The following is a 94,030-nucleotide window of genomic DNA, read 5'->3' on the forward strand; positions in this document are numbered from 1 at the left end:
ATTCGCCGTCCCCCGCCGCTCCAGCGAGGAGCGCAGAAACCGTGTTTTTCGCGAGAAACCGGCGGCCCTCGTGAGGACGCGGCGCCGGTTTCGCGCGAAAACGACGACCCACCCCCGCGCGTTGGGTGACGCACAGCCTCGTTGACAAAGTGACGCCATCTGAGCAACTGTTCAGTTCGGTGGGGCCCGGGCACGCCGGGCCGGGTGGACGGGAGTTTGCGGCATGACCGATGGCGGCGCACCAGCGGCCGGGACCGGGTTCTTCTCGTCCGTGGACGACGTGTCCGCGAAGCTGGCCGAGGCCGGCTACCTCGCTTCGACCGCCGTCGCCACCACCGTGTTCCTGGCCGACCGGCTCGGCAAGCCGCTGCTGGTGGAAGGCCCGGCCGGGGTCGGCAAGACCGAGCTGGCGAAGGCCGTCGCGCAGGTCGGCGGCGCTCGCCTGGTCCGGCTGCAGTGCTACGAGGGGGTCGACGAGGCCCGCGCGCTCTACGAGTGGAACCACGCCAAGCAGCTGCTGCGGATCACCGCCGGGCGCGACGAGACCTGGGACGAGGCGCGCACCGACATCTTCAGCGAGGAGTTCCTGCTCGCCCGGCCGCTGCTGACCGCCATCCGCGGCGACGAGCCGACGGTGCTGCTGATCGACGAGACCGACAAGGCCGACGTCGAGGTGGAGGGCCTGCTGCTGGAGGTGCTCAGCGACTTCCAGGTGACGGTGCCCGAACTGGGCACGATCACCGCGGCACGCCGCCCGTTCGTGGTGCTCACCTCCAACGCGACCCGCGAGCTCTCCGAGGCGCTGCGCCGCCGCTGCCTGTTCCTGCACATCGACTTCCCCGACGCCGAGCTGGAGCAGCGGATCGTCCGGCTGAAGGTGCCCGGGCTCGACGACGCGCTGGCGGATTCGCTGGTCGAGGTGGTCGGCGCGCTACGCGGGATGGAGCTGCGGAAGGCGCCGTCGGTGGCCGAGACCATCGACTGGGCCCGCACGCTGCTCGCCCTCGGCGCCGACAGCCTGGACGAGGCGATCGTCCGCGACAGCCTCGGCGTGATCCTCAAGCACCAGGACGACGTCCACAAGGCCACCGAGAAGCTGACCGTGGGATGACCGAGCCGATCAACGGCCTCCCCGAGCGGCTGACCGGGTTCGCCCAGGCGCTGCGGTCCCACGGCATCCGCATCGGGCCGGGCGAAACCGTCGATGCCGCCGCCGCGCTGGACGTGCTCGGACTGGCCGACCGGGAGCGCATCCGCGAGGGCCTCGCCGCCGCGCTGCTGCGCACCGACCGGCAGCGCTCGGTGTTCGACGCGACCTTCGACCTCTACTTCCCGCTCGGCGTCGGCCGCCCCGAAGGCACCGGGGACGAGCAGGACCTGGAGCAGCGGCTGGTCGAGGCGCTCGCCGCCAACGACCGGTCGGCGATGACCCAGCTCGCCGGTGAAGCGGTGGACGCGCTCGGCCGGTTCGGCTCGGGCGACGGGCCGCAGGGCTGGTCCGCGCACCAGACGCTCGACCGGCTGCAGCCGCAGACGCTGCTGGCGCGAGTGCTCGCCGCGATGCGGGCCGGTGAGGCCGCCGACTTCACCGACCGGCTCGACCGGGACGAGATCCGGCGGCGCATCGAGGACTTCCGCAACCGGGTGCGCACCGACGCCCGGCGCCGCTCGGCCGAACTGCGCGGCACGGAGCAGATCGCGAAGCACGCCATCGCGCCCAGCGCCGACCAGATCGACTTCCTCAACGCCGGGCGCGAGCAGCTCGCCGACCTGCGCCGCGCGGTGCAGCCGTTGGCCCGCAAGCTCGCCACCCGGCTCGCGGCGCGGCGCCGGCAGGCCGCTCGCGGCCGGATCGACCTGCGCCGGACGCTGCGTCGTTCGCTGTCCACCGGAGGCGTGCCGCTGCGTCCGGCCTACCAGCGGCGCAGGCCCGGGCGACCGGAAATCGTGCTGCTGTGCGACGTTTCCGGGTCCGTGGCGGGTTTCGCGAACTTCACGATGCTGCTGGTCCAGGCGCTGCACGACCAGTTCAGCAAGGTCCGGGTGTTCGCCTTCGTCAACCGCACCGACGAGGTGACCGGCCTGATCACCGGTGGCTCGGCCGACCCGGTGGAGCTCGGCCGCCGCATCCTCACCGAGGCGGCGGTGACCGGCTGGCACGACAGCAGCGACTACGGCGCCGCCCTGGGCGAGTTCGCCGAACGCCACCTGGACGCGGTCGGCCCGCGCACCTCGGTGCTGGTACTCGGCGATGCCCGCACCAACGGCTGGGACCCGAACCTGGCCGCGCTGGGGCAGGTCGTCGACCGGGCGCGCCGCGTGTTCTGGCTCAACCCCGAGCCGACGCCCCGCTGGTCGACCGGCGATTCGGCGGCCCACGCCTACGCCGGGGTCGTCGAGATGCACCAGTGCCGCAACGCCCGCCGCCTCAGCGAACTGGTCGCCCGCCTCCTCCCGGTCTGAGAGACCGGAACTCGGAGACCGCAATTTCCAATGAGGTTTTCCAACCTCAGTTTGCGTGGCGGCGCGGGTGGCGGAACCTCAGAGGCTCCCTGGACTGTGGATGCCCCTCCTGATGTATGCCCAATACACGGCGGAGGGGCCGTCCTCGCCGGGAGAACCCCGGAGGGGTGAGCACAGTGAACCCGCGGCGGTGCCAGTGTCGTAGGTGGGCTATGCGCCTACGGCGCATGCGAAACCTCATCGACGTGCGGCGTTGCGACCCGCGGCTGCGGGCCGACCCGGAAGTCCGCAATTTCAATGGAAATCGAACCTTCGATTTCAATGGAAATTGCGGTCGGCCCGGAGCGGCTCGCTGGGTGGCGGGGCCGTCACCCGCGCCGCCGGCCAACAGGAGTCTCGAACGGCCTTTGCGAATCCGCCCCGGGTGAGCGGATCCAGGTGCAGGTAGAACCGCTGCCGGTCGGCGTCGAGCTCGATGCCGTACCGGCGGGCGAAGGTCTCGTCCGCGACGGACGCGCTGCTCTCGTCGGGCCACGTTTCGCGAGAATTGGCCAGCAGCAGCGCGATGTCGGCGTAGGGGTCCGCCGTGCCGAGCCTGCCGAGGTCGATGAAACCCGCCACCTCCAGCGCGTCCGGGTCGAGGATGATGTTGGGCAGGCACAGGTCTCCGTGGCAGACCACGGTCTCCGCGGCTTCCTGTTCGAGCCGCTGCGGCAGCTGCGGGGCCAGGTCCGCGAGCAGCGCGACGGGCTCCTCCTGCTGCTGTTCCACCGGCAGGAACTCGGGATTCACCGCGCCGCGGGCGACGACGTCCTGCGCGATCGCGAACATCTTCGACAGGTCGCGGCTGAACGGGCAGGAGTCGGCGGGCAGCTCGTGCAAGCGTCGCACGGCATCAGCGATGGATTCCCAGGCGCGGGCGAGGGTTTCGGCCGGAACCGCGTTCGCGGGCACGCCCGCCACCGCGCTCGTCACCAGGCACGCACCCTCGTCGCCGGCACTCCAGTCGAGGACGCGGGGCCCGGGAATCCCGTTGGCGCAAAGCCAATCGGCCTTGTCCCGTTCCTGTTCGAGCTCTCCGGCCTGGTCAGCCGCGACGCACTTGGCGTAGCGCGAGCCGTCCGCGGAGCGGAAGGTGCCGGCACCCGACTCCCCGTCCAGGACGGGATGCCACTCGTGGCCGGCGGGAAGCACGGTGCGCAACGATTCGGACATATGCCCGACCCTATCGGAGACCGGAAATGCGGTGTCGCGTGGTCGAATCCGGGCTGGACAGCGATCGAGAGGCGCTAGCTTGGTCCGAGGATGCTGTAGCAGGGAGCAAGGATGACCGAAGTTCCGGCGGAACTCACCGAAGCGATTGCCACGCTGCGCGAAGAGCTGCAGGGCGACCTCAGCGATGAGCAGCGCTACTACGCCAGCGTCCAGCTGGTGGAACTGCTGCTGCAGCGCGACGAACTGGACGGCGCGGAGCCGACCGAGGCGATCGAAATCGCCGACTGGCTGGCCGGGGCGTTCGACGAGGACTCCCCCGCGCGCATCCCGCCGCTCTACGACCTCTGCCTGGCGCACCTGCTGCGCGCGGCCCACCGCGGCGAGGACGATCTGCGCGCCGCCGCAGGATATTGGCGGCAGCTGCGGTCGCTGCTCACCGCGGAACACCCGGGGCGCGCCGAGATCTGCGCCCGCAGCGCGCTGATCATCGCCGATGCGGTGGTCCGGCTGGCGGACCCGGCCGATTTCGCCGCGGCGATCGCGGATCTGGACATCGCCATCGGCGAGCTCCCGGACGGCGACCTGCGGCGCGGTGCCGTGCTGACCCGTGCCCAGCTGTGGGCGGCGAGGTTCCGCTTGCTGGGCGGCGACGCCGCCGATCACCGGCGCGCGGTCGCGACGTTCACCGAATCCCTCGCGTGGCCGGAGGTCCACCTCCGCGATGTCTGCCACCGCGAGCTCGCCCTGCTCTTCCTGCTCAAGGACCTGCCGGCCGCCTCGCGCCGCGCGGAGCTCACCGACGAACAACTCCGGCAGCTCCTCAACGGCCGGCCGAAGTCCGAACTCCGCGCCGTGCGAGCGCATCTCGACGCGCTCTCCGCCGACCTGATCGCGATGCCGGACATCGCCGCCGCACGGGTCGGCGTCGTGCTCGCGCAGGGAGCCGAGACCACACCGCACGACTGGGACGTCCTGACGGCGGACCTGGGCACGCTGATCGAGCACGCCCCGGACGGCGATCCCGGCAGGTACCGGTCGGTCGTGCTCCGGGCCGCGTTTTCGTCGGACCCGCGACCGGCCACGTCGGTCCCCCGGCTCGCCGAGCTCGACGAAGCCATCGTCGCGCTGCGCCGGAAGGTGATCTCGGACATCCACGCGGAATCCGTCAGCGGCGACCTGCTCGGGATCTCCGCGCTGCTGCTGGAACGCGCCGCCCTGACCGACGGCGACCCCACCAGGACGATCGAGATCGCCACGAGCATGGCGGCGATCCACGAACACGAGCCGGGCGCGCAGCTCATCCCGCTCTACCAACTCGCGCTGGCGCACTCGTTGCGCGGCGACCTGCGCCTCGCTGTGGATCTCCTGCGCGAGCTGCGCCCGCAGCTGACCGCCGGTGCCCCGGGCAGCGCGGAGATCTTCGCCCGCAGCGGCATGATCATCGCCAATCTGGTGGCCGATTCAGACGAGCTGGGCCACATCGACGAGGCGATCGCCGACCTGGACGTCGCGCTGTCCGGTCTCGCCGACGGCGAACTCCGCCGCCGTGCGGCGATGGCCCGCGCGACGATGCAGCTCGCCCGGTTCACCATGCTGGGAGGCGGCGAGGACGACCGCCGGAGCGCCATCGCGACGTTCGAAGAAGCGTTGCAGCGCATCGATATCAGCACCCACCTGCGCGACACCTGCCACACGGGGATCGCGTTCCTCGCGCTGTCGAAGAACCTGCCCGCCGAACACCGCCAGCAGCGGCTCGGTGTGGACCAGCTCGACGAGATCGTCGACTACCTGGACGAAGCCGAACTCCCCACGGCCCGGCGGCACCTGGCCGCGGTGTCGGCGGACGCGTCGAGCCCCGAACTCGCGGCGCTGCGGCTGCTCGTCTGGGCGAGGAACACCGACGAGAAGCAGGATCTCGCCGCTGCGCTCGACGACCTGGCCACTGTCTCCGAGGACGCCGCGGACGGTGCGCTGACCACGGCGGAGCTGGAAGCCATCCGCGCCGTCAAGTCGGCACTGGCGGGCGACGATGCCGACCGGTTGATCAGTGCCGCCACGGCGGGCCTCCCGTTCGAATCCCCGGTCCGCCTGCTGGTCACCATGCAGCGGCTGTCCGCCGAGGGAGTGCCCGGGTTGAGCGCCGAGGAGATGGCCGAGCTGGTCGGCTGGCAGGAGCAGCAGGTCAACGCGATGCCGAACGACGATCCGGAGCGCGCCGAGGCGCTCGCCGGGCTGGCCGGGGCGCTGCTGACGCAGGCCCGGCGCGACGGCGAGGTTCCCGCCGACGCGCTGGCCCGGATCAGGGCGATCGCCGAGGAAGTGGTGCGCGAGTACCCGTCCGACAACATCGCCGCCGGGTTCAGCCACACCCTGCTCGCCTTCGACGAGAAGGCGGAGGTGGACCTGGAGTCCGTGGAGGAGACGCTCGGCCACATCCAGCGCGCCACCGAACTCCTGCCCGCCGAGCACGAGATGCGGATGGACTTCGGGCCCACCCTGGGCAGCATGCTCCTGGTGCGCTTCGCGCTGACGGGCAACCGCGAGGACGTCGAAGCCGCCGGCTACTACGCGCCGGACGGCAGCTCGCTCGCCAACCTGGTCAGCGACGTGTCCGCCCGGGTCGCGGAGAGCTCCATCGGCGAACCGGACGTCGTGCTCCGCGACCTGCGCCCGGCCCTGGAGGGGTTCGTCCCGGAGGACCGCATCCGGTGGATAGCCAGGATCACCGCGTCGGTGCGGCTGCTCGGCATGGTTCCCCTCTACAGCGAGCTCCTGCCGACAGCGGAACAGCTGGACTCCCTCGCCGACCGCGTCGGCGCGGTGACGGCCGGCCTCGAACCCGAGGATCAGGCGCGGGTGTCCGAGGGCATCGCCCTCGTCCGCGAGCTGAGGCGGCGATCCGCCGGTCGCTTCACCGGGAAGGTCGACCTCGACGGCGCCCGCGAGGCCCTGGACGCGGCCCGGCGGCTGCCGCGGACCCGGGCCGATTACGCCACCGAGAACATCGGCGCCGCCAGCCTCTGCATGAGCTTCGGCCTGGTCTCGGGAGATCTGGAGCTGGCGGACTACGGGTTGGAGGTGCTCGCGGAGGTCGTCGAGGCTCCGGTGCGCCCGGCGCACGACCGGCACCTGGCGATGCGGCTGCTGACGTTCGGGCGGCAGGCCCGCTTCGCGCGCGGCATGTCGCCGGACGCCCTCGACCCCGCCATCGAAGGGCTGGAGCGGCTGGTGGCCGACTTCCGCTCGGGATCCAGCGATTTCCTGGCCGGCGACCTGGATCTGCTCGCGATGAACTACCGGCACCGCGACGATCCGGAGCGCGGCGACCAGCAGCGGGCGATCGAGACGAGCCTGGAAGCGCTTCGGGTGCGCGCCCGCGGCGTTCTGCTGCAGTCCAGCCCCGGCCGCGCGATGCACGCCGCGGCGGATGCGGCCGGCAGGGCCGTTCGCACCGCGCGCAGGTGCCTCGACGCGGAACGACCGGAGTCCGCGATCCGGGCGCTGGAGCTGGGACGCGGCATGGTGCTGCACGCTGCCACCACCGCGGCGAGCATGCCGGAGTTGTTGCGCGCCAACGGAAGTCCCGATCTGGCGGACCGCTGGGAGGCCGAGGTCGACCGGCGACAGCCGTGGGACACCCATGCCGAGTGGACGGATCCGACCAAGAGCCCGCTGCCCAGCGACCTGCGCCACAAGGTGTTCCGCGCGCTCGAAGGCACCGATGCGGACGACGAACTGGTCTCGGCCACGGCGGTGGCCGACATCGGCGCGGAGCTGCGGGCACGGCGCACCCGGGCGCTGGTGTACCTGATCGAAGGGGAGGCGGTGCTGGTCACCGACCGCGGGACCATCCACCGGCTCCCCTGCCCGCAGCTGTCCGAGCACCACGAGGCGGCCCGGCACTTCGACCTGCTGCAGCGAGAACTCGCCAGCGTCGGCGCGGCGGCGCAGCAGCCGTGGCAGGCCGCGCTGGAGGCTGTGTGCGACTGGGCGTGGGAGGCCGCGCTCGGGCCCCTCCTGGAGTGGCTCGACGATCCCGGCACGCCCCGGATCGTGCTGGTGCCGACCGGGAAATTCACCGTCGTGCCGTGGCACGCGGCCCGCCGCCGGGCACCGGCCGGCGACATCCGCTACGCCTGCCAGGACGTCGTCATCGCCTATGCCGCCTCGGCGCGCCAGTTCGTGGAGGCCGCCCGCCGGCACCCGCGGCCCTGGCCGCACAAACCGGTCCTGGTGCGCACGCCCGAACTGCACTGGACGCGCCACGAGCTCGGGCACATCCACGACGCCCACTACCCGGACGGCAGCTACCTCGGCCGCCCGGGCCCGCGCCGCCGCTCGGTGCCGACGCCGGAGGACGTCCTGGCCGCGCTCCCGGACGCGTCGCTGCTGCACCTGAGCTGCCACGCCGATCAGGCCGAGATCCCGGTCGAATCCGCGTTGCGGCTCGGCGCCGGCCGGGCCCTGCCGGTGCGCGACATCCTGCGCCAGCACCACGAGAGCGGACCGCACGCGGCGCTGGTCGTGCTCGCGGCGTGCGCCAGCGACCTGACCATCCGCGCGCACGACGAGGTCCTGACCCTGGCCACGGCGTTCCTCGCCGCGGGCGCCAGCGGCGTGGTCGGCACCAAGTGGGAGATCGACGACCTGGCCACGGCGACGTTCATGATCGTGTTCCACCACCACCTGAACACGAACCGCCCAGACCCGGCGGAGGCCCTGCGCGCCGCCCAGCTGTGGATGCTCGACCCCGACCGCCGACCGGTCCCGGGAGCACCGGCGGAACTGACCGAGCACTTCGCGGAAATCGACCCGACGCCACCGATGCGCTGGGCGGCATTCACCTACCACGGCCGCTGAACGTCCACTATGGATCACCATCGGCGATGGCAGAATTCACGAGTGCCGTCGCCCACCACCTGGTCACAGCCGACCGGCTCGTGCGAAGCAGCGGATAGGATGGCGCGGTGTCTGCGCTGAAGTGGGACGACCTGCTGATCGGGGAGCCGGGCAGGCAGTGGCGAACCGTCTCGACGGACCGGCGAGTGCTGGTCGTCGTGCACAACGTCACCGCCGCCACGCGGCTGCTCGACGTGGTCCCGCTCTGGGCCGGCGACCCGCGCATCCAGACGGTGTTCACCTGCATCGGATCCAGCGCTTTCACCACCGGCACCGCGGAATTCCTCGCCGGTCGCGGGATCACGCCGGTCGACTGGGAGACGGCCACCTCGGACTCCTTCGACCTCGCCGTGTCGGCCAGCTACGGCGGACCGCAGCACGAAATCCACGCGCCATTGATCATTCTGCCCCACGGAATGGGATACAATAAATTCTTGGAATCCAAGAATCCAAGAATCCAAGAATCCAAGAATCCAAGAATCCAAGAATCCAAGAATCCGGTTTTCGGTCTTTCCGATGCGTGGCTGCTGCACGACGGTGAGCTCGTCCCGTCGGTAGCGGTGCTGTCGCACCACGAGCAGCGCGACCGGCTGGCGCGGTACTGCCCGGCCGCCCTCGAAGCGGCGCTGGTGGCGGGCGATCCCTGCTTCGACCGGATGCTGGCCGGCCGCCCGCTGCGCGACGCCTACCGGCACCGCTTCGGGATCCGGCCGGAACAGCGCTGCGTCGTCGTCTCGTCGACCTGGGGCCGCGCTTCCTTGTTCGGGCAGCACCCGGCGCTGGTGCTCCGCCTCGCCCGGGAGCTGCCGCTGGACGAGTACCGCGTCGTCGTCGCGCTGCACCCGAACATCTGGCACGGGCATTCGCCGTGGCAGGTCCGCATGTGGCTCGCCGAGTGCGCCCGCGCCGGAGTGGTGGTGCTGCCGCCGGAGGAAGGCTGGCGCGCGGCGCTGGTCGCCGCGGATGTCACCATCGGCGACCACGGTTCGGTGACGTTCTACTCCGCCGCGCTCGGCACACCGGTCCTGCTGGCGGCCTGGCCGGAAGATACGGTCGATGCGGCTTCCCCGATCGCCGCCCTGCTGCGCGCGGCACCGCGGTTCGACGAACACGCCGCGCTGCGGGAACAGCTGGAGGACACGATCGGCGACCATTCGGCCGCGCGATACGCGGACATCACCGAGCTGGTCACGTCAGCTCCGGGAGAGTCGGCCGCTTTGCTGCGCGCCGAGGTCTACACCCGCCTGGAACTGGAAGAACCCGCCGCTCCAGCCGATTCCGCGGCCGTCCCACTGCCCGCAGTGGACGTCCCGGCGGTCGGCAGCCAGCTGGTGCGGCTGCGGCTGGACGAGCACGGCGCGTCGGCTGTCCGCTTCCCCGCCGCCGCGTTGGACTCGATTCGCGACGGGATCCTGGTGACGGACTCGGCCGAGCCGGACCGCCGCTGGCTGGAGCTCGCCGAGGTGCTCGTCGACGACGACCGGCACGACGATCCCCTGTCGTGGATCCGCTCGTCGCTGGCCGGGCTCCCCGGCTGCCTGCTGGGCGCGGCCCGGGACCGCGCAGGTGCGTGGATCGTCACCGGTGCCGACCAGCCGGTGGTGCGCTGGCGCGGTGCCGATGACCTCGGGCCGGTCTGCGCCGCCCTCGTGCACGCCTGGCTGTGTGCCGGCAGATCGTTGCACGAACTACCCGAGCTGACCCGAATCCGGCTCGGCCGCCGCGTCGAGCCGGTCCGGCTCGAAGTCCGCGCTCAGGACTGATCCTCGTCGAGCCGGCCGTGCACCCGCTGGGCGAGTTCGGCGAAACCCCGCATCCGGCACAGCGCAACGGCATCCATGAAGTGCTGCCGCGCAGCCGCTGCATCGCCCGCCGCATGCGCGTTCTCGCCGAGGAAGAGCAGGATCTGCCCCCGGTCGAAGTGCTTGTGGTGGGCGGTCATGTACGCCAGGGCCGAGGTCAGGTCCGCTTCCGAGTCGGCGTACCGGCGGAGCTCGATGAGCCGCTTTCCGCGCCACATCCGGGTTTTCGCCGCGTTGTAACCCTCACCGAGTGCCTCGAACGTGCTGAGCGCCTGGTCGAGCAGCCGCACACCGGCCTCGGGCTCATCGACGGAGCCCAGGTGCATCCGCGCCAGCGCCGTGCGCCGCGGAACGTCCAGCACCTCAGCCATCTCCATGTTCCGCCGCAACGCGATCCGCGCTTCGCCGTGGTCGCCCTGGTCCCGCTGGCTGATGCCGAGCGACTCCACGGCGGTGGCGGCCAGGTCGACGCGCTCGCTCCGGCGGGCCAGCTCCTCTCCTTCGGCGAACAACGTCGCCGCCTTGTCGTATTCGCCTCGGGTCCGGAAGGCGAATCCGCGCTGGACAACGGCGAGTCCGGCGGCAAAGGTCAAGTCTCGCGCGACTGCCACCTCGGCGGCGTTCTTGTTGAGCACGTCCATGTCCTCGACGTACTTGGCCTGCTCCTGAAACGGCCACAACGCCACGGCCAGCTGGCAAAGCCGCTCGCTGCCGCTGCCGTGAAGCCCGCGGGCGACGGCGAGCACGTTGGCCCGCTCGGCGTCCAGCCAAGCCCATCCATCACCGCTGGAGTCGGCCAGTTCGCCGAGCAGTTCCGGCCACAACTTTTCCAGCCAACCGCGCTTGGGCTGTACCGCGTGGCCGGCGGCGATGGCCCTGCGCAGGTAGAACTCGTCGAAACGGGTCCGCATCGCGGCGTCGGGGAAGCGCGCGCGGGAATGCTCGCGGACCAGGCTGTAGGCGAAGTAGCGGTCGTCGCCGACTTCGCGGACGAGATGCGCCGCGCACAACCGGTCCAGCGCATCCTGAACGTCGTCCTCGTCGAAGGCGACGGCGGCCGACAACGCCGCCAGGCTCACATCACCCGTTCCGGGATGCTGCCCGAACGCCGCGTACACCTGCTGGGCATGCTCGTCGAGACGCCCCACAGCGGTGTTGAAAACTGCGAGCACCGACAGGTTCTCGTCGCGGGACAGCGCAGCCAGGCGCCTGCCTTCCCGCGAGAGTTCGCGCACCCACCGGGCCACCGGCCGGTCCGGGAACTCCACCAGCAGCGAAGCGGCAACGCACAGCGCGGTGGTCTGGCCTTCGCACAGGCCGATCAACTCGTCGACCCGCTCAGATTCCCGGGCCAGATCCCGGGTCTCGCCGACGATCCGGAACACGAGCAGCCGCGCGGAGTCCGCCGACAACGGGTCGAGCGGAACGAACTCGGCTCCAGCTCTCGCCCGCAACGCGCCCAGCGAACGCGCCTCGGTGACCAGCACGGCCGAATTGCCCATCCCCGGCAGCAACGCGCGGACCTGAGCAGCGCTGATCGCGTCGTCGATCACGACCGCCACGCACTTGTCGGTGCTCCACGACCGGTAGAGGGCGGCACGACCGTCCAACGTCGCCGGGATCTGGTCCCGCGCGTAGCCCACGCCGAGAAGCCAGTTGTGCAACGCCTCGCTCTCCAGGCCTGTTTCGCGCGTTCCGGCAGTCAAGGAGGCGTAGAACAAGCCGTCCTGGTAGTGCGTGCCGTGCTCGTGGATCCACTGGTAGGCCGTCGCGCTCTTACCGCCGCCGGGATCGCCCCGGAGCACGACGAGGCCCGGCCGCTCGTGGTCCCGGGCCTCGCCGGGCCGGAGGAACTTGGTGATCTCGGCCAGCTGCCGTTCGTTGTTCGTGTAGAACCGGCTCGGCGGCGGGACCTGCCGTGGCGGCGCCTGGGGGCTGCTCGGCGGGTAGAAGTAGATGTCGCCGTGGAAATCGCGCCCCTGCACGACGGCGTCCGCCGCACCGTCGAACCGATTGCCGCCGTCGGCCATCGTCCGCTCCCCTCCCACCGAGATCACCCGGGCCAGGGTAACGCTTCGTGATGGCCGACATCCGGCATGTCACGGACTTTCCTGCGGCGGCCGTCAGAAGTCGACGGCGGTGCGGTCGTCGACGCGCGCCACCGATTCCTGCGCGAACCGCTTCTTGTACTGCTCCCGGATGCCCTCGATCTTCGGGTCGTTCGCGTCGTGCTCGGCGACCGGGTAGAGCAGGACCAGCTCGAACGACTTCTCCCGCTCGATCACGCCGTGCGCGTCGCGGTACTGCCCGTACCCGTCCTGCACCGTCAGGCCCGCCGGGAACTGCGGCGTGACGACCTCGTCGACGAACGCGTGGAACTGCTCGTCCGACACCGGCTCGCCGCCGCCGGGCATGGCGGTGCCGAAGAACAGGCTGGTCTCCAGGTACGCCGCCCCGGCCCGCTCGGATGGCGCCCCGTCGCCGAGGGCGCCGTAGGCCACCGGGCCACCCACTCCGATGAGCCCAGCGGCCAGCACCGCGGCGGTCAGGCGAACAGGCGACTTGATCATCCGGGCTCTCCATCCACAGTGGATAAACGGGTCGGCTGGAGGATATCGGCCCGGATGCGCGGGCGCACCGCGACTATTCGGCCTTCGCCAGGAAGGTCTCGATGCTGGTGGCGAGGGCGACCGGGGTCTCGTCGATCGCGTAGTGGCCGGCGTTGCGCAGGACCTCCAGCTCGCACCCGGGGTACGACCGCTGGAACGTCTCGCGCATCGTCGACTCGCCGAGCGCCGGGTCGTGCTCGCCGACGATGACCTTGACCGGCAGCTCGCGGCCGTCGATCTCGGCCTGGAAGTCGGCCTTGGCCCACGCCGACAGGTAGTCGCCGAAGGCCCGCGGATCGGAGGAGTCCAGCGAGTGGCGCACCATCGCGTCCAGCCACACCCCGGTCAGCCGGTTGCCGGTGGTGAAGTCGATGATGGCCCGCCGGTTCCCGGCGTCGGCGGCGGCGCCCGAGAACAGCGCCCAGCCCTGTTCGTCGAACGGCACACCTCCGGCGGGCACCGGCGAAACGCCCACCATGGCGCGAACCCGATCGGGTGCGTCGGCCAGGACTCGCTGCATGACGGCGCCGCCCATCGAATGGCCGATCAGCGAGAACCGGTCGAAGCCGAGCTCGTCGACGAGCGCGAGCACGTCCCCGGCGGCCTCTTCCAGCGTGTGCGCACCGGGTTCACCGACCCGGGCGCCGTACCCGCGGTAGTCCGGGAAGACGTACCGGAAACGGGTGCCGTCCAGGTGCGGCTGCAGCGGCCGCCATGCCCGACCCGAACCGAACCAACCGTGCAACGCGATGACCGGGTGCTCCCCGACGCCGACTTCCTCACGCCCAGCAGGCATTCCCACCTCCAACGGAGAAGTTTCCGGCCACCAGCATGGCGCACCGGTCAACCTCGGGTGGCCCGGCGCGCCGTCGGCGGATTCAGCTGGCGGGGTGGGATTTCCGGCGTTGCCGCAGCACTCCGGCGGTCACCGCGACGGCCGCCACCGCCATGGTGAGCAGCAGCGATCGCCGGGTCGACGGGTCGAAGGCCAGCAGGGCGAACAGCGCCACCAGCGCCGCGATCACGCCCCACGACAGGTACGGGTAGCCCCACATGCGCACCGGGAGGCTGCGGCCCTCGCGCGCCGCCCTGGCGCGGCTGCGCAGCTGCGTCGCCGCGATGCACAGGTAGAGCAGGATGATCACCGAGCCGCTGGAGTCCACCAGGAAGTCGAAAACCGCCCCCGTGCTGACGAAGTAGTTCGCCCCGGCGGTGATCAGCCCGGCCAGCGCCACCAGCAGCACCGCCGGAACCGGCACGCCCGCGGAGTTCGAGCGCGCGAGCAGGCGCGGTGCGTCGCCGTTGCCGGCGAGCGCGAACATCATGCGCGACGCCGTGTAGATCCCGGAGTTCAGGCAGGACAGCACCGCCACGAGCACGACGATGTCCATGATCAGCCCGGCGTGCGGGATGCCCAGCCGGTCGAGGACCGCGGAGTACGGGCTGTCGGTGATGCCGGCTTCGGCGTGCGGCAGCAGCGTGACGATCACGGCGACCGAGCCGATGTAGAAGACGAGGATGCGGACCACCGTGGAGCGGATGGCCTTGCGCACGGCCTCCGCCGGGCGCTTCGCCTCGCCGGCGGCGATCGTGACGACCTCGGCCCCGTTGAAGGCGAAGGTCACCACGAGCAGCGCGGGCAGCACCGCGTACCAGCCGTTCGGCGCGAATCCGCCCCGCTCGAACAGGTTCTGGCCGCCGGGCGCCTCGACGCCGGGCAGCAGTCCGGCGATCGCCAGCACGCCGAGCACCAGGAACCCGACGATCGCGATGACCTTGACCAGGGCGAACCAGAACTCGACCTCGCCGTAGGCGCGCACCGCGACGAGGTTCGAGGCGGTCAGCACGACCATGAACGCCACGGCCGCGGCCCAGGCCGGGATCGCGGGCACCAGGTCGTGGAGCAGCCCGCCGCCGATCACCGCCTCGACGCCGACGGTGACGCACCACGCGTACGCGTAGAGCCAGCCGATGGCCAGGCCGCTCCAGCCGCCGAACTCGCGCGTGGCGTAGCTGGCGAACGAGCCGGTTCGCGGTGCCGCCACGGACAGTTCGGCGAGCATCCGCATGACCAGGATGACCAGCAGGCCCGAGAGCACGTAGGCGACCAGCGAGGCGGGCCCGGCCTTGTTGACGACGCTGCCGGTGCCGACGAACAGCCCGGCTCCGATCACGCCGCCGATCGCGATCATGCTCATCTGCCGGTCGCCGAGAGCGGCCCGCAGGCCCGGCGAGGATCCGGGATCCCCGCCGGCTAGCGGACGGGCCCGCCGGAGGGAAGTCGCTTCATCGGTCATCCCGCCTCCAAAGCTCGTTCGATCGATCGATCGAGAGGTGCGTCGCACCGTAGTTCTCCCCCGATGCGGGGTCAAGAGGAGCGCGACGCGGGCGAACCGGCCCGTCGGCGGTACCGTGCAGGTCGGGCTGATCGATCAATCGACCGAGGAATCCGGAGCACGACGAGATGAGCGCACAGGTCCGCGCGGGCGACGACACCCAGCGCCAGGTTTGGGAGGCCGCCGTCCGGCTGTTCGCCGCACAGGGCTTCCACGGCACCGGCATCCGGGAACTCGCCGAGGCCGCCAGGCTGTCCTCGGCGACCCTCTACCACTACATGGGCACCAAGGAAGACCTGCTCTTCTCGATCATGAAGGCGTCCCTGGACCGGCTGATCACCGCGGCCGAGCGGGTATCGGCCGAAGCCGCGCAACCGCAGGCCGTCATCGCCCGGCTCGTGCACGTCCACGTGCTCACGCACGCGCTGCACCGCGACGAGACCACCGTGGTGGACAACGAGATCGGCGTCCTCGGCCCCGAGCGCCGCGACACCATGGTGCAGATCCGCGACCGCTACGAGGACTTCTGGCGCGACGCGATCGCCGACGGCTGCCGGCGCGGCGTCTTCTCGGTCCCCGACGAGCGGTTCGCGCGGATGGCGGTGCTGGAGATGTGCTCGGGCGTGGCGAAGTGGTACTCGCCGTCCGGCGAGATGGACCTGGACTCGATCGGCGCGGCGCACGCGCAGCTGGCCCTGCAGCTGCTGGGTGTCTCGGCGAAGCGCGCCGCGGCTACACCACTGCCGGATGCCGCCGAGATCCACGGTCTCATCGAGGAGATCTGGCAGATCCGCCTGCCGTCGATGCGAGCCCGCGCGCCTCGGGACTGACCGGAGCGACACCACGCGTGGCCCGGGTGGCGGCATCGCCACCCGGGCCACGCCCGTTCCGGGCGGTCTTGCGGTCTCGCCGCGACGATCCTACGCTGTCGACCGATCGATCGATCGACAGAGCGCGAGGAGGCGGCGTGACAGGCAGCACCGGGACCCCACCCGCGATCGGCTACCGCTCGCGGGTGCACTTCGACGAGCTGGATCCCAACGGGCACCTGCACAACACCCGGTTCGCGCTGCACGTCGAGCGGGCGACCACGGCGGCGTTCGCGGCCGCGGGCTACGACACCGGGACGATCGCCGGCCGGCACCCCGACCTGCACTACGTGGTCCGCGCCTTCCAGATCGAGTTCCACGCGCCGGTGACCGGCGCGGGCGACCTGCTCGTCCGGCTGCGGCTCACCGAGCTGGGCCGGACCAGCGCGATCTGGACCTTCCACTGCGGACGGGAACCGAACGCCACCGGCACCCGGACCATCGTGAAGGTGGGCGCCGACGGACGGCCGCAGCCGTGGTCGCAGCGGCTGCGCTCCTGGCACGCGACCCAGCTGCACGGCCCGCGTTCACCCGAGAGTTGAGGAGGAAGCCGTTGTCCGAAGTCCAGTCCGGCGGTGCCGTGGTGGAGACCGAGATCGCCGGCGACGTCGGCGTCATCCGGCTCAACCGGCCGGAATGCCTCAACGCCGTCAACACCGCCCTGGTGGAACAACTCGTCACCGCGCTCGGCGCGATCACCGACGCGGGCGTCGGCGCGGTGCTGCTGACCGGGCGCGGCCGCGCGTTCTGCGCCGGCCACGACCTCAAGGCGCCGCCGGAGGATCCGGCGACCGTGCAGGCGCGGCTGGACCGGATCCAGGACGTCACGCGGCTGATCCGCGACTGCCCGGCGCCGGTCATCGCGGCGGTGCAGGGGCACGCCGTCGGCGCGGGTGCGGAATTCGCCCTCTGCTGCGACCTGGTGATCGCCGCGGAGGACGCCCGGTTCCGCTTCCCCGAGGTCGGGCTCGGGCTCAGCGTCACCGGCGGCATCTCCAAGCTGCTGCCGCTGCTCGTCGGCCCGCTCAAGGCCAAGGAGATCCTGCTGTTCGGCGACACCATCGACGCCGCCGAGGCGAACCGGCTCGGGCTGGTCAACACGGTGGTCCCGGGCGACGCGCTGCTGGAGACCGCGCACCGGTGGGCGGCACGGCTGGCCGAGCGGCCGCGCGCCACCTTGGCCATGGCCAAGGAAGCCTTGGACGCGGGCATCGACCACGCCCTCGAATCGGCGCTGCGACTGGAGATCCGGCACGCGATCCGCACCGAGGAGCTCGCGGCCGACCGGACGGGAGACGCCCGATGAACGCCGAAACCCTCGTCGACCTCGTCCGCGACGCGGCCCGGCGCTGGCCGGATCGCACCGCGTGGACCTTCGACCAAACCGGCCACGAACTCACCTTCGCCGAGATCGACCGCCGCAGCGACGCGCTGGCCGCGCTGCTGGCCGGATCGGGCGTGGCGGCGGGCGACCGCGTCGCGGTGATGATGGACAACCGCCCGGAATTCCCGCTCGGCTGGCTCGCCGCGGCCAAGCTGGGCGCGGCGATGGTCCCGGTCAACAACCGCTACCAGGAGTACGACGCCACCCACGTGCTCGCGCACTCGCAGGCCCGGGTCGTGCTGACCACCGCCGAGCACGCGGATCTGCTCGCCCGCGTCCTGAAGGCCACCTCGGTGCGGCAAGTCCTCGACGTCGACGCGATCGACCTCCCGGCCGCCGAAGCGCCCCGGTGCGCGCCGCCGACACCGGAGGCGCTGGCGAACATCCAGTACACCTCGGGCACCACCGGCGCGCCCAAGGGCTGCGCGCTCCCCCACCGCTACTGGACCACGCTCGCGTCCGGCCTGGTCGACGGCTTCCCCGGCATCGACGACCGCGACACGATCCTCACCGCCCAGCCGTTCCACTACATCGATCCGCAGTGGAACGTCGCGCTCGGCCTCGCCGCCGGGGCGCGGCTGGTGGTGCTGGACCGGTTCCACCCCACCACGTTCTGGGCGAAGGTCCGCGAGCACGGCGTCACGTGGTTCTACTGCCTGGGCCTGATGCCGAAGCTGCTGCTCGACCAGGACCCGTCGCCTGCCGACCGGGAACACCGGGTGCGCGCGATCAGCGCCTCGGCGATCCCGCCGAACCTGCACGCCGCGCTCGAACGGCGGTGGGACGTCCCGTGGTTCGAGGCGTTCGGCATGACCGAAACCGGCAGCGACATCCGGATGACCCCGCAGGACCACGACGCCGCGGTGGGCACGGGCTGCCTCGGCCGGGCGGCGCCAGGCCGCGAGGTCATGATCGTCGACGGCGAGGGCGCCCCGGTGCCGCGCGGCGAGGTCGGCGAGCTGGCCATCCGCGGCACCGGCCTGATGCACGGCTACTTCCGCGATCCGGAGGCCACCGAACGCGCCTTCCGGGCGGGCTGGTTCCACACCGGCGATCTGGCCCGGATGGACGACGAGGGCCGCGTCTACTACGCGGGCCGCACCAAGGACATGATCCGCCGCAGCGGCGAGAACATCGCCGCCGCCGAGGTCGAGCGCGTGCTGCAGCTGCACCCGGCGGTCGACGTGGCCGCGGTCCTGCCGGAGCCGGACGAGTTGCGCGGCGAGGAGGTGCACGCGGTGGTCGTCCTCCGCGGCGAGCCGTGCGATCCTCGCGAGCTGGCGGACTTCTGCGCCACCCAGCTCGCCTACTTCAAGGTCCCGCGCTACTGGACCTTCCGCGACCGGCTGCCGATGACGGCCTCGGAACGCGTCGCCAAGGCCGTCCTGCGCGCCGAGCTCCGCGACGAGGAGGCGGTCACCCACGACAGCCGAACCTGGTGATCTCCGCGGGTCAGCACTGCCCGCGGCCCCGTTGAGCGTTCTGTCCCCTCTGCCCACTGCGGCTCCGGGTCCACCATCCGGCGTACATTTGTTTGGTGCGCGCCGGCCTGCCCGCGCACGAACCGACAGAACGTTTCCGTCCTGGCCTGGCCGGGACCGCGGCACCGAGAAGGTTGATCGGGTGGTTGTCCCAACGGCTCGTCCGCAGCGCGCTGAGCGGCCGGGCCGCAGCAAGGCTGCAGGTCGATCGGTCGGCGCGGTCTGGCTGCGCATGCTCGCGGTCGGCGCCGCCGGCTTCGCGCTCTACGCGGGCTCTCCCCCGCGCGAGCTGTGGTGGCTGGCGCCGATCGCGTTCGCGGTGTTCGCGGCGGTGCTCCGCGGCCGCAAGGCCCGCGCCGGATTCGGCTACGGCCTGCTGTTCGGCTTCGCGTTCCTGCTGCCGCTGCTGGGCTGGCTGCAGGACTTCCTGGGCGCCGACTTCGGCCCGTGGCCGTGGCTGGGCGTGGCGGGTGTGCAGGCGCTGTTCGTCGCGCTCGGCGGCGCCGGGATGGCGCGTGTCAGCCGCCTGCCGGGAGCGCCGGTGTGGATGGCGGCGGTGTTCGTCGCCGCCGAGGCGCTGCGCTCGGCCGTGCCCTTCGGCGGCTTCCCGTGGGGCAAGCTGGCATTCACCCAGGACACCGGCCTGTTCCTGCCGCTGGCCGCGCTCGGCGGCAGCGCCGTGGTGTCCTTCGCCGTCGCGGTGGTCGGCGGTGGCCTGGCCGAGCTCGCCCGCCGCGCGCGCACCCCGCGCCGCTGGGCCGCACCGCTGGCCGCAGTGCTCGTGCCGGTCATGGCCGGCCTCGCCATGCTGCCCTTCATCGGCACCGACCCCAACGCCGGAACCGCCCGGGTCGCGATCGTGCAGGGCAACGCGCCCAATCTGGGGCTGGGCCTGCTGTACGAGGACGACGTCCTGCACGCCAACCACATCGCGGCCGCGCAGCAGCTCGCCGCCGACCAGGCGAAGGGCCCTCTCGACTTCGTCGTGCTGCCCGAGCAGGTCGGCAGCTGGGGGCCGAGCCAGACCGACCCGGACCTCTCCGGCGTCGCCGCGCAGCTCGGCGTCCCGCTCGTGGTCGGCGGCCTCGGCAAGGACCCCGACGGCGCCCTGCGCAACCAGGTCGTCCGGTGGGATCCGGCGACGGGCGCGGGCGACCGCTACGTCAAGCAGCACCTGGTGCCCTTCGCCGAGACGATCCCGATGCGGCCGGTGGCGCGGCTGGTGAGCCCGTTCGTGGACCGCTTCCGCTCGGACATGGTGCCCGACGACAAGCCGGGCGTGCTCGACGTCGGAGGCGTCCGGCTGGGCGTCGGGATCTGCTACGACGTCGCCTACGACGACGTGTTCACCGGCGCGGCCCAGGAAGGCGCGACGCTGCTCGCGGTGCCGACCAACAACGCCTGGTACGGCCACTCCGAGATGAGCTACCAGCAGCTGGCGATGTCCCGGCTGCGCGCGGTGGAGCACGGGCGGGCGGTCCTGGTGGCGGCGACCAGCGGCGTCAGCGCCGTGGTTCAGCCGGACGGCACCGTGACCCAGCAGACCGAGCTGTTCACCGCGCAGAATCTCATCGCCGAGGTACCGCTGCGCTCGACGCAGACGCTCGCCACCCGGCTGGGCAGCGCTCCGATGTGGACACTGGTCGTGCTGGGCGTCGGCGCGGTGGCGCTGTCCTGGTGGCGGCCCCGGCGGACCGCGGACGTCTGAACCCGACCAATACGAGTGCACGGCCGGCCGAGCGGGCCGGCTAGGAGGACATGGATGGCGAACCGGCAAGCCCCCGGAGCCGGTGACGACTCGGCCCTGGTGGTGATCCCCACCTACAACGAGCGGGACAACCTGGAGCCGATCGTGCGGCGGCTGTTCGCCGCGCTGCCCTCAGCGCATGTGCTGGTCGTCGACGACGGCAGCCCGGACGGCACCGGCGAGGTGGCCGACGGGCTCGCCGCCGACGACGAGCGGGTGCACGTGCTGCACCGGAGCGAGAAGGCCGGGCTCGGCGCGGCGTACGTGGCGGGCTTCGAGTGTGCGCTGGCGCGGGACTACGGCGCGATCATCGAGATGGACGCCGACGGCTCCCACTCGCCCGAGGACCTGCCCCGGCTGATCGGCATGCTCGGCCCGGACGGCACCGGCGCGGACGTGGTGCTGGGCTCGCGCTACGTGCCCGGCGGGCGGACGGTGAACTGGCCCTGGTACCGGGCGCTGCTGTCCCGCGGCGCCAACGTGTACTCCAAGCTGGCGCTCGGCGTGTCGATCAACGACATCACCTCCGGCTACCGCGTGTACCGGCGGGAGGTCCTGGAGACGCTGCAGCTGCACAACGTCGCCTCACAGGGCTACTGCTTCCAGGTGGACCTGGCGTGGCGCGCGGTGGAGGCCGGCTTCGTGGTCGTGGAGGTGCCGATCACGTTCGTGGAACGCGAGCTCGGCAGCTCGAAGATGGACGCCGAAGTGGTGCGCGAAGCCCTCATCAGGGTGACGAAGTGGGGCCTGCGCCGCCGCGGCAACCAGGCCGCGAGCGTCCTGCGCTCCATCCGCCGCTGACGACCGCGGGATCCGGGCACGTCGAAGCGCCCGGGACGGGATGCCCCAGGCGCTTCGTCGGGTCCTGGTCGCTCAGTGCCCGCGGCGTGCCCGCAGCAGGTCGAGGCGCTCGTTGAGCAGCTCCTCGAGTTCCGGGATGGTGCGCCGCTCCAGCAGCATGTCCCAGTGGGTGCGCGGCGGCTTGGCCTTCTTCTGCTCCGGCTCGCTGCCGTCGATGATCTTCGACTCGGTGCCGTGCAGGCGGCACTCCCAAGTCGGCGGCACCTCGGCATCGTCGGAGAACGGCACCTCGAACTCGTGGCTCTTGGGGCAGGCGTAGCGCACCGTCCGGCGCGGTGCGAGGTCGTGGTTACGGTCGGTCTCGTAGCTCACCGCTCCGAGCCGGCTGCCACGCAGAACGCGGTCGGCCATGACGGTTCCTTTCACTTCGGCCCGGGACCTGGCCCGAGCGGTTGTGCTCACCGTGTGCAACGACGGGGGACCCGCCGTATGTTCCCGGTGTAGTACTTCTGGTTGCCGTCGGTGACGTTGTTCACCCATCAACGACGGCTTTCTCCCTAGAGATGCAGTCGGTCTGCGTTCGTGACGCGTTATCCCACTCGCAATCTATAGGTGCGTTCGAACGGGTGATAGTGCCAGATGATGAGTCACTATGGCCAAGCTGGATCTCGGGAAAGTGACCATAGTGGGACGGAGATCACGACACGGACGGCGGACAAGACGCGAAAATTGGTAACTGAATGTAGCTATACTTGGTTCCCTGTTGTCACAACGCTGCGTACCGGCATATTCCGATCGTGCCGAAAATCCCGGCCACGCCTGTCACCAGCATGGAGCAACGCCGCCGCCTTGGCGAGGCGGGCGCGCATCGTCACCCGCCGCACACGCTGCGTATTCACCGAACGAGTCAGAGAACCTTCGGCGCCGGGTTGCCGACAGCCTCGATCGCCCGCCGCACCGGTACCAGCGCGACCAGCACCAACCCGACCGCGAAGAACACCACCAGCGACACGATGGCCAGCCGGAACGACCCGGTCGCCTGCCCGACCCCGGCGAACACCAGCGGGCCCAGCCACGACGTGGAGCGCTCCCCCACCTCGTACAGCGAGAAGTACTCGGCCTCCCGGCCGGGCGGCACCATCTGGCTGAACAGCGACCGGGACAGCGCGTTGGTGCCGCCGAGCACCAGCCCGATGCCCACCGCCAGGCCGTAGAACTGCATCTGCTGGCCTGCCTGCACGAAATACGCGGCGACCAGCACCACCAGCCAGGTGGCGAGGCTGATCAGGATCGTCTTCTTCGCGCCGATGCGCCGCGCCACCACCCCGTGCAGCACCCCGCCGACGAAGGCGATGAACTGCACGATCAGCAGCGTGATGATCAGCGAGTCCTGCGGGAGCTTGAGCTCCAGGTTGCCGTACTGCGCCGAGACCTGGGTGACCGTCGAGATGCCGTCGGTGTAGATCCAGTACGCCCCGAGGAACGCCAGCGTCAGCGGGAAGTGCTTCGCCTCCCGGAACGTGGTCATCAACTGCTTGAAGCCCGCGGTGACCGCGGACGGGCCGCGCACGGCCCCCTCCGGGGCGCGGTGTTCACGCAGCGCCGCCAGCGGCAGCAGCGTGAACACGGCCCACCAGACGCCCGAGGACAGGAAGATCAGCCGGACCGCGGTCTCCGTGCTCATGCCGACCGCGTCGTGGCCCAGGTAGATCACCAGGTGCATGGCCAGCGCCGCACCGCTGCCCAGGTAGCCGACCGCCCAGCCGCGCGTGGAGACGTCGTCCCGCTCGTCGACGGAGGCGATCTCCGGCAGGAACGAGTAGTAGACCACCACCGAGGCGCCGAAGCAGATGTTGGCGATGATGAACAGCACCACGCCGAGCTGCCAGTTCTGCCCGCCGACCAGCGCCAGCAGCGCCGTCATCGCCGCGCCGCCGAACGCGAAGATCCCCAGCATCAGCCGCTTGCTCTGCGTCCGGTCCGCGATCGCGCCGGTGATCGGCAGCACGACCACCTGCACGACGGTGGCCACCGACAGCAGGTAGCCCCACAGCGACCCGGCCGGGAACACCAGCCCGAACGCCGAGATGTCGCACTGCACCAGCGCGTTGTTCTGCGGGCAGGCGTTCAGGCCGTTGCGCGCGACGTCCGCCTTCGCGGCCTCGGTCGCCACCGAGGTCAGGTAGAGCGAGAGGAAGACCGTGGTCACCGAAGTCGGGAACACCGAGTTGGCCCAGTCGTACCAGCACCAACCCCGCTGTTCCCGGCGCCGCCGCCGCGCGGCGTCCGGTGCCAGGTCGCTGTCCATCACGCTCATCCGTTCGGTCCTCCGGCCAAGATCACTCGATTGGGGGTAACCGGACCTTACTGGCTCAACGAACGCGGTGGAGGTCCGTGCGGAGACAATGCGTAGTTCTGCTCATCCGCCGACCTCCGGCCGCGGCTCGCCGAACCGCTCCCGCAACACCTCCTGCAACACGTCCGGCCGGTCGGTGACCAGCCCGTCCACGCCGAGATCCAGCAGCTCCCGCATCTCCACGGCGTCGTCGACGGTCCACACGTGGACCTCCATGCCCCAGCGATGAGCCTGGCGCACGAAGCGGGAATCGATCAAACGCAGCCGGCCGAAGCCCGTCGGCACCTGCGTAGCGCCACCGACCACCGCCGACCGCAACGGCCAGCCGCCCCACCGCGAGCTCAACCACAGCAACCCGGCCGAACGACGCCCGGTCGAGGTCAGCAGCCGCGGCCCGATGGCCCGCCGCATCGCAGCCAGCCGGTGCTCGGCGAACGACGCCAGGCACACCCGGTCCCAGGCGTTGTGCCTGCGCAGCGTCCGCAGCACCGGCCCCACCGCCGAGTCCGCCTTGACGTCGATGTTGAAGAACATCTCCGGCAGCTCCTCCAGCGCGGCGTCCAGCCGGCACACCGGTTCCCGGCCGCCGATGAGCGCCGAGCCGACGGCCGACCAGGGCAGCCGCTCGATGAGGCCGCGGCCGTCCGTGGTGCGGTCCAGCGTCGCGTCGTGGTTCACCACCACGACGCCGTCGGCGGTCGCGTGGACGTCGGTCTCGATGTAGCGGTAACCCTTGTCGGCGGCGCGGCGGAACGCGGCCAGCGAGTTCTCCAGATCGTGCAGTTCCCCGAGGTGCCACCCGCGGTGGGCGAACGCGCGGGGCCGGGGACCGGACAGGAAAGGATGCGTCACGCCCGCAACTCTGCCCGATCGGCGTGCCTGCACCGCGCAGGCGGGGCCATTGGCTAACGTGATCGATCGTGGAAACCTCCGACCCGCCGTCCCGCCGCCAACGCCAAGCCAGGCACTGCGCGTGGTGCGGACGGCGCGTCCCGGAGTCGGGCAGGCAAGGACGTCCCCGCCTGTACTGCGCGCAGTCCTGCCGTCAACGCGCCTACGAACGCCGCACCGCGGTGCAACGCGGTGGCCTCCCGGAAGACGCGGTGGTGCTCTCCGCCGCCGAGCTCGCGGATCTGCAAGACCGGCTGTTCCAGCTGCGCTGCGCGGCCGAAGACGTGGTCACGGCCGTCGAGGACGCCGCCGACCACGCCGAACTGCGCAAGCTCGCGACCCAGGTGGTGGCCGTGGCCGGGGAGCTCGAACGGCTGCGGTGAGACGAACGGAGCATTGTGCGGACCGGCCGGGGTGGCCAGGATGAGTTGGTCCCCAGCGGTGGCGAGGAATCGACGGTGCCCGCACGTCCCGTAGTCCGCGGCTTACGCCGCACCGACCTGATCAGCCAGGACCCGATAGCTTCGGCGGTCTTCTACCGGGCCCTGCTCGACTGGACCCCGGCGCCGACCGGCGCCGGCTTCGACTGCTGGGTGGGCAACCGGCGCTGCGCCGCGATGCGCTCCCCGCGCGGCCGCGAACGACCCGGCTGGCGCCCCATGTTCGCCGGCACCACCCAGGACGGCTCGCTGACCGGCCCCGACGACGCGGTCGCGCTCATCGCCAAGGGACGGGCCCAGCACGGGCCGTGGGCGCCGAGCCCGCGGCCGGGCGAGCCCTGCTGGATCGAGCTGTGCACGGCGGTCCCGGACCGCGCCGACGCGTTCTGGGCGGACATCCTGAGCTGGACCGTGCACGCGGACCAGTACCTCGCCCACGGCCGGCCGCTGGCGTCCCGCACGATGCGGCGACCGGCCGGCTGGGGCTGGCTGTGCTACTTCGCGGTGGAGGACGTCGAGGCGATCAGCGCCCGGGTGGTGGAGCTGGGCGGCGAAACCGTCGGCCGCGCCGATCACCCGCTGCTGGGCGCGACGGCGGTGGTGTCCGACCCGGCCGGAGCGACGATCGGCCTGGCCGCGGCCGACAAGTGGGGCTGACTGTGGCTAGCCGTCGGAGAGCTCGCCGAGCACCTGCAACGTCCGGTTGGCGCGCACGGACAACCGCTGCTCGCGCGCGGTCACGTCGATGTAGGTCTGGCTGGAGTTGATCGACGAGTGCCCGAGCAGCTTGGCGATCTCGGCAGCGCTCGCCCCGTCCTCGGCGAGCCTCGTCGCGAAGGTGTGCCGCAGCGCGTGCACCATCGCGCCCGGCTGCACCCGGTCGGAGACGCCCGCCGCCCGCAGGGACTGCCGCACCAGGTACTGCAGACCGCCCCGGCGCAGCGCCTCGCCGTGATGATCGACGAACAGCGGCTCGCCGCCGGGCAGCCGGTCGCCGAACCGCACCCGCCGCGACTCCAGGTAGCTCTGGATCAGCGAGTCCAGGGTGTCCTCGATGGGGATGGACCGGTTCTTGCCGCCCTTGCCGTGCACGTGCAGCCGGCGATCCCCCGCCCGGCCGGCCAGCGAGCCGACGGTCAGCTCCAGCAGCTCGGCCGAACGCACCCCGGTGCACAGCAGCGTGGCGAGCACGGCGAGATCGCGCTCCGGCCACGGATTCCGCGCCCGCCGGGCCCCGGCGGCCACCGTGCGCAGCAGCCGCTCGGGGGTGTCCTCGCCCTGCAGCGGCTTCGGCGTGGAGGGAGCGTTGCGCGGCTTCGGCACCACCTGCATCGGATTGCCGGACACCGCGCCCTCGATCACCAGGAATCCGAAGAACCCGTTCCAGGTCGACCAGGCCCGGGTCACCGACGAGGCGGACCGCGCCGCGGCGAACCGCGCGAACGCCGACCGCAGCACCGAGGCGGTGACCAGGTCCACGGCCAGCCGGTCGGCGCCGGTGCCGGTGAGCTCGACCAGCTCACCGGCCACCGACTCCAGGTCGCGGCGGTAGGCGCGCAACGAATTGGCCGCGAGCTTCCTGGCCTGCAGGTGCTCCAGGTAGATCTCGATCAACCGCGCCACGTCCACGCCGCACCTCCCCGGTGATCAACTCGGGTAGATGAAACCAGACGGCACCGACAATCAGCTGTTGCGGATGAACCGGTCGAGCACGCGGGTGCCGAACTTCAGCGAGTCCACCGGGACCCGCTCGTCGACGCCGTGGAACAGGGCTGCGAAGTCGAGGTCCGCGGGCAGCTTCAACGGCGCGAAGCCGAAGCAGTTCATGCCCAGCCGGCTGAACGACTTCGCGTCGGTGCCGCCGGACATCATGTAGGGCAGCGCCTTCGCCCCCGGGTCCTCGGCGAGCAGCGACGCCGTCATCACGTCGACGATGCGGCCCTCGAACTTGGTCTCCACCGGCGGCAGCCCGACCCACTCCCGCTCCACGTCGGGACCGAGGAGCTCGGCCAGCTCGCGGTCGAAGGCCTCCTCGCGCCCGGGCAGGATCCGGCAGTCCACGGCGGCCTCGGCCACCGACGGGATCACGTTGTGCTTGTACCCGGCGGTGAGCATCGTCGGGTTCGCGGTGTCGCGCAGCGTGGCGCCGACGATCCGCGACAGGTTCCCGAGCTTGGCGACGGCGCCCTCGATGTCGTTCTCCGGGAAGTCCCAGCCGGTGATCTCGGTGACGCCGGCGAGGAACTCGCGAACCGAGTCGGTCAGCACGAGCGGGAACCGGTGGTTGCCGAGCTTCGCAACGGCCTCGGAGAGCTTGGTGACGGCGTTGTCGTCGTGCACCATCGAACCGTGCCCGGCGCGGGCCCGCACCCGCAGCTTCAGCCAGCGGATGCCCTTCTCGGCGGACTGCACGAGGTAGGCGCGAACTCCGTCCTTGAGCGTGACCGAGAAGCCGCCGACCTCGCTGATCGCCTCGGTGCAGCCCTCGAAGAGCTCGGGCCGGTGGTCGACCAGCCACTGAGCCCCGTGGAAGCTCCCGGCCTCCTCATCGGCCAGGAACGCGAAGACGACATCCCGCGGCGGGGTGATGCCGTCGCGCTTGAGCCGCCGCGCGACGGCGAGGCTCATGGCCAGCATGTCCTTCATGTCGACGGCGCCGCGCCCCCACACGTAGCCGTCCTGCACGGCCCCGGAGAACGGGTGGACGGACCACTCGGCGGGATCGGCGGGAACGACGTCCAGGTGCCCGTGCACCAGCAACCCGCCCCGCGTGGAGTCGGCGCCGGGCAAGCGGGCGATGACGTTGCCGCGCCCCGGGTGGTCCCCGGACTCGACGTAGGTGACGTCGTACCCGACCTCGCTGAGCTTGGCCGCCACGAACTCGGCGGCGGCACGCTCGCCGACGAGAGTCTCGGGGTCGCCCGTGTTGGTGGTGTCGATGCGGATCAGGTCGCTCGCCAGGCCGACGACCTCGTCCTCGGCCCGCAGCAACCCAGCGTCGTGATCAGTGCCGGAGATACCCTCGTTGTGTGCGCTCACCAGGCATTTCTATCACCCGGCCGCAGAAGAGGGGGGTGCCGTTGGAGCGTGTTTGACCATGGGCTAATCTATGTACACAACACAGCGGGGAGGCCCGAAAGAAAGAGGGCCGAGCCGAAGATGTCCGAGTGGCGGAATGGCAGACGCGCTAGCTTGAGGTGCTAGTGCCCTACTAATGGGCGTGGGGGTTCAAGTCCCCCCTCGGACACATAATTACCCCATGGTAAGTGGTCTTTTCGCTGGTCAGGCTCGGTCGGATGTCACGACCGAGCCTGACTTGTTGTAGACGATGATCAGGTTGTGCTCTCGCAGGAGCCGGGCAGTCTCTTCGGGTTGACCATCGCAGGCGAGGACCGAGTTGGTGAGCTCGGATGCGAGCTCCGCGAGCAAGTGGTCTTCGCGGACATAGACACTCTTGGGTTGATCCGGTGTGCGCTGCTGGCTGCTGGTGTGTCCATGGCGGCACCGGTAGCCGGGACGATGGTTCGCCCAGTGCGCATCCATACGGCGATGGCAGATCCCGCACCGCAGGAGACCGGCGAACCGGTACGTATGGGTCGTACCGTCCCCGGCCGGCCGCGCGGACCGGATGGCCTGCACCGCCACGAAGTCAGCTTCGCTGACCAACGCCGGATGCGTGGCCCGTGTCGAGATCACCCACTCCTGCGGCGTGCTCCATAAATGCAGCTGCGAGTCCTCATCGTTCGCGGCGCGGCGGGCCTGCTGGCGATTCCACACCTGGCGACCGGTATAGCGCGGGTTCGCCAGGATCGACGCCACCGTCGGCACCGTCCACGCCTGGCCGGCACGGTGCGGATTTCGGTCCCGGTCAACTCCCGACGGACAAGGCACATGTTGATCGTTGAGAGCCCGAGCAATGCCCGAGATGCTCTTGCCCTCCCGACGTTGCGCGAACATCCAACGCACATACGGTGCCGTAGCGGGATCAGGTTCCAATCGCTGCATCCGCCGCCCCCACCGTGCGTGTGCCTGGTTCGGGTGCGGGCCAGCATCAACAAGCCGGTAACCATACGGCGGCCGACCACCAAGATAACGCCCCTGATCACGAACCTGAGCACACATCGCCGCCAGCACCCGATGCCGAGCCCGAAGAACCTCCCGCTGAGACTGCGCACCAAGCATCGTGATCAGCGCTTGGTGATCGGGATTGCCGGCCTGGAAGGGCCCGCCGGCCTCCGGGAACCACACCTGCACGCCGTGACGCTCAAAAAGCGGCAGCATACGGGCAAACTGATTGCCGCTGAAGGCACGCTCATGCTCACCGACCACGATCGCATCGAAACCCCGGTCCTGATCGCCGAGCGCCGCCAACAGAGCCGCAGCTCGCGGGCGCTGTGCCCACGGCAACCGACGGGAACATCCAGCGTCGAAGAACTCCGCCACAATGACACCGTGCCCGGCGATGGTGTGCTCTGCCGCCTCCCGTTGCCAGGACGCCGAGGTCACGCGGTGCTGGTGGCGGCGTGTGGAAGTACGACCGTAAAAGGCGAACCGAATACCGTCACTGTCACCACTGGGCCGGCGCCATGCCGTTCGGCGACGGGCGTGCTCGACCCAGGCGCCAAGCACATCCTCACCATCCTGGAGATGTGTAGTCGTCATGCTGATCACTTCCCGCCTGAGAGACCTTCTCCAGCGAGACGCGACAAGCAGTGGACAGTGACGGGCACACACGCTACTGCCACCCATTCAGCCCATCCGCGACCGTGCATCGGGCGAGGAGATCGCGCGCCCCACCCGTGCGCGCCTTTGGTTCCTCCCTTGCGCCCTTCAACCGCGTGGCAGTGCCCGCGTCAGATTCGTCTTGCCTTGGATAGCTCAGTCAACGTCGCGAGCAGCCTTCGACAAGACCCTCAAGCGCCTGAACTAGGCGTGAGTCAGTCGCGACACGGAGGACTCGGACAGAGTCACCTCCGTCCACCGACTCGAACGCTCAGCTGCCCCGACGCGCTCACGTTCGCTGATCCCCCGAAAAGAGTCTTTTTGTCACTCTGACAATAATATAGCGTCGGGTACGTGAACGATGAGAACTGGTCGGCCCCTGAGGTTCTGGTGGCGGTTGACCTGGTCATCCTGACGCTCCGCTCCTCTGCGCTCCAAGTGCTCCTCGTGGAACGCGGCATCGCGCCGTACCGCGGTCATCAGGCCCTTCCCGGCGGTTTTTTGAACAACGCCACCGAGGACATCGAGGAGGCAGCTCACCGCGAGCTGAACGAGGAAGCGAACCTCGACCGCACACAACTACACCTCGAGCAGTTGGGCGCCTACGGCAAGCCCGGTCGTGATCCACGCGGACGCGTGATCTCTGTGGCCTACCTCGCCATTGCCCCGAGCCTCCCGGAGCCGATCGCAGGCACCGACGCCGCGAGCGCTTCCTGGCAGCCGGTCGACGACGTGCTGAGCGGGCGCCTGAAGCTGGCCTTCGACCACCTGGAGATCGTCGCCGACGGCGTGGAGCGGGCCCGGGCGAAGCTGGAGCGGACAGCGCTGGCCACCGCGTTCTGCGCGGAGACCTTCACTATCTCGGACTTGCAAAAGGTCTACGAGACGGTCTGGGGAGTCTCGCTCGATCCGCGGAATTTCTACCGAAAGGTCCAGGGCGTTCCGGGCTTCCTCACGCCCGTGGAGTCGACCCGCCGAACGACCAAAGGCCGTCCCGCCCGCCTGTACACGGCCGGGACGCGAACCGCACTGCATCCGCCACTGATCCGCCCCGAACACCCGATGTCGGACGAGGAGGACCATTGACGAACGACCTGGTAGTGATACTCACAGCCTTCGATCTCGAGTATCACGCCGTCCGAGAGAGACTCGTCGCCCCTCAGCTGCACCACCACGACAAAGGCTCGCTCTTCGAGGTCGGCCGCCTGCGAGGCAGCGATTGCCGAATCGCGCTCGGGCAGTCCGGCAAGGGGAATCATCCGGCGGCAGTGTTCGCTGAAAGAGCGATACAGCAGTTCTCGCCGGCTGCGTTGTTGTTCGTCGGTGTGGCGGGCGCGTTGTGGGACAAGACGAAGCTGGGCGACGTCGTCGTAGCGACCCACGTCTACGGGTATCACGGCGCGACCAGTGAAGATGACGGAGCGAAGGCCCGGCCGCGAGCCTGGGAAACCGCGCACCTTCTCAACCAGCTCGCCCAGCACGTGGCCCGCTCCGATGACTGGTCCCGCGACCTGCCCGGCGATCACACGCCAAAGGTCCATTTCGGACCCGTTGCGGCGGGCGAGGTCTTGCACAATTCCCGCCACTCTTACGAGGCGCGCTGGGTCCGGGAACATTTCAACGACGCGTTAGCCATCGAGATGGAGGCGGCCGGTGTCGCGCAAGCAGGGCACTTCAACGCCGTGCCGGTCGGGATCGTGCGTGGCATCAGTGATCGCGCCGATGGGACGAAGAACAGTAGCGACGACGCCGACTGGCAGCCACGAGCCGCAGCCGGGGCCGCCACGTTCGCAACTCATCTCGCCAAGCAACTGGTCGCCGGGCAGGAGCGCATCGCGATGGAGAAAAAGCACGACGTCACGAGCCATACCACTGTGAACAGTCACGGCATAGCCGGCATCGTTGCCCGCGATGTCCAGAACAGCTTCGTCCACATGTCGGCCGGGCCGGAGTCCACCGCGACCGATCTGACAGCCGAGTTGCGTGGGCTGCGCGATCAGCTGGCGAGCGCACGGGCAAACGGTACCGTTGACGACGCCACCTACAAGGCGGCGAACGAAGAGCTCGAAAACGCCAGTCGGGCCCTCGAAACGAATGAACCCGAGGCCAAGAGCAGGGCCCTGCTGTCTCTGAAACGACTGCGCGGCCTGGTCGCCGAAGTCGCGGAGCTCGTGACCAAGATCGCCACCATTATCTCGGCGGTGAACGGCCTGTCATGAGTGAGGATTCGGAGACATCCACCACGAAGGTGAGCGTCGAGGCGGGATCAACGGCCGGCATCGTCGCAGGCGCCGTGCACAACTCGACCGTCTACGTGAGCACTCCGGCTGACCCGCCCATCCGGAAGTACGAGGTCGGCCGCAACCTTTTGGACGGCGGCGCGCCCGGCCAGGCCCGGGATCTCATCCGCGATGCCATCGCGCACGGCTTCGACTCCGCCGAGGTGCGTTTCCACTGGGTGTTGGCGCTGCTCAGCAAGCGATCCTACCGGGATCTCAACGCGCAGGAACGAGATCAGCTGGAACAGGCATCAAAGGACCTGCACTCCTTTCCGGAGAATGAGTGGAAGCTCGCCCTGTCTGCGGTGTGCAAGCTGCTGGACGCCACGGCAGGCCACAACTGCAACCCGGCAGCCGCGCTCGACGAACTACTCGCGACCCAACCGAAGCAGCGTGACAAGATAGTGCGCCATCTCGACCTGGTCCTAACGGGTGGGATGAAAGACCGCCTGTGGTCGGAGGCCCGGGTCGCGGCCAAGCAAGCTCAGGTGAGCAATGGCCGCTTCGACCGCGTGTGGGCGTACTTCCATCCCCTGCCGATCAAGCCGCGTCCACGGGCGGTGGCGCAAGTAGCCATTACCGATCGCGACCAGAGGCTGAGACTTCTCGGCGCTGCGGTGTTCGTCCTTGCCGTCGGCTACCTCGGATGGCTGGTGCTGCAGCGCGCCGCTTCATTACCTGTGATCTCCTATCCGCTTGCGCTCTTCGCCGGTTACGTCGCGGCACGCAACGCGCTGGAATGGCGCTACCGCAAGTTGCGCCTGAGAGCCAAGGAAAGGGTCTACTTCGGACTGGCGGAACGCAGGCGCGCTCCAGAAGGCGGGTTCGCCGACAAGGTCGACCACTCCTTCGATCGTTACTTCAACAAGTACGCGCCGCAAGAGGAGACCCGCCAGACATGGCTGGCTGCGACGGCTGGCATCCGCAACGAGCTGCGCGACGAGATCGCCGAGATCTATCGGGAGAGCAGGATCCCCATCGGCCGGGTCAACTGGCTGATCGCCTACCTCGTGCTCGATGTCCGCAAACGCTGGCGAGCGGGCACGTTATTCGACTTTCAACGGCAGTACCGAACCACACCGGTGACGAAGGCATGGTGCTTGCTGGCGCTGGTCGTGGCCATCCCGGCAGCAGTGATCGCTATGGCCGCGGCGTTCCAGACCGAGCCGCTACCCGCCGTCGTAGCCGCGCTCGCCGCGGTACTCAGCGGACGCATCGCAGCACAGCGTGGATTCCACATCATTGCTGAACGGCGACGGTACGCCGAGGAGTACCTGGAGCGAGAGCAGGCGTTCGAAGAACGTTTAGCCGCCTACCACCGGTGGGAGCAGAAGCTGAACTCCATCCGCCCGGACGAGGACGAGATGGAAACCTGGCTGAACTCCGACAAGACCTTGCTGCTCGACAAGACACTGCGCCACTACCGGCTGGCGTGGCGCGACATCATCGCCCACTCATTCCTGCAAACCCCCGCTGCCGGGACCAAACGTGCCCGGTTCCAAGGCTGTCCCTGGAGGTACTCCAAGTACGACATCCGGCTGTTCCTCATAACCCTGGACGGGGTTCGCGAGGTCAGCACTGAACTCAACTTCGAGACGGGCTCGTACAACGGCGAGGAACGAAGCAACTATCGCTTCGACGCCGTCTCCTCCGTCCACGTCGCCACCACCAGCACACTCAAGTACACCCTGGAGCTGACGCTGAGCAACGGCCCTACCAGGAACATCCGAGTCACAGAACCCGACGAACAGCAACCCACTCCCGAGGAGCACATCGACTCCTTCATCGCTCTCAACCTCGAAACCGCAGGGTTCACCCCCACCCTGCACATCCTGGAAGGCATCGCCGCAGAGGGTAAGAACTGGATCAACCACCATCCGCACCGCAAACCGCCCGCGGATCACTGAACCGCGTCAATCGCCCTCACGCGACGATATTGGAACGACGCCCCGGTCCCCTGGTGAAAGCTTGTTACCGGCTGGGCCGCTCCGGCTGACTACCCCGCCCGCCTGGGCCGATGCGGAAGGTCAGCTGGATTGGCCCACCCAGTCAGAGCAGCCTCGACCAGCACTTCGGACAGCAACGCGGTTCGGACTACTGATCGTCCGCGGCCCCAGTGCGGTTCGTGCGCTTGCCGTAGAGGTCTTCGCCGGCTTCAACGCTGTCGATCTCAATGCGGTCACCAGAGCTGTCGCCGCTGCTTTCCTTCCCGATGACCGTCCTACGCGCTTTCACGTTCGCGATCCTGATGTCATCACCACTGGGCATCGTCGCGTCCTGGTTACCGGAGCGTCTCGCCTGCATTACCAGTCCCCCGGCTACGGACAATGCGCCGACGACTGCTGAGACTCAGCTGGCGAACTCCCAGCTCTTCGCCGCGATCGCAAGCGTCACAGCCACTACGATCGCTGCGGCTCCGACCACCAACGCGACCCGCTTCAGCACTGCCATGACGATCAAGTCTGCCAGCGCGCCCATGGCCCGCATACAGCCAGCTGATCCCACTCGGATTCCGCGATGTCTCCAGCCAAAAGCTCACAGATCATTTGCCAGGCCCCGCCAGTAGACGAGGTCATGTCGGGTGGTCTGCGTGTCGGGGTGTTCCGGGCCGAGCACCTGCAGTTGGGAAGCTAATGTCGCTTCGAGCTCACGGACGGCCCCAGCCGCATCGCCGGCCTGACCCCGAAAGAAAGCGAGGCTGTGCTGGGTCGTCAACGTGACAGGGTTCTTCGGCCCCAGCATGACGTGTCGTTCCGCCAACAGCTTTTCCAGCTCAGCGACGGCTCCAGCCGCATCTCCTGCTAGGCCCCGAAAGTAGGCGAGGCTATGCCATGTGGCCATCGTGTCCGGGTCCTTTGGGCTGAGCACCCACCGTTGCGCAGCCAGCACCTCCTCTAACTCACCGACGGCCCCGGCCACGTCTCCGGCCTCACCCCGAGAAAAGGCGAGGCTATGCCGAGTCGTCAAGGTGATGGGATGGTACGGTCCGAACGCCCGTAGCTGGCTAGCCAACAATTCCTCCAGCTCGGCCACCGCCCCAGTCACATCCCCAGCCCGACCCCGGCAGCTCGCAAGTTCGTGCCGGACGGCCAAGGTGCCGGGGTGATACGGCCCAAACAGCTGCACCTGGTCAGCCAACAACTCCTGCCGCACGGCAACGGCTCCAACTGCATCACCGGCCCAGTCACGCCAACTCGCAAGATCGCGTCGGGTTGTCAACGTCGCAGGATCCGTTGGCCCCAGCACCTGCAGCTGGCCAGCCAACAACTCCTCCAGCTCAGTCACCGCCCCAGCCACATCGCCGGTCTGGGCTCGCCAGGTTGCAAGACTTCGCCGGGTCATCAACGTCGCAGGATCCGTTGGCCCCAGCACCTGTAGCTGACCAGCCAACAGCTCCTCCAACGCGACAATCGCCCCCGCTTCATCGCCTGCCTTGCCCCGAAAGAAAGCGAGATTATGCAGGACAGCCAGCGTGAGTGGGTCTTTGGGACCGAACCGCGTCATCGTGCTGGCCAGCACCACTTCGCACTCGTCAACGGCCGTGGCCACGTCTCCCGCCCTCCCCCGCCAACCAGCGAGACAGTGGCGAATGATCAACGTGTCGGTGTGGTCAGCACCCAGGACACGATCGGCTTGGTCATAGAGATGCTGGAAGTAGGTGACCGCACCGGAGACGTTTCCCGTTATTCCCAGGCTTCGGCCGACGCGAAAAAGCACCAGGTGTGCCCCATCCACGCTCCAAAGATGCTGTCCGCCGTGGTAACCAAGGTTCGCGGCGTTGTCGCGCAGAACCTGCTCGAAATCGGCGCCCGCACCGTCCCCCGGCCAGATATGGACGAGGGCGTCTGCAGCAAACTGTGTCAGTTCCGCCAGCGTATGATGGCCCGAAAGATCTTCACGGGTGGCGCGTTGCACAAGAGCGTGCACACGTAGGCCATGACGCCCGCTTCTGATGTCACGGGTCGCCAGGCTGAGACGGTGCAAGTTCCACAGCGCGTCCCAGACATGCTCGGCACGCACGGTGTCAGCCGACGTGATCGCAGAAAGATGCTGCAGGACAGAAGGCGCTGTGAAAACGCCCGGGGGTATGCCATTGGGGTCCAGTATCGAAGCCAACTCCAACAACGGACGCGCAAGTCCTGCCGGAGAGAGCTGATTGGCCGCATCGATCGACAGCGACCATGTCGCCGCAACAGTGGTGCGGTGCTCGTCCGGAAGACCATCGTGATCAGGAACTACATCGGCCAGCCGTCGCGTCTCATCGGCTAGTCGTCGCCGGTATTCCGCACACGTGATGTTGCGCATGGCAATGTAGGCAGCTGCCTGTGCCAGCGCCAACGGCAAAAACCCGAGATCCTGAGCGAGTTCGGCCGCCTCCGTGTCCCGGCCACGGGCGCCGAGTTTGACGCGGAGGTAGTTGAGCGCCTCCTGTGCGTCAAAGAGGCCGACATCGATGACATGCCGACCGTCGAAGGCAGATTCGCCGCGACGGCGGGTCGTCACGACGGTATGACCAGTGTCGGGTGGCCAGAGTCCGTTGAGGTCACGGGGGTTTTGCAGGTCATCCAGGATGATGAGCCATCGTTTGGAAGTGGTCGCCAACCACGCCTGAAACTTCTGGCAAGCCTGTTCGGCAGTGAGGTCTTTGAGTTTGCTCTGTTCGTCTGCGCCGACATCGATGGCTGCCCTGGCGTAGCCATTGACGACCGCTTCCCTGGAATCCGCTGTAATCCATACCAGCAGGTCCAGCTGATGGTTGTCCTTTGACTGGTGCCACTGGCGTAGAAACCGTTGAGCGAGTTGCGCGGCGAGCTGCGTCTTACCACCCCCTCCCAACCCTGTCAAAATATGGTGACGTGAGTGGCCCGACGTGTCACCAGGTGCAGGCTGGCTACCCACCGACGCTCCATCGCGTTCCACCGCCTGCGCGAGCTCCTCGCTCAACGTGCGCTGCTGGAAAGAGTTCGCCAGTGGGGGTACCACACCCACTAGTACCGGCCATGACACGCGTTGCGGGCCGCTCTGGTGCACAACCTGAGTACCGATGATGTCGCGACCGGCCCGGGTACGGGATTGCTTGACCTTGTCGCCTTTTCCGCCTTTGAACACGTGGGGCTCCGCAAACCTTCAGTGACTTGACCAGGACTCGATACGCTTGGCGACGACATCTCCCCTTCGTCGCCACAGTGCCCTGACATGCCGATGACGTCTTGGCCAGACGCCAGGGCAGTCTGCTCGATGTGAGCATCGAGCAGGACAGCGTCCGTACTACACCGCCGCTGCGAAATCGCTGGCCCGCACCACACGGCATCGTTTCTCGCGCTGGGTTACTGCTGTTGAGTCAGTTCAGGCTGGCGATGGTAGGAGAAGCCGCGCGGCGGCGGTGAAGGTCAGACCGGTCGACACGACACCCGCCAAGACTGCCCCGGCGCGTTCTTGTTGGTCAGCCAGGTCAGGAACCCCACAGCTTGCGCGCACATGACCGAGAACAGCCCGATGACGGCCCAGCGTTAGCCCACTCACGTTCGAAAACCCCTGTATCTGATACACGTGAAGTCTTAATTCTTCACCCCCTAGTGCGCTAGCGTAACCCAGAGGCGCCTGGGTGATCACGGTGGGTGACTGTGGCCGTATCGAGGGAGTCGGATCGCGACGCCTAGCTGTTGGAGGGGCTTTCAGGGTCTGCCGCGTGACGAAGAGTCCTTCATCGAGGCACGTGGAGCCTCAGATCTGCGGTGAGAGCTGATCCGACGCGCTTCGTCACGCAGCTCGTGGGGATCCTCACCGCCCCCGTGTGCGATCGAGGGGCAACTTCGCTGTTACTGGTCTACCAGCGCATTCAATGCACGAGTCCCCTTGTAGCGTCACGCCATTACGAATCGACCACTGTGGACTTTTGTCGACTTGACCGGCATTGAGGTGGACGTCCGCAGTTGTGGATCGACGGACGGCAGCTGAGCTTGCCAGGGAGTTCAGCTACGGTTCCGCGGCGAGGTACCCTGGTCAATTTTTCAGAAATCTCGAATGATTTTCAAATAATTGGAAGGTGGTTTGCACGTGTCGGGTTCGGCGACGTTGGAGAGGTTGTTGTCCGCGGTGTCGGCGGGTGGGCCGAGCTGTGCGGTGGTGTCGACGGAGTTGCGGCCGGCGGCTGGGCAGCAGGCGGCGATTTCTCCGGCGGTGTTTCCCGGCGATCGGCCTAACGACGGGCCGCAGTATGCGTTTGAACGGCGGTTTCTGGATGGGGTGCTGCGGTATGCGGTGCTGGTGGATGGGAAGGCCAGCCAGCTGAACCGGATGGAGGCCGCCCAGCAGCGGGCGCTGGAAGAGGGCGATCGGTGCTGGCGCGGGTGCCGCAGATCGTCGTGTCGTATCAGCGTGAGGACGAGGTGGAGGGAGGCGTGCCATCGGCCGCGATCGACTCGACCGGGTACCACCTAGTCGTCATCGTCTGCCTGTACGCGACCGCCGCTGCGCGTAGGGTGTCCAGGCGCAGTGTCAGCGGTTCGCGTCCGTCGAGCCGCATCGCGGCCGCGAGTCGCCGCATGATGTTCCAGGTTGCGAAGCGGAAGACCCAATTGGCTGCGACCGGCACCATCCCGTCGGAGCGGTAGTCGATGTAGTGCTCAACGGGCCGAGCCTTTTCCGGTTCTGGCAGCAGTGGGCTGAGGGTGTTGCGGTCGTCACCGCGTCGTACTTGCTGTTCCCAGGCTCGCGTTGCCACGCGAAATCGCTTGTCCAGAGGAGCATCGGTGACCACGAGCATGCGGCTGCCGGCATCGCGTTCAGCGTCGGTGAGATCGTTTTCGCCGAACAGGTGCACTGGTCTTCCGAACACAGCGCGCAGCGCGGTGGCCAGTGATGCGTGGGGCGGTCGGGTTCGTTTGCCGTTGCGCCAGTGCACGGGCAGGTCGTCCCACGCTTGCCGGAAATCATCCGTCAACGGGTAGGCGGTGACGGTGCCCAGCAGTCGTGTGAGCTGCTCGCGGGGCAATTTGTAAGACAAAGTGATCAGCATGAAGGGACTCCGCTGTCGTTCTTCTCGGAGCGAACAGCAGCGGGACGAAACCCGGTCCCGGGTACACCACCAGTGGCCGCGAACGGTCCCGCCGGAGACCTGGGACCAGGTGGCCGCAGCGGTCAAACGGCTCCGCGCGGCGATGCGGTGGCTCGACGAGCAGATCAGCGACACCGAGCTGCGGGAGCTGACCGCACCGTTCTTCCGGGTCGGCTGGGGACCGCATGGCTGAGTGAGGGGCGCCACGCCTGTCACGCCCTGTGGCGTAACCGCTGAAGATCGCTCGCGCCCGGGACCGAACTTCGCAAGTAGGCGTGGGCTTACGCGGTGTCAGGTCGTCATCGCGGATGCCGTGATCGTTTCGACTTTATCCTGGAAATGCCGGAATACTCGATTGGATTGTGTCACGAGCCTTCCCGCGCCTCACGCCAGACGCGTTCGAATTCCTCGACCTCGATCTCCCAAACCCTAAACTCTAGCTGGCCAGAAATCTCTCGCAGTGGCGGAAATGGGATCTCCGACAACCCGACGCTTGCAGTCTCATGAGCCTCATCAGCCCATTCGGATCTCCCATCCTCATAAAATTGCACCTTCCGGACCTCGTAACCGTCGTCACCAAGTTCACTCAGGTAGAGGATGGGCTCATCAGGGAATTCGTGATCCCATGCGACCTTAACGTAGCGCACCGCTAGTTCCTCCCAGATCCTCGGACGCGACCAGTGAGGTCCAGGGGCCCGCCGTTCGGAACGACGAAGACACCAGGCCTACCTTGAACCACTTCCAGCCCTCTGATGTCGATTTCGATGTAGTGCGTGAACTTACGTCCTGCCCATGGGACTCGCAAGAAGGCCGCGGAGAGCTGCCCGAGCGTCTTCGTGCCAGGCTTGATATCCGTCAAGTACTGACCGTCTCCGTAACGAGCGTCCTTCGGGTTGTTCGCCTTTAGCGAAGGGAACAACTTACCACTGCTAATGATGCCGTCGTGGCCTACTTCGTTTGTGTAGTGGTAGAGGGTGTCCGGGCTATTCCCAGACTCGACACACCCACCGTTTGTGTTGTGAACAAGGACTGGCGCGCTGCCTGCGAGAACTTGGTAGGTGTGAGTGCCGTCGATGGCGAGGTTGTGGACCCTCTGCAGTGCAGTCCACGTCTTGATGGACACGACCTGCAGCTGGGTGCCATCAGGGCCTTGCAGCTGGTCGCCCGCGACGAGCTCGCTGGCCTGGACCCAACGGTGCTTGTCCGGAGCCCAGAACGGATGTCCGTCGGTGGCTACCAGGACACCGGTCTCGTCGCCAATTGGGCCGTCGGTATCGATGGTGATCTCGACGAGATTCTTCTGCCCCTCGCCGGTGATCGTCGCGACCACCCGCTTGGCCGTGGTTTCACCGGTGACCGGGTTGGTGGCCAGGACCTCCTCCCCCTCGCGCACCTCCTCGATCGCCTTGTGCGAACCGTCAGCCATCAACACGCGCGTGCCGGGCACGAAGCTGTTCGGCTCGCACGACTCGACACCTTGTGGCCCAGCGCTTAGCGAGCCAGCCCCGAGAAGTGGCGTCGATCCAGCGCCGCCACCGCCCGGGCCGCAGCCGTTGTAGAGCAGGCTTCGGTTGTTGTTGTAGCCGTCGGTGCTGCGCCAGGTTTCGGTGATCTCGCAGCCGTCACCGCTGTAAATCGCCCGCGCCCGTGGCGGCAACGGAGCCGGACCTCCAGCAGCGGACAGCTCGTCCGGGACGAACGGTTCATCCGCGACGGAGCCAAGCACACCGAGTTCGATCGGTGTTGCGTTTCGTGCCGCGTCGATCTGCGTCTGGACGCTGGGGGCGATCGTCTGCGTCAGCGGCGGGCGGGCGTGCGGGGTCAATGCGTCCATGCGGACGCGTTGCGCGCGTGCGGCCTGGCGGGCCGCCTCTGCCGCCGCCAACGCTGCAGCACGAGCAGCGGCCGAGCCGCCCGACACCCAGCGCGACCCAGCACGAACGCCACCGCTGATCTTTCCGCGCCCTGGCTTACCCGAGGAACCGGTGTTGTACTTCAGGAACCGGCCAAGGTCGGGCGAGTGGTAGTTCGGCTGCCCCGGCAGGTACCGCGCCGCGGGAAAACTCCTGCCGCCAACGGTGTTACTCGTGGCAGCGGAACCAGCGAACCAAGACGCCACCGCTCCCACCACGCGGCCCACCTGGACCACACGACTGATGACCGGCGCCAGCCGCCAAACCCCGTAGGCAACCGCAACTGCCACTGGTATCCACTGCCCGGTGGGGTCGGTGTGGTTGAGCGGGGAGCTTCCGGCGTAGGTGTAGCGGTTGGCGTTGCCGATGTCGCGGGGGTCGAGCGCGGCCTGATCGCGGGATGCGAAGGTGCCGGTGCCGGGTTGGTACCAGCGGGAGCCCATGTTGACCCGGCCGGTGCCCGGATCGGTGTACTGACGCTGGAAACCCAACCCCGGCCGGACACCTTGTGCTTCGACCTGGGACCCGAGCGGAGTGAACGTCCTCCAGCCCGACAGGCCGCCAGTGGTGGGATCGACCACGCCGACCAGGTCGGTGTGCTGGTTCGTCACCGCCACACCCGACGTGCCGGCCGTGGTGACGCCGAGTGGTTCGCCGCCCGGCAGATAGCTGTACAGCGATGCGCCTTCTGCCGCCACGTCCAGCGACCGGCCCGCGTACGCCACCCGTCCGCCGTCTGCGGCCACAAGCCGGTTGAGGGCGTCGTAGGCGTAGACGTTGGTGCCGTCGGAGACCAGTTCGTCGAAGGCGTTGAACACGACATCCGTCGACACACCGCCCGCAGTGTGTGAGGCGAGGGTGCCACGCGGGGTGTAGGTGTAGTCGACACCGCCGCGCGAGAGCAGCTGGTTTCGTTCGTTGAACACCGCGGTCTGGCCACCGATGTCCACGAGGTTCCCAGCCGGATCCCAGCCGTAGCCGGTCTTGGTGGTGCCGTTGTCCCACCAAGACAGACGGCCGGCCTGGTCATAGCCGTAGCTGGAGGCGGCCAGTCCGGCCGATGCTTCGGCTTCGCTGCGCACCAGCCGGTCTTCCAAGTCGTAGACGTAGCGCTGCGCACCGGTCACCGCGCCATCTGGACCGCGGAAGGTGTCGGCGGAGAGGCGGCTGAGCGTGTCGTAGCCGAGCTCGCGGGACGCGCCGCCGGTTCCGTAGTCGACTCTGGCCGGGCGGCCGGAGGTGTCGTAGGAATACGCCGATGTGCCGCTGAGCGGATCCACTGCCGACGCCAGGCGGCCGACCGGGTCGTAGCCGTAGGTGACCTTGCCGGCGGCGGTGGTCGCGGTGGTGAGGCGGCCTTCGTCGTCGAAGGAGAACGAGGAGTCGCCGGACGGGCCCGATGCCGAGATCAGGTTGTTGCGGTCGTCGTAGCCGAAGGTGTTCACACCGCCGGGTGCCGACGCGGTGGTCATCCGGCCCAGCGCGTCGTAGTCGAACATTCGGTCCGGTGTGGACGCCGCGGTCCCGGTTCCGGCTTGCCGAACGAGGTTTCCCAGGGCGTCGTAGGAATGCGTGATCGTGACGCCGCCGGGTTTGGTGAGGGTCGCGATCCGGCCCATCGCGTCATAGGCCGCGATGTAGGTGCGGTCGGCTGGGGTGGAGGTTTGTGCGGTGGCTGGTTCGATCGTCGATTCCGCCAGGCCCCAGGGGTTCACCGTGAACGCGGTGGTGTTGCGGTTGCCGTCGGTCGCACGGGTGATGTTGCCTGCCGTGTCATAGCCGTAGCCGGTGGTGATGCGTTCGTTGGCGGAGACGGGGCGGGTGATCGACCTCAGCTGGTTCAACGCGTCGAAGGCCATGGTGGTCGTGGCCTGGTAGGCATCGGTGCTGGAGGTCTGGTTCCCCGCTTGGTCGTAGCCGAAGCTGCGGGTTCGAACCGCCTTCCCTGCTGCGTCCAGGTCCGAAGTCGCGACCAGACGTCCGGCAAGGTCGTAGCCGTAGGTCGTGGTCACGCCGGAGGCCTCGGTGATCGCCGTCAGTCGCCCTGCCCCGTCGTAGCCCGCCGCGGTGGTCAGTCCAGTGGCGTCCACCATGGACAGTGGGTTTCCGAGGTCGTCGTGGGTGAACCGCGTGGTGAGGCCGGTCGGTGTGGTGGAGGTGGCCAGGTTGCCCAACGCATCGTAGGTGGAGCGGGTGGTCAGGTTCCGCGTGGGCCCGGGCTCTCTTTCGACCACTGTGGCAGTGATCTGGCGTCCAAGCTTGTCGTAGGTGGCGTGCGTCTGCGCCCCGGTGGGTGCAGTAGCCGACAGCTGTTCGCCCAGCGCGTTGAATGTCGCCGTCCACACTCCACCGGTTGCCGCACCGGGCAGTGGTGGGTCGGTGCGTTGCACGAGGTTGTCGAGTTGGTCGTAGCCGAAGGTGGTGGTGTTCTCGAACGCGTCGGTGCGGCCGGTTACTCGCCCGGCGGCGTCGTAGGCCGTGCGCACCACGGCGGCGATCGGCGCGGGAGCGCCTGGCGGTGTGTAGTCAGGCAAAGCGACTGATGTCTGCCGGCCGGCTTTGTCGTAGCCGTAGCGCGTGGTGTTGTCATTAGGATCGCGCGCCGCGACGACGTCGCCGAAGGTGTTGTAGCCCGTGGTGGTCACCGGGCGCACGAGAGCGGCAGGTGCACCACCGGACTCCGCCTCGACCGGCGGAGCGGTCATCGTCGTGGCCCGGCCCAGTGCGTCGTAGCCGAAGTGCGTGGTGAACGCGGCGGAATCCCCGCCGGCGGTGCCGCGCGGGTCGACGACCGACAGCGGCAGGCCGCGTTCGTCGAGGTCTGCGGTGGTCACCAGTGCTTCGGTGCCGGTGTGGGTCGTGCTCGACTTCTGCCGGCCCATCGGGTCGTAGGCCGCCTCGACGTCGGATGCCACCGAACCATCGGCGTTGCGCTGGGTCGTCCGGATCGGGTTGTCCAGCGGGTCGAACGTCGTCTCCGACGAGCGCAGCACCTTCCCACTGTCGTGGTCGGTGGTCGTGATCGGCCGTCCACCGGGGTCGTAGGACGTGGTCGTGCGGTAGCGGCCGTCGCCGCTGGTGCGCGCGGACTCGGCGCCGTTGCCCAGGTATTCGTAGCTGTGCAGCAGCAGGTCCCGTGGCTCGGTGCTGTCCGGGTCGGTGTAGCCGAGGAGTCGTTCGGAGGCGAGCAGGTTGTCGTCGTAGTAGGTGAAGGCGCGGGTGCGTCCCATCGCGTCGGTGATGCCGGCGAGGCGGCCCGCTGGGTCGTAGGCCCTGGATTCCAGGACGACATCGCGCGGCTGGCCTCCGTCACCGGTGAACCCGGCGACGGTGATGGTGGCGAGTTGGTGGTGGGCTTCGGTGTAGGTGTAGGTGAACATCGAGCCGACCGGGTTGGTCAGCCGGGAGACCTCGCCGAAGGTGTCGTACTCGGTGCGCGTCACGCCGCGCTCGGGATCGGTGACGGTGTCGACCCGGCTGCGGTTGTCGTAGGTGTAGGCGGTCGTCCGCGCGCCATCAGTGCCGACGGAGTCGTCCACTGTGGTCTCTTTGACCGTGCCATCGGCGTTGTAGACGTGCGTGGTCCGCCGTTGGTGCTGCTGGCCGCTGACCGCATCGGCCACGACGGGCTCGACGACTTCGGTCAGGCGGGAAGCCTTGTCGTAGCCGTAAGTCGTTGTCACGCCGTCCGGGGTCGTCTTCGAAATGACCGTCTCGCTGGTCTTGCGCCCCAGCTCGTCGTAGCCGTAGCGCGTGGTCAGGCCGGCTGGGTCGACGAGTTCGGCCAGATCGCCCGCACTCGTGTAGGTGTAGGTGGTAACACCGCCTGCTGGGTCGGTGGCGGACGCGAGCAATCCGGGAGGCTGGGTTCCGCCATTGGCTGCGGGTTCGGTGCCTGCCGTGTAGGTGCGGTTCGTCGTCCGTTGCGCACCGGTGGTCGCGCCCGGTACTGACTCCGCCGACAGTTGTCCGCTTGGTGTGTAGTCGTAGGTGGTCAGGTACGTGTTGTCCGCAGCGGAGGCCGATCGTCCGTCGCGTGCCTGGATGACGCGGTCGTTGCGGGGGTCGAGCGGGTCGTCGGGGTTGCGGAAATAGCTCTGGTAGCTGGTGTAGCACGCCTCGGTGCCCGGGGTCGCGCACACGGTCTGGGACAGCTCGTTGCCTCGGGCGTCGTTGGAGAACGTGGTGACGTGCCCGTTCTCGTCCGTGATGCGGTTGACGAAACCACCGACGTCATAGCCGTACAGGCGCGTGCCTCCGGCCGGGTCGCTGACCGAAACGAGTCGCCCGCTACGGGTGGGGTCGTAGGTGTAGGTCGTGACACCGCCGGTCGGGTTCGTCATCCGCACCGCGGTGGCCGCCACCTTTGCCGAGTAGTGGTCGGAGATGCCGGCGGTGTCCAGGGCACGGTGGTAGACGGCGACGTCGCCGATCGCTCCGGCGAAGTAGCCCCAGGAATCGGCGGGCTTGGCCGGCCAGTCCGATGTCGACACCAGGCCGGCCCCGACGAGGTCGTACCGGTCGATGTTGATGACCTGCCCCGACAGCGAACCCACCAGGTTCCCGTCCAGGTGCAGGCGCTGCTCGTCACCATCGGCGGTGAGAACGGCGTGGTGCCATTCGCCATCATTGACGACTCCGGGAGTCACGATTCCGGCAGTGCTTCCGTTCCAGAAGTGCCCGTGGAGCTTGCCGTCGGTGCCGACGTAGAGCACCGGCATCGCCCCACCCGACGAGCTGCTGCCGGGGAGGTCGTTCCCGGTCGCGTACAGCACTCCCCCGTCGGTCGAGCTGGTGTTGAACCAGAGCTCGACCGAAAGGCGGCTGCGGCCGTGCGTTTGCCGGTCCGGTAGCCGCAGGTAACTGGACGTCCCGTTGAAGGCGGCCGCTCCCGATCCGCGCATCGGTGGCTCGGCGCCCAAGGTGACGTCGTGGTAGGAGCCGACGACCAGCGAGGGGTCCGATTCTGCGTGCGTGGCGTTGTTCGGTTCTTCCAGTCCCCACAACGTCTTGGGTCCGCTGCTGCGCACTGCGGCCGTGTACGAGTCGCGGTTGCCTCGCGCCGCGTAGTGCTGCTGCGCCTCGCTACTTGTGATCGCTCGCGGATACAGCGCGACCTGGCCGATGGCGCCTGTGAAGTAGCCCCAGTCGTGCTGCGGGCGCGCGGGCCAGGTCAGCGTCGCCACCAGGCCAAGCCCGACGAACGCGTGCGGGTCGAGATTCTCGATCTCGCCGCTCTGCGAGCCGACTGCGACGCCGTCCAGGTACATAGTCTGGTGGTTGTCGGCTCCGGCGAGCACCACGTGGTGCCAGGTTCCGTCGTTGACCGGGTTCGGCGATGTGATGCCGGCGGTGTTGCCGTTCCAGAAGTGCCCGTAGAGCTTGCCGTCGGTGCCGACGTAGAGCACCGGCATCGCCCCGCCCCACGGCGCGGGCTCCGACGGCAGGTCGTTGCCTGTCGACAGCAGTACTCCGCCGGTGTTGGAGCTGGTCTTGAACCACAGTTCCGCGGACAGCTGCCGGTTTCCGTTGACGGCATTGTCCGGGAGCCGGACGTAGCTCGCGGTGCCGTCGAACGAACGCGCTGAACCGCTTGCGAAGGGGCCCGGGGTTTGACCGCCGGTTCCGCGGTGGTACTCGGCCCGCCGCAGCCATGCCTGGCCGTCCGCGGTGGTGCCGGACTTCTCGGTCAGCCTCCAGTGCGCATCCGGTGCCGAGCCCGCGACCGCTGTGCCGTACCGGAAGCCGTCTCCCTCCGAGGCCGGGGCACCGACCGCATACGTGCCGCCGTCTCCGTCGGTGTGGCTGGTGACCCGTGCCGTGGCCGGGTCGTAGGCGAGGTCGGCTGCGATCTTGCCGCCGGCCCGCGTGATCTGGGTGAGCTGGTGGGTCGCGGCTCGGGCTGCGTAGTGCTCGGCGGCGACCGTCGCGCCGATGGTCTGGTGGTAGATGGCCACCTCGGCGATGGCGCCGTTGAAGTGGCCCCAGTTGTCGACGGGTCGAGCCGGCCATTCGCGGGTGTCGACCCGTCCGGCACCGACGTGGTTGTAGGGGTCGATGTTGTGCATCGCCCCGGCCTGGGTACCGACCGGAACCCCGTCCAGGTACAGCGTCTGCGAGTCCCGCGCTGCGGACAGCACGACGTGATGCCATGCGCCGTCGTTGACGGGGTTGGCCGACGTGATCCCGGCGACCGACTCGTTCCAGAAGTGGCCGTGCAGCTTGCCGTCGGTCCCGACGTAGAGCACCGGCATCGCCCCACCTGATGCGGGATCTGTGCCGGGGCGGTCGTAGCCGGTGGAGAACAGGACGCCACCCTCGGTCGAGGTGGTCCGGAACCACAGCTCGACTGCGATGTACTTGGAGTTGCGCACCAGGTCATCGGGCAACTGCACGTGGCTGGTGCTGCCGTCGAATCCTGCGGCGGTGGTCGAACTTCCTGCGATCGGCCCCGGGTGGCCCGGCTGGAGGTTGGCGGAGGTGGCTTCGTGGCTGCTCCAGTAGCCTGGGACTTCGCTGACCGCAGCGTTTCCCGAGGCATCGGCCAGCCGCCAGTACGCCTGGGGGTTCGCGTCCAGGACGACCGGGCGGTAGTGCGACGCCGCGGTGTACTCGTAGCCCAGGCAGGCGCCGGTCGGATCGCACACCAGGGTCAGCTGGTCGCCCACGTAGCGGTAGAACCACGTCAATGCGCCGGCGGATACCTCCGAGACGTGCCCGTCGAGCCAGGTGAACGTCAGCGCCCGCCCCGACGTCGCGTCGGTGACCTTCTCCAGCGTGCCGTCGACGCGGTAGCTGACCGCCTGCACGTGGCCGGAGGAATCGGTGATGGTCGTGAGCCGGCCCGTGGCGTCGAAGTCGTGGCGGTCACCGCCGCTGGTCCGCAGCGTCCACCCCGTGCCGGGGTCGCCGATCAGCGTCGCCGGATGTCCGGCAGGCGCCGCATACGTGCCGTCGGGGTTCTTGCCGAAACGTGCCGTCCGACCGTCGGGATAGGTGACCACGACGTTGCCGGTTCCGTCACCGTCGGGAACGATCCGGCTATCCCAGCGGGTCGACCAACCCGTTCCGAACGCCGACCCGCTGCGCGGATCGAGGCTGTTGTAGGAGCGTTCCACCGCCAGGGGCGGCCCGACAGCGGAAATCGACGCATCAACGACCTTCGTGGCGTAGTTGCCCACGCCCGGGTCCACAGCGCCATCGGTTCCCGACAGGTGGCTGGTGATCGCGGGTTGCGGCACCTGCGTGGACAGGTAGGCGCCCTGCGTCCAGGGGCTGGCGGTGTTGAAGTCGCCGATCTGCCCGTACCACACGTAGGTCTTGCCCCACCGGAGCTTGCCCTCGGGCACCGGCCACACCGGCGATTCGACGAACCCCGAGGTGAAGCAGTTGGATCCGGCTGCCTCGCAGACCTTGAAGTTGTAGTCGATCCCCCGCCCCGGCCAGTTGTCCGGGTCGCGGCCGCCCAACGCCAGCGTCGGTGTGAGCACGCCCGAGTTGTGGTTGCTCGGCGGCGACATCGATTCCACCACCGGCTTCTGGTTCGGGATGGTGAACCGAACCGGCGCCGACCACGGCACGTCCTGCCAGGAGAACCGCGTGGTGCCGAAATGGTCCATGTCCCAGTGCAAGGTGTAGTCACCCGGCGGCAGGCTCTTCACCGTCGCGTTGACCACCGCGGTCTGCCCCGGTGCCACGTCATGCGGCATCGACGTCCACGCCGTGCGGTCCGCCGGGAGTTCGACACCATTGGCGTCGAAGAGCCGGTAGCCGAGCTTGTAGTCGTTCGTCGGCGTCCAGGTGTCCCGCCCCAGGTTGGTGACGGTGACCTGCATGATCCCGTCCTTGGTGGTGGTCACCACCGGACTCATGCCACCGACCTGGTAGTTGGCCCAGTACGGGGAGTGCGTGATCTCCAGGTACGGCGGGTTCGCCGACGCCGCGCTGGCGAACTTCTTCCACCCCTTGGTGTCGGTCTCCGGCGCGCGCACCGTAAGCCCGTGGTTCGGTGCGCCGTGGGTCCACCCGTGGACGAGATCCCGACCGGCGTTGCCGAGATCGATGTCCACCCACCGCGAACCACAACCGCCACCGTCGAACCCGAACGCAAAGCTCCGCCGGGCGATCTCCGGACCGAACCCCGGGCCGGGGAAGGTCTTGTTGCCCCCGACCGCCCACGGCTGGGTCACCGGATTCACGTACACGTCACGCGGTTCGCACGAATAGGACCACGTCTCGTACATCCACAGCTTCGCACCGAGGATGTAGTGCCCGGCCAGCTCGGTACCGACCGAGTCGAACTTCAGATACGCGGCCGCCCTGTTACCGCCGCCGTTGTACGTGCCGACGCTGAGGTTCGGATCACCGGAGTAATCCGCGCTGTAGGGCGAAAGCACGTAGGTCGAGCCGTTGGTGCCCTTGCCCACCACGCTCGGATCCACCTTCACCGGGAAAACCCGCTCCGGCGAGGCCAGCCACGCCTCGTCGACGCTCACCCGCAGGACGGGACTGGTGGCATCACCGACCAGCTCGTAGCGCACCGCGGTCGAACGGGCCCCCTCTCCCGAACCCAGATCGACCTTCGAATCCTCCATGAATCCCGGCGGCAGCACGTACTTCACCACGCCGTCAGGGGCCTTCAACACCACCGAGCCGCCGTCGAGCTCGGCCCGCAGATTCCCCAGCGACAGCGGAAAGTCCCACGACGTGGGGGAATCCGGCGACTTGAGGACGATCGTTTCCTTCACCCCGGCCGGCACTGCTTGCAGTTGCAGGTCCGCACCCGGCCTGATCTCCGGATAGGTGATCTGGTCTCCCCCGACCACACCCCGCACACTCCCAGCACCAACGACGCCGTAGCCGAAGGAAGCCCCGTCGTCGAGCTTCATCGTCACGACCTGGCCGGCATCCGACACCGCGGCGAACCGCTTGTTCTCGGCATCGGAGCGGGTCCGCCAAACATCGCCCGCGGAGACCAGCGATGAGTCGATCGGCGCCCAACTACCGTCGGCCTGCCGCGTGAAACGCCGGCTCTGGTACACACGCACGGTCTCGGTTCCATCAGCGTTGTCGAACACCTGCCGATGGCTGCTCCGCCGCTCCACCAACTCACGACTGGTCACGGGGTCGAAACCCTCGGGCTCAGCCGGCGGCGCGACGCCGACCTCGACCTCGGTCCGCTCCACTTCCTGCTGCGGCAGGCCCGGCGCAGGATGCCTCGTGTCCGGCGCCAACCCCGTGGCCGGCGGCGCATTGTGCGGCACACCGCCGGAATCACCTCCAGGACTGGTGGCCTCCGCGGGGACCGAATGCGGCAGCCCAGCCGCACTCCCCTGCTGTTGCTCAGGGATCTCACCGCCAGCGGCGAACGCCAACTGCGGCGGCACGGTCAACAGGCCGGCGGTCACAGCCAGCACCAACAACACCGAAACAACGCGATAGGCGCACAGCACGGCGCGCCGCTGCAAGTAGCGCAACACGGAAAACCCCAACGATGAGCTTCAGACAGTGGTCCGGCAAAGAAGGGGAACCGAGCCGCGCACGCGAAAAGATCAACCCACGGCAGCGGAGCGGTTCAAGCGGCAACCCCGGCCCGGCGAACGCTCAGGACGACGTCGACGCACGGCAGCAAGCCGCGCGACTCAACCAGGACGGAGAACCCCAGGGAACACACCAAGAACATAGCCAGCGGACACCAGATCGCCAAGCAGAAAAATCCGACATACCAGGTGATCGTGATCTCCTTGACAAAGAAGACCTGGCCAGCAGGCCCATCGAGGTAGAAGCGGGCGCTAGGCCAGTCCGGTGAATGCCGGGGCATTGCCGCAATTGCTTGTAACGCCAGGTGCCTTCGTCGATATCCATGGATGAGGCCTGAGCACGCTGATGCCCAGCGCACAGGCTCAGGTGCGTCAGACGAAGGGACCAGGGTCGTTTTGTTCGGCAGGAATCAGGGAGCGGAGGTTTCTGCGCTTCAACACCAGCTGGCCGCGGCACATGCCACGATCGCCGAGCTGCGGGCTTGGGTGGGGCAGCTGCGAGGCACGGAAACGACAGCGCCGAGGGAGAGCTGCGCCAGCTGCGGTCCACCGTGGACCAATCCAGAAACGAGCATGCGGCCCTCAGCGTCCTCGACGACTTCGCTCTACCGGTCAACGAACTCGTCGAAGACCTGGAACAGAAAGGCTGCCGACACTGACCCGCGGAGATGCTTCAGTAGCAGCGGTGCTGTCGCTGTCCTGGCGGCGGATCCGCGACAGTAGCCCCGAGCCAGCCCGCCCGCTGCGACTGCTCGCCGTTGCACCCAGCCCGACCGTCTCCACCGTCGAGGTCCCGGACCAGGCAAGTTCGAACGGGCTGCTCTCCCCCGCAGCTCCGCTTTGATCAGGTGCGGTGCAATCCGGAACGTTGGGTCCTTGATCGACCTGCTCCGCTTCCTGCCCCTCGACCGGAGCGCGTGCTACATCCCCAACGCGCATGAAGGGCTGGGGTAGGCTCCGTGTCGCCTGCCCAGCCGTTGGGTTCATGAGAGTTCCGGTCAGACTGGCGAAGACCGCGTGGGCCGGCCACGGGCGGATGGCCGAGTCTCGTGAAAACTTCGTCTGTAACGTTGCGGGGCTGACGAACCATTCTCTCGATGAGATCCGCGTGCACTTCCCTCGCCGCGGCACATCGATCGGAGAACCACCGTGCCTCGCACACCACGTGATCTGTTCAGTCCGGTCGTGCCGGCGGAAAAGCTGAATCCACTGTTTGAAGTCATGGCGAAAGATCCTGGCCACGCCCCTGCCCGCGCAATGGCCAATGCAGTGTTTGCCAAGATGCGCGACGTTGACGGCAACTTCGTTCGGGAGTTTCAGACCGGCGGGTTTTCCGCCCGGCTCTTCGAGTTGGCGCTGTTCGCCTACTTCGAAGGACAGAGCCTGGAGCTCGACCGCACCCAGCCTGCACCCGACTTTGTCGTTCCTGGCGTGCGGCCGGTCGCGATCGAAGTGACTACCACCAATCCGGCCCAGGACACCCCGCTTGACCCGGGACCTCCCTACAGCCTGGTGCCCGACGACCTAGAAGCCGCGGATGCGGAGTTTGTCTTCCAAATCGGCAAAGCCTTGAGACGCAAGCTTCTGCACCGGGACGCCCACGGGCGCGCCTACTGGGACAAACCCCATGTAGATGGCATGCCGTTCGTGATCGCGGTCGGAGCGTTCCACGGCCCCCATGCTCAGATCCACCCAGTGGGCCTGCTCGCCGTTTACCTCTACGGCCTTCGCAACGTCGCCCACTATGACGAAACTGGACGACTCACCATCTCCACCGAGAACGTCTCCGGACATCACTCGGCTGGCAAGACCATTCCCAGTGGCCTGTTCCGGCAGCCCGAGGCAGCCAACCTCGCTGGCGTGCTGTTCAGCAACACCCACACCATCTCGAAATTCAACCGCATTGGCATAGAACAAGGACTCGGCGAGTCAGACACGGCACTCATGCGCTTCGGAACCTGTTACAACTGTGACCCTGCCTCCTCGGCCCCCGTGCACTTCGCCTACGTGGTGGGGGATCGCCCAGAGGACGAGAGGGAGACCTTCGATGAAGGACTTCACCTCTTCATCAATCCCTGGTCCACCGTGCCGCTACCGCCCGAAACTCTGCCACGGGTGACCACCTGCCAGCTACGAGACGACGGGATCTTAGAGCCGACCTTCACAGGAACCTTTCATCCCTTCACGTCCAAAACCATGGTGCTCCATCAAGAGCATGCGCAGTGGCTAGCCCGCTACATGCAGCTATACGTCCTTGACCAACTGCCGCCAGACGCGCCAGACATCCTCGGGTCGACCGATCAATCCGACGATCGTCCGGAGATTAGCTTCGACCGCTAATGCCTACCCACCGGCAATTCGCCCCTGGCGCGGGAGGCAAGTGGGGCCGGAGTACGTCGAGGCACCAACGGTGTCGCGCTCGTTGCGGGCGACAACCTGCCCGCGCGGCTCGCGGCCGTCGCCGCAGGCCGCAACCTGGGCGACCGCCGCCGGACTACAGACCTGCGGCAACGGCTGCGGCACGCTGCCACGCACATTGAGCAACAACCGCTGAATATCCGCGCATCCCTCTGTTTCGTCCCGCGCTTGCCTGATCGACTGCGCACGCTGACAGAAACCGCGGACATTATGGACACCAGTCCCCAGCCTTACCGTTCCGGATATCCGTGGGCGCTATCCCTGAGCTACATGCTGCCGTTGTGGCGAGCGGGAAGGGGATCCCCAAAGCAGGTGGAGCTCGCGAACGGCCTCGCGACGCGCCATCGGTTCGACACGGTCGACGATCTGGTCAAGGTCGAACCGCACGCTTTCCAGGCAATTGCGTAGGAGCTGGACCGACTCGGCCACCGGGCCACATTCCACCCGCTCCATACCCGCATCCCGACGACTAGTACTCCAGCCGTAGATCGTGATCTTCATGGTTGTGGGGCGGTCCGCCGCTGGTAGTGGCAGGCACGGGCCCGGGCCTGGTGGCGTCGTCGCCACGCGGACCAACGGAGCCTGTGCATGACTGCGTGGACGGTCTGGGCGACGAGTGTGGTGAACAGGTGCTGGATCTCGTTGCAGGTCAGCGGGATCAGGTCGTCCGGAGCCTGTTCCTGTGCACGTTCATCGGCGGTTGCGGCGGCGAGGAAGGCGTGGGCGAGCGTCGCGAGGGTGACCCAGCGGTGCCAGGATGTCCAGCGCCTGGCCTGGTGTTCGTCGAGTCCGGCCAGGCCCTTGCCGGACTGGAAGGTCTCCTCGACCGTCCACCTGCGTCCCGCCACTTTCACGAGAGTGGACAGCGGTACTCGGGCTGCCCAGTAGCAGCGGTAGAAGGCGAGTTCGCCGGTGCGCCGGTCGCGGCGGACGAGCAGGTGGCGATGGCCGGGCTGGTCGGCGGCGATGTCGGCCAGGGCCCAGTCGTAGAAGCGGTGCCCTTTGGCTCCGGCGCCGGCGGAGAGCTTCTGCCAGGCCCGCTTCGGCAGCTTCTTGACCAGGACGTCGGCGCGGAACTTGCCCGCGCGGGTGGTGATCTGATGGTCGCAGGCGACGGCGAGGACATAGCCGATCTGCCGTCCCTCCAGCGTGGTCCGTAGATGCGGGTTGCCTCCGTAGACCTCGTCACCGGCTACCCAGGACGCGGGGACGTCGGCGTCCAACGCACGGCCGATCATGCGGGCAGCAAGCGTGGGCTTCGTGGCAAAGCCGACGGTGTCAGGGATCCCGGCCGCACGGCAGCGGGCCGTGTCCTGGGTCCAGGAGCACGGAACGTACAGTTCCCGGTCGATCGCCGCGTGCCCCGCGGGGTTGAGTAGGCGAGATAAACGGCCACCTGACTGTTCTCGACGCGTCCGGCGGTGCCGGTGTACTGACGCTGCACGCCCACCGTGGCGGTGCCCTTCTTCAGGTCGCCGGTCTCATCGACGACCAACACCACGTCGCGGTCGTGCAGCTGCTCGACGACGAAGCTGCGGATGTCGTCGCGGACCGCGTCGGCGTCCCATCTGGCCCTGGACAGCAAGTGCTGCAGGCCGTCCGGGGTTGCGTCCCTGGCGTACTCGGCGAGCGTCCAGCAATTCTTGCGTGGCAGGTCCGACAGCAGACCGAGCACCATCGCCCTCGCCCGGCGCCGCGGTTCCACCCGGGCGAACCCCCCGCGATGCGGCCCATCAGGACCTCGAACCTGTCCTGCCACCTGGCAGGATCTATGCTGTGACCTGCGGCAACCGTTTGATCTTCTGTCTTCACACACCGATGATCAACGGTGGCCTCACCGGTTCCCGGACCAACCCCAGAGCCTCGACAAAGTCGCGTGATGTCTGATTCTGAGAGGACCCTGGCGTGTTCAACTTCGGGATCGAAAGCTACCGGCCTCAATGGCTCAACGGTTGCTCCGCGGTCGTGGCAGGCCACGGTCAGCAGCTGCGTGCGCTCATCGGCCGCCCGTTGACCCATGCCTGGCTGGTCTGGGACGTTCAGGACAGCGAGTGGTTCCCCGACTGCCCAGTCCTGCTCGACTTCGCCGGAGAACAGGTTGAGATCAACCACGCAAAGTTCGACGACCTCTCGATCACCTGGAACACGGTCGACCCCCACCAGCCGGTCCGATGGCCCGACTTCGATCTCCAGTGGTGCCACGACATGCGCCCCGAGCTGCATGCCCTGCAGGGCCAGGTCCTTCAGGACGTCGAGCTCCTCGAATGGACCGGGAGCGACATGGCCCAGGGAACAGTCGCCGTCAGCTTCTGCTTCCTCCACAGCCAACTGACCATCTTCAACGCCCTCGACGAGAACGGGCTGACCTTCGGGCCACCGGAGTCGCGCTACCAGCGTCACTCACTGCGCTAACGCAACCGCCCCGAAACCGGGCACCCTCACGCGTGCCGAGGCCCGGGACCGGCTCCGATCAGAAATCACGATCTACGGCTGGAGTACTAGGACGTGACACAGCCGAACATCCCGCCAGCACCAACGCCCCCGACTGATTCAGCACTGGCCAATACCTGCCCTCAGGTCAACCCACGGTCGTCAGATAGCACTCGCCAGCAACAACCGCGAACACAGACGAAGACAAGGACGGCCCGACGAACATCAACTTCCGCGACTAGCTCCGCGCGCCCCCAACTGGGTGCGGATCTGGGTGCAAACTGCTGCCTGCGTGCCGCGGTAGCGACGGCAACCCGAGGGCTAGCATCGCCGCTATGGAGACGAATCCCCGGTTCGGGGATTCCTCCCACTGGCAGGGGTTCAAGTCCCCCTCGGACACAAAAATGTGGCGTACCTGTTACATCTGACGTGCCAGTGTTTGAAGGCACTCCAACACGCTGAATCAGCGTTCCCATGGCTACCCCACTGCATTCGGTGGGGGTGGTCGATGTGACCGGCTCTGTGATCAAGCCGGTAGTTCCCTCTACAGCCCATGCGCGGCAGGACGGCTCGTCGGCCGTAGGACGCCCCGGGTCACTGGCACTCGTCGAACGCTTCCCCTTCCTTCCGTCCCGGCACCGCGCGAGCGTGGCCTGGTGTACGGATTGGCGGCTGTCGATGCCAGGGGCCGGGTCGCCGACGGAGCAGTCCTGAGCGCGCTCGGCTGGACACCCGGAACCCGGTTGGCCCTTCGCGAGACGCACAGCCTCCTGATCATCCGCACCGATCCCCATGGCGTGTTCAGCATCACCAAGCAGGGACACCTCCGGATTCCCGCGCCGGTCCGCCACTGCTGCGGTCTGCTGCCCGGAGACCGGGTCCTGCTGGCCGCCGACCCCGTACACGGCGTCCTCGTCGTGCATCCGCCCACTGTGCTGGACGACATGATCGCCGACTGCCACGCCAGGCGCCTGGACGGTGATTCCGCATGACAACTCACCGACCTCAGCCCGCGCACACGTCTCAAGCCGATCTGGACGCCGCACGCCTGCTCCTGGACCGCCTGGGACTCTCAGCCCAGGATCTTCTCGCCACACCCGCGGACCGGCCTCAGGTGCCCACGTTCGCCGACTACATCCCGATCGTCGCCGCAGCAGTCACCGACGGCACCCGCCGCGTCTACAACTCCTACTGGAACCGCATCGAAGAACACTGGGGCCACCGACGACTCGACGAACCCACCCCGTCAGAGATCAAGCAACTCATCGAACACATCAAGACCCACGTCGTCGCCAGACGCAACGCCCGCGGCGGATGCAGCGCCGGCGAACACCTCATCGCCGCACTCCGCTGCCTCTACCGACACGCCGAAGACGACAAACTCATCACCCCATCCGACAAACCCGCCAGCAAAGTCGCCAAACCCCGCCGACTCCCCTCCACCCGCCGAGCAGTCGACGACACCCACCTGGCCGAGATCAACCACATCGCGGCCACCACCGGAAACGACCCCGCACTCGACACCCTCATCCTGCGCCTGCACACCGAAACCGCCTGCCGCCGCGGCGGCGCACTCGGCCTACGCCCCCAAGACCTCGACCCCACCCAATGCCTGATCTTCCTCCGAGAAAAAGGCGAAACCGTCCGCTGGCAACCCGTCTCCCCCACCCTCATGACCCACCTCCAGCACCACGCCGAACAACGCGGCGCACCTCGCACTGGCCAGCTGCTGCGCTACACCAACGGCAAGCCGATCACCACCCGCCGCTACGACCACCTCTGGAACCGCATCGGCACACCTCCCCTGGGCCGCCACCCAACAGATCTCCACCCACTGGCTCCGGCACACCACACTCACCTGGGTCGAACGAAACTTCGGCTACGCCATCGCCCACGCCTACGCAGGCCACACCGACAACCCCAGCGGAGACACAGGCACAACAACCACCTACATCCGCGCCAGCACCCAAGAAATCGCCACCGCACTCACCGCACTCACCGGCGAACCCCACCCACTGGCCTAGCAACTAAGAATGAGCACACCAGAATAAATTCAATCAGAACTGAAGATATCGATTGAATCGACCCATTGAGTCGGACGCTCCAACAGACAGCGTCCAGCTCCATCTTGCAAACCTGAGGCGGAACTCTACTTCACGAGTTCGAGACAGGTCCGCATCACGACCACGACCCCTTGACCCCCAGTCAGGTCCAATGAGGACACTCACCTGCGAAAACCGAGAAACCCCAGGACAAACCGGTGCAGAACACCGTCGTTCAGTGCAGTAAAACGCAGTTCAACCAATCTCGGTCCTCCCATTTTGCTCCCACCGCCAGCGTCAAAACAACCCCCACCCGAACGTGCGCGTAGATCAACACACCTCATTGACCTGCGATGTTACAGATCGGCGTCACGCCGCCCGACCCGCTTAACCCAGATACGATCGACACCCTTTTCACTACCACCGCCAAGAAGCGCAAGGCCGACTTCGCACTCGCCTTCGCAGACGAACTTATGCGTCGCGACGAGGCCGGCGAACACACCACGGTGCCGGAGCACGTGGCAAGAATGTTCGACTTCCTCTACACCGCCGTCGAGGACGACGATGCCGATCCAATCGTCACTGACCTCTGACCAGCGTACAGCTGCAACGGCCACGGCGAACCGCGCGTTCATTGTGGCCGCACCAGGGTCAGGGAAAACCACGGTCGCCGCTGAACGATTCGGCGTAATCCGCTATGACACCCCAACCGATCTCCGGAGAATCCTGGCGCTCAGCTTCACCAGATCGGCACGTGGCGAACTCGCTGCTCGAATCCGTCGCCGATGGGGTGGCAGGGCGCTCGTCTGGCCCCATCAAGCCCTCACGCTGGACACACTGCACTGTGAAATCCTGCAGTTTCTCCTGCGCCGGAAGATCATTTCATGGATCGGCGACCACACTGAACTCACAGTGCTGGACACCTTGGAGAGGACAAAACGGCGCACGGTGGATGTCGCAGGACATGGGCTACCGTCGCATCGCTGTTCTGCGGGGAACTACCGTGCGATCGGCTGGCGTCAAGGTTACAAGATCCGAATACAACATCGGTGCGAAGAAGCCCTTCGAAGAGCACCTTGCGGCCGGACGGTGCACCCACACCGAAGTCCGGCAGATCATCGCCGCGGTCTTCCGGCAGGCTGAAACCCGCGTTGAGGTGGCGAACTACCTGGCAGCCACCACCAAAGCCATCATCGTCGACGAGGTCTTCGATGCCAACGAACTCGACCTGGACCTCGTCCGTTTGGCGGCAGCTGCAGGCATTAGCGTTACAGTGATCGGCGACCCCTGGCAGGCCCTGTACGACTTTCGCGGTGCACGTCCCGAGCTTGTACCCCAGCTTGTGGAACATAAGGGGTTCACGTCATTCCCCGTAACGACGTCTTTCCGCTTCAAGACTCCCGGCATGGTCAGCATCGCCGGGGCGGCGCGAGCCGAACGGCCGATCGAACTCGACGTGACCGTCGACACGACCGAATGCGACGTGGTCCTCGCGCACAGATGGAACAACCTCTGGACCGGCCCCGACTGCATCTTGCCCTTATCTTTCGGACGTTTGGACAACCAGACTGATGCTGCGATCACGCTTCTGCTGGACCGACTTGTTCAGGGCCATTTTGGACACTCGGCAATCTATGTCAACGAAGCGACAACAATGCTTGGGCTTGATCCTGACAAAGTCCGAGGTGACGGTGCACTCCTTGGAGCTGTTCTTGAAACACTCCGACCGGGAACTCAGCAGGCGGCTACAGAAGCGATCACAGAACTGAGAGCGGTGCTTCGACGGCTCGGAAGCCCTCGTCGGCTTCGTCGCATGCCAGAGGCAGGAGAGGCGATCCAGCTAGACCGCCTGCTCGCACTGGCTCGCCGTATGCGCCAGCCACATATGCTTGCCGGAATGACGGTTCACCAAGCAAAGGGGCGCGAATGGCCGGTCGTCGGCCTGCGACTCGCAGCCCCTGAGGTCGCCAGGCTTGCCGCGGGGCTGAAGCAGGACCACTTTGAAGATCGCGTGCTGTACGTTGCACTTACCCGCGCCGCCAGGAAAGTTGTCCGCTGCCAATAAGCGCTGGTTCGGCGCTCGATGCTGAGGCCCGACGGGTTCGTATCCACTCTTTCGCATCAAGTCGAACTTGATCCCAAGCCAACGAGTGCTCAGCGAAGAATGTGGTCTTCTCCGGTGGCTGCGGCAGCCAGACGTCGACCTTGAAGTCGCTGCCCTTGCCGATAACCTCATCCGCCCAGCTGAGCCGGGACGGGTATGGCAAACGGGTGGATCGACCGCAGTCGGTCAAGTGAGCCCTCTCGCTCCGTCGAACGCCACGGCATGATGATCGACTGTGCGGCTGCGACTGGCCTACCTGGGCGTGACCAACGCGTTCGCCATGCTGCGCCTGCTGCCGATGAGCGACCGGGACAAAGACGTCGAGATCCTCGCCTTGCGCCATCAGATCACGGTGCTGGAGCGCCAACTCGGTAAGAAAAGGGCGCGTTTCGAGCCAAACGATCGAGCGTTCCTCGCGGCGCTACTGCACCGGCTTCCACGGAATCTACTGCCCAGGTTGCGTTTGCTAGTTTGCCCGGACACGGTACTGCGCTGGCACCGCAACTTGATCGCACGCCGCCATGCGACCGTTTCCAAGCCGAAGCGGCCTGGCCGGCCACGCACTGTCCGCTCCGTGCGGGCTTTGGTGCTGCGCCTGGCAAAGGAAAACCCCAGCTGGGGATACCGGCGACTGCACGGCGAACTGCTCGTCCTGGGAGTGAAAGTGGCCGCGTCCACCGTCTGGGAGATCTTGCAGGCAGCCGGGATCGACCCGGCACCCGAACGAAACTCCAACACGTGGGGCGACTTCCTGCGTTCTCAGGCCGATGCCTTGCTGGCATGCGACTTCTTCGAGACGGCCACCCTGTCCGGGGCAAGGATGTACGTGCTCACGGTCATCGAGCACGGCAGTCGCCGAATCCGGATCCTGGGCGCCACCGCGCACCCGACCGCCGCGTGGGTCGCCCAAGCCGCAAAGAATCTCGCCATGGACCTCGAGGACACCGGCTGCCGGGCACGGTTCCTGATCCGCGACCGCGACGGCAAATTCCCCGCCCTGTTCGATACGGTCCTGTCGGAAAGCGGGATCGAGGTCGTGCTCAGCGGCGTCCAAATGCCGAGAATGAACTCAATCATGGAAAGATGGGTACAGACCTGCCGACGCGAATTGCTAGACCGCACCTTGATCTGGAACCAGCGGCATTTGCTCCAGGCCTTGCGCGAGTTCGAACAGTTCTACAACTCCCACCGGCCCCACCAAGGCATCGCGAACGCCCGCCCGTTACATCCCTTGCCAACGCCGATCACGGATCCAGAGCAGATCGAGCCCCTCAACATACGTCGACGCGATCGACTGGGTGGCATCCTCCACGAGTACCACTGCGCAGCGTGACCTGCACGGACGCGGTTTTCGGCAAGTGCAACCCTTCGGGACGATCACCCAAGATCCACATCGGGGTACGAAAAAGCTCGCTGACCTGCACTTATGTGCCATGTCAGCGGGCTCTCCCGCAGTCGGGCTGACAGGATTTGAACCTGCGACCCCTTGACCCCCAGAAATGTCCACAAGAGACAGTTATCAGAGAAAACCCAGAACCTGCAGGATAAACCGGTGCATCTCACTGCCGTTCGGCGCGGTACGACGCGGCCAAAGCCAACACAATCCTCCCACTTTCCTCCCACCGCCAGCGTCAAAACTGATCACCTGAACACCGCCCGATGGAGATCAACTCCTCGGCCGGACCGACCGACCCATACACCTGATAGTGCTGACGCCACACGGCTACTGGCGAGCCCGTGTTGACCATCAGAAACAGCGATCAAGAGAACTACCGTGTCAAGGTAGACAGCTACAGCACCCTGACCTGCGAAAATCGAGAATCAGCAGGTTGCGACCGCACCGTTCCCGCTACCTACATACGGTTAAGTGCAGTTCAACGCACATCCATCCTCCCAAAATCCTCCCAAAGCCTCACTCCCAGAGATCAACAACGCTCACCGTGCTCGACCACAGCAACGACCGCGGAGATCGGATAGACGAGGGCTGCCAAGGACAATCGGCCCCGTGCGCGGGCAGGCGAACCCACCCGCGCACCGTCCCGGGGATCGATCACAGGACGAAGCCCTAGACGTTTCCACCCCGGTTGAGCCAGCAGCGGACGGATCCGCCGTCGTAGACGACGACGTAGTCGGACTTGCCGTCGCCGCTGATGTCGCGGAAGGTCGATTCGTCGCCGGAATACCCGGTCTCGTTGGCGAAGTACCGGTGTTCGGTGAAGCCGCCCTCGCCCCGTCCGCCGTTGTTGATGTAGGCGTGCACGGCCCCCTTGGGGCCGACCATGAGGTAATCGGCCTTGCGGTCACCGTTGACGTCGGCCAGCCGCAGCTTCTCCCGGGATCCGTAGGGAACGCCGGGCGCCCAGTTCCGGTGTTCCTCCCAGCGCCGGCCGTCGTCGGTCAAGAGGTTGTAGTAGGCGTGCACGGACCCGTCCTCGCCGACCCGCAGGTAGTCATCGCGGCCATCGCCGTTGACGTCCGCGAACCGGATGGCCTCCGGCGGAACGTCGTCGAGTGCCAGGTCGACCCCACCGGGGCCGAACCACGTGATCTTCCCATCGTGCACACCCATGTTGAGAGCGATCGAAGCCTCCTCGCTGGACCCGCCGGGCGGGGTCTGGACGAAATCGTCGTCCCGATCCCCGTCCAGGTCAGCGAAGTGCACGTCCCAGCCCGGATGCCACGCCTGGTCGAAAGCGTCCGGGGGATCGGTCTCCACCTCCACCCAACGCGGGTTGCCGGGCGCGTCGCCCGGGCGGTTCAACGCGATGCGCAACGTCTGCGACGCCTCGTTGATCCGCACGTAGTCGTCCCGGCCATCACCGTCGAAGTCCGCGAGATCGGTACGCCCATCCGGATGATCCATACCCGGAGCCACCACGCCCAACGCACGCCAGCCCGGACCGATGCCGTCGTCACCGTCACCCGGGTCAGGCGATTCGCACTTGGTCGGCTCCCGGTTCGGGTTGGGCTTCTCGATCCATCCCCGGTCAGCGGCCTCCACAACACCGTCGTAGAAGTCCCCTCCGAGCTTGGCGTAACCGTGGTCGTTGGGGTGCGAGTCGGTCTGCAGGCCATCGTCGACCTCGACGTCATCGGTGTCCACCAGCAGGACATGTTTGCCCCGCTTCTGGAAGTCGGCCACGATCCCCGGTAGCTCCGCGTTGAAGGCGTCGATGCGCGGCTGCATGCCCGCCTTCGCGGTCGGGATGACCTTCGCGACCACCACCGCGGCCTTCGGAGAATCCTCCAACGCCTGCTCGATCAGGTCCTTCATGCGCTGCGGAGCCGAGGAAAGCTTGTACTCCTGGTCGAAATCGTTGGTCCCGGCATGCAGCGTGATCACGTTCGGCTGGTACTGGGGAACAGTGCAGTCGGCGATCGACGCGATCTCGTCAATGCGCCAGCCCGGATGGCCCTCGTTGTCCGGGTCCGGCATCGTCCCCGCCCGCGACGAGCCGACGAAGTCCACCTGATCCGGACCGAACCTGGTCTTCAGCTCGTCGTTGAGCTCATCGCGATAGCCGTTGTTGTCCGAACTCTCCCGGCCGGCGGTGATCGAATCGCCCAGCGGCATCGCCCGGATCTCCAGCTCGTTCTGACCGTCCCCGACCTTCTCGAACCGCCACGGATGCGCCCCGGGCTTCATCCGGACGGTGTCGAGAAACACCTCGTCGTCATGAGCGGGCCCGAGACTCACAGCCTCGTTGGAGTAGGGGTCGAGAATGTGTCCGTCGCTGAACGACCAGTCTGAACTCTTGTCGTCAACGTCGCAGGAACCGAAGCCCACCAACACGCGCCCCGCACGATAGAGGCAGCCCTTCTCCATCTTGAGCTTGAAGGTGCCCGAGTTCTTCCCGAGCACTACTTGGAACGACTCCTCGGGCCAATCACCTTGACTCGGGGCAAAATGGGGAACATCGGTGTTGTTGTCCGTCCTCACCAATTGCCGCTCCGACCCGTCTTTCCCGATCGAGAAGAGCCGGTAGCTGTAGCCGGGGGTCAGTCCTCCGCATCCTTCCGAGCTCGACGCAGCAGCCTCGCCCGATCGACCACACAAGAGCGACATTACTATCAGAATCGAGATATGATCAGAAATAGCCCTGCCGCGGCCGAAGAAGAAGTTCCAGAGGGTCGCATCGCTGTAGAAGGTGAAGTCCAGCTCACGGTCCACACTTCTTCCGATATGAGTGGGCTCTCCAGTCCTGACAATATATCGCTGAAGCGAGAGCGGAACATTGGTGGGCTCAATGTTAAAGTCGCCCAACACCCGCCAATGCGAAGTGGGCATGCGACTGGCAGCATAGGATCGCGCCCTGTCGACGATGCTCCCGACATCGGCACCGGCATCTTGAAACCCAGGATATGTGCCCGCGTAGCCATGAGCATTGAAGAACCAGGTTGTTCCAATAAGCACGCCCATGATCGGTCGCGAGTTGACGTCACTGTGGACCGCCAACTGGACCGCATCGTCCACTCTCACCCGGCTGACTATCGCCATGCTGTTGCGCTGCTGACCAACGTCCATCCAGTAGAGGTAGTAGGTCCTTCCAGCGATCTCATACTCGAATTCGGCAATCCCACGACCATCCTCACCGAACCGACGGTTGGTGTATCTCGCACCAGCGGGCTCTTCCGATCCCGCCTCCTGCAGTGCCAGCACGTCCACGTCATTGCCGAGAACGTTCGGGATGTCGTCAGCCCATCGGGACTGAGGCGAACCGCCGATCCCATCTCGCTGCCCCTGCATGTTCCACGTGCTGGTCACCAAACGTCGTCCGTCACCGTCATCCGCAGCCGCCGTCGGCGCAGCACCAGGGATAACGACGCTGCCAGACCCCACAACACACAGAGCGACGAATGCGGCTGTTGTTCGACGTAGCCACCACAGCGGCCACTTGTCGCGCTTGCGGCCTACCGACCGTCCCCCAGAGAAACGCAATGCACCCACCAGATTCCCTCAGCACTTGCGAAGGGGCGAACCGCCGATCGATCCCCCCGCACGCAACCGTCAGTCTCGCTGCACGCTACCGAATCGATTCAAGGAGCGATACGGTATTTCCACTAAAACCACACTCGCACGGCGATCTCACCCGAACAGATCAGAACTGTGCCCCAGCGGCCGAGTTGGAACCAGCACTGGAGTGACGAAAATCTTGCCCGCTCACACTGAAATCGCGCAACGCCATCACCCGCGACACCAACGCATCCTGGACGCTCGCCGGGAGAACCGACCTCGAACTGAGGTGATCTCGGTAAGAACTGTGTGGGGCTGTTTGCCGGTGTTTCGTGTGATCGGCGTGTGGACCGCCGGGGGGTGGCCTGGGTGAGTGTGGGGCGTGGAGTCCCTGGTAGAAGAACTTTCGACCAAGAAACGATCTTCGACCAGGGAAGGCCCCACGTGGTCACGTATTCTGCCAGACTTGATGTTCCCCGTGCACTGGTGCTGTTCCTCAGCGGGCTGCTGGCCGGTGAACGCCGCCGGAAACGGACCCGCAAGGGGCGCCGGGCGTTGACCACGTTCTGGCAGGCTGGGCTGGTCCTGCGGTGGTTCCGCGACCACACCGACATCACCACACTGGCCCGCGATCACGGTGTTGGCCGCGCGACCGGCTACCGGTATGTCGACGAGGGTGTACGACAACCTCCCCGACGATGTGAAGGACTACGTCGAGGGTCTTGAAGCGGAGCACGACTGGATCACCACCTGGGGTCGGCACATGACCGAGGAGCAGATCGCCGGGTTCTGCGAGCGCATGCCCACAGCCGTGCACCCGATCGTCAAAGTGCACCCGGAGTCCGGCCGCAAGCTGATCTACGTCAACGACGTGTTCACGATCCGCGTGCGTGGTCTCTCCGAAAAGGAGTCGCAGGAGCTGCTCACCTACCTTCGGTTCCAGGCCCGCTGGCCGGAGTACCAGGTCCGGTTCCGCTGGGCCACCGGATCGATCGCGATCTGGGACAACTGGGCGGTGCAGCACTACGCGGTGAACGACTACCACCCGCGCCGCCGGGTTATGGAACGGGTCGCGGTCTCCGGTGAGGGCTGGGCCTCGGCCTCCTGACCTTATCCAGGGACGAGGGCTTGGTCTCGGTGAACGAGGCCAAGCCCTCGTCCCCCAGCCCCAGCCCACGACCGAGGCCGGAGTCTTGAAGCCCCCAACGGCGTCGTGCGGCAGCGGGGGTGACCCAGGCTCCCCCCGATGAACAGCTGGCCGCGGGTCGAGACGTCGGATTTCCTTTGATGCCAGGAGATTCGGTGCCGCCGCTCCAGTCCCGGTCGTAGGAGACCGGGCTGCGCTCGCGAATCAGGTAGGAAGCACAGCTGGCAGCCCGTCCAATGGTCGCGCGGACCGATGCGATTGCCCCCTGGAGCGCGCTTCGCTCAGGCGCGTACAGCTCCACCAGTGCTGCGATTTGCCCTGCAGTGGCAGATTTCGTCTTTACCACGGGAAGATTGAGCGTGCAGCAGACACTGGGGGATAGCGTTTGCACGGCGGCCTCGACTGCGGCCGTGGTGGCTTCCGCGTCCAGTGCCGTCGCCGGCCAGCAGACCCAACCAGCCGAACACCGTCACGGACGCCAAGTACACGAGTCGAAACACCATGATCGGCGATCATTTCTTGATCACCAAGGCCAACGAAACCCCTAGTCACCGACCGAGGACAAGTTATGGCGTGGTACAGGTGCGGCCACCGGGAGTGGGCCGTAGCGGAAGCGGAACCCGTTGGCCCTTGCGTGCCGGTACTCGACGACGGCCAGGGCCAGCGTCGAGAGCACGCCGCAGATGTTCAGCGTGAGCCACAGCGGCACGGGCAGGCTCTTGGTGTCGGACTTGACGATCTCGACACCGATGATCAGCAGCACCAGGAATGACGAGGCGACCGGTGCGAGCAGCGGGTGGATTTCGCTGGTCCAGAAGCTGGTGCGTGCGGCCCAGTAGATCGTGCATACCCAGAACGACGCGTACCAGCAGACTATGAACAGCGCCACGAGGATGGCGACCAGCAACTTGCCGCCCGTGTCGATGTGGACCTCCGCACCGTCGAGCAAGGCGAACGGAGCGATGGGCAGCGCGATGGCACCCGCGCCGAGCGCGACCCCTCCCAACAGTCGTAGGCCGCCGCGCAATAGCTCGGCGCGGTAGCCCGAGCGGGTCGCGCCGAGCATTACGAGGAACGACAGCGGCAGCGCCAGCGCCGCGTACCACGCGGTCATGAAGGCCTTGCTGAAGGTTTCACCGGCCACGTCGAACGGTTCCCGCCACGCCATGCTCGTCGTCACCACCACCAGCAGCCCGGCCGCCGATCGCCAGAATGCGAGCCGGTCCAGCAGCCGGTCCTTCGGCAGCGTGCTGATCCTGGGCTTGAACACGAAACTCGCGGCCAGCCACGGCAGGATCAGCGTGACGATGCCACGCCCGAATGCGATGACGTGGTCGGGTTTGATCTCGAAGCCGGGTTTCGGCTGTTTCGCTGACATCTGGCCCCCAGTGCGGCGATTCCCGCGATTTTCGCACAACCCGACGGTCAGGCCACTCGCAGAACGCGAACGATCACACGAAACCTTCTGGTGGCCCAGGGCTTTCCGCGGCGTGAACGCCGCAGACGAAAACGGCCGGGAACGGACCTCGACGGCCCCACTGGGAAGACCGTCGTCAGAACGGGAGCTTGCGGAAGATGGCGCACGGGACGTGCCCCAGCACCGTCATGACCCAGCGCATCTGCCCCGGACCCAAACCTGCCGTCGGAAAACCGGTCTCGCCCTATGGCCGTTCATGACCTCCTTACGCGGCGGTGGGTCAAGGGAGAAGGCATACGGCATCGATGAACCCCAGCGCACCTTCCCATCCCCCGGCACACCACGGCCTGGTGAGCCCTCCCGGTGACCACATGCTGGTGCCGCACTACCGCAACGACACCTCTCGCCCGGTGGCGGTGTCGATGGGAACGCTGACCACTGTCGAACGTTACGCACTTGCCGGCTCCCAGCAAACCGCCCTGGATGCCAATGAGTGGCGACTAGAACACCGGCCAGCGCGATCGACGGGACCTTCGTTGTGTTGACCGACAGGCCAACAGCGCGTCGGGTCGCGCGGATCGTCCCGGGTGGTGGGGTTGTCCGAAAACGGACAGGTTTGCCCGGCGACATTGCCTCTCCGCGCCGGATCGAACCAGAATCGAGTGATCGTCGCTGACAGCGTTGTCAACGGGGTGGAGAACATTGAGTATTGAGCATTCTCGCCGACGGATTCTCCAGGCGTCCGGCGCAGGTGGACTCGCGCTCGTGGCCGCCGGATTGGTGACACCGATGGCCTGGGCACGGGCGGTGGCCGCGCAGCCGACCGTTTCGCAGCGCCAGGGCGCCTCGGACGACGTGGCGGCAACTTACCTGAGGGTGTTGCTGCGGCACACGCGCTGGGCCGAGCGACAGTTCGACCGGGCCGCGGGAATCTACCCTGCCAAGGACTTCACGTTCGCCGTGGTTCTCGGCAACGCCGTCCTGCTGACCAGGGAGGGCTACGACGCGACGGTCGCTGGGGTCGAGCGGGAGGTGCTGCATCGGCACACCGTCGACACGATCCGCCACTTCGCCGCATCGAACGTGATCACCGGCGGCACCGAGTGGGGGCGCCGGCTGTACTTCGACACGACGTTCCAGTCTTATTTCCAGCTCGCCGGCCGTCTACTGTGGAGCACTCTGGACGATGCCACACGGGCGAACCTAGACCAGATCGCGATCGGCCAAGCGGTCTACACGGCGGGGCTGGGCTCAGGTGACGACCCGCTGTCGGGCGGCTGGACGCCACTGGGATTGTCCGGTGGGCACGTCGGGGACACCAAGTTAGAGGAGATGGGCGTCTACGCCCAGGCACTGACCCCGGGAATCGCTTGGGCACCGGATGACCCGCAAGCCGTGGCGTGGCGCCAGTGGTTTGGTAGGTGGAGCCGCAACGAGACGAGCCTGCCCGTCGCAGACCTTGCCAACCCGCGTGTGGTGGACGGCGTGCCGATCTCAGCCAACACCGCCGAGAACCTGTACGACACGTTCCTGGTCGAGAACCACGGTTCGTTCGGCCCGCACTATCAGGAGGAGCTGTGGCGCACCTCCGGGCGCAACGCGATGCATTTCCTGCTCGCGGGGCAACCGCTGCCGGAGGTGCTCACCGCACAGCCGAACGGCGAGCGGCTGTGGCACACCATGCTGCTGATGGCCAGCGACGCGGGCGAACCGTTGATGCCGATGGTGGCGGACCGCGAACATCTTTACGGCCGCGACGTCCTCCCGCTCGCCTTCCGCGCCCAAGTCCTCGGCGACCGTTACGCCGCACGCGCCGAGGTGCAGCTTGCCGAGCGGCTCGAGCCCTACCAGGCGTACCCGCCGGCCGATCGCATCACGAAGTTCTCCGGTGAACCGAAGTACGAGCCAGAGGCCCGCGCGGAAATCGCGATCAGCTACCTGCTCCACGAGTGGCGCGCGAGTCACAGTGGCCCGGTGCAGGCGGTGAGCCAGGCCGAGTTCGACGCGTACGCGATAGGCGTGAGCGATTTCGGTGAGAAGCCTGGATTGATGGCGCACCGAACGTCTTCCGCGTGGACGGCGGCGGTGAGCAAGCCGGGCTTCGTCAAGTTCGCCTGGCAGCCCCACCACGACGACTGGCTGTTCGTCGTAAGCGGTGCGACGCCGATGCTCTTGCCGTCGACGGCGCTCAAGACGCTGAAGCGGAACGCCGCGACCTGGACGAAGGTGCGGGACGGTTTCGACGCGACCGCAGCGGTGCTGAAGTTCGACAACGGCTACGCCGGTTTCGCCACGCTGCCCTCGGGTGCCGCCGTGTACGCGACGACCGGCTTGGCCTCCGGAGAGGGCGTCGTGTCGGTCTACAACCTCGACATGCCTGGCATTCCGGGACTGAACGGTGAACGCACTTACCACACCGCGGAGGGGACCGTGACCGTCCCGGCCGCTCCCCCGCCCGGCGGCGGCCGGACCGACGAGGTCGCTTTCCCCGCGGTCACGGCACGCTACGTCCGGATGCTCGGCGTGCTACCGGATCCGACGTACGGCTATTCGGTGTTGTCCTTCGAAGTGCGCGATGGCACCGACGGGACCGACCTCGCCCGCGCGGGTACCGCGTTCGCCTCGTCAGCGTCGCCAGGCAAGGAAGCGAAGTACGCGACCGACGGCGATGCGACCACGCGCTGGGCGGTCGCCACGGTCGATCGCCCGCGGGCCGACAGCTGGCTCGCCGTCGATCTTGGCTCGGCACAGCGGTTCGACCGCGTCAAAATCGTGTGGGAGGCTGCGGCCGGACGGCGCTACCGCATCGAGACCTCGCAGGACGGGGATACCTGGACCGCTGCGGCAACCTACCCGCGACCGGCGGTCAGCACCAACGGAGACTGGCTCAACGTCGATGGGCGTGCCGGGTTCGTCGTGACCGGTTCTTCGAACCCGATCACCGTCACCGGTGACCAGATCCTGCTCTCCGACGGCAGCGCGGCACCTCTGCAAGTCGAATGCCACCCGGATCCGCGCACCCTGGCCACTGCGGCGACGGCACCGCGTCCGACGTCCAGTGCCGCCACGGTGCGCACTTCCGTGGTCGACGGATACCTCGTCATGCTCAATCTGTCCGGCTCGGCGGCGCGCGGAACCGTCGCACTGCCCGAGGCCGGGGGCGCCGTCTCGCTCTACCGTGGCGTTCAGGTGATCACGAAGGCCGGCAGTGAACTCGCGATGTCGTTGGCCGAAGCGGAAGGACGGGTCGAACCGGCTTGGTTTACCGTGCGCGCCGCCGCAGGGCCGCATCTGCCCGCCGGCCTACAGGCGACCGTCGCCGACGGCGCGACACTCCGGCTCACGGCACCCGCCGGACCGCCACTGCGCCTCCAGGTGCAGCCCGCCGGGGAGCCACCGCGCCACGTGGCGGTGCCGGGACGCCGCACGGTGACGATCAAGGCCCGCAACACACGACCTTACCCACTGGACGATCTCGCCCTGGGGGCCACAACGTTCCCGACCGAACCGCTGCCCCCGGGGATGTCCGCACCGAGCGCAGCGGTCGACGGCGACGAGCGGACCTCCTGGCACCCGGGCCCCGACGGCCGGATGGTCGTCGACCTCGGCGCGGTCTGGCAGCTCGGTGAGGTCGAACTGACGTGGACCGACGGGCTGCCGCCCGTCGTCACCGTCGAAACGAGCACCGACGGGCGTACGTACACGCCAGCGCCCCCACCGACCTCCCGCAGGAGCACGACAGTGCGCTTGGCCGGTGCCGCGCGCTATGTGGCGATCCGGGTACACGGCGGTCATGCCGGGGACGCCGGACTCACCAGGATGAGGGTGCGGCCAGCAGGGGTCGGTTGATCAGGTGGTCGACCTCGTCCGGGGATAGTCGAGCTCCTGGACAATTCGCGACATGGCGATAAGGACACCCCTGCAGCGATCGGCTTTCGTCGCCCGGCCTGGCCACTGCGGCTTCACCCCGGCAGAAGCCGTGACCGCAGTGGCGGCCATCACCACCCGTGCGGAAACCTCGCACTGGGCGGGACTGACCACACCGAAAGCGCTCAACGCCGCCGACGCCAGCCACCTCCGCGACAGCGACCTCGTGCACTACCGCCCCGGCGAGTTCCTCGGCGACGAACGGCGCTGACCTGCGGGCCGCGAGGGAGATAATGGGCTGAGTCCTGATCCTTCGACCGGCGCGGGGCGCGGATGCGTGGGAAATTGCGGCACGGCAACGTTCCGCTGCGGGGAATCGACGTCGCGGCCATCCTGCTCGTGATCCCGGGGCGGCCACCCTTTCGGCGACCCTGCTGTTTCGCGGTGAGCAACCCTCGCCGCCACAGCTGGCCGCCCCGCCCCCGATCCCCGCGCCGGGACCAGAGTCGGCCCGTGCGTTGCGCGACGGCCAGCCCGGCGAGGTGGGTCTGAACCCCGCGCCGATCGCGGCGGCACAAGGACAACTCGCTGCGGGGCCCCAGACGTCGCCGGGGCATCCGCACCCGTCGTATGCCGGTGAGGTCAGCTTGTTGGCGCGCGACGGGGTGGTCGTCAGCCGGCAGGCCACCGGATTCGCGCTGCGCTACGCCGACGCTGCCCTTGCCGAATTCTCATCCGTGCAGGTGAGAGCGGTTTCCAAGGCGTCGTCCATCGTCGCTTAAGTTGGCGCTCTCACGCGGCCGGCGGTGGGCATAGCATGATGATCGACCGTGCTGCTGCGACTGACTTATCTCGGCGTGACGAATGCGTTCGCCATGCTGCGCCTTCTGCCGATGAGCGACCGAGACAAGGACGTCGAGATCCTCGCCTTGCGCCATCAGATCACTGTGCTGGAGCGGCAACTCGGTAAGCAAAGGGTGCGGTTCGCCCCAGCTGATCGAGCGTTCTTAGCGGCGCTACTGCACCGGCTGCCACGGAACCTGCTACGCAGGCTGCGGTTGCTGGTGCGCCCGGACACCGTGCTGCGATGGCACCGCAACCTGGTCGCACGCCGCCACGCGGCCCTTTCCAAGCCGAAGCGCCCTGGTCGGCCACGCACCGTCTACTCCGTCCGCGCATTGGTGCTACGCCTGGCAAAGGAGAACCCCAGTTGGGGATACCGCCGACTTCACGGCGAATTGCTCGTCCTGGGAGTAAAAGTGGCCGCGTCCACCGTCTGGGAGATCTTGCAGGCGGCCGGGATCGACCCCGCACCCGAACGCAACTCCAGCACATGGGCCGACTTCCTGCGCTCCCAGGCCGATGCCTTGCCGGCGTGCGACTTCTTCGAGACGATCACCCTGTCCGGAGCGCGAATGTACGTGCTGGCGGTGATCGAGCACGCCAGTCGCCGGATCCGGATCCTGGGCGCCACCGCGCACCCGACAGCATCGTGGGTCACCCAAGCCGCAAAGAATCTCGTCATGGACCTCGAAGACACCGGGTGCCGGGCGCGATACCTGATCCGGGATCGGGACGGGAAGTTCCCCGCCCTGTTCGAGACCGTCCTGTCGGATACTGGGATCGAGGTCGTACTCAGCGGCGTCCAGATGCCGAGAATGAACTCAATCATGGAAAGGTGGATACAGACCTGCCGACGCGAACTGCTGGACCGCACCTTGATCTGGAACCAGCGCCACCTGCTCCACGCCTTGCGCGAGTTCGAACAGTTCTACAATTCCCACCGGCCTCACCAAGGCATCGCGAACGCCCGCTCGCTACGCCCCTTGCCCATACCGGTCACGGATCCAGAGCAGCTCGAGCCCCTCAACATACGCCGACACGATCGACTAGGTGGCATCCTCCACGAGTACCACCGCGCAGCATGACCTGCACGGATGCGGTTTTCGGCAAGGGCAGGGTTCCCGGCAGGACAAGGACAGCCCGAGTCTGACCGGCTCTCCCGCCTGGCTACCTCCGCGGCGACTACAGTGCCGACGGGACCGTCCTCGCCGGCAAGTGAACCTACCCAGGCGGTGGCGGCAATACATCCACCGTGACGCACCGCTGACCGGTCCGCATGCAACGGCGTCCCCCGCCCCCACGGAGTCCCCGGGCGAGGAGACTCGCCCGACCCTGTTCGGCTAGGCGCGCGCTGCATCCCCGGGCGCTATGGATGCCGGTCGTGGTGGTCGGGTGGGATCGAATGGGGGAAGGCAAAGAAGTCGTCCGGGCCCACCGCGGCCTTCACCCGTTGCAGCCGCGGGTGGTTGTCACCGTGGTATGCGACCAGTCAGTCGGCCAGTTCCGGGTCCATACCCTTGGTGTAGTCACCGGTATCTAGGTGCGGCTGCATCGCGGCGCGCAACGCTGGCACGCAGTCCTCACCGAAACCCCCATCCACCACATCCCAACTGCGTGGCTGCCCCCTTCGACGTCAGCACACACGATCACCACACGGGCAAATCCCAACCCCAATCGCCAAAATCCTGTGCTGATCACAAACCGCTACAGGCCCAGCAACCAATACGAAGCGCCACCCCATAGGGCGGCGCTTCACTCTGGCCTGGCGAAAGCTCCCGCGAACCGGCCCCAGGGCTGCCCATCTCGGCAGTGCTGCCGCGGAACAGCCCGGCCCGGTCGGCGGGTTATCACCCTCTTCGGCAGCTGCGGCGGGATCGTTGAACCACGCGTCGTCGGCTTCGCCGGAGCCGACGGACCGCGGCCGGTGGCTTCAGCGCGGTCGACAGCACTCCCTCGGATGATGCCGGGGCGCCGGGCAGGTCAGGCGAGCTCTCGTTTGAGAATTTTCCCGGTCGCTGTCATGGGGAGGGCATCGACGAATTCGACTATGCGTGGGTACTTGTAGCTTGCCATCTTGTCTTTCGCCCATGCGATGAGTCGATGCTCGTCGAGGTGGGCGCCCGGCTCGAGGATCACGAACGCTTTGATCTCTTCGCCGTGGCTTTCGTGGGCTATGCCGATCACGGCCGCGAGGGAGACGGCGTCGTGGCTCATCAGAACCTCTTCGACTTCCCGGGGGTAGACGTTGAACCCTCCGTGGATGATCAGGTCTTTGGCGCGGTCGACGATGTAGTAGAAGCCAGGAGGGCCATTCTCCGATGTGCTCGCCGGGCTGGACGGGATAGCGCCTATCGCTGGTCACCCACATCGGCCGCTGCGGTCCACTCTCGACGGTCGGCCATGGCTGTTCAGGCGGCGGTGACGCCGCCGTCGGTGGAGAGCACTGCACCGTTGATGTTGCGGGCCTCCGGTGAGGCGACGAAGCAGAACAGGGCCGCGATGTCGTCCGCGGTGGCCATCGGACGCGGTGTACGGGTGTTGACGGTCAGCGACAGGTCCACCCCCTCCGGCATGGTGAAGCCGGTGACCAGCGGGGTCTCCACCGCTCCCGGCGCGATGGCGTTGACCCGCAGGCTCTGCTTCACGAACTCGACGGCCAGGGAGCGGGTGAGCTGCACGAGAGCGCCCTTGCTCATGGTGTAGACAGCGGTGTACGCCTGCCCGATGAGCCCGCCGGTGGAAGCCAGGTTGACGATGTTCCCGTCGTTGCGCACCAGGTGCGGGATGGCGGCCTGGCACATGAAGAAAGGCCCGTCGAGGTTGACCGCCATCATCGTTCGATAGTCCGCCTCGCTCACCTGCGTGGCGTGCTCGTAGCGGGCAATGCCCGCGACGTTGCCGAGCACGTCCAGCCGCCCAGAGCCTGCCACTGCGTCCGCGACCGCGGTGAAGCAGTCGGTGCGGTCGGTGACATCTGTGACGCGGGTGCGCACGGTTCCGGGCAGACCGGCCGCGAGGTCCACGGTCTCCTGCAGGCCCGCGGCGTTGATGTCGAGGCCGTGCACGGTGGCGCCCTCGGCGGCCAGCCGTAGCGCCGTGGCCCGGCCGATGCCGGAGGCGGCCCCGGTGAGCACGGCGACCCGGCCGGCGAAGCGGCCCTCGACGGGAGCGAATGCGGTCATGAATGCCTCCTTGGCGAGTTCGGGATCAGGCCAGGACGCAGCGTGCGCCGGTGAAGTTCGTCGGCATGCACTTGTTGCAGTGGACGCATAGCGAGCGGGTCGAGGGTTTCTGCTGAATGCGGTTGATCAGGTCCGGCTCGCGCAGTAGCGCGCGGGCCATGGCGACGAACTGAAAACCCTCGGACATGGCCAGATCCATGCTCGGGCGGTCGGTGATGCCGCCCAGGAGCACCAGCGGTAGTTTGAGGGCGGCGCGGAACTGGCGAGCGTCCTCGATGAAGTAGGCGTCCCGATAGGGATAGTTCTTGAGCAGGGATCGGCCGACCATCCGCACGCCGAACCGCTGTGGCTGCGGCAAGGCCGCCGCGAACTCCCGGACCGGGACGTCCCCTTTGAACAGGTACATCGGGTTGAGCAGTGAACTGCCTGCGGTCAGCTCCAGTGCGTCGACCGTGCCGTCCGCCTCCAACCAGGTGGCGACTTGGAGCGCCTCGTCCAGCCAGAAACCTCCCGGGACTCCGTCGTCCATGTTGAGCTTGGCCAGGATCGCGATCCGGTCCCCGACCGCGTCGCGGACCGCCCGGACGGCGGCTCGCGCGACCTTCGCGCGGTTCGCCAGCGAGCCCCCGAAGCCGTCCTTGCGCCTGTTGACCTTCGGGCTGAGGAACGAACTGGCGAAGTAGTTGTGTCCAAGGTGGACTTCTACCGCGTCGAAACCGGACTCCACGGCGAGCTCGGCGGCCGTGCCGTGGGCTTCGACGATCCTGTCGATGTCCGGCCGGGTAGCCGCCCGGGTAATCCGCATGCTCAGCGGGTTGAGCCGCGGGCTCGGACCAAGCGCGGGCATCCCGTTCGACTTGCCGTTGGCGACCGGGCCGGCGTGCCCGATCTGTGCTGACACCGCGGCTCCCTCGGCGTGCACGGCGTCGGTGAGCCGTCGCAGCCCGGGGACGGCCTCGGGGCGCATCCAGATCTGGTCGAATTGGGTGCGCCCTTCCGGGGCGACCGCGCAGTAAGCGACGGTCGTCATGCCGACGCCGCCGGCAGCGTGCCGCCGGTGGAACTCGATGAGCGAGTCGGTGACGAACGCGCCGTCGCTGCGTCCCTCGAACGTCGCAGCCTTGATCGTGCGGTTTCGCAGCGTCAGTGGACCGATCTTGCCCGGGGAGAAAATGTCAGGAAAGACGCGGTCGTCGATCGGCGTCGCGGACATGAGACCTCCTTTGGGTCGGAAAGGAAGATCGCCGGAGTGGTCAGAGCGGAGCCGGTGCACCGCTCATCGCCGGTGACCGGCCGTGTTGCATTCGCAGGACGACTGCCAGGGAGAGCAGACCGACGACGGCAGCGACCAGGTAGGCCTGGGTGAACCCGGCGGATAGCACCGTGCCCAGCACCGTCACACCCAGCGCGTTGCCGAGGTTGTTGGCGATGCTCATGAACCCGGTGCCCAGCGAGGTGTGGGTCGCCGGTACCGCCTCGATGATCAGGGTGGACGCGGAGACGAAGTACAGCCCGAAGCCGCAGCCCATGGCGATCGAGGTGAGCACGAGGTGACCGGCGTGACCATGCAGCAGCGCGGTCAGCGAGGTGCCGACGGTGAACGCGCCGAGCGACAGCAGCATGGTCAGCCGCGGTCCACGACGGCGGGCCAGCGCGCCACCGAGCGGACCCGCGACCGCGCCGAGCACGCCCTGCGGCAGCAGCAGCATCGCGACCGCCATCGGGCCCAACGCCAGCCCGCCGGTGATGAGCGGTGCCTGCACCAGCAGTGGCATCAGGTAGCCGTGGCCACCGAGCACGAAACCGCCGCCAGCGGTGGCCAGCAGAGTCCAGCGCACTGCGGGGCCGGTCAGCAGCTTCGGCGCGATCAGCGGCTCAGCAGTGCGCTTTTCGTGCACGATGAACAACCACAGCAGCAGCGCAGCTGCCAGTACGCAGCCCAGCGTGCCGAGCGAGACCAAGCCCCAGGAGCTTGCCTGGCTGATCGCCAGTAGCAAGATGCCGACCCCGGCGCCGAACAGCAGCGAGCCGGTGATGTCCAGGCGCCGGCGTACTGGCCTCCGGCGCTCCGGCACCAGCCACAGCGCCAGGGGTGCGAGCACCGCTACGAAGATCAGGCAGAACCAGAACACCGCGCGGAAGTCGAAGCGCTGAACGAGGAAACCGCCGACGAAGGGGCCGATGATGGCGCTCATCCCGAAACCGGTGTTGACCGCTCCGACGGCGATGGGCACGTAGCGGCGCGGGAAGCCGTCCCGGATCAGTCCGTAGGCGGCAGGCACGATGGCCATTCCCGGCGCCTGCAACGCACGGCCGACGAGCAGAACCCCGAAGTTCGGGGCCAGCGCGGCGATCGTCGAGCCGACCGCGAAGACCGCAGCGGCCGCGGCGATGGTGCGTTTCCGGCCGAACATGTCGGCGACCTTGGCCAGCAGCGGCTGGGTGGCCAACGCGACCAGACTGACCACGGTGACGGTCCAGCCCACAGCTTGGGTGTCGAATTCCGACCGGATGTTGGCCAGTGCCGGGTAGACCAGCGACATCTCAAGCGGGACGATCTCGCTCAACAGCACTAGCGGGATCAGAACCCCGACCATGCGGCGCACCGACGCGTTCGCCAGCGGGCGCTCCTCGTCCGGAACACCAGATGGGTCCGGAGTGGTCGGCGCTGCGCTGCGCTGCCGGTGGTCCGCGTGTTGTCCGCCGGGTTCGCTCCGGCCACCCGTGGACACGCCGTCAGCCCTTCTCCGCGGTGGCCGCAGCGCGGACCGCGGCCACTGTGGACTCCGGCTCACCGAAGGCCACCTTGGCCATCAGCGAGGGTTCGACGTCCGCGCGGGCGGCGAATACCTCCCAGTAGGTCTCCTGCGCGGCCTCGTCCTGCGGATCGGCTAGGAAAGCCCACTCTGCGAAGTGACAGGCCAGCCGCAGGTCCTCGACGACCAACTCCCGTGCACGGGCAGCGAGCGCGGCGGCGCCTCCGGCCAGGCGGGCCACCTCCCGGGCCTGGTCGGGGGCGGGGGCGGGCAGCAGGTTCGCCGGGCGCCCGTCCCACCAGCCGCCGTAGCGGCGGAGCACGTTGCGGCAGATGAACTCGGGGCGGTCGTAGAGAGGTTGCAGCCGCGGATGCCGGGCCAGCTCGTCCGGTATCCGGAGCGTGCTGACGATCTCCTCGGGCAACCTTCCGGCGTTCAGCCCGTCGACCGCGTGCCGGACGATGTGCCGCAGGTAGGCGGCCATGGTCGTCAGCTCGTCACGGATCGCCTCGGCACCTCGAACCACTTCGCCGTGGCCGGGCAGCACGATCTCCGCGTTGCGGGCGGCCATCTCCTCGGCGGCGTCCGCCCATTCCTCGGCGAAGCGCTGCACCTTGCGCGGATTGCCGCAGTTCGGCAGGTAGCCGGTGACGAGGTCGCCGGCAGCGATCACGCCGCGCTCGGGGGCCCACAGCCACACCGCGTCATCGGTCTCGCCCTTCGCGTGCCGCAGCACGAACCGCTCGCCGCCGACGACGATGTCGAGCGTGTCCCGGAAGACGGTGTCCGGCCACAGGAAATCACCCCGGTCCTGCGGCCAGGCTTTGCCGTTCTCCCCGGGCACCTGGAAGTTGATCGCGGTGTTCAGTCCGTGGGTTTTGGCGTAGCGCTCGTAGTGCGCGGTGATGTTCTGGTGCGCGACGATCCGAGGCCGCTCCCCCGCTTCCAGCAGCGACCACAGTCCGAAGGCGTGGTCGACATGACCGTGCGTCAGCACCACGGTGTGCAGCGGCAGTTCGCTGCACTCGCGCACGGCTCGCAGCAGCTCCGGGCCGTCGCCCGCACAGCCGCAGTCCACCAGCACCAGTCCCTCGTCAGTGGCGAAAAGTCCAGCGTTGACGATGCCCAGGCGAAGGAACCACGTGCGCGGGGCGACCTCGATGGCCTCGGCACGCTGCGGAGCCGGAACCTCCCGGGCGAACAAGTGGGTGGCCTGAGCCATGCCGTACCCGCCGAACGCGGCGGTGCCGGCCTCCTGCACGGACTCCTTCAGGCCCAACTGCCGGGCGGCTTCGTTCTTCGTCATGGCGAGATTCCCTTCTCTGACACGCTGCCGCAGTTTTAACGCATGTGCGTTAAAACTGGCAAGCCCGTCCACGCCACGCACGTTCGTTTCTCAGCACTTCCTTAGACTTCTGCCGTGAACACCGCCGATACCCGCAACGACACCCGCAGTCGACTCATCGAGGTCGCCGAGCGACTGTTCGCGGAGCGGGGGGTGCATGCCGTTTCGCTCCGCGAGATCGCCACGGCGGCCAGGCAGCGCAACACCTCCGCGGTCGCGTACCACTTCGGCACCAAGCGAGCACTGGTCGAGGCCGTCTACGAGTACCGGATGCGTCCGGCGAGCAACCGACTGCTGGCCCACGTCGCCGACCTGGACGCCCGAGGTCGCGGGCACGACCTGCGCGCCCTCGTGGAGGTGATGATCTGCACCACGGCCGAGAACCTGGAGGGCGAGCGCCGGCCGGGATGGTTCCTGCGCTTCGTCGCCAACGCCATGTACGTCGAGGACATCGCCCCCTTCGACCTCACCGCGAACGAGTGGAGCAGCGGCCAGGCCGCCCTGCACGCCCGGATCGCGGAGCACCTGGCAGATCTGCCGCCCCGGCTGCGCCAAGACCGCTGGGACCACTTCGCCGGACTGCTGGTGCACACCCTGGCCAACCGCGAACGCCGACTCCAGAAGGACGCCAGCGCAGACGAGGGTGCCGAGCACCGGTTGCTCATCGCCCAGCTGGTCGACTCCTGCACTGCGCTGCTCTCCACCCCCGCTTCACCGGAGACCTTGGCCGCCGAATCCGCCGCATCCGGGGCGCGGTGACCCCATGCACGGGCCGCTCCAGGCCAGCTTCCGAACAGGACGACGGGACACCGGTGTCGAGCTACACCTCTGGGTCGGCCCTCTGACACCTGGCGCACTCGGGAGCCGCAACAGCTAGATGCGCCGCAGCGGAAGCCCGGGTCCGTCGCTCTAGTCGTGGGTCGCCACTTTGTGGACGGGGGCCGACAGCAGGCCGACGGCCATGTCAGTGATGTCGTCGATCTCGGTGCACGCCTCGGCGTTCGTCACTTCACCCAGCTCGAAGCGGCGCTCAAGATCAGCGAGCATTCCCGTGACGAGGATGTGCAGCCCCCGCAGGCGGCTAGCCCGAGCGGCCGGCGCCAAGCCGCCGAGATGCGGCTCGAGCATCTCCATGACCGCCCGCAGACCGGTGAGATTGTCGTCGGGAAGCGGCTTGCCCGGGGTGTCGCCGCTCACCACGTAGCGATGCACGAAACGCGCGTAGCAGTTCGTGCCGGCCGCCTCGCAAACGGCGTCCGCCAGCGGTTGCATGAAAGCGACGACCAGGGCGCGGAGATCAGTGCGGCCTTCCTCCCGCAACCGCTCGACCAAGCGAACCCGGCTCTCGTTCAGCGGAACGAGCCTGTCGACGTACAGCGCCCTGACCAGATCGTCTTTCGTGCCGAAGTGGTACTGGACCGCGGAATTGTTGCGCTGACCAGCAGCTGCCCCGATCTCTCGGAGCGAGACGCTGCGGACGTCCCGCTGCGCGAACAGGCGCTCTGCCGCCAGCAGGATCAGCTGGCGGGCCTCGGTCTTGACATTCACAACGACATGATAAGACACTTTGACTCAAATAAGTTAAGACAACGTGTCTTTCTTTTGGGGGGTGCCGGATGACGCGACTCCAAGGGTCCAACTCCGAGGAGGCGATGCGTGCGGTGATGGGCCCGCTTCACGACGTCTGGTCGGAGCCCGCCGGCCGGATCATCGAGGTGGCACCGCGGACCTGGTCGGCGTGCGCCGGGGTGGTGAACGTGGGCGTCATCGAAACCAGCGACGGCGTGGTTCTGGTGGACACCGGGATGCCCCGCGACGGGGAACTGCTGCGCGCCCTGATCCGCTCGGTGACCGACGCTCCGATCCGGACCGTGGTGTACACACACGGCCACATCGACCACGCGTTCGGTCTTCCGAGTCTGCTCGATGCCGACGAGCCGACGCGTGCCGCAGGGCCACCGAGGATCGTCGCGCACCGGAACGTGGTCCGGCGGTTCCGCCGCTACGCACGCACCGCAGGGCTCAACGCCTCGGTCAACTCCCGGCAGTCGGGTGGCCACGGCAACCCCGGACGCCCCGGAGCCTGGTGGCCGAGCCGCCCCGACGAGTTCCGCTGGCCGGACACCCTCTACGACGACCGACTCACCTTGCTGGCCGGAACCGACGAGCTCCACCTCCGCCACGCCAAGGGGGAAACCGACGATGCGACCTGGCTGTGGTTGCCCGAGCGGAAGGTGCTGTGCGCCGGAGACCTCTGGCTCAGCGTCTTCCCGAACGCAGGCAACCCGCAGAAAGTGCAACGTTATGCCGACGACTGGATCGCCGCTGCGGAGCAGATGGCCGCACTGGGCGCCGAAGCGATGATCCCGGGCCACGGTATGCCGGTGTTCGGCGAGCGCGAGATCCGGACGCGTTGGCTCGATCTCGCGGCGGCGCTGCGACATGTCGTGGACCACACCGTCGCGGCCCTGAACGCCGGCCTACCCCAGCACGACATCGTGGCGGATCTCGAGCTGCCGGCAGATCTAGCTGCCAAGCCGTACCTGCAGCCCTACCACGACCGGCCGGAATTCGTTGCTCGCAACGTGATTCGCCTCCTCGGGGGATGGTGGGACGGCCAGGCGGCCAACCTCCTGCCCGCGCCGTTGGCCGAGCAGACACGCGAGATCGTCCGGCTGGCCGGCGGCAGCCATGAGCTCCTCTCCCGCGCCAGGGAACTCGCGCCGGCCAACCTGCCGCTGGCCTGCCACCTCGCCGAATGGGCAGTGCTCGGGGCACCCGACGATGCCGAGACGCATCGCTGCGTCATAGAACTGTTCCAGCGGCGCATTGAAGGTGAGACCGCGTTCCAAGCCCGCGGGATCTACCAGGACCGTGTTTCCGCCTCCCGAACGGCACTGGCCGAGCTCGACGACCGGTCTTGATGGCAACCCGGCACCACAACAACGAGACGCCGTCCACAACCACGACGAAGGACCATGCCCGTAGCGATGCCCCATGCGGGCATCGCTACGGGCGAAAAAAGGGGAGATACAACCGGCTCGTACCCCTGTCGTGCTGCTACCAGGGGCGCGAGGACAAATCGCCGGCGAGCCTGACACCGCACGGAAGAACTTCGCCCACCGACCATCGCCCCCGGCTCCGATGAATTGCTGTGCGTCGTCGTGGCCGGGTCATGACACCGGGCCTTCGGGAACGATCCTGTCGAGTTCCAAGAGTCGGCTGCGGCCGTGACCTGTACTGATCGACACACCCCAGCGATCCAGGAATGATCGTGCGCCGTGTCGTTGCGCATGCTCTACCTGATCTTCATCCGGCTGGTGGGCTGGCTGGAATTGCTCGGCCGTTCGTCGGCGGCCAAGAATGCGGAGTTGCTGATCTTACGCCACGAGGTCGCCGTGCTGCGCAGAACGACCCCCAAACCGCGCCTGGACTGGGCCGACCGGGCAATCCTTGCAGCGCTCATACGGCTGCTGCCCGCGCCCCTGCACGGATACCCGCTGATCACGCCAGGCACAGTCATGCGCTGGCACCGCCGCCTGGTCGCTAAAAAGTGGACCTACCCGCACCGATCCGGACGTCCACCCATCAACGAGACACTCGCCGCGCTGATCGAGCGGATGGCCACGGAGAACGGTGAGGCACCGCCGGACAGACCTGTCTCGGCGGCGATGAGAAGGGGCGAGGAGCACGCGAGTGGTGAAAGTCCTCGATGCGAAGCCGGCGCCGCGTGGTGTCCAGTGGGGTATGCAGCGGTAGCTGGTTCAGGCGAGATCTGCCCGAGCATCTGCCGATCACGGTGGCTCGTGCTGGAGCTGGACGGCCACCCGCCCTCTATCCCCTACGAGCCGGGGCGGGGCGGGCCGGTGTGAGTTCGGCGAGGCGGGTATGGGCGGCAGCGAGGTCGCGTTCGAGTTCGGCGATGCGGCAGGCGGCGGGCAGGACGGTGAGTCCGGAGTCGAGGAGTGCGCGCACGCGGGCGGCGAGGATCAGTTCGGTGCGGCTGTAGCGGCGGTGTCCGCCGGCGGAACGGTCGGGGGCCAGCATGCCGGCTGCGTCGAGACTGCGGAGGAACTCAGGTGTCACGTCGAGCATCGCGGCCGCGCGGCCCATGGTGTAGGCGGGATAGTCGGCATCATCGAACGCGCTGGCCGCCTGGTTGCCTGAGGACTGATCGGTCATCTCCACCTCGTGGGATCGGGATGCGCCCGGGCCCGCGGGATGGGCGGGCACCGGGCGCCGTGGGGTTATCGGGTGGTGCCTTCGATGACCTTGCGGCCACCGCCGTGCCCCACTTCGATGCGCCGGGGTTTGGCCCGCTCGGCCACCGGCAGCCTCACGGTGAGCACCCCGTCGGTGTAGTCGGCGCTGATGCGGTCCACGTCCAGGCCGCCGCCCAGCGAGAGCTGCCGGGAGAAGGTGCCACGGGGCCGTTCGGCGGTCAGGTAGCTGACCTCGGCATCGCCCTCACCGGTTGGCCGCCCGCGGCGCTGGGCGCGCACGGTCAGGGTGTTGTTCTCCGCGTTGACTTCCAGCGATTCGGTGTCGATTCCAGGCAGGTCGAACTCGACCACGTAGTCATCTCCCGCCCGGTAGGCGTCCATCGCCATGGTCTGGGGCGCCCGGGAGCTGCCGAACACCTCGGCAGTCAGCCGGTTGAGATCACGGAAGAACGGGTCGAACGCCATCGTCATCACCACCACGTCCTTTCACACTCACGCGATCAGAAGCGGAGCCCCGGGGCCGGCGCGCCCCGGGCGCACCGCGGGAGACATGACCGACAGCGCCTCACCTCCCCTATTTCTGCTGGTAGACCTCTTGCCAACAGCACTGCACCACTTATTCTGAAACCACGACACCAGCTTTTCAACACCACTGACTCGCAACATGTAGACGCTGTCGGGTGAGACCTCAGCTTGGTGGAAGGTGGTGTGGGGCGATGGCAACGCGGCATGTGGTGTACCGGTGCGAGCTGGACCAGCAGGTCCGGTGGCGTGGCTATGCGACCTGCGACGGGGAGATTCCCGTCCACGTCCGCGCGCCCTCGCTGGGCCAGGCCCAGCAGCTGATGGCAGCCACCACCATCGACGACGGGCGGCGGCCGGGATGGGTCGAGCACACCGAGCACGCCGCCGGCGACGGCCTGTGGGTACGTGAAGCTCTCGACGAGCGGGTCCTGGACCGCGAACACGCCGCCCGGGTGCTGATGGAGGCACTCGCCGACCAGCGTCTGCGCACCCGGCTGGCCACGCTCCCAGCGTGCCGGGTCGGCGGGGTGCCCGTGGTCGTCAGCGTACCCGGCGACACCCTGGACTGGATCCTGGGCCAGCACGACCGGCACGGGGCGCTGGTCGTGGCCGCGGCGGTGACCAACCACCACCTGTGGTGGAACGCGCTCGTGCCCGCCGACCGCGCCGCCGAAACCGGCCTCCGCGTCGTCGGCGGGCTTGAGGAAATCGGCTTGACCGCCCCGGAAGCCACCGTCGACGACTGGATGGCCGCCACCGACTGCGCAGGCGTGGTGTGCTTCAGGAGCACCACCGGAACTGGAAACCGGTGCCAGTGTGCGACATCCCGCGAGTTCCATGGCTCCTCGTTGGGAACGTGAGAGCGGATGCCACCAGGAGCAGGGCGTGCAGGCCGATCTCCGCCCCGTCCCCCACCGTGATCGTTCTTCAGTGGCGGGCACCGGGCTACTTGACGAAAATGTTGATCAAGATCCCGACCGGTATTCCGGCTGCGAAGAAGAACCACTGCATTCGCAGGCCCCGCCGTTCCAGCTTTCGGAGCTCGTTCTTCACGATGTCGTTGATCTGCGCGACCATCCGATCCGGCGAGGCCGGCTGTGGTGTGTCGTCAAGCGGAACGGATGCCGGCCCCGGGCGGACCGCTTCGGCGATCTTCGTCGAGATGCGCGCGGCCTGGCGCTCTTCCCCGGGCGGGGTGAGTGCGAATTTCAAGCTGACCAAAGCCAGCGTCATCCCGGCGCAGAGGGTCGCAACGGCCCAGGGCGATTGCTGGCCAGTCAACGTGTCCGGGTTGATCACGACGTCCGCGATGAGACCGCCGATGCCCACCAGAAGGCCGACGATCGTCAGGGTCGTGGCGACCGGGCGGTCCCGGTACATCTCGCGTAGCCAGTCATCGGGCTCGTTCGAGGTCATGAACCAACTAATAGACGATCGCTGCTACTGGGCGCTCCGGTAGCAGGCGCGCAAGACCGACATGCTCGACGACCAGGACACGGACGGTGGGTCGCCGTGGTCACGGTCAGCGCGGTGACGGCGGTGGAGCACTTGGTCACCTGGAGCGGTCGCCTCGGCGGCCTTCCGGTCGAGATCTGGACGCTCACCGATGGCGAGGCCTGGGATGCGGCCGAGCCGGACCCGGCCCGGCCGCCAGGAACGACAACGCCACCGCGCGGTAGCGAGCGGCCTCCAGGATCTCCAGATGGCGCCTGACTGAGGTCGACGACGCGGAAAGCATGCCACCCGGGTCGGCAACGAAATCTGGGTAGGTCAGGCGGATGCAGATCTCAGGACAGCCAGTTCGCGCCGAGCCGACAGTCAGGCGGCCCCTGCTTGAGGCAACCGCGCGCCGGGGAAAACCCGCCGGTGCAAGCCCAGCGGTACAGGCCTCGTGGTCATCGGTCGGCGGGACGATCCCACCCGTCGCACTCATCCGCAGGGCACGCCGGTTCGATCAGGGAAGACGTCGGCGAGAACTTCGCGGAGTTGGTCAACAGCCTTCCGGCGATGTGAGATCTCGTTCTTGTAGGCCGGGTTCATTTCCGCGTAGGTGAGGGGTTCACCGTCCGGCTGAAAGATGGGGTCGTAGCCGAACCCGTTCGCCCCTCGGAGCTCGGTGGTCAGTGTTCCATCGAGCGACCCGACGAACACTTGGATGCCATTCGCGTCGGCGTAGCCGATGGCCGTGGTGACAGTGGTCCGCCGGTCGGTCACGGTTGCGGCCATGTCCAGAAGTCCCTGCGCTCCCACTTCTTTGATGATCCATTTGATGAGAGCGCCAGGGTAGTCGCCCCATGCATGAAGGGTCAGCCCTGTGTCGTCTACCAGTACGGGAGACCCAACGGTGCTGTAGGCAGCGGCGGCTTTGCTTCGGACGACTTCAGCGACATCGAGGGATTGAATCTCGATCAAGTCGGTTTTGACGGTGGCGACCTCGATGCCCAGCAGGTCGGAGAATTCGCGGGCTTTGTTGGCGTTGCCGGTGATGAGCGTCAGAGTGCTGGTCATCGGGTCTCCGCGGGTTCGATGATGGTGAGCCAGTGCCGGGTGAAGTGCGTGAGGCGAACCGTACCGGTAGAGGGCAGGAAGCTACCGCGCACCGACACCCGATCACCGAGACGGACCGGGGTTGTGAACTTCCACCAGAACACGACGACCTCGACGGGGCCGTCGTCGCCGTGGATGGTGAACGCGACCGGGAACAGCGCGCTGTGATCGACGTCCGTCACCTCTCCGGTGACAACAACCTCGGTAAGGCTCGTGGCCGACGAGGTCACCAGGTTCATCGGCACGGTGCGCGCTGGGTCTCGGAGGCGGATGGTGGTCACCACCTGCGGGGAGAGCTGAAGCGCGGTCCACCGTCGAGAGATGACGGTGGACAGTGAGTTGTTGGGGTGGCGGAACACCTTCTGATAGCGGGCGAGTTGACGCTGCTGACGATCAACGGTGACGTCGGTGAACCCCAGCTTCGACCGGATTTCAGGCAACCGTTCGGCAAGGACAGGCACCGTGTCCGCCGTGTTGTCGTGGATGACGAAATCGACGTCCTTGCGGATGGCGCCGTACTCAGTGAGGTGCATCCCCAGCATCGCGGACCCGAAGACACCAACAGCGCCTTCGCCAAACACGTAGGCCAGCTCATCGTAGAGGTCTGCCCACACAGTGGATCCCAGCTTCGCGCGGCAGTATCGTGCCGCTGCTACGGGGTCGTGATGCTGGGCGACGTCATCCGCGGGAAGCAGCCGGTAGAGCTGGAGAACATCGTCCGTCGCGGCGGTGTCCTCGAAGTTCTTCCGGTACCGCTTGCCCTGGTACGCCCGGTCTCCGTCAGGGTGGGGTGAGTACACGTTGTACGCCAGGACGCGGGTCGCGTCATCCAGGGTTCCCACCACCCGGTGGATACGCCCGTCGCAGGTCACAACGTGATCGCAGTCGATGAACATGACCACTCCTCGGTGGTGGTGATGGGGATGCCGTGCTCACGGGCGTCGCGAATCAGGTAGTCCTGGATCGCGAGCATGATCTCGACGTGGTCACCCCAGGACTTCCGCTCCGCGAGGGACACCCGTTCGTTCTCCTTGCTGCGTATGCGTTTCCGCAGCGCGTCGGCGGGCTCGGCAACCAGCAGCCGCGCGTGGACGCGGGCAGCTTCGAGAGACGACCGGAGCGCACTGATGATGCCGCTGTGGAGGTGAGCCCCTTCGATCACGGCATCGAACCCGTCTCGGGCGAGTTTCGCCGCCACATGCCGGATCGCCGGAGCGACCGCATCAGCGTGATCACGGAATCCCGCTTCGATATTGACCCGCGTGGGTGGCCCGTGCAGTCGCCACGCAGTGTGTGTCACCTCGAACAACGCCGGATGCTGCTGCGGCGAGACGAACGCCCGTTGTGTCTCGCGGAGACAATCCGTGGGCACCACCGTGCGAATGCCACGCTGGTAGGCGAACTCTATTGCCGCCGTTGACTTCCCCACGCAGGGGACGCCGTACAGGACGTGCAGGTCAACTTCACCTCGCGTCATAGCGGTGCTTCCGTCCGAAGGCGACGACCTGGTCCAACTCGGTGTCGTTGAGTCCCGAGAGCCGGAGTTCGCGATCCAGATCGGTGTTGAACAGCATCGGGTCATCGGTATTGATCGACACAGGCACACCGAGCTCCAACGCACGGCGCGCTGGACTGGTCCGGTGCCAGTTGACGACCCCGAGCATGGTGTTGCTGGTGGGGCACATGTCCAGGCAGATCCCATGCTCGCGCACCAGATCAACCAGGCTCGGGTCTTCCAGGAGCAGGACACCGTGCCCGATGCGGTCCGGGATGAGCCGGTCCAGGAGGTACCGGAACACGGTGTTGTCGAACAGCTCACCCACATGCATGTTGATCTTCAGGCCATCGCCTTGATCGTGCTGCCCTTCCCAGCAGCATCTCGCCCTTCGAACAAGATCACGAGACGCGCCTGCTCGGCCCGGATCCATTCCTGCAGCTTCACCAACCCCGCCTGCAACCTGAAGAGCTCGCGTTCGTAAACGGCCCGTGGCAACCGCTGCGGCTTCGCGTGCGCCGTGACGGACCGGGCCGAGTCGCCATCGGTGGTCATGCCACTCACCTCCAGACGATCCCGCCATCAGCCAGCAACACGTATGCCCGAGAGGCTAGGTTCGCGCCGAGTCCTGCTCTTCTGACAGATGAGCGAGGACAACGGCCACCGGGCACTCCGGCAGCATCGGTACGACTTCTGCCGTAGACCCAATTCCTGCATCGTCCCGGTGGCATCGCCCAGACCGCGGGTACCGACGACGACTCGTCGTGCCCGGGTCGATTCCTCGACGAGGCCGCAGCCGGCCTGCCATGGCGGAGCGGCTGGGGGATCTCCACGCCACCGGTGACCGTCGCCGCCAGGCTTGCTGCCTCCGACAGCCATCGTCGGCGATCGTTCTCGACGGCCTTGAGGGTACTTCGGGCCATCGACATGACGTCGGCAACATCCACCAGGTAAGGGACAGCGCACACCAGCCGCAACGCCGCCTGATGCAATTCGGCAACCGCAGGCAATCTGACCGCGTCCCTTGCCGCATCCGAGCGCCCCCTACTACGTCAACCGGAGGCATCGGGCTCCCTTCTCCGCCACGCCGACCGCTCAAGATCGCTGCAGACGAGAGCGGAGCAAAGTGCAACACCATCCGCGACAATCACCTTCGGCTCCTGCATTCGCCGACTCGCTTGGAAGCCTTGCTAGTCGCTGATCAGCAGGTCCTGGATGTCGCGGCGCGGCGTCGCCCTGGTTGGCGAGCCGTAGCCGATCCGCGCCACGGCTTGCGGGTGCAGCTCGCCGCCGAGCAACTGCCGCAGCTCATCACGCGTCTCCGCGACCTCCACGACTGCCGACAACAGCGACGAGGCCAAACCTCGTGCCGTCGCGGCCAGCAGCATGCGCTGCATCGCCTGGCCCGCGTACAGGTCGTCGAGCCGACTGGCGTGATGCGAGCACACCAGGACCAGCAACGGCTCGTACTCGAAGTCCTTGCCGGGAACCCGGGCGGGAGCCTGACCACCGGAGAAGTCCCGCAACACCCACTGGTCCTGCGGCTCCGGCAACGGCCCTGCCGCAGCAGTCGGCACTCCTTCGGATGCGCTTTCCGCGCGGCCCGTCCAGCGTGCCAGCTCATCCCGGAAGCGCGCGTCCGCCATCTGCGCCCGGTGCGCACGATGGACGAGTCCCTCCAGCCTCCCCAGCTCCGAGCGCTCCATCACGTGTAGCTGGCACTGCTCGCGCTGCGCCGCGGCAGCCAGTGCGTGCTGATGTTCGATCGGCACCGGGGTTTCCAGGAACGGCCGCCTGTTGCTGTGCCGCTCTGGGATCGCCCGGTACAGTTCCTGCTCCTCCGCCAGCTGCGCCGCCTGCCTGCCGCCGCGCACCTCTGCCAACGCTGTTTGCCCTGCCAGCCGCGGCAGCAAGGTCACCATCGGACGAATCCCTGCATGCTCAAGCGCCAAGCGGAGGTTCAGCAACGCCGCACCACATGCCAACCGCAGCTCCCGGTCGTCGGGGTCCGCGGCCGGCAGCCGCCGTTTCAGGTCAGCGTGCAGCTCGATCGCATGCGGCGTCAGCCGGAAGCGCCACGGCTGGCTGTTGTGCAACGACGGTGCCAGGCCGGCCAGCCGCACTACGTTCGCGGTCTGCTCGGCGGACACGCCCAGTGCCGTGGGGAATGAAGTCATTTCCCGCCCCCTCGGGGTAACGCCACTGCCTCGCGCATCGAGTTTCGCAGGCCATCCACTCCCGCGCTCGACCGCCGCGCCCCGATCTCGTCAACCAAATGCTCGTGCTCCGTCACGGTCAAGCAATCTCGCGCCAGGGCAGCATCTCGTGCGGACAGACGGTCATCAGGTGTTCGATGTTGTCTCGCGCTTCGGATTCGCTGTCGAAACCGACGAGGGCGTGCGGCTCACCGTGCGCCAGGTAGGTCACGTGCCATCCGACACCAGTGCGTTCGAGCACGATTTCGTAGGTAGCGAGGGAATGCCAATCCGATTCTCCAGCACACCACCGGCCTACGACCTCGATCACGGTGCGCCTCGACTTCCTCATACCGGCTCTCAACGGCTCGGTCTACCTGCCAGTATCCTGCGTCATCGCACGCTTGTCCTGGGCCTTTCAGCCTCGATTCGCCGCGGCACCACCAGCTGGTCTTCGAAGCTTGCCCAGGCCGGCGTGATCGAGGCGGGCTCATAGTTGAGAACGATTTTCGTTTCAATGAGGTTGTTCCAACCTCGTTTTGGGTGGCGGTGCGGGTGGCGGCCCCCCTGCGGGAGTTACAGCGCCCGCCTGGACTCCGGGTGCCCAGCCTTATGTATGCCAGTCCGCAGTGGACGACGATTCCGTCGGCGTGCTCGAGGTGGCCGACACCGTGAAACCCGATTCGCCCGAAGCGATCTCGAACCTCGTTCGCCTTGGCCTCGCGTTGTGATGATCACCGGCGACAATGCGCACACTGCCGAGGCCGGTGCCCAACAGGTCGGCGTCCACCGGGTGCTTGCCAGAGTCCGGCGCGCGGTCGATGTCGCCGCACGCAAGATTCTCCTCGAGGCGGCCCGGACTCAGACCTGAGCGCGCTCATTCCGGTGGGAACAGTTGCTCGACGACTTCCGACAGCGCGCGGCGAGGGGGCAGCGGGCCGGGGAAGTCGTGCGTGACCGGCCACCCGATCCGGATGGCCATCTGCGGAAACCCATTACCGCCAAGGACCTGTTCCCGCACCTGGTTGCGGGACTCGGCGACCTCGCCGATCTGACTCAACGGGCAGGTCGCCAGCCCTTCCTCGGTCGCGCTCAGCAGCACCGCGCTCAGCGCCTCTCCTACGGCCAGCCAGCTCTCATAGCTGTCGCCGCGGGTCGCCAGCACCGCCCCGTCGTCCAGGATCGGCACCGGTAGCTCTCCCTCCGCGACCAAGGCGAAATCCCGCTCCGGCATGCCGCGCAGGTGTTCAGCCGGAATGCTGCGCGCCGGCACACCCTCCGCCGCCGCATGCCGCCCCACCCAGGCAGCGAGTTCCTGCCGGTACTCCGGTCGCTGCGCCGGTCCGCCATCGCAGCCGCCAGCGTCACCACGTGCTCATCAACGTCGTCCAGCCTGGTGAACTCGATCGACGCCAGGTGATCCGGCTGCACGGGGTTCGGCAGCCGGTGTACCCGGGCTTGCCACCCCTCAGCGGCGAACGCGATGCGTGCGTGGTTCAGGGTCGCGCCGCAGCTGATGACCACTTCCCGCCCGGTCGGGTCGAGGACCGGCAGTAGCCGGGAGCGGTCGAGGTAGAGGTGCACCGAGTGCTGAACGCACCGAGCGGCACAGCGAGTTCCACTACGGCACCTTCAGCCGCACCCTGCTGCTCCCGACCAGCTGCAACACCGAGGACATCAAGGCCGAGTACGAGGCCGGCATCCTCACCATCCGCATGCCACGGCGAGAAACCGAAGCGCGCAAGGAAATTCCCGTCGCACGTGTCGGGAAGTAACCCTCTCGGTAGGCAGTTCCGGCGGCCGTAGGTGTGCTCGATGCGCGAAAGCACCGATCGCGACGTGCTGGAGGCAGCCGTCGCGCTTGCCGCGCGCGCACCATCGCTGTTCAACGTTCAACCGTGGCAGTGGCAGGTCGGTGCGAACTCGTTGCACCTGCTGCTCGACAGATCCCGTGGGCTATCGGTCACCGACCCCACCTTCCGGGAGTCGACGATCAGCTGCGGGGCCGCATTGCATCACGCGGTTCTCGCCCTGCGGGCGCTTGGCCGGCAGGTCCAGGTCCGCTTGATGCCCGCCCCTGCCGCGCTGGACCGACTGGCGGTGATCGAGGTCGTTGGTTCCGTGGAACCCGCCCAAGCCGAGACGGCCCTCGCCGACGCGGCGGGCAGAAGGCGAACCGATCGCCGCCAGTACGCACCGGAGGCGGTGCCCAGCCGCATTCTCGATGAGCTCGTGCTGGCCGCTGAAGAGGTCGGCGCGAAGGTCCTGGTGGCTGAGGGCGATGACCGGTACGCCCTGGCTCGGGCGTTCGCGAAGGCGGCGGTGCTGCACGGCGCTCAGGAGGACTACCGCGCCGAACTCGCCGCATGGACCGGATTGGGAGAAGGAAGCGGCCGCGGGCGTGCCGAAATCCGCCGCACCGCAGCCCGGCGCGCAGTACGGCGATGTCGTCTTGCGCGATTTCGGGCGCGTCGCGATAGCTCACGAAGAAACCGGCTCCGCGCAGACCGCGGGAAGCGTCCTGCTGATCAGCACGTCCGCGGACGACCCGGGCGCGCACCTCGTCGCGGGAGAAGCCGTCAGCGCGATCCTGTGCACCGCCGAGTTGGAAGGCTTGGCCGGCAGCCCGCTCAGCGAGGCCTTCGAAATCGAACAAACCCGCAACGCGGTCCGCCACGACGTGCTGGGTGATGCGGGTTACCCGCAGATCGCGCTCCGGATCGGCTGGCCCGCAACCGCGCGTGCACCGTCGCAGACGCGCCGGCGCCCGGTCCACGAACTGCTCCACGACCTGCTTGACGACCACGCGGACTGACCTCGAGAAGTCAGGAGCAGCGGCCTCCACTGAACAACGTCAGAGCCCGCGACTGCGTGGACTACTTTGGACGAACGCCCTGCTGCCGAACTCGACGAGGCCAGCCGGACCCTGGTCATCCGGCGGTGGGGCGAACAACGACGACCGGGCATTGCGCATGACTCACGCAATGCAGGCTCACCGATCCCAGGAGCGCCCCGACAAACCCGCCGTGACCGCGGCTTCCCACCACCAGGACGTCCGCTTCCCGCGCGTGATCCAGCAGGGCTCGTGCGGCATGACCTTGAACCACCTCACGGCGAACGGGTACCGATGCCGCCAACAGGGCCGTGGTCTCGTCAACGATCTTCCGGAGCTCCCATTCCGCACGTGCCTTCGACTCCTCGTCCAGAACCATCGGCGGCATGGGCATGGCCTCGGCGAACGTCGGCACGGACCACACCATCAGCGCCGTGACCCGACCACCGCATTGCGCCGCGTAGCGCAGCGCCCACCGCAGTGCCTCCCGGGAGCCCGGTGACCCGTCCACCCCGACGACGATCCGCGGTTCGTGCTCATCCATGACTCCCCCGATGTCCCCGCACAGCAGTCGAAGCCGGGTCTACCCGCCCAGCTTCGAGATCGCACACCGAAGCAGGTCGGCCATGCGTAGTCATCGACCAAGGCCCCGCTGTCCCTGCGGATCACGCTCGCCCTGACACTCCTGCTGGTCCTGCTCCTGCTGGTCACCCGCGCAGCCGCCGATCTGCTCGCGGTTCAGGGATGCGTTCGACCAGGCCCTTCGATGGCGGCTATGAGGTCGCGGCTTGGCGCCGCAGCCCGGTGTAAGGGGTCCTTGCATAATGATCTTGTTGTGGCAAGGTGGTGGCTGGAGTTGATCACGTTTGCTTGTGGAGGAGCGTGGGATGGCTCAGCCGAAGCC

The 94,030-nt window shown here is 67.5% G+C and carries 72 protein-coding genes, 1 tRNA gene and 6 pseudogenes; 40 read left to right on the forward strand and 39 right to left on the reverse strand.

The window, feature by feature from the left end; translation table 11 throughout:
• The first annotated feature begins 223 nt into the window (after nucleotides 1–223).
• Complete coding sequence (locus AC07EQ_RS25785) at nucleotides 224–1,111, forward strand: AAA family ATPase (protein WP_478390455.1); 888 nt, start codon at nucleotides 224–226, stop codon at nucleotides 1,109–1,111.
• Nucleotides 1,108–2,463 carry a vWA domain-containing protein gene (locus tag AC07EQ_RS25790; RefSeq protein ID WP_478390456.1) on the forward strand — a complete coding sequence of 452 codons (1,356 nt, stop codon included), beginning with the start codon at nucleotides 1,108–1,110 and terminating at the stop codon, nucleotides 2,461–2,463. The genes AC07EQ_RS25785 and AC07EQ_RS25790 overlap by 4 nt, the downstream gene beginning before the upstream one ends.
• Nucleotides 2,464–2,880: 417 nt before the next feature.
• On the opposite strand, the pseudogene AC07EQ_RS25795 reads toward AC07EQ_RS25790, so the two are convergent.
• Nucleotides 2,881–3,678 (reverse strand): annotated as a pseudogene (locus AC07EQ_RS25795) (APH(3'') family aminoglycoside O-phosphotransferase); the annotation flags it as partial.
• Nucleotides 3,679–3,789: 111 nt separating this feature from the next.
• On the opposite strand from AC07EQ_RS25795, the gene AC07EQ_RS25800 reads away from it, so the two are divergent.
• Both AC07EQ_RS25800 and AC07EQ_RS25805 read left to right on the forward strand, forming a co-directional pair.
• Nucleotides 3,790–8,538 (forward strand): CHAT domain-containing protein, encoded by a 4,749-nt coding sequence (locus tag AC07EQ_RS25800; RefSeq protein ID WP_478390457.1) that lies wholly within the window; start codon nucleotides 3,790–3,792, stop codon nucleotides 8,536–8,538.
• Nucleotides 8,539–8,645: 107 nt separating this feature from the next.
• Entirely contained in the window at nucleotides 8,646–10,340 is a 1,695-nt protein-coding gene (locus AC07EQ_RS25805) for a hypothetical protein (protein WP_478390458.1), read from the forward strand.
• Here AC07EQ_RS25805 and AC07EQ_RS25810 read toward each other — a convergent pair.
• The 4 genes from AC07EQ_RS25810 to AC07EQ_RS25825 all read right to left on the reverse strand — a co-directional run bounded on the left by AC07EQ_RS25810 (nucleotide 10,331) and on the right by AC07EQ_RS25825 (nucleotide 15,285).
• On the reverse strand, nucleotides 10,331–12,436 hold the full coding sequence (locus AC07EQ_RS25810; protein WP_478390459.1) for a hypothetical protein: 2,106 nt from the start codon (nucleotides 12,434–12,436) through the stop codon (nucleotides 10,331–10,333). The two genes, AC07EQ_RS25805 and AC07EQ_RS25810, sit on opposite strands and share 10 nt — an antisense overlap.
• A 66-nt stretch (nucleotides 12,437–12,502) precedes the next feature.
• A complete protein-coding gene (locus tag AC07EQ_RS25815) occupies nucleotides 12,503–12,949 on the reverse strand; it encodes a DUF3574 domain-containing protein (protein ID WP_478390460.1) in 447 nt (148 codons plus the stop codon).
• A gap of 73 nt (nucleotides 12,950–13,022) precedes the next feature.
• The gene (locus AC07EQ_RS25820) at nucleotides 13,023–13,784 is read right to left on the reverse strand and encodes an alpha/beta fold hydrolase (RefSeq protein WP_478390461.1); all 762 of its coding nucleotides are present in this window, start codon (nucleotides 13,782–13,784) and stop codon (nucleotides 13,023–13,025) included.
• Between the two features lie 82 nt (nucleotides 13,785–13,866).
• On the reverse strand, nucleotides 13,867–15,285 hold the full coding sequence (locus AC07EQ_RS25825; protein WP_478390462.1) for an amino acid permease: 1,419 nt from the start codon (nucleotides 15,283–15,285) through the stop codon (nucleotides 13,867–13,869).
• Between the two features lie 167 nt (nucleotides 15,286–15,452).
• Here AC07EQ_RS25825 and AC07EQ_RS25830 point away from each other — a divergent pair, with 167 nt between their 5' ends.
• The 6 genes from AC07EQ_RS25830 (at nucleotide 15,453) to AC07EQ_RS25855 (ending at nucleotide 21,606) form a co-directional block, all read left to right on the forward strand.
• Nucleotides 15,453–16,154 carry a TetR/AcrR family transcriptional regulator gene (locus AC07EQ_RS25830; protein ID WP_132490060.1) on the forward strand — a complete coding sequence of 234 codons (702 nt, stop codon included), beginning with the start codon at nucleotides 15,453–15,455 and terminating at the stop codon, nucleotides 16,152–16,154.
• 137 nt (nucleotides 16,155–16,291) lie between these two features.
• Nucleotides 16,292–16,735, forward strand: coding sequence for an acyl-CoA thioesterase (locus tag AC07EQ_RS25835; RefSeq protein WP_478390463.1), 444 nt, complete (start codon nucleotides 16,292–16,294; stop codon nucleotides 16,733–16,735).
• Nucleotides 16,736–16,746: 11 nt separating this feature from the next.
• Entirely contained in the window at nucleotides 16,747–17,499 is a 753-nt protein-coding gene (locus AC07EQ_RS25840; RefSeq protein ID WP_478390464.1) for an enoyl-CoA hydratase/isomerase family protein, read from the forward strand.
• Nucleotides 17,496–19,019: an AMP-binding protein gene (locus AC07EQ_RS25845; RefSeq protein WP_478390465.1), complete on the forward strand. Its 1,524-nt coding sequence runs from the start codon at nucleotides 17,496–17,498 to the stop codon at nucleotides 19,017–19,019. Before AC07EQ_RS25840 ends, AC07EQ_RS25845 begins: the two co-directional genes overlap by 4 nt.
• A 181-nt stretch (nucleotides 19,020–19,200) precedes the next feature.
• Nucleotides 19,201–20,766 (forward strand): apolipoprotein N-acyltransferase, encoded by a 1,566-nt coding sequence (lnt, locus tag AC07EQ_RS25850; protein WP_478390466.1) that lies wholly within the window; start codon nucleotides 19,201–19,203, stop codon nucleotides 20,764–20,766.
• Nucleotides 20,767–20,820: 54 nt separating this feature from the next.
• On the forward strand, nucleotides 20,821–21,606 hold the full coding sequence (locus AC07EQ_RS25855) for a polyprenol monophosphomannose synthase (RefSeq protein WP_478390467.1): 786 nt from the start codon (nucleotides 20,821–20,823) through the stop codon (nucleotides 21,604–21,606).
• Between the two features lie 72 nt (nucleotides 21,607–21,678).
• On the opposite strand, the gene AC07EQ_RS25860 is transcribed toward AC07EQ_RS25855, so the two are convergent.
• The 3 genes from AC07EQ_RS25860 to AC07EQ_RS25870 all read right to left on the reverse strand — a co-directional run bounded on the left by AC07EQ_RS25860 (nucleotide 21,679) and on the right by AC07EQ_RS25870 (nucleotide 24,814).
• Nucleotides 21,679–22,017, reverse strand: coding sequence for an RNA polymerase-binding protein RbpA (locus AC07EQ_RS25860; RefSeq protein ID WP_358569346.1), 339 nt, complete (start codon nucleotides 22,015–22,017; stop codon nucleotides 21,679–21,681).
• A gap of 496 nt (nucleotides 22,018–22,513) precedes the next feature.
• On the reverse strand, nucleotides 22,514–23,923 hold the full coding sequence (locus AC07EQ_RS25865) for an MFS transporter (protein WP_478390468.1): 1,410 nt from the start codon (nucleotides 23,921–23,923) through the stop codon (nucleotides 22,514–22,516).
• Nucleotides 23,924–24,025: 102 nt separating this feature from the next.
• Nucleotides 24,026–24,814, reverse strand: coding sequence for a glycerophosphodiester phosphodiesterase family protein (locus AC07EQ_RS25870; protein WP_478390469.1), 789 nt, complete (start codon nucleotides 24,812–24,814; stop codon nucleotides 24,026–24,028).
• A gap of 68 nt (nucleotides 24,815–24,882) precedes the next feature.
• Between AC07EQ_RS25870 and AC07EQ_RS25875 the strand changes: the two genes are divergently transcribed.
• Both AC07EQ_RS25875 and AC07EQ_RS25880 read left to right on the forward strand, forming a co-directional pair.
• A complete protein-coding gene (locus tag AC07EQ_RS25875; RefSeq protein WP_478390470.1) occupies nucleotides 24,883–25,236 on the forward strand; it encodes a hypothetical protein in 354 nt (117 codons plus the stop codon).
• A 75-nt stretch (nucleotides 25,237–25,311) separates the two neighbouring features.
• Nucleotides 25,312–25,950: a VOC family protein gene (locus AC07EQ_RS25880; protein ID WP_478390471.1), complete on the forward strand. Its 639-nt coding sequence runs from the start codon at nucleotides 25,312–25,314 to the stop codon at nucleotides 25,948–25,950.
• A 6-nt stretch (nucleotides 25,951–25,956) separates the two neighbouring features.
• Here the strand turns inward: AC07EQ_RS25880 and AC07EQ_RS25885 are convergent, their stop codons facing one another.
• Complete coding sequence (locus tag AC07EQ_RS25885) at nucleotides 25,957–26,922, reverse strand: tyrosine-type recombinase/integrase (RefSeq protein WP_478390472.1); 966 nt, start codon at nucleotides 26,920–26,922, stop codon at nucleotides 25,957–25,959.
• Between the two features lie 54 nt (nucleotides 26,923–26,976).
• On the reverse strand, nucleotides 26,977–28,332 hold the full coding sequence (locus AC07EQ_RS25890) for a M20/M25/M40 family metallo-hydrolase (RefSeq protein ID WP_132490077.1): 1,356 nt from the start codon (nucleotides 28,330–28,332) through the stop codon (nucleotides 26,977–26,979).
• A 122-nt stretch (nucleotides 28,333–28,454) separates the two neighbouring features.
• Here AC07EQ_RS25890 and AC07EQ_RS25895 point away from each other — a divergent pair.
• Nucleotides 28,455–28,540: transfer RNA gene (locus AC07EQ_RS25895), tRNA-Leu, on the forward strand.
• 35 nt (nucleotides 28,541–28,575) lie between these two features.
• On the opposite strand, the gene AC07EQ_RS25900 is transcribed toward AC07EQ_RS25895, so the two are convergent.
• Entirely contained in the window at nucleotides 28,576–29,955 is a 1,380-nt protein-coding gene (locus tag AC07EQ_RS25900) for a recombinase family protein (protein ID WP_478390524.1), read from the reverse strand.
• A gap of 414 nt (nucleotides 29,956–30,369) precedes the next feature.
• On the opposite strand from AC07EQ_RS25900, the gene AC07EQ_RS25905 reads away from it, so the two are divergent.
• Genes AC07EQ_RS25905 through AC07EQ_RS25915 form a run of 3 tightly spaced genes read left to right on the forward strand, consistent with a single transcriptional unit; the run spans nucleotide 30,370 to nucleotide 34,201 of the window.
• Entirely contained in the window at nucleotides 30,370–31,101 is a 732-nt protein-coding gene (locus AC07EQ_RS25905; protein WP_478390473.1) for an NUDIX hydrolase, read from the forward strand.
• A complete protein-coding gene (locus tag AC07EQ_RS25910; protein ID WP_478390474.1) occupies nucleotides 31,098–32,234 on the forward strand; it encodes a 5'-methylthioadenosine/S-adenosylhomocysteine nucleosidase family protein in 1,137 nt (378 codons plus the stop codon). The genes AC07EQ_RS25905 and AC07EQ_RS25910 overlap by 4 nt, the downstream gene beginning before the upstream one ends.
• Nucleotides 32,231–34,201: a hypothetical protein gene (locus AC07EQ_RS25915; RefSeq protein WP_478390475.1), complete on the forward strand. Its 1,971-nt coding sequence runs from the start codon at nucleotides 32,231–32,233 to the stop codon at nucleotides 34,199–34,201. Before AC07EQ_RS25910 ends, AC07EQ_RS25915 begins: the two co-directional genes overlap by 4 nt.
• Nucleotides 34,202–34,388: 187 nt before the next feature.
• On the opposite strand, the gene AC07EQ_RS25920 is transcribed toward AC07EQ_RS25915, so the two are convergent.
• From AC07EQ_RS25920 to AC07EQ_RS25930, 3 genes are all read right to left on the reverse strand, one after another.
• A complete protein-coding gene (locus AC07EQ_RS25920) occupies nucleotides 34,389–34,562 on the reverse strand; it encodes a hypothetical protein (RefSeq protein ID WP_478390476.1) in 174 nt (57 codons plus the stop codon).
• 81 nt (nucleotides 34,563–34,643) lie between these two features.
• Nucleotides 34,644–34,772 (reverse strand): hypothetical protein, encoded by a 129-nt coding sequence (locus AC07EQ_RS25925; protein WP_478390477.1) that lies wholly within the window; start codon nucleotides 34,770–34,772, stop codon nucleotides 34,644–34,646.
• 57 nt (nucleotides 34,773–34,829) lie between these two features.
• Nucleotides 34,830–37,403, reverse strand: a complete 2,574-nt coding sequence (locus tag AC07EQ_RS25930; RefSeq protein ID WP_478390478.1) for a tetratricopeptide repeat protein — start codon at nucleotides 37,401–37,403, stop codon at nucleotides 34,830–34,832.
• A 1,017-nt stretch (nucleotides 37,404–38,420) separates the two neighbouring features.
• On the opposite strand from AC07EQ_RS25930, the gene AC07EQ_RS25935 reads away from it, so the two are divergent.
• Nucleotides 38,421–38,735, forward strand: coding sequence for a type I-G CRISPR-associated protein Cas7 (locus AC07EQ_RS25935; RefSeq protein ID WP_478390525.1), 315 nt, complete (start codon nucleotides 38,421–38,423; stop codon nucleotides 38,733–38,735).
• Here AC07EQ_RS25935 and AC07EQ_RS25940 read toward each other — a convergent pair.
• Complete coding sequence (locus AC07EQ_RS25940; protein WP_478390479.1) at nucleotides 38,668–39,312, reverse strand: pPIWI_RE module domain-containing protein; 645 nt, start codon at nucleotides 39,310–39,312, stop codon at nucleotides 38,668–38,670. The genes AC07EQ_RS25935 and AC07EQ_RS25940 overlap by 68 nt on opposite strands.
• On the opposite strand from AC07EQ_RS25940, the gene AC07EQ_RS25945 reads away from it, so the two are divergent.
• Complete coding sequence (locus tag AC07EQ_RS25945) at nucleotides 39,311–39,544, forward strand: hypothetical protein (protein ID WP_478390480.1); 234 nt, start codon at nucleotides 39,311–39,313, stop codon at nucleotides 39,542–39,544. The genes AC07EQ_RS25940 and AC07EQ_RS25945 overlap by 2 nt on opposite strands.
• Nucleotides 39,545–39,716: 172 nt before the next feature.
• Here the strand turns inward: AC07EQ_RS25945 and AC07EQ_RS25950 are convergent, their stop codons facing one another.
• Complete coding sequence (locus tag AC07EQ_RS25950) at nucleotides 39,717–39,998, reverse strand: DUF6881 domain-containing protein (protein WP_478390481.1); 282 nt, start codon at nucleotides 39,996–39,998, stop codon at nucleotides 39,717–39,719.
• 2 nt (nucleotides 39,999–40,000) lie between these two features.
• Nucleotides 40,001–50,743, reverse strand: coding sequence for a LamG-like jellyroll fold domain-containing protein (locus AC07EQ_RS25955; RefSeq protein ID WP_478390482.1), 10,743 nt, complete (start codon nucleotides 50,741–50,743; stop codon nucleotides 40,001–40,003).
• A 1,245-nt stretch (nucleotides 50,744–51,988) separates the two neighbouring features.
• Here AC07EQ_RS25955 and AC07EQ_RS25960 point away from each other — a divergent pair.
• A complete protein-coding gene (locus AC07EQ_RS25960) occupies nucleotides 51,989–53,143 on the forward strand; it encodes a hypothetical protein (RefSeq protein ID WP_478390483.1) in 1,155 nt (384 codons plus the stop codon).
• Between the two features lie 246 nt (nucleotides 53,144–53,389).
• Nucleotides 53,390–53,629: a hypothetical protein gene (locus AC07EQ_RS25965; RefSeq protein ID WP_478390484.1), complete on the forward strand. Its 240-nt coding sequence runs from the start codon at nucleotides 53,390–53,392 to the stop codon at nucleotides 53,627–53,629.
• Nucleotides 53,630–53,718: 89 nt separating this feature from the next.
• Here the strand turns inward: AC07EQ_RS25965 and AC07EQ_RS25970 are convergent.
• Nucleotides 53,719–54,955 (reverse strand): annotated as a pseudogene (locus AC07EQ_RS25970) (IS701 family transposase).
• 171 nt (nucleotides 54,956–55,126) lie between these two features.
• Between AC07EQ_RS25970 and AC07EQ_RS25975 the strand changes: the two are divergent.
• From AC07EQ_RS25975 to AC07EQ_RS26005, 7 genes and pseudogenes are all read left to right on the forward strand, one after another.
• Nucleotides 55,127–55,633, forward strand: coding sequence for a hypothetical protein (locus tag AC07EQ_RS25975; RefSeq protein ID WP_478390485.1), 507 nt, complete (start codon nucleotides 55,127–55,129; stop codon nucleotides 55,631–55,633).
• Nucleotides 55,634–56,307: 674 nt separating this feature from the next.
• Nucleotides 56,308–56,643 (forward strand): AbrB/MazE/SpoVT family DNA-binding domain-containing protein, encoded by a 336-nt coding sequence (locus AC07EQ_RS25980; protein ID WP_478390486.1) that lies wholly within the window; start codon nucleotides 56,308–56,310, stop codon nucleotides 56,641–56,643.
• Nucleotides 56,640–57,731: a tyrosine-type recombinase/integrase gene (locus tag AC07EQ_RS25985; RefSeq protein WP_478390487.1), complete on the forward strand. Its 1,092-nt coding sequence runs from the start codon at nucleotides 56,640–56,642 to the stop codon at nucleotides 57,729–57,731. Before AC07EQ_RS25980 ends, AC07EQ_RS25985 begins: the two co-directional genes overlap by 4 nt.
• Before the next feature lie 315 nt (nucleotides 57,732–58,046).
• Nucleotides 58,047–58,286 carry a hypothetical protein gene (locus AC07EQ_RS25990; RefSeq protein WP_478390488.1) on the forward strand — a complete coding sequence of 80 codons (240 nt, stop codon included), beginning with the start codon at nucleotides 58,047–58,049 and terminating at the stop codon, nucleotides 58,284–58,286.
• Nucleotides 58,258–58,509 (forward strand): annotated as a pseudogene (locus AC07EQ_RS25995) (UvrD-helicase domain-containing protein); the annotation flags it as partial. The gene AC07EQ_RS25990 and the pseudogene AC07EQ_RS25995, both read left to right, overlap by 29 nt.
• Nucleotides 58,510–58,645: 136 nt before the next feature.
• Entirely contained in the window at nucleotides 58,646–59,758 is a 1,113-nt protein-coding gene (locus AC07EQ_RS26000) for a UvrD-helicase domain-containing protein (protein ID WP_478390489.1), read from the forward strand.
• 274 nt (nucleotides 59,759–60,032) lie between these two features.
• On the forward strand, nucleotides 60,033–61,130 hold the full coding sequence (locus AC07EQ_RS26005; protein WP_478390490.1) for an integrase core domain-containing protein: 1,098 nt from the start codon (nucleotides 60,033–60,035) through the stop codon (nucleotides 61,128–61,130).
• 732 nt (nucleotides 61,131–61,862) lie between these two features.
• On the opposite strand, the gene AC07EQ_RS26010 is transcribed toward AC07EQ_RS26005, so the two are convergent.
• Entirely contained in the window at nucleotides 61,863–64,562 is a 2,700-nt protein-coding gene (locus AC07EQ_RS26010; protein ID WP_478390491.1) for a GDSL-type esterase/lipase family protein, read from the reverse strand.
• Nucleotides 64,563–65,415: 853 nt separating this feature from the next.
• On the opposite strand from AC07EQ_RS26010, the gene AC07EQ_RS26015 reads away from it, so the two are divergent.
• The gene (locus tag AC07EQ_RS26015) at nucleotides 65,416–65,859 is read left to right on the forward strand and encodes a TauD/TfdA dioxygenase family protein (protein ID WP_478390492.1); all 444 of its coding nucleotides are present in this window, start codon (nucleotides 65,416–65,418) and stop codon (nucleotides 65,857–65,859) included.
• Nucleotides 65,860–66,442: 583 nt separating this feature from the next.
• Here the strand turns inward: AC07EQ_RS26015 and AC07EQ_RS26020 are convergent.
• A complete protein-coding gene (locus AC07EQ_RS26020) occupies nucleotides 66,443–67,276 on the reverse strand; it encodes a hypothetical protein (protein WP_478390493.1) in 834 nt (277 codons plus the stop codon).
• Between the two features lie 804 nt (nucleotides 67,277–68,080).
• Here AC07EQ_RS26020 and AC07EQ_RS26025 point away from each other — a divergent pair.
• The 4 genes from AC07EQ_RS26025 (at nucleotide 68,081) to AC07EQ_RS26040 (ending at nucleotide 73,110) form a co-directional block, all read left to right on the forward strand.
• Nucleotides 68,081–71,164: a discoidin domain-containing protein gene (locus AC07EQ_RS26025; RefSeq protein WP_478390494.1), complete on the forward strand. Its 3,084-nt coding sequence runs from the start codon at nucleotides 68,081–68,083 to the stop codon at nucleotides 71,162–71,164.
• A gap of 52 nt (nucleotides 71,165–71,216) precedes the next feature.
• Nucleotides 71,217–71,453 (forward strand): hypothetical protein, encoded by a 237-nt coding sequence (locus tag AC07EQ_RS26030; RefSeq protein ID WP_478390495.1) that lies wholly within the window; start codon nucleotides 71,217–71,219, stop codon nucleotides 71,451–71,453.
• Between the two features lie 247 nt (nucleotides 71,454–71,700).
• Nucleotides 71,701–71,964 carry a hypothetical protein gene (locus AC07EQ_RS26035; protein WP_478390496.1) on the forward strand — a complete coding sequence of 88 codons (264 nt, stop codon included), beginning with the start codon at nucleotides 71,701–71,703 and terminating at the stop codon, nucleotides 71,962–71,964.
• A gap of 48 nt (nucleotides 71,965–72,012) precedes the next feature.
• Nucleotides 72,013–73,110: a helix-turn-helix domain-containing protein gene (locus AC07EQ_RS26040; protein ID WP_478390497.1), complete on the forward strand. Its 1,098-nt coding sequence runs from the start codon at nucleotides 72,013–72,015 to the stop codon at nucleotides 73,108–73,110.
• 281 nt (nucleotides 73,111–73,391) lie between these two features.
• Here the strand turns inward: AC07EQ_RS26040 and AC07EQ_RS26045 are convergent, their stop codons facing one another.
• The 6 genes from AC07EQ_RS26045 to AC07EQ_RS26070 all read right to left on the reverse strand — a co-directional run bounded on the left by AC07EQ_RS26045 (nucleotide 73,392) and on the right by AC07EQ_RS26070 (nucleotide 79,269).
• Entirely contained in the window at nucleotides 73,392–73,514 is a 123-nt protein-coding gene (locus AC07EQ_RS26045; protein WP_478390526.1) for a BBE domain-containing protein, read from the reverse strand.
• Between the two features lie 491 nt (nucleotides 73,515–74,005).
• Nucleotides 74,006–74,239, reverse strand: coding sequence for an AMP-binding enzyme (locus AC07EQ_RS26050; RefSeq protein ID WP_478390498.1), 234 nt, complete (start codon nucleotides 74,237–74,239; stop codon nucleotides 74,006–74,008).
• Nucleotides 74,240–74,433: 194 nt separating this feature from the next.
• Complete coding sequence (locus AC07EQ_RS26055) at nucleotides 74,434–75,207, reverse strand: SDR family NAD(P)-dependent oxidoreductase (RefSeq protein ID WP_478390499.1); 774 nt, start codon at nucleotides 75,205–75,207, stop codon at nucleotides 74,434–74,436.
• Between the two features lie 25 nt (nucleotides 75,208–75,232).
• Nucleotides 75,233–76,420 carry an NADH:flavin oxidoreductase gene (locus AC07EQ_RS26060; protein ID WP_478390500.1) on the reverse strand — a complete coding sequence of 396 codons (1,188 nt, stop codon included), beginning with the start codon at nucleotides 76,418–76,420 and terminating at the stop codon, nucleotides 75,233–75,235.
• 40 nt (nucleotides 76,421–76,460) lie between these two features.
• Nucleotides 76,461–77,939, reverse strand: a complete 1,479-nt coding sequence (locus tag AC07EQ_RS26065; protein WP_478390501.1) for an MFS transporter — start codon at nucleotides 77,937–77,939, stop codon at nucleotides 76,461–76,463.
• Between the two features lie 4 nt (nucleotides 77,940–77,943).
• Nucleotides 77,944–79,269 carry an alkyl sulfatase dimerization domain-containing protein gene (locus tag AC07EQ_RS26070; protein ID WP_478390502.1) on the reverse strand — a complete coding sequence of 442 codons (1,326 nt, stop codon included), beginning with the start codon at nucleotides 79,267–79,269 and terminating at the stop codon, nucleotides 77,944–77,946.
• Between the two features lie 114 nt (nucleotides 79,270–79,383).
• Here AC07EQ_RS26070 and AC07EQ_RS26075 point away from each other — a divergent pair, with 114 nt between their 5' ends.
• Nucleotides 79,384–80,067 carry a TetR/AcrR family transcriptional regulator gene (locus AC07EQ_RS26075; protein WP_478390503.1) on the forward strand — a complete coding sequence of 228 codons (684 nt, stop codon included), beginning with the start codon at nucleotides 79,384–79,386 and terminating at the stop codon, nucleotides 80,065–80,067.
• 150 nt (nucleotides 80,068–80,217) lie between these two features.
• On the opposite strand, the gene AC07EQ_RS26080 is transcribed toward AC07EQ_RS26075, so the two are convergent.
• Nucleotides 80,218–80,856: a TetR/AcrR family transcriptional regulator gene (locus AC07EQ_RS26080; RefSeq protein WP_478390504.1), complete on the reverse strand. Its 639-nt coding sequence runs from the start codon at nucleotides 80,854–80,856 to the stop codon at nucleotides 80,218–80,220.
• A gap of 68 nt (nucleotides 80,857–80,924) precedes the next feature.
• On the opposite strand from AC07EQ_RS26080, the gene AC07EQ_RS26085 reads away from it, so the two are divergent.
• Both AC07EQ_RS26085 and AC07EQ_RS26090 read left to right on the forward strand, forming a co-directional pair.
• On the forward strand, nucleotides 80,925–82,232 hold the full coding sequence (locus tag AC07EQ_RS26085) for an MBL fold metallo-hydrolase (RefSeq protein ID WP_478390505.1): 1,308 nt from the start codon (nucleotides 80,925–80,927) through the stop codon (nucleotides 82,230–82,232).
• 357 nt (nucleotides 82,233–82,589) lie between these two features.
• Nucleotides 82,590–83,180, forward strand: a complete 591-nt coding sequence (locus AC07EQ_RS26090; protein WP_478390506.1) for a hypothetical protein — start codon at nucleotides 82,590–82,592, stop codon at nucleotides 83,178–83,180.
• Here AC07EQ_RS26090 and AC07EQ_RS26095 read toward each other — a convergent pair.
• Together AC07EQ_RS26095 and AC07EQ_RS26100 are read right to left on the reverse strand one after the other, a co-directional pair.
• Complete coding sequence (locus AC07EQ_RS26095; protein WP_478390507.1) at nucleotides 83,143–83,490, reverse strand: helix-turn-helix domain-containing protein; 348 nt, start codon at nucleotides 83,488–83,490, stop codon at nucleotides 83,143–83,145. The genes AC07EQ_RS26090 and AC07EQ_RS26095 overlap by 38 nt on opposite strands.
• Nucleotides 83,491–83,555: 65 nt before the next feature.
• Nucleotides 83,556–84,002, reverse strand: a complete 447-nt coding sequence (locus AC07EQ_RS26100) for an Hsp20/alpha crystallin family protein (protein WP_478390508.1) — start codon at nucleotides 84,000–84,002, stop codon at nucleotides 83,556–83,558.
• A gap of 245 nt (nucleotides 84,003–84,247) precedes the next feature.
• Here AC07EQ_RS26100 and AC07EQ_RS26105 point away from each other — a divergent pair, with 245 nt between their 5' ends.
• Nucleotides 84,248–84,916, forward strand: a complete 669-nt coding sequence (locus AC07EQ_RS26105; RefSeq protein ID WP_478390509.1) for a hypothetical protein — start codon at nucleotides 84,248–84,250, stop codon at nucleotides 84,914–84,916.
• Between the two features lie 85 nt (nucleotides 84,917–85,001).
• On the opposite strand, the gene AC07EQ_RS26110 is transcribed toward AC07EQ_RS26105, so the two are convergent.
• A complete protein-coding gene (locus AC07EQ_RS26110; protein ID WP_478390510.1) occupies nucleotides 85,002–85,472 on the reverse strand; it encodes a hypothetical protein in 471 nt (156 codons plus the stop codon).
• Nucleotides 85,473–85,568: 96 nt separating this feature from the next.
• Between AC07EQ_RS26110 and AC07EQ_RS26115 the strand changes: the two genes are divergently transcribed.
• A complete protein-coding gene (locus AC07EQ_RS26115) occupies nucleotides 85,569–85,769 on the forward strand; it encodes a hypothetical protein (protein WP_478390511.1) in 201 nt (66 codons plus the stop codon).
• 216 nt (nucleotides 85,770–85,985) lie between these two features.
• On the opposite strand, the gene AC07EQ_RS26120 is transcribed toward AC07EQ_RS26115, so the two are convergent.
• From AC07EQ_RS26120 to AC07EQ_RS26150, 7 genes and pseudogenes are all read right to left on the reverse strand, one after another.
• On the reverse strand, nucleotides 85,986–86,564 hold the full coding sequence (locus AC07EQ_RS26120; RefSeq protein ID WP_478390512.1) for a non-canonical purine NTP pyrophosphatase: 579 nt from the start codon (nucleotides 86,562–86,564) through the stop codon (nucleotides 85,986–85,988).
• Nucleotides 86,561–87,499 (reverse strand): hypothetical protein, encoded by a 939-nt coding sequence (locus AC07EQ_RS26125; protein WP_478390513.1) that lies wholly within the window; start codon nucleotides 87,497–87,499, stop codon nucleotides 86,561–86,563. Before AC07EQ_RS26125 ends, AC07EQ_RS26120 begins: the two co-directional genes overlap by 4 nt.
• Nucleotides 87,472–88,080: an AAA family ATPase gene (locus tag AC07EQ_RS26130; protein WP_478390514.1), complete on the reverse strand. Its 609-nt coding sequence runs from the start codon at nucleotides 88,078–88,080 to the stop codon at nucleotides 87,472–87,474. The genes AC07EQ_RS26125 and AC07EQ_RS26130 overlap by 28 nt, the downstream gene beginning before the upstream one ends.
• A complete protein-coding gene (locus tag AC07EQ_RS26135; protein ID WP_478390515.1) occupies nucleotides 88,067–88,432 on the reverse strand; it encodes a hypothetical protein in 366 nt (121 codons plus the stop codon). The genes AC07EQ_RS26130 and AC07EQ_RS26135 overlap by 14 nt, the downstream gene beginning before the upstream one ends.
• A gap of 20 nt (nucleotides 88,433–88,452) precedes the next feature.
• Nucleotides 88,453–88,653 (reverse strand): annotated as a pseudogene (locus tag AC07EQ_RS26140) (polyphosphate kinase 2); the annotation flags it as partial.
• 635 nt (nucleotides 88,654–89,288) lie between these two features.
• Nucleotides 89,289–90,275, reverse strand: coding sequence for an Acg family FMN-binding oxidoreductase (locus tag AC07EQ_RS26145; protein WP_478390516.1), 987 nt, complete (start codon nucleotides 90,273–90,275; stop codon nucleotides 89,289–89,291).
• 118 nt (nucleotides 90,276–90,393) lie between these two features.
• The gene (locus AC07EQ_RS26150; RefSeq protein WP_478390517.1) at nucleotides 90,394–90,624 is read right to left on the reverse strand and encodes a hypothetical protein; all 231 of its coding nucleotides are present in this window, start codon (nucleotides 90,622–90,624) and stop codon (nucleotides 90,394–90,396) included.
• A 396-nt stretch (nucleotides 90,625–91,020) separates the two neighbouring features.
• On the opposite strand from AC07EQ_RS26150, the gene AC07EQ_RS26155 reads away from it, so the two are divergent.
• On the forward strand, nucleotides 91,021–91,164 hold the full coding sequence (locus tag AC07EQ_RS26155; RefSeq protein ID WP_478390518.1) for a hypothetical protein: 144 nt from the start codon (nucleotides 91,021–91,023) through the stop codon (nucleotides 91,162–91,164).
• Nucleotides 91,165–91,170: 6 nt separating this feature from the next.
• Here AC07EQ_RS26155 and AC07EQ_RS26160 read toward each other — a convergent pair.
• Nucleotides 91,171–91,599 (reverse strand): annotated as a pseudogene (locus AC07EQ_RS26160) (nitroreductase family protein); the annotation flags it as partial.
• A gap of 292 nt (nucleotides 91,600–91,891) precedes the next feature.
• Here AC07EQ_RS26160 and AC07EQ_RS26165 point away from each other — a divergent pair.
• Nucleotides 91,892–92,068: pseudogene (locus AC07EQ_RS26165) on the forward strand (Hsp20/alpha crystallin family protein); the annotation flags it as partial.
• Nucleotides 92,069–92,694: 626 nt separating this feature from the next.
• On the forward strand, nucleotides 92,695–93,108 hold the full coding sequence (locus AC07EQ_RS26170) for a hypothetical protein (protein ID WP_478390519.1): 414 nt from the start codon (nucleotides 92,695–92,697) through the stop codon (nucleotides 93,106–93,108).
• Between the two features lie 115 nt (nucleotides 93,109–93,223).
• Here AC07EQ_RS26170 and AC07EQ_RS26175 read toward each other — a convergent pair whose 3' ends face one another.
• On the reverse strand, nucleotides 93,224–93,670 hold the full coding sequence (locus tag AC07EQ_RS26175) for a universal stress protein (protein WP_478390520.1): 447 nt from the start codon (nucleotides 93,668–93,670) through the stop codon (nucleotides 93,224–93,226).
• Nucleotides 93,671–94,030 lie beyond the last annotated feature (360 nt).

This window comes from Saccharopolyspora sp. NPDC045839 (assembly GCF_056431645.1).

Bases quoted from the DNA above. Each gene is read 5' to 3' on its own strand.
- AC07EQ_RS26015 (WP_478390492.1), top strand. From the start codon at position 65,416: ATGTCGACGAGGGTGTACGACAACCTCCCCGACGATGTGAAGGACTAC.
- AC07EQ_RS25920 (WP_478390476.1), bottom strand. From the start codon at position 34,562: ATGCCCAGTGGTGATGACATCAGGATCGCGAACGTGAAAGCGCGTAGG.
- AC07EQ_RS25925 (WP_478390477.1), bottom strand. From the start codon at position 34,772: ATGGGCGCGCTGGCAGACTTGATCGTCATGGCAGTGCTGAAGCGGGTC.
- AC07EQ_RS26130 (WP_478390514.1), bottom strand. From the start codon at position 88,080: ATGACGCGAGGTGAAGTTGACCTGCACGTCCTGTACGGCGTCCCCTGC.
- AC07EQ_RS26105 (WP_478390509.1), top strand. From the start codon at position 84,248: ATGGCAACGCGGCATGTGGTGTACCGGTGCGAGCTGGACCAGCAGGTC.
- AC07EQ_RS26060 (WP_478390500.1), bottom strand. From the start codon at position 76,420: ATGTCCGCGACGCCGATCGACGACCGCGTCTTTCCTGACATTTTCTCC.
- AC07EQ_RS25820 (WP_478390461.1), bottom strand. From the start codon at position 13,784: ATGCCTGCTGGGCGTGAGGAAGTCGGCGTCGGGGAGCACCCGGTCATC.
- AC07EQ_RS26050 (WP_478390498.1), bottom strand. From the start codon at position 74,239: ATGAGCCACGACGCCGTCTCCCTCGCGGCCGTGATCGGCATAGCCCAC.
- AC07EQ_RS26145 (WP_478390516.1), bottom strand. From the start codon at position 90,275: ATGACTTCATTCCCCACGGCACTGGGCGTGTCCGCCGAGCAGACCGCG.
- AC07EQ_RS26085 (WP_478390505.1), top strand. From the start codon at position 80,925: ATGACGCGACTCCAAGGGTCCAACTCCGAGGAGGCGATGCGTGCGGTG.
- AC07EQ_RS26055 (WP_478390499.1), bottom strand. From the start codon at position 75,207: ATGACCGCATTCGCTCCCGTCGAGGGCCGCTTCGCCGGCCGGGTCGCC.
- AC07EQ_RS25900 (WP_478390524.1), bottom strand. From the start codon at position 29,955: ATGACGACTACACATCTCCAGGATGGTGAGGATGTGCTTGGCGCCTGG.
- AC07EQ_RS26020 (WP_478390493.1), bottom strand. From the start codon at position 67,276: ATGTCAGCGAAACAGCCGAAACCCGGCTTCGAGATCAAACCCGACCAC.
- AC07EQ_RS26135 (WP_478390515.1), bottom strand. From the start codon at position 88,432: ATGCATGTGGGTGAGCTGTTCGACAACACCGTGTTCCGGTACCTCCTG.
- AC07EQ_RS25940 (WP_478390479.1), bottom strand. From the start codon at position 39,312: ATGCTGATCACTTTGTCTTACAAATTGCCCCGCGAGCAGCTCACACGA.
- AC07EQ_RS26125 (WP_478390513.1), bottom strand. From the start codon at position 87,499: ATGTTCATCGACTGCGATCACGTTGTGACCTGCGACGGGCGTATCCAC.
- AC07EQ_RS25990 (WP_478390488.1), top strand. From the start codon at position 58,047: ATGTTACAGATCGGCGTCACGCCGCCCGACCCGCTTAACCCAGATACG.
- AC07EQ_RS25830 (WP_132490060.1), top strand. From the start codon at position 15,453: ATGAGCGCACAGGTCCGCGCGGGCGACGACACCCAGCGCCAGGTTTGG.
- AC07EQ_RS25815 (WP_478390460.1), bottom strand. From the start codon at position 12,949: ATGATCAAGTCGCCTGTTCGCCTGACCGCCGCGGTGCTGGCCGCTGGG.
- AC07EQ_RS25855 (WP_478390467.1), top strand. From the start codon at position 20,821: ATGGCGAACCGGCAAGCCCCCGGAGCCGGTGACGACTCGGCCCTGGTG.
- AC07EQ_RS25825 (WP_478390462.1), bottom strand. From the start codon at position 15,285: ATGACCGATGAAGCGACTTCCCTCCGGCGGGCCCGTCCGCTAGCCGGC.
- AC07EQ_RS25865 (WP_478390468.1), bottom strand. From the start codon at position 23,923: ATGAGCGTGATGGACAGCGACCTGGCACCGGACGCCGCGCGGCGGCGG.
- AC07EQ_RS26110 (WP_478390510.1), bottom strand. From the start codon at position 85,472: ATGACCTCGAACGAGCCCGATGACTGGCTACGCGAGATGTACCGGGAC.
- AC07EQ_RS26070 (WP_478390502.1), bottom strand. From the start codon at position 79,269: ATGACGAAGAACGAAGCCGCCCGGCAGTTGGGCCTGAAGGAGTCCGTG.
- AC07EQ_RS25790 (WP_478390456.1), top strand. From the start codon at position 1,108: ATGACCGAGCCGATCAACGGCCTCCCCGAGCGGCTGACCGGGTTCGCC.
- AC07EQ_RS26030 (WP_478390495.1), top strand. From the start codon at position 71,217: ATGGCGATAAGGACACCCCTGCAGCGATCGGCTTTCGTCGCCCGGCCT.
- AC07EQ_RS26175 (WP_478390520.1), bottom strand. From the start codon at position 93,670: ATGGATGAGCACGAACCGCGGATCGTCGTCGGGGTGGACGGGTCACCG.
- AC07EQ_RS25915 (WP_478390475.1), top strand. From the start codon at position 32,231: ATGAGTGAGGATTCGGAGACATCCACCACGAAGGTGAGCGTCGAGGCG.
- AC07EQ_RS26095 (WP_478390507.1), bottom strand. From the start codon at position 83,490: ATGACCGATCAGTCCTCAGGCAACCAGGCGGCCAGCGCGTTCGATGAT.
- AC07EQ_RS25800 (WP_478390457.1), top strand. From the start codon at position 3,790: ATGACCGAAGTTCCGGCGGAACTCACCGAAGCGATTGCCACGCTGCGC.
- AC07EQ_RS25785 (WP_478390455.1), top strand. From the start codon at position 224: ATGACCGATGGCGGCGCACCAGCGGCCGGGACCGGGTTCTTCTCGTCC.
- AC07EQ_RS25860 (WP_358569346.1), bottom strand. From the start codon at position 22,017: ATGGCCGACCGCGTTCTGCGTGGCAGCCGGCTCGGAGCGGTGAGCTAC.
- AC07EQ_RS25845 (WP_478390465.1), top strand. From the start codon at position 17,496: ATGAACGCCGAAACCCTCGTCGACCTCGTCCGCGACGCGGCCCGGCGC.
- AC07EQ_RS25945 (WP_478390480.1), top strand. From the start codon at position 39,311: ATGAAGGGACTCCGCTGTCGTTCTTCTCGGAGCGAACAGCAGCGGGAC.
- AC07EQ_RS26000 (WP_478390489.1), top strand. From the start codon at position 58,646: ATGTCGCAGGACATGGGCTACCGTCGCATCGCTGTTCTGCGGGGAACT.
- AC07EQ_RS25985 (WP_478390487.1), top strand. From the start codon at position 56,640: ATGACAACTCACCGACCTCAGCCCGCGCACACGTCTCAAGCCGATCTG.
- AC07EQ_RS26120 (WP_478390512.1), bottom strand. From the start codon at position 86,564: ATGACCAGCACTCTGACGCTCATCACCGGCAACGCCAACAAAGCCCGC.
- AC07EQ_RS26100 (WP_478390508.1), bottom strand. From the start codon at position 84,002: ATGACGATGGCGTTCGACCCGTTCTTCCGTGATCTCAACCGGCTGACT.